This is a genomic window from Aeromonas sp. S13(2024), from assembly GCF_041402405.1.
Classification (GTDB): Bacteria; Pseudomonadota; Gammaproteobacteria; order Enterobacterales; family Aeromonadaceae; genus Aeromonas; species Aeromonas veronii.
In genome coordinates, this window is the sequence record NZ_JBGLRA010000010.1 from 1 (window position 1) to 115,343 (window position 115,343).

General features: G+C 58.8%; 98 protein-coding genes and 4 tRNA genes (1 of these 102 running past the window's edge). 50 read left to right on the plus strand and 52 right to left on the minus strand.

Annotated elements, in window-relative coordinates; genetic code table 11:
- Window positions 1-440 precede the first annotated feature (440 nt).
- The gene (locus ACB042_RS13680) at window positions 441-1,637 is read left to right on the plus strand and encodes an NnrS family protein (RefSeq protein WP_371178566.1); all 1,197 of its coding nucleotides are present in this window, start codon (window positions 441-443) and stop codon (window positions 1,635-1,637) included.
- A 16-nt stretch (window positions 1,638-1,653) separates the two neighbouring features.
- Here ACB042_RS13680 and ACB042_RS13685 read toward each other — a convergent pair whose 3' ends face one another.
- Window positions 1,654-2,223, minus strand: coding sequence for a helix-turn-helix domain-containing protein (locus tag ACB042_RS13685; RefSeq protein ID WP_368176712.1), 570 nt, complete (start codon window positions 2,221-2,223; stop codon window positions 1,654-1,656).
- A 119-nt stretch (window positions 2,224-2,342) separates the two neighbouring features.
- On the opposite strand from ACB042_RS13685, the gene ACB042_RS13690 reads away from it, so the two are divergent.
- Window positions 2,343-3,518: a benzoate/H(+) symporter BenE family transporter gene (locus tag ACB042_RS13690; protein ID WP_371178567.1), complete on the plus strand. Its 1,176-nt coding sequence runs from the start codon at window positions 2,343-2,345 to the stop codon at window positions 3,516-3,518.
- 122 nt (window positions 3,519-3,640) lie between these two features.
- Entirely contained in the window at window positions 3,641-4,705 is a 1,065-nt protein-coding gene (locus ACB042_RS13695; RefSeq protein ID WP_371178568.1) for a DUF3103 family protein, read from the plus strand.
- 69 nt (window positions 4,706-4,774) lie between these two features.
- Here ACB042_RS13695 and metF read toward each other — a convergent pair whose 3' ends face one another.
- Window positions 4,775-5,665 (minus strand): methylenetetrahydrofolate reductase, encoded by an 891-nt coding sequence (gene metF / locus ACB042_RS13700; RefSeq protein WP_005340191.1) that lies wholly within the window; start codon window positions 5,663-5,665, stop codon window positions 4,775-4,777.
- Between the two features lie 329 nt (window positions 5,666-5,994).
- Here metF and ACB042_RS13705 point away from each other — a divergent pair, with 329 nt between their 5' ends.
- A complete protein-coding gene (locus tag ACB042_RS13705) occupies window positions 5,995-6,795 on the plus strand; it encodes a GNAT family N-acetyltransferase (protein WP_371178569.1) in 801 nt (266 codons plus the stop codon).
- Window positions 6,796-6,867: 72 nt separating this feature from the next.
- Here the strand turns inward: ACB042_RS13705 and ACB042_RS13710 are convergent, their stop codons facing one another.
- The 12 genes from ACB042_RS13710 to ACB042_RS13765 all read right to left on the minus strand — a co-directional run bounded on the left by ACB042_RS13710 (window position 6,868) and on the right by ACB042_RS13765 (window position 21,299).
- The gene (locus tag ACB042_RS13710) at window positions 6,868-8,349 is read right to left on the minus strand and encodes an ABC transporter substrate-binding protein (protein ID WP_371178570.1); all 1,482 of its coding nucleotides are present in this window, start codon (window positions 8,347-8,349) and stop codon (window positions 6,868-6,870) included.
- An 8-nt stretch (window positions 8,350-8,357) separates the two neighbouring features.
- A complete protein-coding gene (locus ACB042_RS13715; RefSeq protein WP_158110950.1) occupies window positions 8,358-10,337 on the minus strand; it encodes a methyl-accepting chemotaxis protein in 1,980 nt (659 codons plus the stop codon).
- A 222-nt stretch (window positions 10,338-10,559) separates the two neighbouring features.
- Window positions 10,560-11,156, minus strand: coding sequence for an OmpW family outer membrane protein (locus ACB042_RS13720; protein WP_021231644.1), 597 nt, complete (start codon window positions 11,154-11,156; stop codon window positions 10,560-10,562).
- A gap of 458 nt (window positions 11,157-11,614) precedes the next feature.
- The gene (locus ACB042_RS13725; protein WP_371178571.1) at window positions 11,615-13,288 is read right to left on the minus strand and encodes a diguanylate cyclase; all 1,674 of its coding nucleotides are present in this window, start codon (window positions 13,286-13,288) and stop codon (window positions 11,615-11,617) included.
- Between the two features lie 121 nt (window positions 13,289-13,409).
- The gene (gene uvrA, locus ACB042_RS13730; RefSeq protein ID WP_064341415.1) at window positions 13,410-16,238 is read right to left on the minus strand and encodes an excinuclease ABC subunit UvrA; all 2,829 of its coding nucleotides are present in this window, start codon (window positions 16,236-16,238) and stop codon (window positions 13,410-13,412) included.
- Window positions 16,239-16,327: 89 nt separating this feature from the next.
- A complete protein-coding gene (locus ACB042_RS13735; protein WP_338773603.1) occupies window positions 16,328-16,606 on the minus strand; it encodes a hypothetical protein in 279 nt (92 codons plus the stop codon).
- 146 nt (window positions 16,607-16,752) lie between these two features.
- Entirely contained in the window at window positions 16,753-18,204 is a 1,452-nt protein-coding gene (locus ACB042_RS13740; protein ID WP_042080926.1) for a curlin, read from the minus strand.
- A gap of 34 nt (window positions 18,205-18,238) precedes the next feature.
- Window positions 18,239-18,760 (minus strand): curlin, encoded by a 522-nt coding sequence (locus tag ACB042_RS13745; protein ID WP_042063497.1) that lies wholly within the window; start codon window positions 18,758-18,760, stop codon window positions 18,239-18,241.
- A 188-nt stretch (window positions 18,761-18,948) separates the two neighbouring features.
- Window positions 18,949-19,788 carry a CsgG/HfaB family protein gene (locus tag ACB042_RS13750; protein ID WP_005355003.1) on the minus strand — a complete coding sequence of 280 codons (840 nt, stop codon included), beginning with the start codon at window positions 19,786-19,788 and terminating at the stop codon, window positions 18,949-18,951.
- A 7-nt stretch (window positions 19,789-19,795) separates the two neighbouring features.
- The gene (locus tag ACB042_RS13755; protein ID WP_371178572.1) at window positions 19,796-20,197 is read right to left on the minus strand and encodes a curli assembly protein CsgF; all 402 of its coding nucleotides are present in this window, start codon (window positions 20,195-20,197) and stop codon (window positions 19,796-19,798) included.
- An 11-nt stretch (window positions 20,198-20,208) separates the two neighbouring features.
- Window positions 20,209-20,595 (minus strand): curli production assembly/transport protein CsgE, encoded by a 387-nt coding sequence (locus tag ACB042_RS13760; RefSeq protein WP_013723429.1) that lies wholly within the window; start codon window positions 20,593-20,595, stop codon window positions 20,209-20,211.
- A gap of 56 nt (window positions 20,596-20,651) precedes the next feature.
- Window positions 20,652-21,299, minus strand: coding sequence for a LuxR C-terminal-related transcriptional regulator (locus tag ACB042_RS13765; RefSeq protein WP_042080923.1), 648 nt, complete (start codon window positions 21,297-21,299; stop codon window positions 20,652-20,654).
- 426 nt (window positions 21,300-21,725) lie between these two features.
- On the opposite strand from ACB042_RS13765, the gene ACB042_RS13770 reads away from it, so the two are divergent.
- Window positions 21,726-22,313 (plus strand): single-stranded DNA-binding protein, encoded by a 588-nt coding sequence (locus ACB042_RS13770; RefSeq protein ID WP_252657137.1) that lies wholly within the window; start codon window positions 21,726-21,728, stop codon window positions 22,311-22,313.
- 149 nt (window positions 22,314-22,462) lie between these two features.
- The gene (locus tag ACB042_RS13775; RefSeq protein WP_270820893.1) at window positions 22,463-23,206 is read left to right on the plus strand and encodes an ABC transporter substrate-binding protein; all 744 of its coding nucleotides are present in this window, start codon (window positions 22,463-22,465) and stop codon (window positions 23,204-23,206) included.
- Between the two features lie 82 nt (window positions 23,207-23,288).
- On the opposite strand, the gene ACB042_RS13780 is transcribed toward ACB042_RS13775, so the two are convergent.
- On the minus strand, window positions 23,289-23,414 hold the full coding sequence (locus ACB042_RS13780; RefSeq protein ID WP_019445191.1) for a hypothetical protein: 126 nt from the start codon (window positions 23,412-23,414) through the stop codon (window positions 23,289-23,291).
- Between the two features lie 460 nt (window positions 23,415-23,874).
- Between ACB042_RS13780 and ACB042_RS13785 the strand changes: the two genes are divergently transcribed.
- From ACB042_RS13785 to ACB042_RS13820, 8 genes are all read left to right on the plus strand, one after another.
- The gene (locus tag ACB042_RS13785; RefSeq protein WP_323918766.1) at window positions 23,875-24,777 is read left to right on the plus strand and encodes a cation diffusion facilitator family transporter; all 903 of its coding nucleotides are present in this window, start codon (window positions 23,875-23,877) and stop codon (window positions 24,775-24,777) included.
- 146 nt (window positions 24,778-24,923) lie between these two features.
- A complete protein-coding gene (yjbD, locus tag ACB042_RS13790; RefSeq protein ID WP_005340165.1) occupies window positions 24,924-25,208 on the plus strand; it encodes a DUF3811 domain-containing protein in 285 nt (94 codons plus the stop codon).
- Window positions 25,209-25,813: 605 nt separating this feature from the next.
- Window positions 25,814-26,026: an RNA chaperone/antiterminator CspA gene (gene cspA / locus ACB042_RS13795; RefSeq protein ID WP_005316548.1), complete on the plus strand. Its 213-nt coding sequence runs from the start codon at window positions 25,814-25,816 to the stop codon at window positions 26,024-26,026.
- A 305-nt stretch (window positions 26,027-26,331) separates the two neighbouring features.
- Window positions 26,332-27,690 carry an NCS2 family permease gene (locus tag ACB042_RS13800; protein WP_005355011.1) on the plus strand — a complete coding sequence of 453 codons (1,359 nt, stop codon included), beginning with the start codon at window positions 26,332-26,334 and terminating at the stop codon, window positions 27,688-27,690.
- 238 nt (window positions 27,691-27,928) lie between these two features.
- Complete coding sequence (gene dhaK / locus ACB042_RS13805; RefSeq protein ID WP_201948132.1) at window positions 27,929-28,999, plus strand: dihydroxyacetone kinase subunit DhaK; 1,071 nt, start codon at window positions 27,929-27,931, stop codon at window positions 28,997-28,999.
- Window positions 29,000-29,008: 9 nt separating this feature from the next.
- Window positions 29,009-29,638 (plus strand): dihydroxyacetone kinase subunit DhaL, encoded by a 630-nt coding sequence (gene dhaL, locus ACB042_RS13810; RefSeq protein WP_371178573.1) that lies wholly within the window; start codon window positions 29,009-29,011, stop codon window positions 29,636-29,638.
- Window position 29,639: 1 nt separating this feature from the next.
- Complete coding sequence (dhaM, locus tag ACB042_RS13815) at window positions 29,640-30,356, plus strand: dihydroxyacetone kinase phosphoryl donor subunit DhaM (RefSeq protein WP_371178574.1); 717 nt, start codon at window positions 29,640-29,642, stop codon at window positions 30,354-30,356.
- A gap of 137 nt (window positions 30,357-30,493) precedes the next feature.
- Window positions 30,494-31,576 (plus strand): glycerol dehydrogenase, encoded by a 1,083-nt coding sequence (locus tag ACB042_RS13820; protein WP_076362809.1) that lies wholly within the window; start codon window positions 30,494-30,496, stop codon window positions 31,574-31,576.
- A gap of 89 nt (window positions 31,577-31,665) precedes the next feature.
- Here the strand turns inward: ACB042_RS13820 and dhaR are convergent, their stop codons facing one another.
- Window positions 31,666-33,567: a dihydroxyacetone kinase operon transcriptional regulator DhaR gene (gene dhaR / locus ACB042_RS13825; RefSeq protein WP_371178575.1), complete on the minus strand. Its 1,902-nt coding sequence runs from the start codon at window positions 33,565-33,567 to the stop codon at window positions 31,666-31,668.
- 472 nt (window positions 33,568-34,039) lie between these two features.
- On the opposite strand from dhaR, the gene ACB042_RS13830 reads away from it, so the two are divergent.
- From ACB042_RS13830 to ACB042_RS13840, 3 genes are all read left to right on the plus strand, one after another.
- Window positions 34,040-34,723, plus strand: coding sequence for a hypothetical protein (locus ACB042_RS13830; RefSeq protein WP_064339297.1), 684 nt, complete (start codon window positions 34,040-34,042; stop codon window positions 34,721-34,723).
- A 151-nt stretch (window positions 34,724-34,874) separates the two neighbouring features.
- Window positions 34,875-35,282, plus strand: a complete 408-nt coding sequence (locus tag ACB042_RS13835) for a nucleotidyltransferase domain-containing protein (protein ID WP_064339296.1) — start codon at window positions 34,875-34,877, stop codon at window positions 35,280-35,282.
- On the plus strand, window positions 35,283-35,804 hold the full coding sequence (locus tag ACB042_RS13840) for a hypothetical protein (RefSeq protein ID WP_371178576.1): 522 nt from the start codon (window positions 35,283-35,285) through the stop codon (window positions 35,802-35,804). It abuts the gene before it with no gap.
- Window positions 35,805-36,252: 448 nt separating this feature from the next.
- Here the strand turns inward: ACB042_RS13840 and ydiK are convergent, their stop codons facing one another.
- Together ydiK and ACB042_RS13850 are read right to left on the minus strand one after the other, a co-directional pair.
- On the minus strand, window positions 36,253-37,338 hold the full coding sequence (gene ydiK, locus ACB042_RS13845; RefSeq protein WP_371178577.1) for an AI-2E family transporter YdiK: 1,086 nt from the start codon (window positions 37,336-37,338) through the stop codon (window positions 36,253-36,255).
- Window positions 37,335-38,723, minus strand: coding sequence for a phosphatase PAP2 family protein (locus ACB042_RS13850; protein ID WP_371178578.1), 1,389 nt, complete (start codon window positions 38,721-38,723; stop codon window positions 37,335-37,337). The genes ydiK and ACB042_RS13850 overlap by 4 nt, the downstream gene beginning before the upstream one ends.
- A gap of 185 nt (window positions 38,724-38,908) precedes the next feature.
- On the opposite strand from ACB042_RS13850, the gene ACB042_RS13855 reads away from it, so the two are divergent.
- The 9 genes from ACB042_RS13855 (at window position 38,909) to ACB042_RS13895 (ending at window position 47,042) form a co-directional block, all read left to right on the plus strand.
- Entirely contained in the window at window positions 38,909-39,289 is a 381-nt protein-coding gene (locus tag ACB042_RS13855; RefSeq protein WP_005340143.1) for a hypothetical protein, read from the plus strand.
- Window positions 39,290-39,544: 255 nt separating this feature from the next.
- Window positions 39,545-39,943, plus strand: coding sequence for a ribosome-associated heat shock protein Hsp15 (gene hslR, locus ACB042_RS13860; protein ID WP_005340141.1), 399 nt, complete (start codon window positions 39,545-39,547; stop codon window positions 39,941-39,943).
- A 77-nt stretch (window positions 39,944-40,020) separates the two neighbouring features.
- Complete coding sequence (hslO, locus tag ACB042_RS13865; RefSeq protein WP_371178579.1) at window positions 40,021-40,905, plus strand: Hsp33 family molecular chaperone HslO; 885 nt, start codon at window positions 40,021-40,023, stop codon at window positions 40,903-40,905.
- A gap of 149 nt (window positions 40,906-41,054) precedes the next feature.
- A complete protein-coding gene (gene pckA / locus ACB042_RS13870) occupies window positions 41,055-42,680 on the plus strand; it encodes a phosphoenolpyruvate carboxykinase (ATP) (protein ID WP_371178580.1) in 1,626 nt (541 codons plus the stop codon).
- A 193-nt stretch (window positions 42,681-42,873) separates the two neighbouring features.
- Entirely contained in the window at window positions 42,874-43,539 is a 666-nt protein-coding gene (locus tag ACB042_RS13875) for a GntR family transcriptional regulator (RefSeq protein WP_005340138.1), read from the plus strand.
- Window positions 43,540-43,572: 33 nt separating this feature from the next.
- On the plus strand, window positions 43,573-45,375 hold the full coding sequence (locus ACB042_RS13880) for an aminopeptidase P family protein (protein ID WP_371178581.1): 1,803 nt from the start codon (window positions 43,573-43,575) through the stop codon (window positions 45,373-45,375).
- 87 nt (window positions 45,376-45,462) lie between these two features.
- Window positions 45,463-45,867, plus strand: coding sequence for a nitrous oxide-stimulated promoter family protein (locus ACB042_RS13885; RefSeq protein WP_371178582.1), 405 nt, complete (start codon window positions 45,463-45,465; stop codon window positions 45,865-45,867).
- Between the two features lie 112 nt (window positions 45,868-45,979).
- Window positions 45,980-46,477 carry a GNAT family N-acetyltransferase gene (locus ACB042_RS13890; protein WP_005340127.1) on the plus strand — a complete coding sequence of 166 codons (498 nt, stop codon included), beginning with the start codon at window positions 45,980-45,982 and terminating at the stop codon, window positions 46,475-46,477.
- Window positions 46,478-46,574: 97 nt separating this feature from the next.
- A complete protein-coding gene (locus ACB042_RS13895) occupies window positions 46,575-47,042 on the plus strand; it encodes a glycine zipper 2TM domain-containing protein (protein ID WP_005340126.1) in 468 nt (155 codons plus the stop codon).
- An 82-nt stretch (window positions 47,043-47,124) separates the two neighbouring features.
- Here ACB042_RS13895 and amt read toward each other — a convergent pair whose 3' ends face one another.
- Window positions 47,125-48,552 carry an ammonium transporter gene (amt, locus tag ACB042_RS13900; protein WP_005355035.1) on the minus strand — a complete coding sequence of 476 codons (1,428 nt, stop codon included), beginning with the start codon at window positions 48,550-48,552 and terminating at the stop codon, window positions 47,125-47,127.
- 505 nt (window positions 48,553-49,057) lie between these two features.
- Here amt and ACB042_RS13905 point away from each other — a divergent pair.
- Window positions 49,058-49,981 carry a GGDEF domain-containing protein gene (locus ACB042_RS13905; protein WP_371178584.1) on the plus strand — a complete coding sequence of 308 codons (924 nt, stop codon included), beginning with the start codon at window positions 49,058-49,060 and terminating at the stop codon, window positions 49,979-49,981.
- Window positions 49,982-50,071: 90 nt separating this feature from the next.
- Here ACB042_RS13905 and ACB042_RS13910 read toward each other — a convergent pair whose 3' ends face one another.
- Entirely contained in the window at window positions 50,072-50,692 is a 621-nt protein-coding gene (locus tag ACB042_RS13910) for an outer membrane beta-barrel protein (RefSeq protein ID WP_236356144.1), read from the minus strand.
- 251 nt (window positions 50,693-50,943) lie between these two features.
- Here ACB042_RS13910 and ACB042_RS13915 point away from each other — a divergent pair, with 251 nt between their 5' ends.
- Complete coding sequence (locus ACB042_RS13915; protein WP_186301901.1) at window positions 50,944-51,582, plus strand: exopolysaccharide biosynthesis protein; 639 nt, start codon at window positions 50,944-50,946, stop codon at window positions 51,580-51,582.
- 66 nt (window positions 51,583-51,648) lie between these two features.
- Here the strand turns inward: ACB042_RS13915 and ACB042_RS13920 are convergent, their stop codons facing one another.
- Window positions 51,649-52,923 carry an amino acid permease gene (locus ACB042_RS13920; RefSeq protein WP_101530032.1) on the minus strand — a complete coding sequence of 425 codons (1,275 nt, stop codon included), beginning with the start codon at window positions 52,921-52,923 and terminating at the stop codon, window positions 51,649-51,651.
- A 472-nt stretch (window positions 52,924-53,395) separates the two neighbouring features.
- Window positions 53,396-54,286: a diguanylate cyclase gene (locus ACB042_RS13925; RefSeq protein ID WP_371178585.1), complete on the minus strand. Its 891-nt coding sequence runs from the start codon at window positions 54,284-54,286 to the stop codon at window positions 53,396-53,398.
- 349 nt (window positions 54,287-54,635) lie between these two features.
- On the opposite strand from ACB042_RS13925, the gene ACB042_RS13930 reads away from it, so the two are divergent.
- A complete protein-coding gene (locus ACB042_RS13930; protein ID WP_371178586.1) occupies window positions 54,636-54,953 on the plus strand; it encodes a hypothetical protein in 318 nt (105 codons plus the stop codon).
- A gap of 23 nt (window positions 54,954-54,976) precedes the next feature.
- The gene (locus ACB042_RS13935) at window positions 54,977-55,612 is read left to right on the plus strand and encodes a Vat family streptogramin A O-acetyltransferase (RefSeq protein WP_216947871.1); all 636 of its coding nucleotides are present in this window, start codon (window positions 54,977-54,979) and stop codon (window positions 55,610-55,612) included.
- A 105-nt stretch (window positions 55,613-55,717) separates the two neighbouring features.
- Here ACB042_RS13935 and ppc read toward each other — a convergent pair whose 3' ends face one another.
- Window positions 55,718-58,351 (minus strand): phosphoenolpyruvate carboxylase, encoded by a 2,634-nt coding sequence (gene ppc, locus ACB042_RS13940; RefSeq protein WP_040068980.1) that lies wholly within the window; start codon window positions 58,349-58,351, stop codon window positions 55,718-55,720.
- A 231-nt stretch (window positions 58,352-58,582) separates the two neighbouring features.
- Window positions 58,583-59,728, minus strand: a complete 1,146-nt coding sequence (gene argE / locus ACB042_RS13945; RefSeq protein ID WP_371178587.1) for an acetylornithine deacetylase — start codon at window positions 59,726-59,728, stop codon at window positions 58,583-58,585.
- Between the two features lie 282 nt (window positions 59,729-60,010).
- Between argE and argC the strand changes: the two genes are divergently transcribed.
- The 5 genes from argC (at window position 60,011) to argH (ending at window position 65,861) form a co-directional block, all read left to right on the plus strand.
- Entirely contained in the window at window positions 60,011-61,018 is a 1,008-nt protein-coding gene (argC, locus tag ACB042_RS13950; RefSeq protein WP_371178588.1) for an N-acetyl-gamma-glutamyl-phosphate reductase, read from the plus strand.
- 22 nt (window positions 61,019-61,040) lie between these two features.
- Complete coding sequence (gene argB, locus ACB042_RS13955) at window positions 61,041-61,820, plus strand: acetylglutamate kinase (RefSeq protein WP_371178589.1); 780 nt, start codon at window positions 61,041-61,043, stop codon at window positions 61,818-61,820.
- Between the two features lie 25 nt (window positions 61,821-61,845).
- Complete coding sequence (locus ACB042_RS13960; protein WP_213387600.1) at window positions 61,846-62,757, plus strand: ornithine carbamoyltransferase; 912 nt, start codon at window positions 61,846-61,848, stop codon at window positions 62,755-62,757.
- Window positions 62,758-62,825: 68 nt separating this feature from the next.
- Window positions 62,826-64,061, plus strand: coding sequence for an argininosuccinate synthase (locus ACB042_RS13965; protein ID WP_033115910.1), 1,236 nt, complete (start codon window positions 62,826-62,828; stop codon window positions 64,059-64,061).
- 414 nt (window positions 64,062-64,475) lie between these two features.
- Window positions 64,476-65,861, plus strand: a complete 1,386-nt coding sequence (gene argH / locus ACB042_RS13970; protein ID WP_371178590.1) for an argininosuccinate lyase — start codon at window positions 64,476-64,478, stop codon at window positions 65,859-65,861.
- Window positions 65,862-65,993: 132 nt separating this feature from the next.
- On the opposite strand, the gene ACB042_RS13975 is transcribed toward argH, so the two are convergent.
- The 9 genes from ACB042_RS13975 to plsY form a co-directional block, all read right to left on the minus strand.
- Entirely contained in the window at window positions 65,994-66,767 is a 774-nt protein-coding gene (locus ACB042_RS13975) for a Kiwa anti-phage protein KwaB-like domain-containing protein (RefSeq protein ID WP_371178591.1), read from the minus strand.
- Window positions 66,768-66,915: 148 nt separating this feature from the next.
- A complete protein-coding gene (locus ACB042_RS13980) occupies window positions 66,916-67,443 on the minus strand; it encodes a hypothetical protein (RefSeq protein ID WP_141108880.1) in 528 nt (175 codons plus the stop codon).
- Between the two features lie 195 nt (window positions 67,444-67,638).
- On the minus strand, window positions 67,639-68,094 hold the full coding sequence (locus ACB042_RS13985; RefSeq protein WP_371178592.1) for a hypothetical protein: 456 nt from the start codon (window positions 68,092-68,094) through the stop codon (window positions 67,639-67,641).
- Between the two features lie 460 nt (window positions 68,095-68,554).
- A complete protein-coding gene (locus ACB042_RS13990; protein ID WP_371178593.1) occupies window positions 68,555-69,727 on the minus strand; it encodes a nucleoside recognition domain-containing protein in 1,173 nt (390 codons plus the stop codon).
- 105 nt (window positions 69,728-69,832) lie between these two features.
- Window positions 69,833-69,908 (minus strand) — tRNA-Asn (locus ACB042_RS13995).
- 8 nt (window positions 69,909-69,916) lie between these two features.
- A tRNA-Phe gene (locus ACB042_RS14000) sits at window positions 69,917-69,992 on the minus strand.
- Window positions 69,993-69,995: 3 nt separating this feature from the next.
- Window positions 69,996-70,071: transfer RNA gene (locus tag ACB042_RS14005), tRNA-Thr, on the minus strand.
- A 52-nt stretch (window positions 70,072-70,123) separates the two neighbouring features.
- Window positions 70,124-70,199 (minus strand) — tRNA-Phe (locus ACB042_RS14010).
- A 47-nt stretch (window positions 70,200-70,246) separates the two neighbouring features.
- Entirely contained in the window at window positions 70,247-70,909 is a 663-nt protein-coding gene (plsY, locus tag ACB042_RS14015) for a glycerol-3-phosphate 1-O-acyltransferase PlsY (protein WP_031227839.1), read from the minus strand.
- A 157-nt stretch (window positions 70,910-71,066) separates the two neighbouring features.
- Between plsY and folB the strand changes: the two genes are divergently transcribed.
- From folB to ACB042_RS14030, 3 genes are all read left to right on the plus strand, one after another.
- Window positions 71,067-71,438, plus strand: a complete 372-nt coding sequence (gene folB / locus ACB042_RS14020) for a dihydroneopterin aldolase (RefSeq protein ID WP_075112913.1) — start codon at window positions 71,067-71,069, stop codon at window positions 71,436-71,438.
- Entirely contained in the window at window positions 71,438-71,947 is a 510-nt protein-coding gene (gene folK / locus ACB042_RS14025; RefSeq protein WP_005336107.1) for a 2-amino-4-hydroxy-6-hydroxymethyldihydropteridine diphosphokinase, read from the plus strand. Before folB ends, folK begins: the two co-directional genes overlap by 1 nt.
- A gap of 126 nt (window positions 71,948-72,073) precedes the next feature.
- Window positions 72,074-72,562, plus strand: a complete 489-nt coding sequence (locus ACB042_RS14030; RefSeq protein ID WP_274160603.1) for a YbaK/EbsC family protein — start codon at window positions 72,074-72,076, stop codon at window positions 72,560-72,562.
- Here the strand turns inward: ACB042_RS14030 and mdtD are convergent.
- Complete coding sequence (mdtD, locus tag ACB042_RS14035) at window positions 72,534-73,949, minus strand: multidrug transporter subunit MdtD (RefSeq protein ID WP_274160604.1); 1,416 nt, start codon at window positions 73,947-73,949, stop codon at window positions 72,534-72,536. The two genes, ACB042_RS14030 and mdtD, sit on opposite strands and share 29 nt — an antisense overlap.
- Before the next feature lie 11 nt (window positions 73,950-73,960).
- Complete coding sequence (locus ACB042_RS14040; protein ID WP_005355070.1) at window positions 73,961-74,569, minus strand: TetR/AcrR family transcriptional regulator; 609 nt, start codon at window positions 74,567-74,569, stop codon at window positions 73,961-73,963.
- Window positions 74,570-74,659: 90 nt separating this feature from the next.
- Between ACB042_RS14040 and ACB042_RS14045 the strand changes: the two genes are divergently transcribed.
- Together ACB042_RS14045 and ACB042_RS14050 are read left to right on the plus strand one after the other, a co-directional pair.
- Window positions 74,660-75,760, plus strand: a complete 1,101-nt coding sequence (locus ACB042_RS14045) for an efflux RND transporter periplasmic adaptor subunit (RefSeq protein ID WP_371178595.1) — start codon at window positions 74,660-74,662, stop codon at window positions 75,758-75,760.
- Window positions 75,757-78,864, plus strand: a complete 3,108-nt coding sequence (locus ACB042_RS14050) for an efflux RND transporter permease subunit (protein ID WP_371178596.1) — start codon at window positions 75,757-75,759, stop codon at window positions 78,862-78,864. Before ACB042_RS14045 ends, ACB042_RS14050 begins: the two co-directional genes overlap by 4 nt.
- On the opposite strand, the gene ACB042_RS14055 is transcribed toward ACB042_RS14050, so the two are convergent.
- The 5 genes from ACB042_RS14055 to ACB042_RS14075 all read right to left on the minus strand — a co-directional run bounded on the left by ACB042_RS14055 (window position 78,849) and on the right by ACB042_RS14075 (window position 88,498).
- The gene (locus ACB042_RS14055; protein ID WP_371178597.1) at window positions 78,849-79,976 is read right to left on the minus strand and encodes a GTP-binding protein; all 1,128 of its coding nucleotides are present in this window, start codon (window positions 79,974-79,976) and stop codon (window positions 78,849-78,851) included. The genes ACB042_RS14050 and ACB042_RS14055 overlap by 16 nt on opposite strands.
- A gap of 9 nt (window positions 79,977-79,985) precedes the next feature.
- Window positions 79,986-81,380 carry a D-arabinono-1,4-lactone oxidase gene (locus ACB042_RS14060; RefSeq protein WP_371178598.1) on the minus strand — a complete coding sequence of 465 codons (1,395 nt, stop codon included), beginning with the start codon at window positions 81,378-81,380 and terminating at the stop codon, window positions 79,986-79,988.
- A 162-nt stretch (window positions 81,381-81,542) separates the two neighbouring features.
- Window positions 81,543-83,129, minus strand: coding sequence for an EAL domain-containing protein (locus ACB042_RS14065; RefSeq protein WP_005355079.1), 1,587 nt, complete (start codon window positions 83,127-83,129; stop codon window positions 81,543-81,545).
- Between the two features lie 280 nt (window positions 83,130-83,409).
- Window positions 83,410-86,007 carry a bifunctional aconitate hydratase 2/2-methylisocitrate dehydratase gene (gene acnB, locus ACB042_RS14070; RefSeq protein WP_019444774.1) on the minus strand — a complete coding sequence of 866 codons (2,598 nt, stop codon included), beginning with the start codon at window positions 86,005-86,007 and terminating at the stop codon, window positions 83,410-83,412.
- Between the two features lie 229 nt (window positions 86,008-86,236).
- Window positions 86,237-88,498 carry a patatin-like phospholipase family protein gene (locus ACB042_RS14075; protein WP_005355081.1) on the minus strand — a complete coding sequence of 754 codons (2,262 nt, stop codon included), beginning with the start codon at window positions 88,496-88,498 and terminating at the stop codon, window positions 86,237-86,239.
- A 234-nt stretch (window positions 88,499-88,732) separates the two neighbouring features.
- On the opposite strand from ACB042_RS14075, the gene ACB042_RS14080 reads away from it, so the two are divergent.
- Window positions 88,733-90,643, plus strand: a complete 1,911-nt coding sequence (locus tag ACB042_RS14080; protein WP_371178599.1) for a methyl-accepting chemotaxis protein — start codon at window positions 88,733-88,735, stop codon at window positions 90,641-90,643.
- An 84-nt stretch (window positions 90,644-90,727) separates the two neighbouring features.
- On the opposite strand, the gene ACB042_RS14085 is transcribed toward ACB042_RS14080, so the two are convergent.
- The 6 genes from ACB042_RS14085 to ampD form a co-directional block, all read right to left on the minus strand.
- On the minus strand, window positions 90,728-91,690 hold the full coding sequence (locus ACB042_RS14085) for a sensor domain-containing diguanylate cyclase (RefSeq protein WP_267512435.1): 963 nt from the start codon (window positions 91,688-91,690) through the stop codon (window positions 90,728-90,730).
- A gap of 124 nt (window positions 91,691-91,814) precedes the next feature.
- A complete protein-coding gene (lpdA, locus tag ACB042_RS14090; protein WP_005341659.1) occupies window positions 91,815-93,242 on the minus strand; it encodes a dihydrolipoyl dehydrogenase in 1,428 nt (475 codons plus the stop codon).
- A 148-nt stretch (window positions 93,243-93,390) separates the two neighbouring features.
- Window positions 93,391-95,277 carry a pyruvate dehydrogenase complex dihydrolipoyllysine-residue acetyltransferase gene (gene aceF / locus ACB042_RS14095; protein WP_371178600.1) on the minus strand — a complete coding sequence of 629 codons (1,887 nt, stop codon included), beginning with the start codon at window positions 95,275-95,277 and terminating at the stop codon, window positions 93,391-93,393.
- A gap of 119 nt (window positions 95,278-95,396) precedes the next feature.
- A complete protein-coding gene (gene aceE, locus ACB042_RS14100; RefSeq protein WP_005355086.1) occupies window positions 95,397-98,057 on the minus strand; it encodes a pyruvate dehydrogenase (acetyl-transferring), homodimeric type in 2,661 nt (886 codons plus the stop codon).
- 79 nt (window positions 98,058-98,136) lie between these two features.
- Entirely contained in the window at window positions 98,137-98,901 is a 765-nt protein-coding gene (gene pdhR / locus ACB042_RS14105; RefSeq protein WP_005336127.1) for a pyruvate dehydrogenase complex transcriptional repressor PdhR, read from the minus strand.
- Between the two features lie 278 nt (window positions 98,902-99,179).
- Window positions 99,180-99,755, minus strand: coding sequence for a 1,6-anhydro-N-acetylmuramyl-L-alanine amidase AmpD (gene ampD / locus ACB042_RS14110; protein ID WP_149152026.1), 576 nt, complete (start codon window positions 99,753-99,755; stop codon window positions 99,180-99,182).
- 130 nt (window positions 99,756-99,885) lie between these two features.
- On the opposite strand from ampD, the gene ACB042_RS14115 reads away from it, so the two are divergent.
- The 9 genes from ACB042_RS14115 to yacG all read left to right on the plus strand — a co-directional run bounded on the left by ACB042_RS14115 (window position 99,886) and on the right by yacG (window position 107,577).
- Window positions 99,886-100,356, plus strand: a complete 471-nt coding sequence (locus ACB042_RS14115) for a TIGR02281 family clan AA aspartic protease (protein ID WP_040068932.1) — start codon at window positions 99,886-99,888, stop codon at window positions 100,354-100,356.
- Between the two features lie 3 nt (window positions 100,357-100,359).
- A complete protein-coding gene (gene nadC / locus ACB042_RS14120; protein ID WP_371178601.1) occupies window positions 100,360-101,223 on the plus strand; it encodes a carboxylating nicotinate-nucleotide diphosphorylase in 864 nt (287 codons plus the stop codon).
- 315 nt (window positions 101,224-101,538) lie between these two features.
- Entirely contained in the window at window positions 101,539-101,970 is a 432-nt protein-coding gene (gene tapA / locus ACB042_RS14125; protein ID WP_201980111.1) for a type IVa pilus major pilin TapA, read from the plus strand.
- A gap of 3 nt (window positions 101,971-101,973) precedes the next feature.
- The gene (gene tapB / locus ACB042_RS14130) at window positions 101,974-103,680 is read left to right on the plus strand and encodes a PilB family type IVa pilus assembly ATPase TapB (protein ID WP_005336134.1); all 1,707 of its coding nucleotides are present in this window, start codon (window positions 101,974-101,976) and stop codon (window positions 103,678-103,680) included.
- A 129-nt stretch (window positions 103,681-103,809) separates the two neighbouring features.
- Entirely contained in the window at window positions 103,810-105,051 is a 1,242-nt protein-coding gene (locus tag ACB042_RS14135) for a type II secretion system F family protein (protein WP_371178602.1), read from the plus strand.
- 61 nt (window positions 105,052-105,112) lie between these two features.
- A complete protein-coding gene (locus ACB042_RS14140) occupies window positions 105,113-105,985 on the plus strand; it encodes an A24 family peptidase (RefSeq protein ID WP_371178603.1) in 873 nt (290 codons plus the stop codon).
- 13 nt (window positions 105,986-105,998) lie between these two features.
- Window positions 105,999-106,613, plus strand: a complete 615-nt coding sequence (gene coaE, locus ACB042_RS14145; RefSeq protein WP_371178604.1) for a dephospho-CoA kinase — start codon at window positions 105,999-106,001, stop codon at window positions 106,611-106,613.
- Window positions 106,614-106,650: 37 nt separating this feature from the next.
- Window positions 106,651-107,373, plus strand: coding sequence for a cell division protein ZapD (zapD, locus tag ACB042_RS14150; protein ID WP_005336141.1), 723 nt, complete (start codon window positions 106,651-106,653; stop codon window positions 107,371-107,373).
- A 9-nt stretch (window positions 107,374-107,382) separates the two neighbouring features.
- Window positions 107,383-107,577, plus strand: coding sequence for a DNA gyrase inhibitor YacG (gene yacG / locus ACB042_RS14155; RefSeq protein ID WP_005336142.1), 195 nt, complete (start codon window positions 107,383-107,385; stop codon window positions 107,575-107,577).
- Window positions 107,578-107,654: 77 nt separating this feature from the next.
- Here the strand turns inward: yacG and mutT are convergent, their stop codons facing one another.
- The 6 genes from mutT to ftsA form a co-directional block, all read right to left on the minus strand.
- On the minus strand, window positions 107,655-108,059 hold the full coding sequence (gene mutT / locus ACB042_RS14160) for an 8-oxo-dGTP diphosphatase MutT (protein WP_371178605.1): 405 nt from the start codon (window positions 108,057-108,059) through the stop codon (window positions 107,655-107,657).
- A gap of 74 nt (window positions 108,060-108,133) precedes the next feature.
- Window positions 108,134-110,854: a preprotein translocase subunit SecA gene (secA, locus tag ACB042_RS14165; RefSeq protein WP_005336144.1), complete on the minus strand. Its 2,721-nt coding sequence runs from the start codon at window positions 110,852-110,854 to the stop codon at window positions 108,134-108,136.
- Window positions 110,855-110,913: 59 nt separating this feature from the next.
- The gene (locus ACB042_RS14170; protein ID WP_005355107.1) at window positions 110,914-111,819 is read right to left on the minus strand and encodes a M23 family metallopeptidase; all 906 of its coding nucleotides are present in this window, start codon (window positions 111,817-111,819) and stop codon (window positions 110,914-110,916) included.
- Between the two features lie 140 nt (window positions 111,820-111,959).
- The gene (gene lpxC / locus ACB042_RS14175) at window positions 111,960-112,883 is read right to left on the minus strand and encodes a UDP-3-O-acyl-N-acetylglucosamine deacetylase (protein ID WP_005336146.1); all 924 of its coding nucleotides are present in this window, start codon (window positions 112,881-112,883) and stop codon (window positions 111,960-111,962) included.
- Between the two features lie 99 nt (window positions 112,884-112,982).
- Window positions 112,983-114,134 (minus strand): cell division protein FtsZ, encoded by a 1,152-nt coding sequence (gene ftsZ / locus ACB042_RS14180; RefSeq protein ID WP_005336147.1) that lies wholly within the window; start codon window positions 114,132-114,134, stop codon window positions 112,983-112,985.
- A 39-nt stretch (window positions 114,135-114,173) separates the two neighbouring features.
- Window positions 114,174-115,343 carry the 3' portion of a cell division protein FtsA gene (gene ftsA / locus ACB042_RS14185; protein WP_005336148.1) on the minus strand. Its footprint extends 90 nt past the window's final position, so only the last 1,170 of its 1,260 coding nucleotides appear in the window; the start codon falls outside the window, past its right edge; the stop codon is at window positions 114,174-114,176.

Sequence of the window (115,343 nt, forward strand, 5' to 3'; positions counted from 1 at the left end):
CTAAGAAATCGTCTTGGTCACTTCACCAGACATTGAAAATCAAAAATTGTTTTTGATGTTCGATGCTGTGAGTGCCCACACAGATTGCTTGATTCAAATTGTTAAAGAGCGTCACGCTTGTCGCGTTGAGGAGGCGCATATTACGCTCCTCACTTCGAAAGTCAAGCGATTGTTTTCGCTTTTCTTTCGGCGCCCACTTCGCTAGGAAGCTGGCTCATCAGTTTGGCGTGTTCCGCCGTGCTGGTAGGGGCGCATTATAGGGAGCCGCGCCGGGATGACAAGGGCTTTTTCATCAAAAAAGTTCGTTCGCTCAGATATCAAGCAAGCACCTCTTTTTTTTGCTCGAAATAGCATCAATTTTGACTATTGCCGGATTTAAATTGAACATTTGAAAAGCCAATTTATAATTGCCATCTCAAATGTTCAATTGGAATACCCTCATGCATCAAATCCTCGATAGCCATAAGGAAGAGCAAATCGTCCCGCTGTTCCGCTTGGGGTTCCGACCCTTCTTCTTGTTCGGGGCTCTGTTTGCTGCCGTCGCCATGTTGCTCTGGCTGGGGCAGATCAACGGTTGGCTAACCTTGCCAGGGATTGCCAACCCGATCTGGTGGCATGGTCATGAAATGCTGTTTGGTTTTGGGGCGGCCATCGTCGCGGGTTTTCTGCTCACCGCGGTGCAGAACTGGACGGCCCATCCCGGTGTTCGGAGCTGGCCATTGGCGCTGGTGGTGGGGTTGTGGATGTTGCCAAGGACCTTGTTACCCTGGCTGGGTGAAGAGAATACGCTCCTGATGGTGGCAGACCTGCTCTGGTTGCCGCTTTGCACCTGGTTCCTTGCCAAGCCTATCTTGATAACCCGGCAATGGCGCAACCTCTTCTTCGTGCCCCTGTTGCTGATACTGACCTTGCTCAATGGTGCCAGCTGGTTATGGCAGGCCGATTGGACCACCGTTGAGCACCTATTGATCACCACTGTGCTGTTGTTTACCACCCTGATCGCCGTGATGGGGGGAAGGGTAATTCCGTTCTTCACCGCCCGAGCAACCGGTCAGGAGAAAGCTGCACCTCTACTCTGGCTGGAACGGACTGCGCTCGCGACACTGTGGCTTATCTTGCTCTGCTGGCTGTTACTCCCCACCCAATGGGTCACCAGCATATATATAGTGCCTCTCTATATAGTGGCGGCGAGTTTGCATCTGTGGCGGCAACTACGTTGGCATCTGCCATCGACCCTTGCGCATCCCCTGCTGTGGTCACTCCATCTCGCCTATCTGTTTATCCCTCTTGGCCTGCTCTCCCTTGCGGCACATAGCGCGGGTCTGCCCATCACGTTGTCGATGGCCAGTCACCTGCTCAGCGCAGGAGGTATGGGCACCATGATCCTGGGCATGATTGCGCGAGTCTCCCTCGGCCATAGCGGTCGGGCCTTGCAAGTGGGACGCAGGATCACTGGCGCATTCGCACTGGTTATCGCCGCCGCCACAATGCGGGTGGTGATTCCCCTGCTCTGGCCTGCTTATACCCTGCATGGCTGGAACCTCAGCGCGCTTGCCTGGATCGCTGCCTATGGTCTGTTTGTCTGGGTCTATACCCCGATACTGATCCGCCCCAGAGCAGATGGTCGTCCGGGTTAATGACTGCGGAACGTGTTCAGGGTGTTGCCACCGGATAGTGGATCAAATTGTGGAAAATAGCCGGGGCTATGCCGAGATTGCGATAACCGTGGGGACGGTCGGCAGCAAAACGCACCGCCTCCCCTTGCTCAAATGAGCGCCACTCCCCTTCCACCAGCACCTCCATCATGCCGCTGATGACGATGACATGCTCGGTCACTCCCGGCTCATGGGGCTCGGATTCACGCTGGTAACCCGGCAACAGGGTCAGCTCAAGCAACTCGAAACCAAACCGGTTTTCATAAGGGAAGAGCGGTGCCACTTGCATGCCCTCTCCCGCTGGCTGCTGGCGAATGGCATCGGCGGTGCGATAGAGCACCTCTGCCTGCACTGCGGGTGTGGGCTCAATGAAACTGGAAAATGAGACTCGAAAACCGGTGGCTATCTTCCACAGCGTCGCCACTGTCGGGCTGGACTCTCCCCGCTCAATCTGCCCCAGCATCGCCTTGCTGACACCCGTTTCGCGCGCAGCGGCATCCAGGCTCCAGCCGCGCTCGCTGCGCAGCCCCTTCAGTCGAGCAGCCAGATGCTGACTCATCTCTTGCATAACTGCCTCTTTATTACTCTTACACGATGCGCCTTGTGCGCTATGGCGCACAGCGATATAGTCAAAGCTGTATTGTACGTAATAACGCACAGCGCGTCACAACGCCAAGAGGAAGAGTCATGCCCTTCGCACTCCCCCATCTGGTCGCAGGCTTTATCGCCGTGATGGTCGGCTACACCAGTTCCGTTATCCTGATCATCCAGGCCGCCACGGCAGCAGGTGCTGATACTGCTCAAGTCGCCTCCTGGCTCTGGACGCTGGGGATCGGCATGGGGGTGAGCTGCATCGGCCTCTCTCTCTATTACCGCATACCCATACTAACCGCCTGGTCCACACCGGGCGCGGCACTGCTGATCACCACGCTGGGCAACTTCACTCTGGCGGAAGCGATCGGCGCCTTTGTGATCTCCTCCCTGCTGATCACTCTGTGTGGCATCAGCGGCTGGTTCGACCGTTTGATGAAACATATCCCGGCTCCACTGGCCGCCTCCATGCTGGCTGGCGTGCTGCTCAAATTCGGGTTGGATCTGTTCAAGGTCGCCCCGCAAGATCCCTTGCTGCTTGGCACCCTGCTGCTGACCTTCCTGCTGGGGCGTCATCTCTGGCCCCGCTATACCATGGTACTGGTACTGGGAGTGGGGATGCTGATCTGCAGCGTGCGGGGGGATTTGCAAATGGGCCCCCTTCACTGGCAACTCGCCAGCCCGGTCTGGACATGGCCAGCCTTCTCCCTTGATGCTCTGTTTGGCATCGCGCTGCCGCTGTTCATTGTCACCATGACATCGCAAAACATGGCGGGAATTGCCATCTTGCGGGCCCACGGCTATCAGCCTTCCACCTCCTCGCTGATCAGCTGGACTGGCCTGACTGGCCTGCTGCTCGCTCCTTTTGGCGGCTATGCCTTCAATCTGGCCGCCATCACTGCCGCCATCTGCATGGGCAAAGAGGTCGACCCGGATACCAGGCGCCGCTGGCCAGCTGCGGTATGGGCGGGTTGCTTTTATCTCCTGACCGGCTGCTTCGGCGCAACCGTCGCAGCCCTGTTTAGCGCCTTTCCGGCAGCCCTTGTCACCTGCGTCGCTGGTTTGGCCCTGTTAGGCAGCATCGGCAGCAGCCTGCACTCGGCCTTGCAAGAGGATGAAGCGCGAGAAGCTGCGCTGCTCACCTTTATCATTACCGCGTCCGGGATCAGCCTGCTCGGCATCGCGGCAGCCTGCTGGGGTCTGCTGATTGGTCTGGCTATCTATCAGTTCCAATTATATCGACAAAGGAATCAATTGAACCTCAAACCGTGAACCTCTGCACACTATCCAGATAAAATGATTCACAAGTGAAACTAATTTCCTTCTAGTGGCGTCAGGGCACCAATCTTCCCGGACATGGTGCCCTGTCAGGTTCCATGCAACGGAGAATAAAAATGAAAAATCAGGCTGTCTTGTTACTACTGGCCATACTGGGTGCTACAAGCGTCCAGGCTGCCGATACGGATCGAGAGCTGGCTCGCCAGCTCGCACTTCAGCAGAAAAACCTGCTGCCCCTGCTGAGCAATCAGCAATACCAGAGCCCGCTTCCCAACCTGCTGCAGAAGGCCAGCCCGCGCCTTAAACGGCAGGCGAGCGATGCCAACCAGGCAGCCATCAGCCGGCAAGGACTGGATGGCGAGGTCAAGCAACTGATGCAGTTGAGGCTGGCCAACACCGATCAGGCCGCAGCACTGCAGCAGGGCGTCGAACCGCTGGTCGCCTATGTTCCAAGTGGGGATGAGAAGAGCTGGAGCGCCATTGAAGCGTTCGACCGCGCTGGCAATCCCGTCTATCTGGATGTGGACAAGGCACCGGCCCGGCCGGTTCTGGTAGTCGAAGCCGATCCCGTCAAAGCCAAAAACGCAGGCTTGAAGGTGATGCGCAAGGCGCTGGCCGATGCGGATCTGCAAAGCGCTCCGCGAGTGGCGGCCAGCACGGCGCCACTCAAGACCAGTATCCTGAAAAAGATCAGACTGAAGGATGATCAGGAGCCTTGGCTGCTCGGCGCAGCCGAAGTGTATGCGGTGGTCGCAGGGGTCAATCCCAGTCGGGATGAGCCAGTAGTCGATATTGTCGACATGCCCTACCTCGACTATGACAACACAGACTACACCCCCAACCAGATCCTGGTTTACTGGGATCGCTATCGCTGGGGTGCCGTCGATGTGGTGATGATGGAGCAGGATGACAACGTCAACTACAAGGAGCTGAGCGCTCTGCTGATTGAAGCCCTCAAACTCGGCTTTACCGCGGGTGGCGTGCCGGAAGCCCTGCCCTTCCTCGATCTCGGCGGTCGCATCGTCAAGGCGCTACCCGACTCCTGGATGACCAACAACGACGACTATCTGGATACCTTCTACACACTGGAAGAGGATCAGGTCTATCGCCAGTATCCGGGGGCTGCCGGTAATGCGGTTATCGATCTTGAGCCAAAAGAGATCGCCCCGACCAGACCTTGATAATCGGCCATAACGAAAAAGCCAATGAGCAACTCATTGGCTTTTTGCTTTTATCGCGGTGACCACCGGTCAACCCTTGGGACGAACCCCCAGAGTATGGCAGATGGCATAGGTCAGCTCGGAGCGGTTCAGGGTATAGAAGTGGAAATCCTTCACTCCTTCCTGACTCAGCACGCGCACCTGATCGATGGCGATGCTCGCCCCCACCAGATTGCGGGTCATCTGATCGTTATCCAGCCCCTCGAAACGCTGATGCATCCAGCGCGGGATCTTCACGTTGGTAAAACCGGCAAACTTGGCCAGGGTCTGATAGTTGGAGACCGGCAGGATCCCCGGCACGATTTCGGCATCGATACCGATGGCCGCGCAGCGATCCCGGAAGCGCAAGTAAGTTTCCACATCGAAGAAAAACTGGGTGATGGCGCGGTTGGCACCGGCATCGATCTTGCGCTTGAGATTGAGAAGGTCGGATTGCGCACTCTTGGCCTCCGGGTGACCTTCCGGATAGGCGGCAACCGAGATATCGAAGTCAGCCTCTGACTTGAGCAGGGCAACCAGATCGGTGGCATACATATCCGGTTTCTCCAGCCCCTGCGGCAAGTCACCGCGCAGAGCCACGATATGACGAATACCGCTGTTCCAGTAGTCGCGGGCGATGGTGCGCAGCTCGTCGCGGCTGGCATCGATACAGGTCAGGTGCGGCGCCGCAATCAGGCCGGTCCGCTCCTTGATGTCCTTGATCACCTTATGGGTGCGATCACGGGTACCGGAGTTGGCACCATAGGTGACGGAGACGAACTTGGGTTCCAGTACCTTCAGCCGTTCGATGGACTGCCAGAGGGTATTCTCCATCCCTTCACTGTTGGGCGGAAAAAACTCGAAACTGACCGATATATCGCCATTCAAATCTGCCAAGCTCTGGTTGAGCGCCTCAACCTGACGTGCACTGTGAAATCCCATCTGCTCTTCTCCCTGTCCTGCAATCCATCTTCTTACGTCAAAACGGATGTTTGGACGTCTAAACGTCTTTATATTTATGAGTAAAACGATACAAAGTCAACAGGGATTTACCTCACATCCGATCTGACGAACGTCATATTTACAAAATTAACGGTACGTAACCGAAAAGTGCCCATCCCAAAATTGCCCCAGTCGAGTTATGATGGGGGCAGATCGTCCTGGACGTTCTGAATCTGCGTGTGATTGTTTGGCCGGAGGTTTCTCCGGCCCCTTTTCATCTATTTCCCACTCCTGCCGATAACAGAATGAGTCTTTGCAGGAGCACCATCATGGATACCCACCCCGGCTTTGCCACCGACTTGCTGTTCGATCGCTATCAGGGCGAGGTTGTTCAGCACGATCAGTTCTGGGCGGTTCGCACGCCGGATGCTCCCGATTACTACTTCGGCAACTACCTGCTACTCCCCACCCCGCCTAGCGACCGTGACAAAGGCTGGCTGGAAGCCACATTTGATCAGCTGATCGGCCAGGATCCTCGAGTGCGCCACCGCACCTTCCAATGGCCACTGGCAGCCGGGCAAAACAGCCGGATCGCCGGTTTTGTCGCAACGGGATACCAATATATGGAGTGTGTGGTGCTGGCGCTGGATGAGCAGAGCTGCCCACCCCCTCACGACGACATGAACAAGGTTGAGGCACGTACCTTCACTACTGCTGATTGGCCTGAGTGGCTCGACTTCGAACTCAATGAACGGGATGAGGGGCACTCGGAACAGAGCTATCTCCCCTATCTGCGATCCCGCCAGGCGCTCTATCAGGCCATGATTGCCGATGGTCTCGGGGACTGGTGGGGGATCTGGAAAGAGGGGCAACTGGTCGCCAGCTGTGGCCTCTTCTTCTGCGGCACACTTGGGCGCTTCCAGTTAGTACGCACGCACCATGCGTGGCGCAACCAGGGATTATGCCGCCAGCTGCTGAGTCAAGTGGCTCGCGCAGGATTGTCCCGCGCCAAACAGCTGATCATAGTGGCTGACGAGCACTACCATGCCCAGCGCATTTACCGCTCTCTGGGGTTTGTCCCGGTTGCTCGCATCGGCAGCCTCTGCCGCTGGCCCCACGAAGCACAATAAAGCGATACCTGCTGGCCGCGAGCCATAAAAAACGGGAGGCTGATGCCTCCCGTTTTTATTGATGCCGATGACCTATTGCTGTGGCTGCTGTGGCGCTTCCAACTCGTTGGAGAGCGCCTGCTCCACCTCATCCGACTGCGCCGGTAATGGTGCAGCGGCCGCTGATGCGGGTTCTGTGGGAGTCACAGTAGGTGACACCACGGCCAATGTTTCACTGGCCGCGGGAGCTGCGGACACCTCAGTCGCTGGCGCTGAAGCCGAAGCAGGGGCAGGGGCAGGGGCAACCGCATCACACTGACAATCCGCGCTCTTGGCCTTGTTGCCCTGATGAGGGGCATACCAGCTCTTCAAGCCACTTTCCAGTCGATCCGCGGCAGCCTTGGGCTCCATCTTGCCGAGCAACACAGCCTGACTCACCTCTGCCAGTTCATCCCCCAACTTGGGCGTACCACGGGAGAGGATCTGGGTCGCCACCCGAATGGTCGAGTCACACTGATCGCGCCACTCCATCATCTCTTTGGCCGCCGGATTGGTGACATCGAAGAAGTGGTTGGAGAGTGAAAAAAATCCCGGCAGCGAGTTGGTATAGAGCTCGGCAAATTGCGGCGTCGTCAGCCACTGCAGGAAAGCCATTGCACCCTCTTTATTCTTGCTGGCCGGATTCATCCCCATACCGATATCGGTGTGGTCGGTAAAGAAACAGCCATCACCCTGTTTGGCCACCGGCGGACGCATGACGCCAAAATCGACCTTGCCGGTGAAGGGGGCAATCTCCCAGGAGCCCGCCACGTAGATGGCGGCCTTGCCCGAAGTGAACAGCTCGTTACTGGTCGCATAATCGCGGCTCTCGCCACCTTCACCGAGGTAGGAACGCCAGCGGGCCAGCTCGTCGAACACCTTCACATATTGGGGGTTATCCAACCGCTCCTGCCCACCAATCAGAGCCAGACGACCATCTTCCCCTTTCCAGTAATTGGGACCAATGTTCTGGAACCCCAGTTCGGAGGCAACCCAACTCTCGGAACCGCTCATGGCCAGCGGCACATAACGCCCGTCGGCCTTGATCTTGTCCAGCACGGCGAAGAACTGATCGCGGGTTTGCGGCAAGGTGACCCCCAATTCACTGAGGATCTTCTTGTTATAGAAGAAGCCATGGATCACCGAGGCCATCGGCACACAGAAGGTCTGGGCACCGGAATCCGTCTGCCAGGGTGACTGGGCAAAACTCGGGAAGTTCTCCATTCCTGCCATTTCGGTCAGCTCGGCCAGATGACCCGCCTTGAACAGGGCGAGCGAGTCATCAAACGGACGACAGGTAATGAGATCCCCCGCCTTACCGCCTTTCAGGCTCTCCCACAGGGTGGGCATGTAGTTGACGTTCTGCACCGGATGAAAACTCACCTTGATACCGGGATGCGCCGCTTCAAAGGCCGGGATGATTTTCTGCTCCCACAACGCCTTATCATCGGTTCGCCAGCTTTCAATCACCAGCTCGCTGGCCATCAACTGGCCACACAACAGGAGACTCAGGGCTCCAATCCACTTTTTAGACATAAGCCCTCCTAGACCTTGAAATGTGCGATCAATTGCTGCTGTTTGGCGACCAAGTCGGCCAGTACTTCACTGCTGCTGGCGGATTCGCGCGCCTCCCGCTCGGTCTCGTATGCCACATCGGCAATACCGGCGATATGACGAGCGACCCCCTGACTGACGGAGATTTGCTCCTGAGCGGCATGGGCCACCTGATCCGCCATCGACTTGATGGCACCCATCCGATCGGCAATGGATTGCAGCGCCACATCCATCTCGCGAGTCTGCTCGACACAGCTCTGGGTCTGCTCCTGGCTACGCCCCATCACTTCAACCACATGCTTGCTGGAGCTTTGCAGGTTCTCAATCATCCCCTGGATCTCTTCGGTCGAAGTCTGGGTGCGATTGGCCAGTGCCCGCACCTCATCGGCCACCACCGCAAAACCGCGACCTGCATCGCCAGCACGGGCCGCTTCGATGGCGGCGTTCAAGGCCAGCAGGTTGGTTTGCTCGGCAATACTGCGGATCACATCGAGAATGCTGCCGATGTTGTTGCTGAATTCCCCAAGCTTATAGGTGATGCCGACCGCCTCCTCCATGGCGCCAGCCAACTGCTCGGTGATCCGGCGAGTGGTGGCCACTTTCTGGCGACCACTACGAGCCTCTTCATCGGCCAGATCCACTTCCCGCTTGGTGCCATCGGTAGAGCGGGCCACCTCGGTGGCGCTCACTTCCAGCTCGGTAATGGCGGCGGCCACCTGATCGGTCTGGCTCTTCTGCTCTTGTACCCGGGACATGGCCCGTTCGCTGATCTCGGCGGCGCGGCTCGCTTCATCCACCAGATGGCGGGAGCCTGCATTGATTTGAGAGAGCAGCTCGCCGGTCTTGCCCGCCAGCGTATCGATAGAGCGGGAAAGGCTGCCAAATTCGCAACTGCTGCGGTAGTTGATGCGGCGGGTCATGTCGCCGGCCGCCATGTAATCGAGCTCCTTATTGATCATCTGCAACGGGCGCTGAATGCTGCGCGCAGTGGTATAACCGATCACCAGCGCCGCAGCGGCCGACATCGCGGCAACCACCAGGATCCAGAAGCTGGCGCTACTGACCGCTGCATCGGCATTGATCCGGCTATCGCTGGCGATGGCTCCGGCAGACTTGCCCATCTCATCGAGCAAATTGAGGCTGTTGACCAGACTGGCATCCAGCTGCTGATTTTGCGTGGCCAGCGACAGCGCCAGTTGCTGAGCCTGACGCATGGTCGCCAACAAGCCCTGAGCGCCGAGCGCCAGCTCCTGCATCCGATCCAGATTGGAGACAAAGCGCGCTTTCACATCATCGGGCACCAGCACCCGCTCCAACCGCTTGCGGGCCATCTCGATGTCCTTGCTCAACACCTTTTCCAGCTCGTTCAGGTCGGTTTTGGCATCGGCACGGCGGATATTCTTCAGATCGCGGGCGATACCCGAGGTAATGAGCTCCGCCTTGTTGCGCATGGAGCGCTTGCTGGCGGTCTGTTGCAGCAGCAAATCCGCCGCCCACTGGTAGGTATCCTCAAGGCGGATAAATTCCATCTCCAGCTTGTGGCGCTGCTCCAGTGCACTGACCCACTGCCGATGCTGGGCTAACACCTGATCCGCCAAGCCATAAAATTGGGTGGTAGCACTCTCGACCTGCTGGAAGCGGGCACGAGCATCCGCTACGTCGGTAAATTTACCCATCTCCTGACTCAGCTGGGCGAAGCGGTTCTGTTGCTCCTTGAACTGATTGGCCAACTGCGGCAACTGGGCAGCATCTTCACTGGTGCGGTAGACCAGCACCCAGCGGTTACTATCCTGCAATGCCCCCTTGAGACCTGCGACAGCCACCACCAGCGGGGTTGCCCGGTCAGATACGGCAGAGAGGCCGTCATTTATACCCTTGATTTTAAAGGTACTGATCACACCAAGCAGGATCAGCAACAGCAGCATCAACACGAATCCGGCGATGATCCGCTGCACGATAGATAAGCCCATGGAGACATCCTCACTCATTGGGGGAAGGTAAAGTGAACATAGTCACTATCGGCAGGGGTGGCGAATAACTGAAATAAAGCGGCAGGTATTTAATTGATTTGTATCGGGTTGGATCACAGTACAGACAAAATCAGCCATATGAAAAAAGCCCGGCACAAGCCGGGCTGAAAGAGACGTACTTTGCTATCTTCCGCGGTCCGTTCAGAACCGCAATCAGAATCATTAGAAGCGGTAGCCAACACCCACCATAAAGGCCATCGGGTCGACCTTGGTATTAATGGTGCCAATCGCTGTATGCACATCGGTATCGATATCCATGATCCAGGCTGAACCGTTGACAAACCAGCGGTCAGTGATCGCCATATCGATACCAACTTGTCCGGCAACACCCCAGGAGTCATCGACTTTGACATCGGTCCCGGCCAATGCACCACGGCCCTCTTCATCAAAGAAGGTGGTGTAGTTCACGCCAATACCGACATACGGGCGAACCTTGCTTTGAGCATCGCCAAAATAGTACTGACCCATCAGAGTCGGCGGCAAATGCTTGATCTTGGCAACTTCAGCGCCACCCAGTTTGACTGAATGAGAGAAGGGGGTTGCAGCCAGCAATTCGACACCCCAGTTATCAGTAATCATGTAAGAGAGAGTCAATCCCAATTGCATGTTGTCATTAATTTCCAGCTCTACAGGCGTGCTGCTTTCCTGCGGCGATACAAATGCCAAACCACCACGAACCAGAATATCACCAGCCTGATGGGCCATGGCGAAAGGAGAGGTCACTGCAGCGGCAATCATCAGAGGAAGTAATTTTTTCATCACGTAATCCCTTTTTTTGTTTTCATTTGATGCTGTAAGCCCGCTGACTATATGCCCTTGTAAATGCAAAGTTATTGACTTGGAGCAAAGGTTGCACAGAAATAAATCGATTGGTGTGGCATCTTTGCGCGCCATCCCAATCTCGTTGAGTCCCCAGACAACAAGCCGAAATACCTGTTTCGACAGGTTGTAACTACCCGCACCCAGCGCCAAAAGGAGCAAATAAACCACACCTTATTGCGCGGCAGAGTGGCTATTAATTGTTGTTAATATGGGCAAATCAGCGTATTTTTTGCGCCATACAAGTTACTGGGAAGTAATGGTTTATTTATGAAAAATGAGTCGAAATGGCAAAAGGTGGGGGCCTTTCTCGCGGCCGTGTGGGGAATCGGATCCTTTCTCTTTATCCTGCTCGGTTTTATTGTCGCCTTGGCCTATCTGGTATTGGTACGGCAGGGTTAATCCGGATTGACAGAGTGCAGCAGGGTGATATGCCCCCCTTCGGCAAGCTGTTCCGGAGTCTGGCCCATGCCCTCCGCAGAGAGGCTACCAGCGTAGCCAAACCACCGATTTCGCCCGCCGACTTTGGCCTGATACAGCGCCATGTCCGCCAGTTTGAAGCTATGACTCCAGAATGAATCCGGGTACTCCGGGTGCAACGGATAGCGGCAGAACCCCAGCGACACCGTCAACCAGAGTGGCGCATCCTCTTTGCCAAAGCGGTGCTGAGCGACACGCTGGCGCAGATATTCGACCCGCAGCGCCAACTCTTGCTCGTCATCCACCTGCAACAGCAACAAGAACTCCTCCCCGCCCAGCCGGATGATAGGCTCGCGCTCTCCTGTCACCACCTTGCGCAGCAGATCCGCCAACTGTTTCAGCACCAGATCCCCGATGTCATGGCCAAGGCGGTCATTGATCCGCTTGAAATGATCCAGATCCAGCAGCAATAACAGACAAGGTTTGGCCCGGTTGGCCTGCAACCAACCATCGAGATAGCGACGATTGAAACAACGGGTCAAGGGGTCGGTGAATGCAGCCATCTCCATCTGGCTGGATTTTTCCAACAAATCATCGTGTTGCTGACTGACCTTGCTGGCCATCTCCTTGAACTTGCCGCTCAGGGTCGCCATCTCGGCGCTGCTGTCGATATAGGGGATCAAGGTGGCATCTGGCCGATCGCCAAAGCGTTGCAGCGCCGACACCAGCTGCTGCAACGGGGTGAGCACAATGCTGTTGAGCCGGTACATGGCGATCATGACGCAGATAAAACTGATAAACAGCATGCCGATAAAGGTCCAGAGCGCCCCCTCCATGACGCCACTCAAGATCTTTCTCTCCTCCTCAATCACCAGAGTCAGCACCGGCTGGTTATCGCTGTTGAGCAGTCGCACCTCTCCCCTGAGCCGGGTCAGCCCAAGGTCGATCAGGCGATACGTTATTTGCGGTTTCAGTGGTTTGAAGGTAGCGGTGACATCCAGATTGGCGTGGGAGATCGCCAGTGGCAGCGCGGTACGCTCCGATACCTGCTCGAGGTAGGCCTTGTCGAGCCAACGTACAACCAGCAAGAAACCGTTGAACGGAGCCGACTCGTCACTGTTTCTGATCGGCTGCCACGAGTACATCAGCGGCCCCCACTGGGAAGCACGGATCCCGTGCAGATTGATGCCCCCTTGCGCCACCGAGCGCGCCCTTAACTGCTTTTTCAGTTCATCAAGGAAGTAGGGAAACTGATCCGGATTGATCCCCGGCGCATCGGGTAGCAGGGTGCGCGTCCAAATTTCGTAGCCGGTGAGATCCATGAAGCTCATCAGGTTGAGACTAAAATCCCGCATCGGCATATCACTGAACAGGTTGGATTCGATGTACCCCCTGCTTTTGTTGTCCATAAAACGATGGCTGTCATCCCAGATGCCCCAATCCCGACTGAATGCGTCCAGAGCTGCCACATCCGCCTGCACCGCCTTGGTCACGCGCAGCAGATGCTCTTTCATTCGCTGTTCTTCAATCCGGCTGGCAGCCGGGATCTGGGCCCACGCCAGCAGGACCAGCAATAGCAGGATCGCCCCCAGCCAGATGGGGAACATGGAGTAAGCCAACTGATGATCAATCGTACGCGGAGCCTGAGCCATAACCCGATATATCCATTACCATGATGCTGAGATGCCAAGCCTGCCCACACTTGACGAGCTTCCCCCTATGCTCCCGATTTTTATAACAAAAAGGGGCCAAAGGCCCCTCGATTATAACGGCTTATCGCGCCAATAGCGGTCGTAAAAAACGAGCTGTATGAGACTCTTTATTGGTGCAAATCTCTTCCGGCGTCCCTGTCACCAGAATGCGGCCACCACCGGCGCCTCCCTCCGGTCCCAAATCGACGATCCAGTCGGCAGTTTTTACCACATCCAGGTTGTGCTCGATGATGACGATGGTATTGCCGCGATCCCGCAGCTGGTGCAGCACCTTGAGCAGTTGCTGGATATCGTGGAAGTGCAACCCGGTGGTCGGCTCGTCCAGAATATAGAGGGTCTGACCGGTATCCCGCTTGGAGAGCTCACGCGCCAGTTTGACCCGCTGCGCCTCGCCGCCCGACAGCGTGGTGGCCGACTGGCCGAGACGGATATAGGAGAGGCCCACGTCCATCAGGGTCTGCAGCTTGCGCGCTACCGCCGGCACCGGATCGAAGAACTCGCGGGCATCTTCCACCGTCATCTCGAGGATCTCGTGGATGTTCTTGCCCTTGTACTTCACCTCCAGGGTCTCGCGGTTGTAGCGCTTGCCCTTGCAGACGTCGCACGGCACGTAGACATCCGGCAGGAAGTGCATCTCCACCTTGATGACCCCATCCCCCTGACACGCTTCGCAGCGGCCCCCCTTCACGTTGAAGGAGAAGCGGCCCGGCTGGTAGCCGCGCGAACGCGCCTCCTGGGTGCCGGAGAGCAGCTCGCGGATCGGAGTGAACAAACCGGTATAGGTGGCCGGGTTGGAGCGCGGGGTTCGACCGATGGGGCTCTGGTCGATATCCACCACCTTGTCCAGATGCTCCAGCCCCTCGACGCTGCGATAGGGTGCCGGGGTGGACTCGGTCGCCTTGTTGAGCTCGCGGTGGGCGATGCGGAACAGGGTGTCGTTGATCAGGGTCGACTTGCCGGAGCCGGAGACGCCGGTAACGCAGGTCATCACTCCGATGGGCAGATCAAGATTGACGTTGCGCAAGTTGTTGCCGCTCGCCCCCTTGAGTTTTAGCCACTTGCCGGTGAGCGGGGTGCGCTCGGCCGGAATGGCGATCTGTTTGCGACCGGAGAGATAGTCACCGGTCAGCGATTCCGGATTGTCGATGATCTGCTGGGGAGTGCCCTGCGCAACAATCTCGCCACCGTGCACGCCAGCCCCCGGGCCGATGTCGAGCACATGGTCGGCGAGGCGGATGGCATCCTCGTCGTGCTCCACCACGATCACCGTGTTGCCCAGATCGCGCAGATGGGTGAGGGTCTTGAGCAACCGCTCGTTGTCGCGCTGATGCAGACCGATGGAGGGCTCGTCCAGTACGTACATCACCCCCACCAGACCGGCACCAATCTGGCTGGCCAGCCGGATCCGCTGCGCTTCACCACCGGAGAGGGTCTCTGCGCTGCGGGACAGGCTCAGATAGTTGAGACCCACATTCACCAGGAAGCCAAGCCGCTCGACGATCTCTTTCAAGATCTTCTCGGCAATCTGGGCGCGCTGGCCGGTGAGGTTCAACCCTTCGAAGAAGGCCAGTGCATCACCGATGGACTGCTCGGCAATGGCCGGCAGGTTGCGGTTGTCGACGAAGACGTGACGCGCCTCTTCCCGCAGTCGGCTGCCACCGCAGCTGGTACAGGATTTGTTGGCGATGTATTTGGAGAGCTCTTCACGCACCGAGTTGGACTCGGTTTCCCGGTAGCGTCGCTCCATGTTGTGCAGGATCCCCTCGAACGGGTGCTTGCGCACCACCACATCGCCGCGATCGTTCATGTAGCGGAACTCGATCTCGGTGCGACCGGAGCCGCGCAGGATCACCTCCTGGGTCTTGACCGGCAGATCCTCCCACGGCGTCTCCAGATCGAACTTGTAGTGCTCGGAGAGGGATTTCAGCATCTGGAAGTAGTAGAAGCTGCGCTTGTCCCAACCACGGATGGCGCCGTTGGCCAGACTGATGGCCGGATCGCCGATCACCTTGGCCGGATCGAAATATTGCTGCACCCCGAGGCCGTCACAAGTCGGGCAGGCACCGGCCGGATTGTTGAAGGAGAAGATGCGCGGCTCCAGCTCCGACATGGAGTAGCCGCACTCCGGGCAGGCAAAGTTGGCGGAGAAGGTCATGGGGGCAACCCCCTCCTCCCCGTCCATTGGCACTACCAGCACGATGCCGCCGGAGAGGGTCAGCGCCGTCTCGAACGACTCGGCCAAACGCAAGGCAAGGTCCTCGCGCACCTTGAAGCGATCCACCACCACCTCGATGGTGTGCTTCTTGTGCAGCTCCAGAGTCGGAGGATCGGAGAGGTCGCACACCTCGCCGTCGATACGGGCACGGATGTAGCCCTGGGCCGCCAGATTCTCCAGCAGCTTGGTGTGCTCCCCCTTGCGATCGCGCACCACCGGGGCCAGCAGCATCAGCTTGCTCCCCTCCGGTTGGGCCAGCACCTGATCCACCATCTGGCTGATGGTCTGGGCGGCGAGCGGAATGGCGTGAGTCGGGCAGCGCGGCTCACCGACCCGGGCAAACAGCAAACGCAGGTAGTCGTAGATTTCGGTGATGGTACCGACGGTCGAGCGCGGGTTATGGGAGGTAGACTTCTGCTCGATGGAAATAGCGGGCGAGAGCCCCTCGATATGGTCGACGTCCGGCTTCTCCATCAGGGAGAGGAACTGGCGGGCATAGGCGGAGAGGGACTCCACATAGCGGCGCTGCCCCTCGGCATAGAGGGTATCGAACGCCAGAGAGGATTTGCCCGAACCGGAGAGGCCGGTGACCACGATCAGCTTGTCGCGGGGCAGGGTCAGATTGATGTTCTTGAGGTTGTGGGTGCGAGCACCCCGGACCACGATCTTTTCCATCTTGTTGCACGCTCGATACGGAAACCTGAGCGGGTCAGTATGGCATAGAGACTACTGGATGAATAGACAGTTGCGGGATGAAATGCGCCTTATCCCGGACAGGCCATCTGCTCCCTTTTCTCCTGCAGCAGCCGCTCACTTTGCCAGATCTGGGCGGTCACCTCGACCCGATAGGGGCAGCGCAGACCCAAGCCGATATTACCCGCCTCCCTGAGTTCCCCCGCCCGCAGCGACAGAGTACGACTCTGCTGTTGCGTGCTGCGCCCGACCGCCCCTTCGCTGCGTACCAGCAACCTGACACTCACCGTCGCGTCGCGCTTGCTGAGCAGCGTTGGTGCAAGTGACAGCCCCTGCTCGTTCTGCGCCATATTGAGGGACAAGCAGATCGACGGATCGGGCTCCCTCTCGTTTTCCCTGGCGCTTGTTGGGGACGCGACGCGATGAACCAGCATCAACCCACAGAGCAGCACCAATAAAAGAGGGGCCCGCAGGCCCCTGAATCCGGAGATGACCATCAGTTGCTACCAGCCCCTTGATAGACATAGGCATGGTTATCGCTGCCCAATACGGTCACATTGGCAGTATTTAAGCTATCGTTTTGCACCACATCAACGGTGTTGCGCCCCCCACCAACCCCAGCATTGACGTAGACATTAGCCTCGTGCTCAGCGCCGTTCTGGGTCACGGTGAGTTTGTTCTTGCTACCCAAGTAGGACTCAACCTTGGCATTGTTCAGCTCACCATCCTGGCTCACTTTGACCACAGACTCAGAGTGAGACGCATCGGCATAGGCCCAGTTGTCAGTGCCTTTCTGAGCAACGACCAGCTCGTTGTCCGAGCCCCAGGTCCAGGCTCCTTTACCCTCCACGCCACGCGCGGCGGCAACCTGGTTGCCAGTGCCGTTCTGGTCAATATCGACCTTGTTGCGACTACCCTCCTCTTGCACTGCATTGGCATAGTTGTCATTGCCTACCTGATCAATGGTGACCACACCATCGGTACTGCTGGCTAACTGGTTGACCACAGCCTTGTTGTCATCACCGGTCTGGTTGATCAAGGCATCATTGCCAGTACCTTGCTGGTCGGTCTCAATCCGGTTGCGATTACCATCCTGTGTCAGGTCAGCAAGCTCCCCGGTTCCAGACTGTTTGGCCAGCAGGTGGTTGCCCTCCCCGGCATCAGATCCTTTTTGCAGGGTCACCACCTTACCGCCGGTTCCACTTTGCTCAACAGTCGCTACGTTGGCACTATCGTATTGAGTGACATCTGCATTGTTCAAAGAACCACTCTGAGTCACCACTGCAGATGTTCCTTCCGCCGGTGCATAGTCATAGTTACCGGTTGCCTGCAGCACCTTGGTGATATTGCTCTCTCCACGTTGTACCACTTCGGCGTTGGCTCCATCAGCCGCTGTCTGGGTCACGTCAGCCTGGTGAGCCCCACCTTCTAGCTGCTGTACACTCGCCCGAGCGAAATCGGATATCTGGTTGTCAATGACAGCCCGATTATCATCCGAGATTTGAGTGATCCTGGAGTCAGCTAAGTCACCATTATCTTGCTTGATCTTGGCGTCGTTGCGATCCCCATCCTGCACAACCCCGGCAACCGCACCGCCATTCTCAAATTGCTGAATCACATCAGCAAAGTTGTCGTTCCCCTTTGTATCGATGGAGGCTTTGGAGAGGTTAGTGTCACCTTGTTGCAAGATGTAACCCTCGTTACTGTCACCTACCTGCCGAGTATCGGCATCTGACTGGCCGGTATTCTTTTGCGTGGTAACAGCTGTGTTGTTGTTACCAGCTTGATCGATGCTCGCCTTGTTATCGACGCTTCCCACTACCTGGTTAATGGTGGCGTTATTGCCGCTCAGGGCCTGGTTCACCGTAGCCTGGTTACCAGTAGATGCCGCCCAAGCGGTGCTGGTCGCCAGAAGAACTGCCGAGGCAATGATGGTACGTTTAAACATGATTTCCCTCTCGTGCTAATGGTTGAGCCTAGGCTCAGTTGGTTTGAACGACATTTACTTGCTGATTGGCTCCCGTCTGAATAACGGTTGCCGCCAATCCGTTACCGTTTTGCTCGATGCTGGCCTGATTGCCATCACCCAGCTGGATCGCCCGGGCCTGATTGTCTGCCCCTTGCTGACTAATCCAGGCTTCATTGCCGCTGCCTTGTTGCAGCAGCCAAATCCGGTTATTGATGCCCGCCTGATAGAGCTCGGCGCTATTGCCCTCGCCCAGTTGCGCACCATTGACCCAGTTCTCATCTCCCACCTGGGAGAGCGACAACTCATTGGCCCAACCCTGTTGCAGCAGACGCGCCTGATTCAGCTCCCCTTGCTGGGTGAGGTGCAGTTGCTGCTCGCTACCGAGTTGCCACAACAGCGCCTGATTCCCATCGTTCTGCAGACCGGAATCCAGCTCGCTTGCCATCGCCAGCTCGTCGAAGACGGCAGGCTCTGCGGCGAGTTGCGGGGCGCCCGATATCAGCAGAAAAAAGAGAGCACTCAACAGGTGTTTCATCGCGCCATCGCCTTGTTGGAAAACGCCCACAGTATCCCTGTCAGACCAGAGGCGGCCTATCAGGCACTCCGCTGATTCGAGGATGAAAAGCGCCGCCCTGTCGCTGAGCAGAAAGTCTTAATTCGTATTCGATGGAGGCCAAAAAAATGCCCTCCACCAGGGAGGGCATTGCACGAGCGGGAAAAAAATCAAAGTAGCGGGGCATTGTCTTGCAGGTACTCCTGCAGGATCGGATTGTCGATATCCCGCTGGTCGGCCAGTTGCCACAGATTGTCCCGCACACCATTGGCGATCAACCGGATCACCCCGGACTCGATAGCCGACATAACACACATCTGTACCGGTTCATTGGTGCTGAAACCGGCCTCGGCCTCCAGCAGGCGCTTGTACTCGACGAAGCGGAATACCCCGGCCTGCACCTGTTGCGACAGTACTGTCTTGGAGGTGGTGACACTGTTGAGGATCCGGCCTGAACGGATATCGACGGCGCGCAGATTGACCGTCACCTGATCGACCCGGTACTCCCCGCTGGCGCCGATGCCAAAATACTTGGCCCCCGCCCCGCCGGTTCGCACATTGCTGTCATAGGCGACTATCCCCCCCTCGATCAGGATGTTGGCGGCAACCAGAGAGGGCAGTTGATTGGCATTGTTGCCGGGAACGTTGGGCTTGTTCTGGGCCGCCCGCACAATCTTGCGCTCGGTCAGCAGGTTCTGCAGCCCTTCCCGCTCCAGCGGCACAAACCATTGGGAATCCCACAAGGCCGTGCTCAGCATGGCCACCCCACCCTGGGTGACCGCCGTGGAGAAGTTGGACGCCGGTGCAGGCAGGTACTGACCGGTCTGATCGCGAAAATCGTAGACGGCCGCGACAATTTTCCCTTTTGGCTTGGGCAGACTGATCAGCTCCTTGTAAGAGACGGATCGCGGCATCAGGGTTGCCTTCTCATCGGCAACGGGTGAGCCGATATGGGTCGCACAGCCAGCCAGCGCAAGCAGGGGCACTATCAATAACAGTTGTCGTTTCATCGCGCCCTCAGTCGGCAATCAGGCCATTCACTTCGATCATGGTGGTCTGGTTGGTCACCCGGTCGGTGATCGAAACCACCAGGGTGCCATCTTCATCCACCACATTGATGGCAAAATCATCGGTCACCAGACTGCCGCTCTGGCTGCCATCCTTGCCGATATCGGCCAACAGCTGGCTGATCAGGCGGGATTGCAGGTTGGAGGTCAGGCGATCCAGCGCCGAGGTGCCGCTGCTACCGCTGCTACTGGCGGGATCCTTGTAATCATTCTGCGCATTGGCGGTGCCAAGCAGATGACTGCTGTTGAGAGGGTTACCCCCAAAGCTGGGGTTGACGGGGCGATAGACAAGCTCCGACGCATGGAGCGCTGGCGCTATCAGTGTTGCAACTAGCCATAACCGGGCACGCATGAGAAATATCCTTATAGTTCATCATGTTCCAAATCGAAGGTATCCATGAACAGGGTCGCGATCTTCTGCTGTTCGAGGGTCTGCCTGACCTGTGACCAAGCCAGTTTGGCGCTCTGCTCCTGCTGATTGCGGCCGGGAGAGAGCGCGGTTTTAAAAATCACCTTCCGGTTATGGGTGATCCAGATCAGGCTGCCCCAGCGGGCTGTCGGGCGCTCATGAATCGTCAGATTTTCTCTGGCATCCGGGTCTTCATCGCTGCGCAACCGGGTAAATTCGTTATAAAAGCCCTGACCGAAGCGGGTAAAAGTGCGGTCCAGCACCAGACCATCCACATCCAGCCGGTCACTCTCCTGCTCCGGCTGTACCGACTCCAGCGGTGTATCAGCCTCGGCCGCCACAACGCTCGTGCAGCCCCAAAGCAGCGCGAGGCAACACGTAAGAGAGAGCGCTTTCATCAGTGGGAGTCCGGAGCATCGAGATACTCTTTGGCCCAGCTCACCGCCTGGATCCGGTTCTTCACATTCAGCTTTTTAAAGACGTTATAGAGGTGGGATTTGACGGTGTGCTCGCTGACAAACAGGCTGTCGGCGATCTCGACATTGGAGGCGCCCGTCATCAGATAACGGATGATCTCCTGCTCTCTGGCGGTCAGCAGGGTGTCGTTACGCAGCAGATAACTGTTGCCCTGGCGATAGTATTCGACCAGCTCGCACAGCAGGTGGCGCGGCATCCAGTACTCGCCCAACAGGATTTTCTGCAACCCGGCAACCAGTCTGTCGAGCGGATCCTGACGGAAAAACAGACCGCAGATCTGCGGCCACATCAGCAGCAGGTCGCGATCCGTCGCAGTGGGAGCATTGAGCAGCACAGTGGTCGCCATGCCAAAGCGTTCGGAGATCGCCCGGTTCCAGCCCAGTGACTGGCCAGAGCGGATATAGTCGAGATCGATGAGAAACAGCGTGCCGTCACACTGGTTATCTAGCTGATTAATCTCGTGGATTAGCTGGACGGGACGGCTCAAATGAGAGATGAGGTATGCAGCAAATGTGCTGGCCTGCACATTATTTTCAGTGACCAGTGCGATCGGGCATGCGGCTTTCATTGTGTGCTCTTCCTTGAACCTGTAAACCACCTAATCTGGCCGACTGAGTCTACCAAGGAGGTATGGGAGCACAATATTAAAAAAGTATGAGAATGGATCTCATAAATATCGTAACCATATGTTTTTAGTCGATTTAAAAACCGATTCCAATTCGCCAATCGGCCAGCATAACAGGAATATATGGCAGAAATGTGATGCCGGACGCGCCGGAAACAGCAGCAACCCGACCATCACTACAGCAGGAGCCAACAGTTACCTTTGGCACATCAAGCCGGTTAAGGATGCTGCCAATCCGCTTCGCAACTGTTACTATGACCGTCACATGCGTCTGCGGGACATTGCGCCCCGCACACAGCAACTAATCAGGTATCTAGTCGTGTTGGACCAGGTTTCGACCTGGCCGGTAAATAAGGTGGAAGAGAGATTATGGCCAGTCGAGGCATCAATAAAGTCATTCTGATCGGTAACCTCGGGCAAGACCCGGAAGTACGCTACATGCCGAGTGGCGGTGCTGTGACCAACATTACTCTGGCTACCTCCGAAACCTGGCGCGACAAGCAGACCGGTGAGCAGAAAGAGCGTACCGAATGGCACCGCGTCGTCTTCATGGGCAAGCTGGCCGAAGTGGCTGGCGAGTACCTGAAGAAGGGCTCCCAGGTCTATGTGGAAGGCAAACTGCAGACCCGCAAATGGCAGGATCAGAGCGGCCAGGAGCGCTACACCACTGAAGTGCTGGTCGACAGCTTCACTGGCGTGATGCAGATGCTGGGTGGTCGTCCGCAAGGCGGTCAGAGCATGGGCCAGAACATGGGTGGCCAATCCCAGGGTAACTGGGGTCAGCCGCAGCAGAGCATGCCTGCCCAGCAGCCGATGAATCAGCAGCGCCCGGCACCGGCTCCGCAGCAGAATATGCAGCCGCAAGGCGGTTATGGCCGTCCTGCCCAGCAGCCGCAATCTGCGCCGCCGGTATATAACGAGCCGCCGATGGATTTCGACGACGATATCCCGTTCTAAGAACAGAATATTGAAAAGGCCCTGATAACTCAGGGTCTTTTTTTATGCACTCAGGCTGAACCTCTCAACCCGAAAGGGATATAACGCTTTTTGGTTGCCTCCCCTACAGTGATGGATATTCTCCACAGGAGCGCTTTGTGAAAAGTGCAATGAAACTGCTCACCCCTTTATTGCTAATGCTGACCAGCATGCTCTCCGGCCAGTTGCTGGCAACGCCACTCAAGGTCGGGGTCAGCTTTGCCATCCCCCCTTATGTCATCGAAAGTAATCAGCGTGGCATTGAGCTGGATCTGCTGAAAGAGGCGTTCGCTGGCAGCGGCTATGAACCCAGCTTTGAATTTCTGCCGCTGGAGCGCACCTTCCGCCTGTTCGAATCAGGAAAGCTGGATGCCATCATCAACGTCAGACCCGGTATGGTTGATCCTCACGTTCTGACCCAGCCCGTTATCACCTTTCATAACCGGATCTTCACCCTGCGCAGCACCCATATCAGTACTCTGGACGACCTGCATTCAAAACGGGTTACCGCCTTTCAACGGGCAAGGATCATTCTGGGGGGCGCGTTCGCCACCATGGCCAACCAGAATCCCCACTATGAGGAGGTAGCCAAGCAGCAGGTGCAGGTTCATCAGCTGATGCGCGGCAGGGTAGATGCAGTCGTACTGGAGGAGCGGGTGTTCTACTACTACCTTGACCAGCTGATTGCCACCGCCCAGGCAGGCGAGCACTACGAGCGCAATCAGGTCAGGCAAGCAGACCTCTTCCCGCCCACCGTCTATCACTTTGCCTTCCGAACGGCCGATGCCCGCAATCTGTTTGATAAGCGCCTTGAGGCGATGCGTCAGGATGGTCGTTATCACCAGATTTTCGCGGCTTACGGCGCCACGCCGTGAGCCACAAACATACACAAACATAAAAGCCAGCCGGTAAGGGCTGGCTTTGTACTGGCTCCGAAGGAACAGCAGTAGGGGAGCGTTACTTCATTGCGCTGCCGTTTTTCAGTTCTGCTTTCTGACGTTTGGCTTCGCGTTTCTCTTTCAGTGACATCTGCGGTTTTTTCTTGGCATCTTTGCCGTTGTGATGTTCTTTGTTACTCATCATCAAACTCCAAAAATGTTACCCAGACAGTTGGTTCCTCATGGGAGCCAGCATGCCATCCGAATCATCAACTTCAGTACGCTTGGTGGGATGGTGCAAGACCATCACCCGACTCAGCATACCCTCCAGCGGCATCAGGATCCAGCCTCATTCTCGTCCAAAAAATGCCGGTCTCCGCCCCCTGAGCGCGGAGGCCAAACGACCTCGACAGGAAAGACCAAAAAAGAGTAATTCGCATTATTAAATGTTGTCACACTTATATTAAGCCATCGTTACCTAGATATTTTCACGGATAAATATAAATCCCTCTCATTATTTATTGCCGCGCAAGAGGTCACCATTTTAATAAGCATTCGCAATATCATCGGAAACATCAGGTTACAACACCGAATAGGTTATTTCCGGTCAGCCGGATATAATGCGCGCCGCACCGAAATATCCGTTTTTATTCAGGAAGCTGTACATGAACAGAAAAACCAGAGCCGCCATGGTGTCGGTCTGCTCCAATATCAGTCTGATCATCATGAAAATGGTGGCCGGGTTCGCCAGCGGCTCGGTCAGTATCATCTCGGAGGCGATCCACTCCGCCATGGATCTGGTGGCGGCCCTGATCGCCCTGTTCGCGGTGAAAAAATCCGATCTCCCGCCGGATGAACGCCACCCCTATGGTCACGACAAGATTGAAAATGTCTCCGGCGTCATCGAAGCACTGCTTATCTTGCTGGCCGCGGGCTGGATCATCTTCGAAGCCGTCGACAAGCTGATCACCCCTAGCCCGATTGAAAGCATTGGCTGGGGCGTGCTGGTGATGGTGATCTCGGCGCTGGTCAACAGCGGCGTCTCTGCCTACCTCTACAAGGTGGCCCGAGAGGAGGAGTCGGTCGCGCTGGCTGCCGATGCGCTTCATCTCAAGGCGGACGTGCTCACCTCCGCCGGGGTCGCCGTCGGCCTTGGCGGGATCTGGCTGGCCGGTCTGTTCGGCTATTCCCTCGCCATCCTCGACCCGCTGGTCGCCATTGCGGTCGCCATCTTTATTGTCAGAGAGGCCATCAGCATGCTCAACGAGGCCTTCCAGCCACTGATCGACCAGAGCATGAGCCCGGAAGAGCTGGCGATGACCAGCCGCATCATCACCGAATGCTGCCCTGCCGCCAGCGGTTTCCACGATCTGCGCAGCCGTCGTGCCGGACGCCGCCGCCATATCGACTTCCACCTCACCCTGCCCCCGGAGATGAGCATCGGTGAAGCCCACGATATCTGTGATCGCATCGAACACGCCATCATGGAACAACTGCCCCACGCCATCGTGCTGATCCACGTCGAGCCGGAGGAACAAGAGCTGCCCTCGCCGCTCGCCATAAACTGAAATGTGGCAAACAGGCGGGAAAGTGGCAGCGAAATAACGGAAAGTTGGCACAAACCCGCATTTTTAAGGCCGGAAAGCCGATTGCATAAGAAGTGATCGGCACAACTGTGTTAGGGTGTCTAACCACCCTGCCGCAGGAGCGCGCCGTGAAAAAGCTGGAAATGAAAGATCTGACCGAGGCCGAAAAAGCCGAGATAGCCTTGTTATTGCAAAAGGCACAAGCCAATGCAGACCACCAGCTGACCAACGGAGAGCGGAACAAGATCCGTGAAGAGGGTCGCCTGAAAATTGTGGCCGACCGCGCCGAAGCGGCCAAGGCAGCCTCCAAGCTGGCTCGCGAGAAAGCTAAAGAGCGTGCCAAGAATCAGGTACTGCCGGAAACCTTCAGCTGGATTGATTCGGTCAGCAACAAGTTTCGCAGCAAGCGCTGATCCCTTCTTGCAAAACGCCCGCTGGCACTTGGTGCCAGCGGGCGTCTGCATGTCTGGGCGATGCACAATGCTCCCGATTTGGCGCAGCCATTGATTTGCTGCTCAGGAGACTCTAATCGCAGCACTCGCAGCAACAGAGGTAATTCACATTGCGCGTTAGAGAGAACGCCAACTGACAATCCCCGTCTATCGCCACCTTTTCATTTTTTCTCATATTTTTTGCCAGAACTGGCTACATAGTCAGGACAAAAAAGCCGAATCTGGTTTGCTACAGGGTGATATGAGTCCTCGTTGATTTTTCTATGCCGTTGAAATACATCATTTTTACTATAAAAAATGATATTTTTGGCTGTTACAAAACATTAATATCGAGATAAAGTTTGCTTTAAAAATGAGAGCGTGTTTTAATCTTTCTCGATGGTTCGGCAGTTCAGACCTGATTATGTTAGGCAGTCATTTTAGTAAAGCAGTGATTAGCATAAGCGTTATCCTCGGATAATTCTTATCAAATAATTCTCCTTCTTTAGTGCTCCCCATACGTATTGCTGACGAAAAATCAAAAATTGCCATTTAGGTGGCATTCAACACTATTTAAGGAAATTATTATGTCTAACAAAATGACTGGTACCGTTAAGTTCTTCAACGCTGAGAAAGGTTTTGGTTTCATCTCCCCGGCTGACGGCAGCAAAGACGTGTTCGTACACTTCTCCGCTATCCAGTCCACCAGCTTCAAAACCCTGGACGAAGGTCAGCGCGTTGAGTTCACCATCGAGCAAGGCCAGAAAGGCCCGGCTGCTGCCAACGTAGTTGGTCTGTAATTCAAGCCGGAGCATGCTGCTGATGGCTCATGCCAACTGCTGACAGCTCTGCAAGAATTTAAAAAAACCCGCTTAGGCGGGTTTTTTGTTTTTCCCCGCTTTTTCCTCACAGATCACCCCTCCCCCGACCGCTTGATCCCTCCCTTACACGCTCTCACCGCTTGAGTCTTAGAATGAGCTCCGAATGGACTCAAAATGTAAAATAGTGACGAAAAAGTCAGGTTATCCGCTGTATTTGCCGCGAATTCTTGCTATTTTGCGCGCCACCAACGCAAACGATTTCCTTCACACTTTCAGGATTAGTTATGGCAAAGCAAGATATGGCCGCCCAAACAGGGACAGGCGGCTTTCTGGACTCTTATTTTTCCATTTCTGCGCGCGGCAGCAGCGTGCGTCAGGAGCTGGTCGCGGGGCTGACCACCTTCCTGGCGATGGTCTACAGCATCATAGTGGTGCCGAACATGCTGGGTGCTGCCGGCTTTGAGCAGGGCCCGGTGTTTGTGGCCACCTGTTTGATCGCCGCATTCGGCTCCCTGCTGATGGGCCTGTGGGCCAAGCTGCCGATGGCCATCGGTTGCGCCATCTCTCTCACCGCCTTTACCGCCTTCAGTCTGGTACTGGGTCAGGGGCTGAGCATTCCGGTTGCCCTGGGCGCCATCTTCCTGATGGGGGTGCTGTTTACCTTGATCAGCGTCACCGGCGTGCGCCAGTGGATCCTGGACAACCTCCCCTCCGGCATCGCTCACGGCACCGGCATCGGTATCGGTCTGTTCCTGCTGCTGATCGCCACCAACGGCGTTGGCATGGTGATCAAGAACGAAGGGGCCGGTCTGCCGGTTCAGCTGGGTGAAGTGACCGCCTTCCCGGTGATCATGACGGTGCTGGGTCTGGCCGCCATCTTCGGTCTGGAGCGTCGCAAGGTGCCGGGCGGCATCCTGATGGTGATCATCGCCATCTCCATCCTCGGCCTTATCTTCGACCCGAAAGTGACCTGGCAGGGCTTCTTCGCCATGCCGAGCCTGACTGGCGAGAAAGGCTCGCTGGTAGGCAGCATGGATCTGCTGGGCGCCCTCAATCCGGTAGTCATTCCGACCGTACTGGCGCTGGTGATGACCGCCGTGTTTGACGCCACCGGCACCATCCGTGCCGTGGCCGGACAGGCGGGTCTCATCAACGAACGTGGCCACATCATCAGCGGCGGCAAGGCCCTGACTGCCGACTCCGTCAGCAGCATGGTGGCAGGTGCCGTTGGTGGCGCTCCGGCTGCCGTCTACATCGAATCCGCCGCAGGCACCGCAGCCGGTGGCAAGACCGGTCTGACCGCCGCGCTGGTCGGCGTGCTGTTCCTGCTGATGATCTTCCTCTCCCCGCTGAGCTATCTGGTACCGGCTTACGCCACCGCACCGGCCCTGATGTACGTCGGTCTGCTGATGCTGGGCAACGTCACCAAGCTGGACTTCAGCGACTCGGTCGATGCCCTCTCCGGCATGCTGTGCGCCGTCTTCATCGTGCTCACCTGCAACATCGTGACCGGCATCATGCTGGGCTTCGTGGCGCTGGTCGTTGGCCGCATCTTCGCTGCCGAGTGGAAGAAGCTGAACGTCGGCACCGTCATCATCGCCCTGGCGCTGGTGGTCTTCTATGCCGGTGGCTGGGCCATCTAACCCGCCCGCATATTCCGGTTATAGCGAAGGGCCCTGCGGGGCCCTTTTTCATGGCTGTGAGTCAGCTAACAGTTTCCCGCCCGCTAGCCCCGCGCCGTTTCAGATTGAAACATCCATCCCCCTTCTGCTGTTTCAAATCCGAACCAAACCGACCGTCATTTTTATCCCTTTTTCTGTCGTTAGACTGGCTCCATCAACCATTTGCCCACCCGTGCGGTGGCAAACCAAGGAGTGAGCCATGAAGAAACTGATCAATGCCGTCGATGCTGTGGTCCGTGAACAACTGATGGGTATGGCAGCCGCCCACCCCGAGCTCAAGGTACGTATCGAACCCCACTACATCACCCGCGCCGACTCCCCCGTGATGGGCAAGGTGGCTCTGGTCTCCGGCGGTGGCAGCGGCCACGAGCCGATGCACGGCGGTCTGGTGGGCAAAGGGATGCTGGATGGCGCCTGCCCCGGCGAGATCTTTACCTCTCCGACGCCGGATCAGATGTACGAGTGCGGTCAGGCCGTTGATGGCGGCGCGGGCGTGCTGTTTCTGGTGAAGAACTACACCGGCGACGTACTCAACTTCGAGACCGCGGTCGAGCTGCTGCACGGCGATGGTGTAAAAGTGGGCTTCGCCCTGATCGATGACGACGTGGCGGTCAAAGACAGCCTCTACACCGCCGGTCGCCGTGGGGTTGCCACGACCGTGCTGTGCGAGAAGCTGGTCGGTGCCGCAGCCGAGGCGGGCTACGATCTGGCGCGCTGCGAGGCGCTGGCCCGTCGCATCAACAACCAGAGCCGCACCATAGGCGTAGCCATGCATGCCTGTACCGTGCCTGCCGCTGGCAAGCCCTCCTTCACTCTGGCGGACAACGAGATGGAGTTCGGCGTCGGTATCCACGGCGAGCCGGGCATCGAGCGCCGCCCCTTCACCGACCTCAATACCCTGGTGGACGATATGTTCAGCGAGCTGGCGGACAACACTCCCTATGGCCGTACTCTGCGTCACTGGGACAGAGCCTCCGGCAGCTGGCAGGAAGAGCACACCTTTATCGAACCGCTCAACAAGGGCGATCGGGTCATCGCGCTGGTCAACAGCCTCGGCGGCACCCCCATCTCCGAACTCTATGGCGTCTATGGTCGCCTCGCCACCCTGTGCGAAGAGGCGGGCATCCATCTGGTGCGCAACCTGATTGGCCCCTACTGCACCTCCCTCGACATGACCGGTATCTCCATCACCCTGCTCAAGGTGGATGATGAACTGATGACCCTGTGGGATGCCCCCGTTCACACCCCCGCCCTGCGTCGCGGCTGCTAAGGAGAACCCATGTTAAGCAAGCATCACATCGTCAACTGGCTGCTCGACTGCGAACACATCTTTACCGAGCAGCGTGACTACCTCACAGCGCTGGATACCGATATCGGCGACGGTGACCACGGCCTCAACATGCAGCGCGGCTTCGCCAAGGTGGCCGAGAAGCTGCCTGCGGTGGCGGACAAGGATATCGGTCAGGTGCTGAAAACCACCGGCATGACATTGCTCTCCTCGGTCGGCGGTGCCAGCGGCCCGCTCTACGGCACCTTCTTTATCCGGGCGGCAGCCAGCACCGACGCCTGCCAGAGCCTGAGCCTCAGCCAGCTGTGCAAAATGCTGAGTGACGGGGTCGAAGGGATCGTCTCCCGCGGCCGTGCCGAGCCGGGCGACAAGACCATGTGCGACGCCTGGTGGCCGGCACTGGCCGCCCTGCAACAGGCGCAGCAGCAAGAGCGGCCCCTCAACGAGGCGCTGGACAAGGCGGTGGCAGCCGCCGCAGCCGGTACCGAGGCGACCATCCAGATGCAGGCCCGCAAGGGGCGCGCCAGCTATCTTGGCGAGCGCAGCATCGGCCATCAGGATGCCGGGGCCACCTCGACCCTGCTGCTGCTGACCGCCCTGCGTGACAGAGCGAGGTTGTGACATGATCGGAATCGTAGTTGTCTCTCACAGCGCCATGCTGGCGGCCGGCTTGAAAGCGCTGGCAGACCAGCTCGGCAGCCCGGCCCGATTGCTGCTGGCGGCCGGGGTCGATGACCCCGACCACCCCATCGGCACCGATGCCATCGCGGTGATGAGTGCGATTGAAGAGGCGGATGACGGTAGTGGCGTGCTGGTGCTGATGGACTTGGGCAGCGCCCTCCTGAGTGCCGAAACCGCCCTCGAACTGCTGCCCCCCGAGTTAAGCGCGAGGGTGCGGCTCTGCCCCGCCCCGCTGGTCGAAGGTACTCTGGCCGCCGTGGTGGCGGCCGGTTCCGGCCTGACGCTGGACGAGGTCGCCGCCGAGGCGCTCGGCGCGCTGGGCCCGAAACAGGCGATGCTGCCTGCCAGCGCGGCGCAGACCGCCACCGAGACGGCCCCTGTTGCTGACGACGGCTGGCTGCGCTGTGAGGTGGTGGTCGATAACCCCCACGGCCTGCATGTGCGCCCCGCCGCCCGACTGGTGGCCGCCCTCAAGCCCTTTGCCGCCGAACTCAAGCTGCAAAAGGGGGATAAAGAGGCCAATCCCCGCAGCCTGACCCGGCTCGCCATGCTCAACGTGCGTCAGGGCGACGCGCTCACCCTGCTGGCACGCGGCGAGGATGCCAATGCCGCCCTGGCCTGCTTCCAGCAGCTGGCCTTTGATCGTTTCGGCGACTGAGCTGCCTGCTTCAAGGCGCGGCAGCGACCTTATCGGCCAGCCGCTGCGCCACTGTTGTGCAAGTAAAGACGAAGGAGTCCCCGGCACAGCCGCCCCTTCGCCCCGATTCTTAATTCATAAAGAGAGAGGGATAAAATATGGACCGCATTATCATCAGCCCCAGCAAATACGTGCAAGGCAACGGGGCCCTCGCCAATATCGGCAACTACGTCAAGGCGCTCGGCAGCAAGCCGCTTATTCTGGCCGACGCCTTCGTCACCAAGCTGGTGGGCGATACCGTGGCCACCAGCTTCCACGGCGCGGGGATCAAGCCGGAGTTCGACTGCTTCAACGGCGAGTGCTCCCGCCCCGAGATCGACCGCCTGCTGGCCCGCTGCAACCAGACCCCGTTTGACGTCATCATCGGCATCGGCGGCGGCAAGACGCTGGATACCGCCAAGTCGGTCGCCTTCTACCAGAAGGTGCCGGTGGTCATAGTGCCCACCATCGCCTCCACCGATGCCCCCACCAGCGCGCTGGCGGTCATCTACACCCCGGAAGGCCAGTTCAGCGAATACCTGATGATCCCGACCAACCCCAACATGGTCATCATGGATACCGGCGTGGTCTCCCGCGCTCCGGTGCGGCTCTTGGTCTCCGGCATGGGGGATGCGCTCTCCACCTACTTCGAGGCGCGCGCCAACAAGGTCTCCGGCTGCCAGACCATGGCAGGTGGCGCCTCCACGCTGGCGGCGCAGGCCATCGCCGAGCTCTGCTACAAGACCCTGCTGGCCGATGGCTACAAAGCCAAGCTGGCGGTGGAACAGGGGCTCTGCACCAAGGCGGTGGAGAACATCATCGAGGCCAACACCTATCTGAGCGGTATCGGCTTCGAGAGCAGCGGGCTGGCCGCCGCCCACGCCATCCACAACGGCCTGACCCAGCTCGCCGAGTGTCACCACCTCTATCACGGTGAAAAAGTGGCGTTCGGTACCCTGGTGCAACTGGTGCTGGAGAACGCGCCGATGGCGGAGATCGAAACCGTGCTGGGCTTCTGCCGCTCGGTTGGCCTGCCGACCAACCTGCATATGATGGGGGTCAAGGAGCTGGATATGGCGCGCCTGATGGAGGTGGCCAAAGCCTCCACCGCCGAGGGCGAGACCATCCACAATATGCCGTTCAAGGTCACTGCCGAGGATGTGCTTGCGGCCATCGTCACCGCCCACCAGCTGGGGCTGTAACCGCGCCAAGGCTAACCTTGCCATATAAAACGGCCCCGCAACTGCGGGGCCTTTTCGTTTTCTGCGGGCCTCTTGGCGACGGCTCACCGTTAGCCGTGATAGTCGGCGGGATCGATCTCGAGCAGTTTGAGCCGCCGCCACAGGGTGGTGCGGCTGATACCCAGATACTGGGCCATCTGGCTCACCTGCCCCTTGCAGGCGTGAGCGCAGCGCAAGATGGCTTGCCGCTCCAGCTCCGCCAGGGTGAGCAGCGGTTGCCCCACCACCTCGTCAGCCACCCGTTGATAGCCGTGCCGAATGGCAGCGGGCAGCGCCTCGGGCGGGATCGGCCCCTGACCGGCGTGTAGCAGGGCATGCTCGACGGCGCTACGCAGCTCCCCCAGATTGCCGGGCCAGGGATAGGCGAGCAGACAGTCGAGGGCAGCCGGACTGAACTGGCGCACCGGCTCGCGCCCCTGCGCCCCTAGCTGCTGACTGATCAGGCCCGGCAGATCGGCCGCGCGATCCCGCAATCCCGGCAGCCACAGCTCGCACGCCTGCAAGGCATAGAGCAGCTGGCGGCCAAACAGCCCCTCCTGCACCAGCTGTTCCAGCGGGGCGCTGCTGGTGGCGATGATCCGCACCTTGAGCGGCAGGATACGGGCCGAATCGAAGCGCTGGATGCGACCGGTCTTGAGCAGTTGCAGCAGCGCCGCCTGCATGGGAGCGGAGAGGCACTCCACCTGCTCCAGCACCAGGGTGCCGCCGTGGGCCAGCTCGAACTTGCCCGCCCGCTCCTGCCCCGCCTCGTCAGAGCCCATCAACTCCAGCGCCATCCGCTCGCTCGGCAGCGCCTTGCAGTTGAGGGTAATAAGCGGCCCGGCGGCCCGTTCGCTGCCAAAGTGGATCGCCTCCGCCAGCTGGGCCTTGCCCACTTCCTCCTCGCCGCGCAGCAGGATCGGCCCCTGACTCTGGGCCGCCTGCCGGGCATAGCGCAGCAGCTTGCGCATGGCGCTCGACTCCCCCACCAGCGCCGACAGCTCGGGTACCGTCTGGCGCAGCTGGTGAATGGCCCGCAACCGATCGACCGGGTGCAGCAGGGCGATAAAGCTGACCCCCTCCGGCCCCGGCAACGGCTTGAGGCTCACCAGCGCATTGATAAACTCCCCCTCCTGGGCGCCGAGCAGCTCCAGCGTCACCTCCACATGGCTGAGCGGTGTCTGCCCCCTGATGGCCAGCTGCAACCGCTGGGGCAACAGCAGATGCTGCTCCAGCGGCTGGCCGAGACAGAGCGCCGGATCGAGCCGCAGCCGGTTGGCCGCCAGCGCGTTGAGGTAGCGCAAGCGCCCCTGAGGGTCCCAGGCCAGCACACCGTCATCCATGCCATCGAGCAGGGCGTAGAGCTCGCTCAGGTGGTGCTGGGACTCCTGCATCAGGGTCTCCATCTGCAGCAGATGGGCCAGCTCGCGCCCGGCACTGACGGTGAGCGCCAGATCGCCCGCGCTCGCCTCCTCCACCTTGCAGATCAAGGCGATGATGGCGACCTGACGGCCATTGCTGTTGTAGACCGGGCTAGCACAGCTGTGCCACGGGTGCAGGGTCTGGTTGAAGTGCTGGGGGCCACTGACGCAGAGCGGCACTCCCTCCAGCGCCGCCAGATTGATGGCATTGGTGCCGATGCGCCCCTCGCTGAAAAAGGCGCCGGGGCCAAACCCCAGCGCCGCCAGCTCGTGCAGGGTATCCGGGTGGCCGGTTTGGGCCAGCAGGCAGCCACTCTCGTCGGTGAGCAGCAGGGCGCAGGGGCGCCCCTCCATAAATTCGTAGAGATCCTCGAGGGCCATCTCGCCGGTGGTGAGCAGATCCCGCTTGCGCTGGCGCAGGCTCTGCAAGGTCTGCCCCTTGGCGCAGTGGGGCGGATGCCAGAGGGTGGCACTGGTCTGGTGGGCGCAGCGCAGCCAGGAGGCCTGCTGATAGTCAGGCCAAGCGAGCAGCGGCTGAAGGTCAGATGGCATGGTCACAGCAATATCCGGCAAGATGTGAGCCGACCATTTAACCACGCCAGCGCACCCGATTCAGTGACCTACCTCAGAGGGTGGCAACCCCGCCTTCCTCCCGGTCGGGTTCGCCGTCAGCAAATTGCTGGCCGAGCCAGTAGCAGAAGGCGCGGCACTCCTTTGATTTTTTGATATATAGCCCCCGATCACACTACTGACTGGTTTATTAAAATGAGGCCAGATGGCGCTTTCCATTGCCGCCCCAAAAGTGTATTTTTTGCCAAGCGGCAAAAGTAGAGCCAAAAGAGGATGTCGCCCGAGTACGTTCAGCACTATAGGTGTGACGGTAACATTTTGCTTTAAAATGATTTTCTCGTGGAATCAATCATGGCGAACCGGAGTTATATGAAAGATTCTATTAACGGATTAGTACCGCCTTCCATCTAATCACTGTTAGTTTTTATCCATTAACAATAAGAAGGTTGTTTTTATGAATATTGAAAATAAAGATAAATTTGTGGATACATTTCTTGAACATTACATGGAGCGAGGCTTTGGAAGCCTTAGTAAAAGTGAAATTGATATTTTGGTTATGCATTTATTAATGCAACATAGTGATTTAAAAAATAAAACTAACTATGAACTAAGTTTAGATTTACAAATTACAGAAGCTCGTATTAAGTCAATAAAGCATAAAGCAAATCTACAATTCCTAGAGGAAGATGCGGACGATTATATAAAGGGCGAATTTTTTGCTTTGTTACATCGCTCAAAACTTCAAGGTGAAAACAAGCAAGGCGAACCCGGGAAAATAATCATGGTTATTGAGGATTCATTTGTTAAACAGGGGGTTCAAGGTAAGCTCAAAGCTTTGGGGCACTTTGCTGATAATTCATTTAACAGTGAAATAGTTAAAATTTCTCAAACATCATTCATTGATTTACTCGAAGCATTTTTTACTAATGAAGAGCGTAAAGAGTTAATCGCAGAGGTGAACAAATCTGTTCCTGATAAAAATGCTATTGAATTTAAAGCTTTACTTAAAGACTTCCTCTCTGGTATAGCGACCAAGTCTGGTGAGAAAGTTGTCGATCTTGGGGCTGCTTTTGTTACTGGCGGGGCAAGTGAAATTGCTACTTTGACTAATACACTGAAAAAATTCTTTGCTGAATAAACACAAAACTAACAAACGCCTCAAGAGGGACTTTCAACGCGTAGCGTTTCCAGTCCCATTGAGCCGCGGTGGTTTCGGTTGTTGTGTTTGAGTTTAGTGTTAATGCGTTGCCAGCCCCTTAGGCGGGCGTTAAATGCCATCAAGGAACTTCATGCTTGCTCCAAAAATTCAAACCTATATCAATCGGCTAACAGAAAAGTCACCTGAAATCACAGCTATATGGCTAATTGGCTCAAGAGCAAATGGGAATGCCAAACATGATTCTGATTGGGATTTGCTCGTTTTCGGCAACGCTGACACCTATAAAAATGTAGAAAATGATGACTCCCTTCACTTAGACGAAGTTGATTTATTGATTGTCATCGACGATGAATTTTCAAAGCCTTACGGAAATCCAAAAACTGGGTCGCTGAAAAAATGGGAATGGAATGTCAATTCTGAAAGTGAAGCAACCTACAAAGGCGTAAAGTGGATCCCAGATCTCGAAGCTGAAATGGACAGTATGCCAAATATGGGGCAATTCTTTGAGCAAAAAATAAAAGCCGTAAGGGTATACTAAATGAAAAAAACATTTCTCCTCTTTGTATTTTTTATGGGCACTGCACATGCTGACCCCCAATTAGATTTAGCTGCCAAGCAACTCGGGTTTACTGATTGGAAGCATTACCAAAGCAATAAGACGCATTGCTTGAACTTATATTCTAAAGAAGTCACCTCAAAAATGAATATGAATTGCGATTTAAATATGCAGTGCTTGCAAAATGATGCCGATCTTATGAGTCAACGTTCAACGAAATTAATGAACTCCAAAACATGGAAAGATTATGGCTGCGACATTATCATGCAAGTTGAAGCTGGAAGCAGTGGAAGCTCTTCTGGCGAATACTACGAAATAGAAGTAGCACATAACGATGAACTATTCATCATTAATGGGGAGAAATTCGAAGCCAAAACATACTGCCTAGGCTGGGATGAAGGTGATAGAGTTAAATTCCTTGATGGTAGCCCCAATGGGATTTGCACAAGCGCAGAATTGCTGAACCTAGAACGCGATGAAACTTGTGATGTATGGTGTGAATAGCATTTAACAAGTCAATCAACTTCGCGCCTACGGCGCTGAGAATCGCTGCTGTAAACTGTGGTAAAGGGAAAGAAATACTAGGGGTTCAAGGCGCATAACAAACTGTTTAAGAGCCCGTAGGTTCGATTAGCCGCAAGGCGTAATCGGACGTTCGCGTAAAGCAATTACCCCCGCTATAACGGCCATCCATATTTCTCCTCTGCCAGATGCCGCTGATCCACGGAAACACCGGGACGGCGGCATCTCGATCGTCCGATTACGCTTCGCTAATCGAACCTACATGAGACGGTCATATGTGGGATATGGAGGTTGGCAAGGATCAACCAATCTGACTCGATCGCCATAATCACAATCACTACAAATAACAGAGCCGCCCTTATGGGCGGCTCCTGGCAGCAGCGATGGTGACTGATTCGTCTTGTTACCGAATCGTCTTTGTACTGAATCGTTATTGGGCCTTGGGCGCGTCCACCGCGGCGGTCGCCGGTTGATCATCTTCCTTGATCCAGGCATCCAGCAGGGTGTAGCCCACCGCCAACACCACGGGGCCGATAAAGAGACCGATGATCCCCATGGTCAGCAAGCCACCGATTACCCCCACCAGAATGAGGATGAGTGGCAGGTCGGCGCCACGCTTGATCAGGAAGGGGCGCAGGAAGTTGTCCATGGTGCCCGCAATCAGTGACCACACCAGCAGGAAGGTGCCCCAGGTGGTGTCGCCGCTCCAGTAGAGGTAGCCGATACAGGCCAGCAGCACCGGGAAGGGGCCGATCTGGGCGACGATCAGCAGGAACATCACCACCACCAGCACCATGGCGTAGGGGATACCGGCAATCAGCAGGCCGACACCGGCCACCGAAGATTGCACCAGCGCGGTCACCACCACCCCCATCGCCACGGCGCGGATCGCCTGTGAAGCGAGCACGGTGGCATTGTCACCACGCTGACCCGCCAGCCGGTGGGCAAAGCGGCGAATGCCGGTCGCCACCACTTCACCGGAGTGATAAAGCACCCCGCAGATACCGACCGTCAGCAGGAAGTGAACAAACAGCAGCCCCAGATTACCGGCCTGAGAGGCCAGCCAGCGGGCGGTCTGACCGAAATAGGGGGCCAGCTTGGCAAACAGCACCTGACCACCGCTCGCCAGAATTTGCTGCCAGAAGTCATAGAGCTTGTCGCCCACCAGCGGGATCTGTTGCAACCAGAGCAGCTCCGGCGGCGGTGACTGGCTGATATGGGTACCCAGCTCGATCAGCATGGGGGCCTTCTCCGCCACATTGGCCAGCGTCATAAAGAGCGGGATAACGAACATCAACAGCAGCACCAGCGTCATAAAGAGGGCCGCCAAGGTGCGCTTGCCCCACAACAGGCGCTGCACCGTCAGCATCAGCGGCCAGGTGGCGATGGTGATCATGGTGGCCCACACCAGCGCAGGCAGGAAGGGCTGCAACACCAAGAAACAGGAGATAATCAGGATGCTGAGAAACAGCACCCCCAGGGTTATCTTGGCCAAATCCACTTTTTTCACATTCATAGAGTTCCCTTGTCAGAGCCGTTGCCCTTGGGTCGAGTGTCGCATTTCAAGAAAGAGAGTATCCACCAGAGGCCAGCGCTCAACCAGAGCCCCAGCCCGAAAAAGAGCGATAACTGGCCGAGCAGGATAGTGAGCGAGCTGCTGGTCAGCAGCGGCAGCGCCCACAGCCCCGCCCCGATCAGTGCGCCCCCCGCCAGCGTGACCGCGCCGGTCACAATGGGGGGATAACCGCCGCGAGTCAGGGAGCGCAAACCGCCAACCCAGATCCCGAGGGCCGCCAGCCCGATCCCGGCCAGATGGGCCGACTGGGTCAGGCCAGCGCAAACCAGTGCGGCAGCGATAAGCAAGCCCCAAGCAGAAGCGCACTGATCCAGCCGCCAGTATGGGCGAACAGCCAGCAGCAAGGCGCCAATCAGCAGGCCAACCGCCACATCGGAGATAAAGTGCACCCCGAGCCATACCCGCGCCAGACCTGTGGTCAGCGCCAGCAGCAAGGCCAGCGAATAGGCCAGCCCCCGCCGGGCAGGCCAGAGCCAGCCAAGCAGCGCCCCCCAGAACAGCAGGGCCGAGGCGGTGTGGCCGCTCGGCATGCCAAAGCCTTGCGCACTCTGGGTTGCCAGTTCAGGTTGCAGATGGAAGGGGCGCGGCCAGCCGATCCCCTCCTTGCTTGCCTGCACCAGCAAGCCGAGCCAGAGCATGGCGAACAGTAGCTGGCGCAGCCGCGGCCACCCCAGCAGCGGGAGCAGCAAAGGTATCAGGGCAAGCTGAAAGCCGCCTGAACCAAACAGATTGCTGACCGACAGCCACCAGACATCAGGCCCCAGCCACTGTTGCAGGTGCAGCATCAGCGGGATCTCGACCTGATGCAGCGCATTGCCCTGCGCCACGAAATCGGCCTGCCAGTGCACCTCGCTCTCCGGCACCTTATCCAGTCGGGATTGCAGCCAGTCGAGCTGATCCGGGAAGCGGCGCTGCTCGCGGGGGAGCTGGTCGATGGCGATCAGCCGGGCGTTAAGGATCTCCCCGCCCAGATTGGGAGCTTTCAGCAGAGAGACAAAATCGGAATCTTGCTGGGCGACGATAGGCTCCAGCGTGCGACAAGCGAAGATAAGCGCCCGCTGCCAGCGGCCCAACTCCTGCACCACCTCCCCCCGCAAGCCGGTCTCCTCAAAGAGTTCGCGCAGCGCCGCCTGCTGCGGGCTCTCGCCGCCATCGATATAGCCACCGCTCAGGCTGTAACGAGAGGAGATGCGATCCTGCACCAGCAGCAGTTGATCCTGATGACGAATGGCGCAGGTGGCTGCCGTCGGTGCCGCCGGTTCGGCACTCAGGGCTGGCAGAGCGGCAAACAGCGCCAGCAAGAGTAAAAAGAGGGTTCTCGACATCAATTTGCTTTCCCTATGCACAATGGCGACAAGCCTCCCAGAAATCAGATAGTTGGGCAACGGTAACGGCCGGATCGCCGCCGTTCCCGCCGCGCTGGCGGTGCGCGGAAGATTGCGATGAAGCAGGGCACTCCCTACTATTGGCGGCTATCTTCAATTTCATGCAGCAAACGCTGGAGCCCTCCATGAGACAGTTCGGCTTTTTCCTCGGCATCGCCATCGGTGTCATTTTGATCCTGTTCGGCAGCATCGTCATCTTCCAGGCGCTCCCTGCCGCACTGGATGTACTGGAGATGCCAAGCCGCATCCCGTTCGTGCGCGAGGTCTACACCTGGCTGATGACCAGCGCCAACGGCCTGACCGCCCAGCTGGAGCAGAATTTCCTGGAAGCGTTCCAGACCGTGCTCAAGCTGATCCTGCTCATCACCTTCATGTGGGTCTGCGTCAAGCTGGTCAACATGGGGGTGCTGATTATCCGCGCCGGGGTTGATCTCATCCGCACCGCCATCGCCCACAGCGAAGGCCCCCACGACCAGAAGAAGCCGGATCAGCACGATCACTTCTGACTAAGCAGTGGTCAACGGATGTGAACGCTGCCGCCCCCAACCGGGGCGGCTGTGTTATATGCGCGGTATGAAGGCCCCTCCCAGCCCCCATGGATACCCGATAAAGCAGCGCTTTCCCTTGTGAATCAGCAAACTGCCCATATGTTGCATCACCTTGACATGGTTTGCGCCCCACGCGGCGGCTGCCCGGTTTCTATCCCGACCCCGTGCTCTGGTATAATCGACCACCTCTTTTCCCCGTTATGGAGCCTGTTCATGCCCAATCATGCAGAAAGTGCCCTCGAGGTTCGTCTCGACAAGTGGTTGTGGGCGGCCCGTTTCTACAAGACCCGCTCCATTGCGCGGGATCAGATAGACGGGGGCAAGGTGCACTACAATGGTCAGCGCAGCAAACCGGGCAAACAGGTGGAAGTGGGTGCACTGATCCGCTTCTGGCAGGGGCAGGACGAACGCGAAGTGCGGGTGCTGGCCTTGAGCGAGCAGCGCAAATCGGCCCCGCTGGCCCAGCAGCTCTATGAAGAGACCGCAGAGAGCCTGAAAAAACGGGCCGAGAACAGCGAGGCGCGCCGCTTCAACAGCCAGTTTGCCCCCAGCCCCGAGCGCCGCCCCGACAAGCAGGAGCGACGCCAGTTGCTCAAGGTCAAACAGTACTGACCGACCCCGATTTGATACCGGGCTGACCTCAAACCCAGCCCGCCCGATTTACCTCACCGAAAAGCCAGGAATACATGATGAGCAACCAAGATCTGCTGTATCGCTATCTGTTTGAAGAGTACGAAGTGCGTGGCGAGCTGGTCCAGCTGGATCACACCTACCGCCACGTGGTGGAAGCCCAGAACTACCCGGTGCAGGTGCAAAAACTGCTGGGCGAGCTGCTGGTCGCCACCAGCCTGCTGACCGCCACCCTCAAGTTTGAAGGCTCCATCACAGTGCAACTGCAAGGCGATGGCCCGGTGCGTCTGGCCGTGATCAACGGTGACAACAACCAGCAGCTGCGCGGCGTGGCCCGCTATGAAGGTGAGCTGCCGAGCGATGGCAAGCTGCAGAGCCTGATTGGCAATGGCCAGCTGATCATCACCATCACCCCGGAACAGGGCGAGCGCTATCAGGGCATCATCGCGCTGGATGCCGACACCCTGGCGGGCTGCCTGGAGCACTACTTTGCCCGCTCCGAACAGCTGGCCACCAAGCTGTGGATCCGCACCGGCTACCACGAAGGTGCGCCGCGCGCTGCCGGCATCATGCTGCAGGAGCTGCCCGCCCAGAGCGAGGATCACAGCAACGATTTCGATCACCTGACCCAGCTCACCAGCACTATCAAGGATGAAGAGCTGTTCGGCCTGCAGGCAGAAGAGATCCTCTACCGTCTCTACCATCAGGACAAGGTGCGGGTGTTCGATCCGCAGGCGGTCGAGTTCCGTTGCACCTGCTCCCGCGAGCGCTGCGAAGGGGCCCTGTTGCAGATAGAAAAGGAAGAGGTCATGGAGATGGTGCAGGAGCTCGGCAAGATCGACATGCACTGTGATTATTGCGGCGCCCAGTACCAATTTAATGGGATCGATGTCGAAACCCTGTTCAGCAGGGCTCCCGGCAATGATGCAAACAAGTTACACTAATTAAAGGCGGGCAAAACCCGCCTTTAACTTTAATAACAAAAAAATACCCTATTTTATAAAGTTTGATGGCGATCGCTAAACTCTACCACCTAAGTGATAGGATGACCGTCAGATAGAACCCTACCAACCTCTGAACCCAGGAGAATACAATGACAATCGTGGCAGAACCCACCCTGGCCCAACAATTAGGACTGGACCAGTACGGCATCAAAAACAGCCAAGAAATCGTTCGCAACCCCTCTTACGAGCAGCTTTTCGCCGAAGAGACACGCCCTGACCTGGAAGGGTTCGAGCGCGGTGTGGTGACCGAGCTGGGCGCCGTCAACGTAAACACCGGTATCTTCACCGGTCGCTCCCCGAAAGATAAATATATCGTCAAAGATGCCACTACCCAGGATACTGTGTGGTGGTCTGACCAGGGTAAAAACGATAACAAAGCCATTACCCCGGAAGTGTGGTCACATCTGAAAGGGCTGGTCACCAAACAGCTCTCCGGCAAGCGCCTGTTTGTGGTCGACGGTTTCTGCGGTGCCAACCCGGATACCCGCCTGGCCGTGCGCATCATCACCGAGGTGGCCTGGCAGGCACACTTCGTGAAAAACATGTTCATCCGTCCGAGCGATGAAGAGCTGAAAACCTTCAAGCCTGACTTCGTGGTGATGAACGGTGCCAAGTGCACCAACCCGAATTGGAAGGAGCAGGGTCTCAACTCCGAGAACTTTGTTGCCTTTAACATGACCGAGAAGATGCAGCTCATCGGTGGCACCTGGTACGGCGGCGAGATGAAGAAGGGCATGTTCTCCATGATGAACTACTTCCTGCCCCTGCGCGGCATTGCCTCCATGCACTGCTCCGCCAACGTGGGTCAGGACGGCGACGTCGCCATCTTCTTCGGCCTCTCCGGCACCGGCAAGACCACCCTCTCCACCGATCCCAAGCGTCAGCTGATCGGCGATGACGAGCACGGCTGGGATGACCACGGCGTGTTCAACTTCGAAGGGGGCTGCTACGCCAAGACCATCAAGCTCTCCGAAGAGGCTGAGCCGGACATCTACCACGCTATCCGTCGCGATGCGCTGCTGGAGAACGTGACTGTTGCCGCAGATGGCACCATCGACTTCGATGATGGCTCCAAGACCGAGAACACCCGCGTCTCCTACCCCATCTATCACATCGACAACATCGTCAAGCCGGTCTCCAAGGCAGGTCACGCCACCAAGGTGATCTTCCTGACTGCCGACGCCTTCGGCGTGCTGCCCCCGGTCTCCAAGCTGACCAAGGAGCAGACCAAGTACCACTTCCTCTCTGGCTTCACCGCCAAACTGGCCGGTACCGAGCGCGGCATCACAGAGCCGACTCCAACCTTCTCCTCCTGCTTCGGCGCAGCCTTCCTCTCCCTGCACCCGACCAAGTACGGTCAGGAGCTGGTGAAACGGATGGAAGCGGCAGGTGCAGAGGCCTATCTGGTCAACACCGGCTGGAACGGCACCGGCAAGCGCATCTCCATCAAGGATACCCGCGCCATCATCGACGCCATCCTGGATGGCTCCATCGAGAAGGCCGAGACCAAGGTGCTGCCGATCTTCAATCTGGAGATCCCGACCGCGCTGCACGATGTGAACCCGGCGATCCTCGACCCGCGCGACACTTACGCCGACAAGGCCGAGTGGGATGCCAAGGCCGTCGATCTGGCAGGGCGCTTCATCAAGAACTTCGAGCGCTTCACCGATAACGATGAAGGCAAACGTCTGATTGCGGCAGGCCCGCAGCTGTAACAGGCTCGCTTCGTATCAGTGACATCATGCCGGTCAGCCACGCTGACCGGCATTTTTGTTTTTGTGGAGCCCCGAACGCCGCCATCGCTCCCATTAAAGGGGCCAAAACCTTGCCTTTGCCTGTTGTGACAGGTTAGATTCAGCCAAACTTTATACAATATACAATTCTGTAACGCCCAATCGTGACCCGACCATGACCCCACCCTACAAGACCCGAACCCAGATGGTGATGGAAAACCTCCGTGGCCGGATCCTCCGTGGGGAGTTCCCCGCCGGCGCCCCCTTGCGTCAGGATGCCATTGCCAAAGAGCTGGCCGTGAGCCGCATTCCGGTGCGCGAAGCCCTGATGCAGCTGGAAGCGCAGGGGCTGGTGAAGTTCGAAGCCCATCGCGGCGCCGTGGTCACCATGCTGGACGCCTCGGCCATCGAAGAGCTCTTTTATTTGCGAGCGCTGCTGGAAGCCGATACCCTGTTTCACGCCGTCGACAAGATGACGGAAGCCACCTTCGCGCAAGCGGAGGCGATCCTCGCCCAGTTTGATCATGCCCTGGAGTCAGGCACCCAGATCGAACATTGGGCCGAGTTGAACCACAGCTTTCACGCCACCCTCTATCAGGCAGCCGGTCGCCCCCAGGCACTTGAACTGATCGCCCAGATCAATCTGAGCTGTGACCGCTATGTCCGCTTCGAGCTGCTGTTTGCCAGCGACGGCGTGGACAAGGCGGAGCGTGAACACGCCCAATTGCTGGAACTGTGCCGCGCCCGGCGCAAGCACGAGGCGGTGGTGCTGCTTAGGCAGCATATCGAAGCGGCAGGTCAGTCGATCAAGCGGATCCTGGCCAGCGGCCATAAAAACTGAACACTCATATAGCAACCATCTGGCACTAACGACATGAATAATTTCGAGATAATTGAAACCCGCGTCGCCCAAGTCAGGGCCGAGCTGGCCATGCAGGAGTTGGACGCATTTATCGTCCCCCACGATGATGAGCACCTCGGCGAGTACATCCCCGCCTATGCCGAGCGGCTTGACTGGATCACCGGTTTCAACGGCTCTGCCGGCGTTGCCATCATCATGGCCCAGCGGGCAGCCCTCTTTGTCGATGGTCGCTATACGGTGCAGGCGCGGATGCAAACTCCCGCCGAACTGTTCGAATTCCTCCACCTCATTGAAAATCCCCATGTGCAGTGGCTGGCTGAGCAGCTGCCGTCAGGCTCCCGAGTTGGCTTCGATGCCCGCCTGCACAGCCTGACCTGGTACAAGAATGCCAAGGCCGTGCTGGCCGACCGCGGTATCGAGCTGATCCGCGTCGAGCAGAACCCCATCGACCTGAACTGGAGCGATCGCCCGGAGCCGACCAAGAGCCCGGTCATCCTCTACAGCGAGGAGCTGGCGGGCCAGTCCAGCCAGTCCAAACGTGAACAGCTGGCGGCCGACCTGCGCAAGCGCGGGCTGGATGCCGTGCTGCTGACCCAGGCCGAGCCCATCAACTGGCTGCTCAACCTGCGTGGCCGCGACATCGACCGGCTGCCGGTGGTGCTGGGCTTTGCGGTGCTCTACGCCAACACCAGCATGGATTTCTTCGTCGATACCGACAAGATTGACTGCTTCGCCTTCACCCAACACGTGGGGCAGGATGTCTCCGTCTACCCCATCGACAAGCTGGGCGACGTGTTGCAGCGCATCGGTGAAGATCAGCAGAAGGTGCTGGCCGATCCGGACAGCGCCAACGCCTGGACCCAGCTCGTCATGGAAGAGGCGGGCGCCATTCTGGTGGCAGGGCAAGACCCCACCATGCTGCCGAAAGCGTGCAAGAACGAGATCGAGCTGACCGGCATGCGTGCCGCTCATCTGCGAGATGGTGTGGCCATGACCCGCTTCCTCGCCTGGCTGGATCGGCTGGTCGCCTCCGGCGAGTTCGAAGGGGTGGATGAAGGCACCCTGGCCGATCAGGTGGAAGCGTTCCGCCGCGAGCAGGAGCACTACGTCGAGCCGAGCTTCGATACCATCTCCGCGCTAGGCCCCAACGCCGCCATGTGCCACTACCACCACACCAACGGCACCCCACGCGCGTTTGGCCAGGACAGCCTCTATCTGCTGGACTCCGGCGCCCAGTATATGGATGGCACCACCGACATCACCCGCACCATCAAGGTGGGTGAGGTGAGCGACGAGCAGAAAGCAATGTTTACCCGGGTGCTGCAGGGGCATATCGCGCTGGATCAGGCCCGCTTCCCCCGCGGCACCGCCGGAATCCAGCTCGACGTGCTGGCCCGCATGCCGCTGTGGCAAGCCGGTTACAACTATGACCACGGCACCGGCCACGGCGTCGGCCACTTCCTGAGCGTCCACGAAGGGCCCCAGCGCATCGCGCCGAAAGGGAGCATGGTTGCCCTGCAACCGGGCATGGTGCTCTCCAACGAGCCGGGCTACTACCGTGAAGATGGCTTCGGCATCCGCTGCGAGAACCTGGTAGTCGTGACCGAGCAGGAACAGGTTGGCGAGCTGCCCATGCTGGGCTTCGAGCGTCTGACCTATGTACCGTTCGATACCCGCCTGATCGACCGCAGCCTGCTGAGCCCGGCCGAATTCCGCTGGATCAACGAATACCATGTCGAGGTGTTCCGCCGCCTGAGCCCGCTGCTCGAGGGCGAGGATCTCACCTGGCTGGAGCAGGCAACCAGCCTCATCTGATGACACAGGGCCTGCGGGCCCTGTTTTTTATCCCCCCTTTTGACCTGTATCAACACCCAAAACGAGCAGGTCAGGAGAATGGCGGCCATGAAAAGTCATCATGCCAGCCCAGCCCGGGGCTCACACGCCGCAGCCAGCAAAAAGGCGAGTGACCATCCCAGACTCATACGCGAGCAGCAGACAGTCAGCGCCATGATCCGCCTCTACTGCCAGCACCATCATCAGGATCCCCATTGCCGCCACTGTCGCCAGTTGCGGGATTTCGCCCATCAGCGCCTTCGTCGCTGCCGTTATGGCCACGGCCACAAACCCACCTGTGCCAACTGCAATATCCACTGCTACGCACCGGCGATGCGCAAACAGATCCAGCAGGTGATGAAGTGGAGCGGCCCGCGCATGTTGCTGCGCCACCCTTGGCTCACCCTCCGCCACCTGCTCGACGGCTTGCGCAAAGCGCCCAAACTGCCCCAGAGCCGCCCCCTGCCGCCATAACCGCCAATCCCTTGCATCCGGCAGGGGATGACCACTACCCTATGACTCCTTTTTTGCCGTTGACCCCAAGGTCAGCGGCGTTGCCGATCCGTTTGCTGCCAATGGAGTCCTGATGCACCACAACCCGCCCCTGCTACGCACCGCCACCCACAATGACATGCACGCCATCTGGCAGATCGATGCCAAGGTGTTTGGCGAAGATGTCTATCCCGCCTTCTTCTTCCGTCAGGCGATGGATTTGTGGCCCGAGTTGTTGCTGGTGGCCGAATACGAGGGGCAGCTGGTGGGGTATGTGCTGGGGGGATTCGGTCAGGAGCGGTCGCAAGGCTGGGTACTCTCGCTGGCGGTGCTGCCCGAGGCGCGCGGTTTTGGTCTGGCCGAGCGCATGATGCGCCAGATGGAGGCCAACCAGCAGGCGCTGCAGATCAGCGAACTGCGGCTCACGGTCGATCCGGCCAATCCGGCCCAGCGCCTCTACTACCGGCTCGGTTACACATTGCAGGCGGAAGTAGCCGACTATTTCGGCCCCGGAGAAGACCGTCTGCTGCTGGTTAAAACCCTCTCCGGTACAGCTGCGATTCAAGGACAAAACCGGTTACAGAACGCATAATTGGTTACATTTTGCCGATTTCATGTGTGACGGGGTTGGAGTAAAGTTCACTCATCAACCGGATTGTTCAAATTACGTGCAGCCCAGGAGGCCCACCATGTTGAAGCGTATGACCCTTATTGCCCTGCTGGCAGCGACCACCATCACCGGATGCGCCAACAGTGACGTTTACTCTGGCGATGTTTACACCAAAGACCGCGCCAAACAGGTGCAGACCGTCAGCTACGGCACCATCATCTCCACTCGCCCGGTGAAGATCCAGGCCGATGAGAACTCCCTGATTGGCACCATTGGCGGCGCCGTAGTCGGTGGCCTGCTGGGCAGCACAGTCGGTGGCGGCACCGGACGCGACATCGCAGCCGCAGGCGGCGCCATCGCCGGTGCAGCGGCAGGTAACGCCATCGGCAACAAGATGAATCAGGTCGACGGCGTCGAGCTGGAGATCAAGAAAGAGAATGGCGAAGCCATCGTGGTCGTGCAGAAAGCCAGCCCCACCTTCACCCCGGGCGCCCGTGTACGCATGACCCAGGGCAATGGCAGCATCAACGTGGCCGTCGTGAACTAAGCGTGTGAACTCAGGCTTTGCAGCTTTAGAGTCATAAAAAAACCGCCGGTTCCGGCGGTTTTTTGTTGTCTGGCATTCGGGATTACATGCTGTAAGCCTTCTCGCCGTGGGAGGTGACATCCAGCCCTTCCCGCTCGGCATCGCCATTCACCCGCAGACCCACCAGCATGTCGACCGCCTTGAAGGCAATCGCCGCCACGGCACCGGACCAGAGCAGAGTGACACCGACCCCGATAGCCTGGATCTTCACCTGAGTCAGGATGGAGTAGCCCTCGGCAACCTGATTGGTGACATAGTCCCACACTCCGGTGCCGCCCAGATCCGGGCTGGCAAAGACGCCGGTAAGCAGGGCGCCGAGAATGCCGCACACCCCGTGTACGCCAAACACGTCCAGACTGTCATCTGCACCCAGCAGGCGCTTGAGACCGTGGACCCCCCACAGACCCGCCACGCCACTGATAAGGCCCATCACCAGACCACCACCCACACCGACGAAACCGGCTGCCGGGGTGATCACCACCAGACCGGACACCGCACCTGATGCCGCACCCAGCAGGGAGGGACGTCCCTTCATCACCCACTCGGCCAGCGTCCATGAGAGAGCTGCTGCAGCCGGCGCTACCCAGGTGTTGATAAAGGCGAGTGCGGCAATACCGTTGGCTTCCAGCGCGGAGCCCGCGTTGAAACCGAACCAGCCGAACCAGAGCAGGGAGGCGCCGATCATGGTCATGGTCAGGCTGTGGGGGGTCATGGGATCACGACCGTAGCCCAGACGCTTGCCCACCAGATAGGCACCCACCAGACCCGCCACGGCGGCGTTGATGTGCACCACTGTGCCGCCTGCAAAGTCCAACGCACCATGCTGGAACAGATAACCCGCCGTTGCAGTCGCCGTGGCCGCAGCCTCGGCGCTGGTATAGGCATCCGGACCCGCCCAGTACCACACCATATGAGCCAGCGGGATATAGGCGAAGGTGAACCAGATCACCGAGAAGAGCAGCACGGCAGCGAACTTGATGCGCTCGGCAAACGCCCCCACGATAAGGCCGCAGGTGATGGCGGCAAAGGCCCCCTGGAACACCACATAGATCAGCTCGCTGATCCCGACGCCCTTGCTGAAGGTGGCGGCGATGGAGTCAGGGGTTACACCCTTGAGCAGCACCTTGCTGAAGGAGCCGTAGAAATTGCCCCCCTCGGTAAAGGCCAGCGAATAGCCGTAGATCACCCAGAGCACGCAGATAAGGCAGAACAGGGTAAAGACCTGCATCAGCACGCTCAGCATGTTTTTGGCCCGCACCAGACCACCGTAGAAGAGGGCCAGACCGGGGATCGACATCAGGATCACCAGCGCCGCCGAGAGCAGCATCCAGGTGTTGTCACCCTTGTTGATTGTCATGGCGGCAACCGGTGCCACCGCCGCCTGTACCTGAGCGACCTCTTCGGCCCAACTTGGGGTAACCAGCAAGGCAGGCAACATCGTCAGACCCGCCATCATCCATTTTTTGACCATAGAGCACTCTCCTTCCCTGTCGTACCGGTACAAAACCGGCTCCGTTTCCCTGATTGAATCTGTGGCGAACCGCAAGGTGTTGCTGCAACCCGCCAGAATCACACCCGCGCCCTGCACGAGGATGCCTCTTGCCACTTCCTCATCACTGCGTCTGCCGTCGATGACCGCAAGAGACCGTCTGACATCTAAAAAGCATAAAGCGGGCCATAAATTTAAATCCTTAAAAATCATTAAATTAACTATCTCAGCCATCGTTAACGCACCAAAATGGCGCACGCTCTGCGCTAACCAGCCCAGGGTCGCCCTGTCACAGGGCAGGCGATACTTCACGCACCAGAAGTGCGCAAACCCTGAGCCAGCCCACAAGCTGACGTCATCGATATCGCGCGCTGCGGGCCCGCTCGTTTACACTGACAGACCAGCCGTTTCCTGTTATCCGACCACGGCATGCCATTACACAGCCCCTTGTTTGCAACCTGATGGCAGGCCCAATCCGAGGAACACCATGCAGTTCGATCGTCTCGACATCAGCCTCTCCCACTACCGTCATCTCGACCGGGAGCATCGCGCCCACATCGCGCTGCTGGGGATAGTGATGCTGGCCATCATGGCCCTTCATCTGTTGCTGCTGCCCCACTTCCCCTACGAGCGCTTTTACGCCGTCAGCTTTGGCTTCGAGGTGATCAACTGGCTCACCATGCTGTTCCTGTTCTGGGTGGTGCAGTGCGCCCACCTGCCCACCCACACCTACCGCATGCTCTCCTGCGGTCTGATGTTGTGGATCATGGGGGCCACCGCCGACATCATGGATGAGCTGGTGGCGCAGCCACTCTGGCTCGCCATCTATGCCGAGGATCTGCTGAGATCCAGCGGCATCCTGCTAAGCAGCATCGGTATCCTGAGCACCATGCACCACCTCTTCCACATCAATACCCAGCTCAGACAACAGGCGCTGTTCGACGATCTGACCCGGCTGCCAAACCGGCGCTACTTTCATCAGCAGCTGTTTCTGGAACAGGGGATTTGCCACGCTCTCATCCTGCTGGATCTCGATCACTTCAAGCTGATCAATGACAACTACGGCCACGATATCGGGGATCGGGTGTTGCAGCAGTTTGGCGAGCTGTTGCAACAGCACTGCCCGCCCGGTGCACTGGCGGCCCGTGTCGGGGGTGAAGAGTTTGCCCTGCTGCTACCCGTCGCCCACGAAGCCGAGCTGCAGCAACTGGCCAACACCCTGCTCACGGCGACCCGCACCATAGCCCCAGATCCGGCCCATACCATGACGGTCAGTCTGGGAGTGGGGGTCCGCGAGCCCAAGGAACCTGCAGTCTCGCTGTTCAAACGGGTGGATCAGGCGCTTTATGGCGCCAAGGAGGCGGGCAGAAACTGCGCGGTATGGGCAACGCCGACTAACAAGGAGGCGTAAAGAGCTATCGGTGGATTGCCGATCACGGCGAAACATTGCTGCTGAAACAGGGGCCCAATGGCCCCTGTTTCATGGGAAAAATCCCCTCGCCTAAAAGCGGAAGGTAAGACCGATATTGGCCTGCCATTGGGTTACCAGCTCCCCGCGCACCTTGAACACGCACTGCTCCGGGTTGCAGAGAAACTGATTGTTGTCGTTGACCAGCGAACCATAACCGCGCACCTCGGCCCGCAGCGCCAGATGCTCGGCGAGGCGCGGTTGCACCCCGAGCGCCAGCGACATGGAAGGGGTCACCTCGCTGTCGTAGGCGGCAAAGCGGGTCACCCCGATCCCGGCGCCGATATAGGGCGCCATCAGGTTGTCAGAGAGAGTCAGCGCACCAGCAAAGTGCAGGATGTCCACCGTCAGGCGGTCAGGCTGGTCGGGAGAGAGGGTGGTGGACTGATGGCTGTAGAGCAGCTCAATCATGCCGGGATCATCCACCTCCTTGCTGATAAAGAGGCCCCAGCTGCCGGAGCTCTGCCCCTGTAGTGAATCAAACGATGCAGAAAGCGGCACCGGCTGCACCTCATCGCTCTTCTCGAAGTCGATGGCTGAGCTGTAGCCAAAAAATGGCGTCACCTGCCAACCGGATGTGGTCGCGGCCTCGCTACTCCAGGCCTGCCCCAGTGGCAGCAACAGCCCCATCATCACTATCCCGGCTCTCTTCATCATCATCCCCTGCTCCCTGTGTGATTCTGCAGAAAGCATACCAGAGGCATCCTAGGCCCATCCTAAACGGCGGCTGTACCGGATCACTTTCATCGCGGGATTTCCCTCTCACCGGAACCTCTGCCGAGCCGCCCCACTGGCGCCGCTATGCGCCCCCGCCACCATTCATCGACGGTTAACCTCTGCCACGTATGCTGGCGCCAAATCGGGTCATCGGGGCCCGTTATCACCACTCAAAAGGACATCAGGGAATGGTTGCCGCGCAACTCAACGACCCCAAAACTACCCTCGCGGATACCCTGCGGGCCACCGCGCATGCCATCGACGAGAGCCACATCAGCCTGCGCCAGATGCTCACGCTGGTGGGTGAGCAGGGCATGCTGCTGTTTTGCGTGCTGCTCACCGTCCCCTTCCTGCTGCCGGTCTCCATTCCCGGGGTCAGCACCCCGTTTGGCCTGCTGATCCTCTTTATCGGCATCGGCATCACCCTCAATCGGGTGCCCTGGCTGCCCGCCATGCTGATGGAGCGTCGCTTCGCTGCTGACCAGCTCAAGCCGACCCTGCACAAGGGGGCGGATCTGCTGGCCCGGGTCGATCGCGTTATCCGCCCGCGCCTGCTAGTGCTGACCGGCAGCAACACGGTCAACCGCTGCAACGGCCTGCTGATCATGCTGGCCGCCCTGCTGCTGATGCTGCCCCTGGGCGCCATCCCGTTTACCAACGCCATGCCTGCCTGGGCCATCCTGCTGCTGGCCACCGGCATGTTGCAACGGGACGGTCTGTTCGTTGCCAGCGGCTATCTGCTGGTAAGTGCGACCCTGGTCTGGTTCAGCGTGCTGGCCATCGGCTTGCTGATGGCGGGCCAGAGCGCCAGCGGCCTGCTCGGCTAACCCCGATGCACAGAAAAAGGGCGACCAGATGGTCGCCCTTTTTGATTTGTGCGGGATACCGCCCGGTCAAAGCAGATCGTAGATAAGGGCCGAGATGGCAAGCAGCCCCATCACCAACACAAAAAGGGTACTCGGCCCGCGATAACGCTTGAGTGCGGGCAAGCGATAGATGGAGCAGGCTGGCAGCAGAAACAGGATCACCGCGATCAGCGGGCCACTGACGCGCTCGATGATGTCGAGCACGTTGGGGTTCAGATAGGTGATGACGGCGGTCACCATAAACAGGATCACCGATGATACCCGGGCGATGGTCGACTCCTTGAGAGAGAGGCCCAGCCCCTGACAGGCACCGCTCACCATGCTCACCGTCCCCTCGCTCACCCCCATGGAGGTGCCGAGGAAGGATTTGGACATGGCCAGAATGGCGATGAGTGGCCCCACATAGGCGATCAGCGGGTTGGAAAACTTGTTCGCCAACGCCGACAGCACGGAGATATTGTCGGTGCGGGCCAGCGCCATCTCGGCCTGACTCAGACTCATCACGCAGCTCACCACGAAAAAGAGCACGCTGCCGCAAATCAGCATACTGCTGTACTTGATGATCCGCTTGGCGCGCAGGTCAGCACTCTCCTGACAACGCTTTTTCTGCGCCGCGCTGAAGGAAGAAATAATGGGCGCATGGCTGAAGGAGAAGACCATCACCGGCACGATCAGCCAGAGGGATTTCCAGAACGCCGGATCACGCCAGTCCACCGCCTGACTCTCGCTGAAATAGGAGAGGCTCCACTGGGGCAGCAGATAGATAGAGAGGCCAATCAGAAAGGCGACCATGGGCAGCGCCAGCACGCTGATGGCCGACACCACGATCTGTTTGCCAGCCAGCAGCACCAGATGCAGGCCCAGCATCACCCCCAGCACCAGCAAGCCGCGCGGAAGCTCGGCATCCCCCAGCTGGTGGACCACGAAGCTCTGGATCGCATTGGTGATGGAGATGCTGTAGACCAGAATGATGGGGTAGAAGGCCATCAGATAGACCAGCATCAGCAGCTTGCCCGCCTTGGCACCGAAGTGCTCCTCCACCACATGGGTGATATCCCCTTCCCGATGGGAGCTGGAGAGCACAAAGCGGCTCAATGCACGGTGGGAATAATAAGAAAGCGGAAAAGCCAGCAATAAAATAAACAGCAAAATAACCGGGGAATTACTGCCAACAGTAATAGGGAGAAATAACGTACCGGCACCGACAGCAGTGGCATATAGGCCCATGGTCCATACCGAATCGCTTTTCTCCCATTTCAATTTTGAAACAGGGTTACTCTTTTCAGCAATAGAAACACTCATTGCAATATATACCTTATTAATCTGTCATCATTATTTTTATTGGCCCGAATAACAGGCTGGAGATATGTCGTTGCATATCGCCCTGCACATGAAAAAAACAACGCCGCCAGCGACCAACAGGGCCACCGGAGAGAAACGGAGCTGCCACGCTACCATCGTTGAAATCGCTATCCGGGTCAAGGTTAATAATTCATGACTGTTTGAATCGGAATGTTTCAAAAGACAACAGGATGTATCACATTCGTCACCCAAAACCAGATTCACGCCTGTTTGATAACATACCGATAAAACCTCATGCTGTTGCCCAACAACACAAATAAGACCAGCGATCAGGCCGATAATATTAACACCTTAAGCTGTGGAATATGAGTTAAATAGTTCGGCCAACTTTTATACTAATTGACTGTGATGTCAGCCAATTTATTCAGGGTAAAAGCGCAGGCTATTTCCAACAGCGACCGGAGCGGCACTTTCAACCTGCCGGGCAGTGGGCCACCCGGTTGCGGCCTGCCCGCTTGGCCCGATAGAGCCACTCATCGGCCCGGGCCAGCGCCTGATTGATCTCCTCCTCCGGCTGCACCAGAGTTGTGCCCAGACTGACCGTGATGGCGACCGGATCGGCAGGCAACGCTTCGACGGCGGCACGGATCTGCTCCGCCATCTGCTGCAAACCGGCTTCATCGATCCGCGGCAGCAGGATCAGAAACTCCTCGCCGCCGCTGCGCACAAAGAGATCGTCCGCCCGCAACAGGGCATCGATGCAGCCACTGAATCGCTGCAAAGCCCGATCTCCCTGCTGGTGGCCGTACCGATCGTTGATCTGCTTGAAGTGATCGATGTCGAGCATGATAAGACCGCAGGGCGCCTCCCCTGCCCGCAACGGCTGGCAGTGCTCGAAGAAGAAACGGCGGTTGTAGAGGCCGGTCAGCTGGTCGGTTTCACTCTGGCGCAGCAGTCGCTGCTGCAACTCGTACTGGCGGGTGATATTGCGGGTCACCCAGGCAACCGCCCGCTTGCCGTCATAGAGGGAGGGCAGCGGCGCAATCTTGCCCTCAAAACGCTGTATCCCTTGCGGCCCGGCGGCGGCATTAATCCCCCCCACCTCGGCGGCGGAGAGCTCATACTCCACCACTCGCACCTGACCGCTCGCCAGCGACTCTGCTACCTGCGCCTTGACCCATATGGCCATCTCGGGTGGCAGCACATCGGCCAGCTGCTTGCCCGCCAGCGGATTGCCATCGTGATAGGATTGCTGCTCCATGCCGCCGATATATTCCACGTAATAGCCATCTTCACTGAGGATAAAGACGGGATCTGGCAGCTGGGCCATCACTTCATAAAGCTGGGTTACCGAAAGCGCCACGAAGACTCCTGTACTTCAACGTCAAACAGGGGGGAGATATTCTGCCTCAAGAGGACTCACTCGCCCTCATCGTCAGCGCAGAAAAATCTGCGGCCACAGCCAACAATCCTTTACATCTAGCAGCCCGTCAGCCTCTCGGCCACCACAGGTGGCCAACGCGTTGCTACTCCCGCCACTGCGCTCGCTCACAGTAGCGAAAGCCCCCTCACCCGGTCACGCATATCCCATTGTTTCAACTCACAAGTTCATTTACGCTGGCCGTCCTGAGTCCAGTTTTCACCTCATCAGCCATCAGGAACGCCAGCCACCCGCAACCGCAGGGGCTGTACCACGGAAAAGGAATCGCCAGATGAAAAACGCCATCGTCACCGCCCACTTCGACGCCATCAGCACCGAAGGGGAACAGCTCACCCTCAAGATCGCCATCAAGGCCCCCGAGCCGGATCCCAAGTCCGCCAGCGGTGACTGGCGCTGCAAGGTGAAGCTGGCGGGGCTGAGCGAAAAGACCTTTATCTACGGCATCGACAGCCTGCAGGCCCTGAGCCTCGCCATCAAGTTTGTCGAAACCGAGCTGCGCGCCTTCTCCGATGCGGGCTGGCAATTCTATCTGCCCAATTGCCCCGATCACCCCATCGACATGAGCGCCTGCTACTTCCCGGCGCTCTAGCCCGGTCACTCCAAGGAGACCAGATGCACGGACCCGACCCCGCCAATCCCCACCCCATGAACGGCTTTCCCCAGGTGTGCTTTATCAAGAACACCATCAAGGGGCCCAATATCGAGGTGGGTGACTACACCTATTACGACGACCCGGAGGATTCGGCGGGCTTCGAGCGCAACGTCCTCTACCACTTCCCCTTCATCGGCGACAAGCTCATCATCGGCAAGTTCTGCGCTATCGCCCGCGGGGTGAAGTTCATCATGAACGGCGCCAACCACCAGACCTCCGGCTTCTCCACCTACCCCTTCTTTATCTTCGGCAACGGCTGGGAGCATGCCGCACCCGCCCCGGGCAGCCTCCCCTACAAGGGCGATACCGTGATCGGCAACGATGTCTGGATCGGCTATGACGCCCTGATCATGCCGGGAGTAAAAGTCGGCAACGGCGCCATTATCGCCGCCCGCTCCGTGGTCACCGGTGACGTGCCCGCCTACGCCGTGGTCGGCGGCAACCCCGCCAAGGTGATCCGCTACCGCTTCGACGACGACACCATCGCCCGTCTCAACGCTATCGCCTGGTGGGACTGGCCGGTGGAGCAGATCAGCCGCAACCTGCCGCTTATCAGCGGCGGCGAAATAGCCGCGCTGGAAGCGGCAATCCCATAGAGACAACCTGTAAACCAAGCGAGATCGTAGAAACAACAAAGGGCGCCTTGTCGGCGCCCTTTGGCTTGATGGATATTGCTGAAGCCTGCTGGCTTGAGCTGGCTATCAACCGGTGTTGCGCATCCCTGCGGCAATACCGGCGATGGTGACCATCAGCGCCTTGTCCAGCTCGGGGTGCAGGGTCTCCGGGTGGTTGCGGGAGCGGTTGAGCAGCTCGGCTTGCAGCACGTTGAGCGGGTCTGTGTAGGGGTTGCGCAGCTTGATGGACTCCTTGATCCAAGGCTGATCCTCCAGCAGATCCCCGCGCGGGCTCAGTTTCAGCACCACCTCGATGGATTCGGCGAGCTCCTGACGCAGCTGTTTACCAAGGCCCCACAGCTCCTGCGGCACCAGACGGGTGTCGTAGTACTCGGCGAGCCAGACGTCCGCTTTGAGGAACACCATCTCCAGCATCTCAAGGCGAGTGCGGAAGAAGGGCCACTGGGCGCTCATCTCTTCCAGCACCGCCAGCTTGCCGCCGTCGATGGCCTGTTGCAGCGCCTTGTGGGCACCGAGCCAGGCCGGCAGCATCAGGCGGTTCTGGGTCCAGGCGAAGATCCACGGAATGGCGCGCAGGCTCTCGACGCCGCCGTTAGGCTTGCGCTTGGAGGGACGGGAGCCGAGCGGCAGCTTGCCGAGCTCCATCTCCGGGGTGGCGGCACGGAAGTAAGGGACGAAGTCCGGATGACCGCGCACGATACTGCGGTAGTGATCGCAGGAGTCGGCGGCCAGCTGTTCCATCACCTCGCGCCAGCACTCTTTCGGCTTGGGCGGCGGCAGCAGGTTCCCTTCCAGCACCGCGCTGGTGTAGAGCTCCAGACTCTTGATCGCCACTTTCGGCAGGCCGAACTTGAAGCGGATCATCTCCCCCTGTTCGGTGGTACGCAGACCGCCGCGCAGGGATCCCGGCGGCTGGGAGAGGATGGCCTGATGGGCAGGCGCACCACCACGACCGACGGTACCGCCACGGCCATGGAACAGGGTGAGTCGGATGTTGTTGGCTTCGGCCAGCCCCACCAGGGATTCCATGGCGGCGTACTGGGCCCAGCCGGCGGCCATCATGCCCGCATCCTTGGCAGAGTCGGAGTAACCGATCATCACGTACTGACGGCCCTGAATGTAGCCGCGATACCAGTCCACCGAGAGCAGGCGCTCCATCACGGCGGTGCCTGCCATCAGGTCATCCTGGGTTTCAAACAGCGGGGCGACCGGCATGCGGAACTTGCAGCCCGCCTCTTTGAGCAGCAGTTGCACCGACAGCACGTCGGACGGCGCACCGGCCATGGAGATGATGTAGATACCGAACGCATCGGGGTCGTGCTGGGCGATAACCTGACAGGTATCCAGCGTCTCGCGCACCTCGGCGCTCGGCTCCCAGTCGTGGGGGATCAGCGGGCGGCGGGAGTTCAGTTCGTTTAGCAGGAAGGCCTGCTTGTCATCCTCGCTCCACTCGGCGTAGTCACCCAGACCCAGATAGCGGGTCAGCTCGGAGAAGACCAGCCCGTGACGCTCGCCATCCTGACGGATATCGAGCTTGACCAGATGAATGCCGAAACAGGCGACCTTGCGCAGCACATCCAGCAGCATGCCGTCGGCGATGTTGCCCATGCCGCAGGCATGCAATGAGTGGTAGCAGAGCTCCAGCGGCTCGCGCAGCTGAGCGGTGGTCTTGACCAGATCCTGGCTCTCGCTCACCTGGCCCTGCACCTTGGCGGTGAGGTGCTCCTTGGTTTCGCGCAGCGCTTCACGCAGCTCGCGCACCAGCGCGCGGTAGGGCTCGGGGTGATCGCCAACCCGGGCGCGCACGGCGTCGGTGCAGTCGGACATGGAGAGCTCGGAGGTGAGCTCCTTGATGTCTTTGTAGAACAGGCTCACCGCCATCCAGCGGCCCAGCTCCAGCACTTCGGCAGTCACCTTGGCGGTGACGAAGGGGTTGCCGTCGCGGTCACCGCCCATCCAGGAGGTGAACTTGACCGGCGCGGCATCCAGCGGCAGCCGCACACCCAGATGGTGTTGCAGACGCTCGTCCAGATTGCGCATGAATTCTGGGATGGCAGGCCACAGGCTGTTCTCCACCACGGCGAAGCCCCACTTGGCCTCGTCGACCGGAGTCGGACGCTGTTCGCGGATCTCGTTGGTGTGCCACGCCTGATTGATGAGCTGTTCGATGCGATTGAGGATCTTGTCCCGCTCGCGGGGCAGCAGGTCGGAGAGCTCCAGCGCCTCGAGGCAGTCGTTGAGCTGTACGTGCTTGTGGATCAGGGTGCGACGGGTCACCTCGGTGGGGTGAGCGGTCAGCACCAGATCGATATCCAGCTCGCGCACGGCCTGAATGATGGCCTCTTGCGACAGGTTGGACGCTTTCAGCTTGTCGAACATCTGCTCCAGCGGATCCGGGGTGCAGACTTGCTCTTCACAGCGACGGGAGATGGTGTGGAACTGTTCCGCCACGTTGGCCAGATTGAGGAACTGGCTAAAGGCGCGGGCCACAGGCAGCAGTTCGTCATCGCTCAGGGTGCGCAGGGTATCGAGCAGACGTTCCCGGTCTGATTCATTGCCCTTGCGGGAGGACTTGGCCAATTGGCGAATGGTTTCGATCTTGTCGAGAAAGGCCTGACCCTGATGATCCTTGATGGATTTACCCAGCAGCTGACCCAGCATACCTACGTTGGCGCGTAGTGCGGCGTACTTTTCGTTCATTCCACATCCTTATCTTGTTGGTGCCTGACACCCATCCGGGGTGCTAGACGACCTCACTTATTGTTGTGCGATTACAACATATGCTCCGTCATCTTAGGGTGACAATCTACCCAGATTGTCTGCGCAAGGTCAAATAACAGGCCGATTCAGAACATGTATTTCCCTCACCACTCCACAACCGGCTTGTTATGTAACTTACTTACAGTTTTTACGCCCCTTTCACCGCCGCCGCTACAGGCAAAAACGTCTGATCAGGTGCTGCAACACCGAGGTGGTCGGCTTGACGAAGGAGAGGTCGAGATACTCATCCGGCTGGTGCGCCTGGGTGATATGACCTGGGCCCATCACTATGGTCTCGCAGCCAAGCTGCTGGATAAACGGCGCCTCGGTGCAGTAGTTGACCGACTCGGCGGCGCGACCGCTCGCCTTCTCAGCTTCGCGCACCAGCACAGAGTCGTCGGCGCAGGCATAGGCGGGAATGGGTTCGTGTAGATGTTGCAGATGCAGGCAGCCCGGCTGGTGGATCTCGATGGGAGAGAGCGCCTCTTTCAGCATCCCCATCAGCTCATCCGGCCCCACCTGCGGAGTGGGTCGCAGGTCGATATGCAGCTCGCAGCAGCCGCAGATACGGTTCGGGCTGTCCCCGCCCTGAATGTAACCCAGGTTCAGGGTCGGCTGTGGCACGGCAAAGCGGTGGTCGGCGTAGCGATCTTTCAGATCCTGCTGCAAGCGCAGCACCTGCCCCATCGCCTTGTGCATGATCTCCATGGCGTTGACGCCGTTGGCGGGATCCGAGCTGTGACCGCTCTTGCCGGTAATACGGATCGCCTCCGACATATGTCCCTTGTGGGCCACCACAGGCACCAGCCCGGTCGGCTCGCCAATCACGGCGTAGTCGGGTTTCAGCTCGGCCGCCGCAGCGATGGCACGCGCCCCCGCCATGGTGGTCTCTTCGTCGGCGGTAGCGAGGATACGCAGCGGCTTACTGAGCGTCTTGAGGTCAATCTCTTTCAGTGCCTCGACGATAAAGGCGAAGAAGCCTTTCATGTCGATAGTGCCGAGACCATAGAGGCGATTGCCCTCTTGCGTCACCTTGAAGGGATCCTTGCTCCAGCCCCCCTCATCAAACGGCACCGTATCGGTGTGACCCGCCAGCAGCAGACCCCCCTCCCCCTGACCGATCGTCGCCACCAGATTGAACTTGCCCGGCAGATCAGGCAGCGCCGTCACCTCGCACTGAAAACCGAGCTGACCGAACCAGTCGGCCAGCAGCCGGATCACCCCCTCATTGCTCTGGTCCCACTTGGGATCCGTGCTGCTGATAGAGGGAATCGCAATAATATTCTTATAAAGTGAAAAAAAATCCAGATTGGCCATCAGCTCCTCCTTGCGTCCCCGGAATGTTTCTGTTAGAAAATACAAATGCAAAGTGAGTGCATGAATATTCTGTAATTTTACCTGAATATCTGGCTCATCAACAAAGGCTTCTAGTTGTAAGGGAAAGTTAATGTTCTGTCACCTGATCTATAACCGACGACACACACCCGCCTGAATCGCCCCTCCGCACTTGTTTTATCAAGACGGTGCACCGGGGTGAATGAACCCCATGCACTGCAGCGTCATGCTGTGAATCTCGAACTCTGACTTGGAATATTCAACATGCTTAACACCGTCATCGTCGGTGCCAGTGGCTACGCGGGAGCCGAACTGGCCGCACTGGTCCAGAACCATCCACAACTCAAACTGTTCGGCCTCTATGTCTCCGCCGGCAGTCAGGATGCCCACAAGCGCTTCTCTTCCCTGCATCCCCAGTGGGTCGGTGCCCTCGATCAGCCGCTGCTGCCGCTGGACGACGACGGCATGACCCGGATCCTGACCCAGGCCGATCTGGTACTGTTGGCCACCGCCCACGAGGTGAGCGCCGAGCTGGCACCCAAGTTTCTCGCCAAGGGGTTGCCGGTGTTCGATCTCTCCGGCGCCTTCCGGGTCAAGGATCAGGGCTTTTACGACAGCTTCTACGGCTTCACCCACGACAGCAAACAGTGGCTGGATCAGGCCGTCTATGGCCTGGCCGAGTGGAACGCCGATGCCATCGCCACCGCCCAACTGATCGCCGTGCCCGGCTGCTACCCGACCGCATCGCTGTGCGCCCTCAAACCACTGCAGCAGGATGGCCTGATTGCCAAGGGGTGGCAGCCGATCATCAATGCCGTCTCCGGGGTTTCCGGCGCTGGGCGCAAGGCGGCCATCAACACCAGCTTCTGCGAAGTGAGCCTCAATCCCTACGGCACCTTCAATCACAGACACCAGCCGGAGATCAGCCATCACCTCGGCAAGGAGGTGCTGTTCCAGCCCCACCTAGGCAATTATGTGCGCGGTATTCTGGCCACCATCTATGTGCAGCTGGCGGACGGCGTCACCCCCACCCAGGTGGATCAGGCCTTCCTCAAGGCTTACGAAGGCAAGCCGCTGGTGCGCCTCACCGGCCAGATGCCATCCATTCGCGGTGTGGCAAACACCCCTTACTGCGACATCGCCTGGCAACAGCAGGGCAACATGCTGGTGGTGGTCTCTGCCATCGACAACCTGCTCAAGGGCGCAGCCTCGCAAGCCATGCAGTGCATAAATATCAAATTTGGTTTTGAACCGGCCACCGGCCTGATTTAAGGACTTAGGAAGGATCTCGAACATGGACAAACAGACGTTGGTAATCAAGCTGGGCGGTGCCCTTATCGAGAACGACGAGGCGCTGACCGCCCTGTTCGCCACCCTCAAAACCTTTCTCGATGATCAGCACCGTCCGCTGGTGCTGGTGCACGGCGGTGGCTGTCTGGTGGATGACCTGCTCAAGGGGCTGGGTCTCACCTCCACCAAGAAGAATGGCCTGCGGGTAACCCCGTTCGAGCAGATCCCCTTTATTGCCGGGGCGCTGGCAGGGACGGCCAACAAGCAGATGATGGCCAAGGCGATCGCCACCGGCATTCCAGCGGTGGGGCTCTGCCTCGCCGACGGCGGCCTCTGTCAGGTGACCCAGCTCGACCCGGATCTCGGCGCGGTCGGCGAGTGCAAGCCGGGCAACCCGGCGCTGGTAGCGGGGATCCTCGGTCAGGGCCTCCTGCCGGTGGTGAGCTCCATCGGCATCACTGCCAACGGGCAGCTGATGAACGTCAACGCAGATCAGGCGGCCACCGCCATTGCCGAAGCGCTCGGTGCCGATCTGGTGATGCTCTCCGATGTGAGCGGCATCCTCGATGGCAAGGGCAAGCTGGTGCCCCAGCTCGACAAGCTGACCGCGCTGGATTTGATGGAGAAAGGGGTGATCACGGATGGCATGGCTGTCAAGGTAGAAGCGGCCCTGCACGCCGCCGAGACCCTCGGCAAACCGGTCTGTGTCGCCAGCTGGCGCTACCCGGATCAGCTGCTCAAGCTGCTGGCTGGCGGCGCGGTCGGCACCCAAGTGGCCATTTGATCTCCACCGGAACAAGGAACATCCGATGCAACATCTTCTGAAAGACAGTGATCTGAACAAAGCCCAGATCGAGGCGCTGATTGCGCTGGGCAAAGCAGTGAAGGCCGACCCGAAGAAGTACAGCCAGGCGCTGGCCGGCAAGAGCGTGGTTACCCTGTTCGAGAAGCCCTCCCTGCGCACCCGGGTCACCTTCGACATCGGTATCGCCAAACTGGGCGGCCACAGCGTCTATCTGGATCAGCAGAACGGCGCGCTGGGCAAGCGGGAGTCGGTGAAGGATTTCGCTGCCAACCTGTCGCGCTGGTGTGATGCCATCGTCGCCCGGGTGTTCGATCACCAGACCCTGGTCGAGCTGGCGGAGCACGGCACAGTGCCGGTGGTGAACAGCCTGTGCAACCTCTACCACCCCTGTCAGGGGCTGGCCGACTTTATGACCATTGCCGAGCACTACGACGACCTGTCGAAGGTGAAGCTTGCCTACCTCGGTGATGGCAACAACGTCAGCCACTCTCTGCTGCTACTGGGGGCGACCCTCGGCACCGACGTGACCCTGATCTGCCCGAAAGGCCACGGCCCGGATACCCAGATTTTCCTGCAGGCGCAGGCACTGGCGGCCAAGTCGGGGGCGACCATCCACATCAGTGATGACGTGGCGGATATCGAAGGGTTCGACGTGGCCTACACCGATACCTGGGTCTCCATGGGCGATAACACCCCGATGGAGCAGGTCAAAGACCTCTTTATGCCTTACCAGGTCAATCAGGCCCTGCTCGACCGCACCGGCATCCAGCATGTGCTGCATTGCCAGCCGGCTCATCGGGAGCTGGAGATCACCTCGCAGGTGATGGATGGCCCCGCCTCCCTCATCATGGACGAGGCCGAAAACCGGATGCATATCCAGAACGCCGTGTTGCTGACCCTTCTTGGCGGCAAGTAACGCGGTACTCAACCTGAATCACGACACCTTTATTGAATCATCATCGAATCATCACGGAGAGAAGTAACATGAGCGGAATCAACAAGATCGTACTGGCTTACTCGGGTGGACTGGATACCTCGGCCATCATTCCCTGGCTCAAAGAGCACTATGACGCCGAAATCATCGCCTTCGTGGCCGACGTCGGTCAGGAGCGCGACGATCTGGAAGGGATCGAGCAGAAGGCGATCGCCTCCGGCGCCACCAAGTGCATCATCAAGGATCTGCGGGAAGAGTTCGTCAAAGAGTACGTCTACCCGACCCTGAAGACCGGCGCCGTCTATGAGGGCACCTATCTGCTGGGCACCTCCATGGCCCGTCCGGTGATCGCCAAGGCGATGGTGGAAGCGGCGCTGGCGGAAGGGGCCGATGCCATCTCCCACGGTTGCACCGGCAAGGGTAACGATCAGGTGCGTTTCGAAGGCGCGGTCGCCGCGCTGGCGCCCCAGCTGAAAGTGATCGCCCCGTGGCGGATCTGGGACATGCGCTCCCGGGAAGATCTGCTCTCCTATCTGGAGACCCGCAACATCCCCTGCAAGGCGACCCTGAAGAAGATCTACAGCCGCGACGCCAACGCCTGGCACATCTCCACCGAGGGTGGCGAGCTGGAGAGCACCTGGAACGAGCCGTCCGAAGCGGTCTGGCAGTGGACCGTACCGGCCGAGCAGGCACCGGATCAGCCGGAGTACGTCAAGCTGACCGTGGCGCAGGGTGAAGTGGTGGCCGTGGATGACCAGCCGCTGAGCCCGCACCAGATCCTGATGACCCTGAACGAGCGTGCTGGCAAGCACGGCGTGGGCCGCATCGACATCACCGAAAACCGGATGGTGGGGATGAAGTCCCGCGGCTGCTACGAGACCCCGGGCGGTACCGTGATGGTCGCCGCGCTGCGCGCCGTGGAAGAGCTGGTACTGGATCGCCCGACCCGCGCCTGGCGGGAGAAGCTGGGTGCCGAGTTCTCCCATCTGGTCTATGACGGTCGCTGGTTCACTCCGCTGTGCAAGGCGATCCTCGCCTCTGCCAACGCCATCGCCGAAGATCTGGATGGTGAAGTGGTGCTGAAGATGTACAAGGGTCAGGTCACTGCGGTGCAGAAAAAGTCGCCGAACAGCCTCTACTCCGAAGACTTCGCCACCTTTGGCGCCGACGAAGTATATGACCAGAGCCATGCCGAAGGCTTTATCCGTCTCTACACCCTGGCCAGCCGGATCCGCGCCATGAAGGAGCAACATCAAGCCATCGGTGGCGACCATACCCACGGCTAAGCAAGCGCGATAACCCGTTGATTCCGTTGAGGGGGCATGGCCCCCTCTTCTATAGGCAGAGGGCATAACCCCTGACCCATCATCGGCGGGTGTGACAAGAGCGGCAGCGCCCCGGCCGCTTCTGTGAGATAACAGGGGCTGTGTGAATATGATGCTGACGTATTTTCTCCCTTCTCCCCTTGCGGGAGAAGGGGCGGGGATGAGGGGGGAATTACCCTCACCCTAGCCCTCTCCCAGAGGGAGAGGGAACCGATTCGCAGTTGCTGGATTTGACGTGTTCAACGGCAACAGCACTCATCACCACCGCACTGTTATTCAGGAAAATACAGGGCAAGATTTCTGCGCGCAGGCCAAGAGGCCGCGCGAGTACGGCAGGCGTAAACGCCTACCGACAACGCATTCAAGGAGAGCAGTATGGCACTTTGGGGTGGACGCTTCAGTCAGGGAGCCGATAGCCGGTTCAAGCAGTTCAACGATTCGCTGCGGTTCGATTACCGCTTGGCGGAGCAGGATATTCAGGGCTCCATGGCCTGGGCCCGCGCGCTGGTGAAAGTGGGTGTCTTGACCGCCGATGAGCAGGGCAAACTGCAACAGGCGATGGAGGTGCTGCTCGCCTCGGTGCAGCAGGATCCCCAGCAGATCCTGAGCTCGGATGCCGAAGACATTCACTCCTGGGTCGAAAGCCAGCTCATCGCCGCCGTGGGCGATTTGGGCAAGAAGCTGCACACCGGCCGCTCGCGCAACGATCAGGTCGCCACCGACCTGAAACTCTGGTGCAAGGCCCAGGGCGAGCTGCTGCTCGGCTCCATCACCGCCCTGCAACAAGGGCTGGTCGCCTCTGCCCGTGTCAATCAGGCCGCCGTGCTGCCCGGTTACACCCACCTGCAGCGGGCCCAGCCGGTCACCTATGCCCACTGGGCGCTGGCCTATGTGGAGATGCTGGAGCGGGACTACTCCCGCCTGCAGGATGCGCTGAAGCGGCTCGACACCAGCCCGCTCGGCTGCGGCGCGCTGGCGGGCACTGCCTACGCCATCGACCGCGAAGCGCTGGCGCTCGACATGGGCTTTAGCGGCGCCACCCGCAACAGTCTGGATTCGGTCTCCGATCGGGATCACGTGGTGGAACTGATGCACGTGGCGTCCCTCTCCATGACCCACCTGTCGCGCTTTGCCGAAGACCTTATCTTCTACAACACCGGCGAGGCGGGCTTTGTCGAGCTCTCCGATGCGGTGACCTCAGGGTCGTCGCTGATGCCGCAGAAGAAGAACCCGGATGCGCTGGAGCTTATTCGTGGCAAGACCGGCCGGGTAGTCGGCGCCCAGATGGGCATGCTGATGAGCCTCAAGGCGCTGCCGCTGGCCTACAACAAGGACATGCAGGAAGACAAAGAGGGGCTGTTCGATGCCCTCGACACCTGGCACGACTGCCTCGATATGGCCGCGCTGGTACTGATCGATCTGAAAGTGAATGGCGAGCGCACCATGGCGGCGGCCCAGGGCGGCTATGCCAACGCCACCGAGCTGGCGGACTATCTGGTTGCCAAGGGGATTCCATTCCGTGAAGCGCACCATATCGTCGGCGAAACTGTGGTCTTTGCCATCAGCGTGGGCCGCCCGCTGGAGGAGCTCTCCATCAGCGAGTTCCAGCGCTTCAGCCCGGTGATCGAGTTCGACGTCTACCCCAATCTGGAACTGGAAGCGACCCTGGCCAAGCGGGTCGCCAAAGGCGGCGTCGCCCGCGAGCAGGTAGAGGCAGCCCTTACCGCCGCAGAGCAGTGGCTGGCCAAGCGGGTGGGTTAATTCGCGGGAGTCGTCACCCGAAATAGAAAGCAAAACGGCAACCTCAGGTTGCCGTTCTTTCAAATCATAGTCATCACTATTGATATCAACATATAAATAGGAAGATCAGTACAAAATAATCATGTGAATAAATTAAACTCGCCTAATTGCTTGTCTACTTTGGGCTCGATAAGCCTCCTGATTTCCATCAATTAATTCCACGATATATCGTCTTCTATCAAGAATTTCAAGAAAATCAAGCTCTTTACCTTCTAAAGGCATCAGACCATTTTCACTCTCAACCAACCCAACCCCAGTTCTTTGAGATAGCGTACGAACATTTTGTTCTGATATCTGTGCTAAATCATCTCTTGAGCTAACAGAGGCAACTAATCGTGCCACACGTTTAGAACGGCCTGCCAACTCTTGTATATGTTCAAAATTAATAAACCCCAAGACCTCAGATATAACTTCTACTTTTGCAACCGCATGCTCTAAAATTTCATCACCTAGATTTGTAATAGATTCGAAATTTGCCGGCCTTAGAATATAGACATCATTGCCTATGATAAAAAAGTCGAAATCAAAATCCAATTTGAAAATGCTATCTTGAAATGATTCCAATGCATCATTGACTAGACGAACTAATCTTGAACGTTGTTTTAGCATCGCTTTAAAATACGAAGCTGTTCTTACAGCAACAAGTACTCGTCCCTCAGAATCATAGTATTTAACCCTATAAAATGGGATTGATGCCGGATTATTTATTGCCTCAGAATTTATCTGAGCATCTTCAGAATCCCTTATCAACAAGGTCTCTTGATATAAAGGATCGACAATACTTGCACGTAATTTTTCTTTACTTGCGTACTTTTCTGACACTTCATATGGCAGTATCTCATCTTGGTTGATGTTAAATTCACGCACTGTGTCATCTAACATTTGCCTGAGAATATTTTTTATTTCGCGATCTGTAGGTGCAGATTGAAAACTAACATTCTCTCCATCTTCAACTCGAAAACTGAATTCGATATTTACTATGTTGTTGAATATCGAAATTTTGAATCATACGGCCTCAAATATCAATGTAAACTGTATTGCTAATTCTCAAAAAATGTTGAGCTTGATTTCTATTAATTTGATCTCGCTTGCTTAAAACAGCTATTTTCTTTAAGTCTTCTCCGACTTCAACGGAATATATTTTATATCCAAACAATGCAAAAACGAAATTCATATAATGGAGGTTAAGATGTAAAAAAAGGAAAACAACAAATGATAAAACCACTAACAGCATAGATATTTCACGAGGGGAGTCTAAATTAGCTTGATACAATGGGACTAAAACAGCGAATAAATAAACAAGTAAATGTTCTCTATTATCACTTACCGACTTAACGACAAAAGATCTTTTATCATTATTTTTTATCGCACATGAAATTCTAATATACAATATCAAGTTAGGAATAATAATAAAGCTTAAGCACCCTAATAGTAGATATTTATCATCAATGATTTTTGAACCTTTAATGGCAGCTAATACGAAAAATGGTGACAAGCTCCCAATCACCATCATTACCCTAGTAAAGCCTAAGTTTTCCTTCACACCTCCTCCTAATGCAGATTAGAAATAATTTAACCACGGATTAATAACATTATCCTACATTGCCAAATGGATATTTTCTATATGAAATAGACAATACAAATAATTACCTGACACAGATCAATAAAGTAGTCATTAGCTGTTCAAATTTCAGGCCGATATTTGCGTTGTGCTCACAACCCATTTATGAACTTTCACTCACACACTGGCATTGAGCAGTTTGCCCACCCCTTCCCCCTTGCCATTGGGCAGGGTCTGTTTAAAGGCAGCGAGCAGCTGGTCGAGGTTGAGATTGCTGGCACCAAGGGTGCCCTTGAGGGTATCGAGCTCGCTTTGCAGCGCATCGAGGCGGGTGCTCTGGGTGCCGCTCGCCAGCTGGTTGCGGGCGCTGTCGATGGCAGCCGGGAGGGATTGGCCACCATTCTCCTGCCCCAGAGTCTGCATCAGCTCCCCCATAAAGTGGTTGATGGCAGCGCGATTTTGCTCGCTATTGGCATCCTTGATACCGAGTCGCTGGAACAAATTCTGGACGGTCGGGGCGAGGCGCTCTTCCTGCACGGTTTGGTGCACAGGCTCAGGTTTGGCACTGCTGCCGAGCAGCTGACTACCCAGCTTGAGGGCGATAGAGGCAAGGGGAAGCAGGCTGCTGATCATGATAACTCTCCGCGACAACGACCCATGATGGTGTTGCCAAGAGATGTGCATAAGCGGGGCCAGCACGGCAATAAAACGCACCGCACCGGCTAATCCCTTGAATGGCTGATCTATTTATTCAACCAGCACACCAGCACGCAGGAGATAGCCGAGCGCAAAGGGGAGTCAGGCGGCCAGTAGCTGCCGCCACGGGCGGTAGTGGCAATATGGTGGCAAAGCGTTTTGCCGCCCACCCGAGCAGCGCCCCCTTCCTTTCACACCCTGATCGCCAACTTTTTAAGCCACTTGCGTTGCTGATAGCACCAACAGAGTAAACTTGGCAAAAGCGGCGCAGCGATCAGGCACCGAATAACGACCTGCGGGCTTACTAATCGAGCGGTGATCCGCCCACAAGGCGTGACCAATAGAAACAAAAAGAGGCTCCAAAGAGCCTCTTTTTGTTTCCGTGTCTGAACCCGACTCAGCCCAGTAGCAGATAGAGCTGATGTGCCGCCACACCGGCGCACAGGCCGCCGATGGTGTGGGCAACGATGGCGCGGGAGGTGAGGTGGCGATAGCCGAGGGCATCCAGCATGGCGGTGTGGGTGCTCAGGAAGCCACTCCAGCACATTCCCATGGCGGTAAACACCGCGACCTCGTTACCGGTGATCCACCCTTTGGCAATAAAAGGCGGCACCAGTGACATGGCGGCACCAACCGCACCGAGGGAGGTAGCCGGGAAGGCAACCAGCTCCGGCTGCTGGAAGCCGAACAGCAGGTCAAACAGCCAGCTCACCTTGGCGGCCAGTACCGGCAGCAGGGCAACCCCCTGAAACGCTTCGCCGGTATAGCCCTTGTCGCCCGGGCCGAAGGTGAGCAACATCACGAAGGTGCTGATGATCAGCACACCCGGGATCACCGCCATCCCCAGCTCCACACCGGATTTGCCACCATCGAGCAGAGAGTTGAGGATCCGCAGCCAGCCGGGAGCCGCCTCTTTGGTCACCCCTACCTTGCGGCCGTCGGACGATACAGCGTCATCGTTCAGCACTTCCCCCACCAAGGGGCGGATCATCCGCTGCATCAGCCGGGTAGAGACCACCGAGCCCACCAGAGCGCCGAGCAGCCCGATCAGCGCCGCGCTGGCGGTGGATTCACCGCCCGGCAGCTGCAGGGTGGCCATAAAGGTGACCACGATCAGCCCCATGCCGAAGGCGGTTCCGAAGTTGGTGAGCGACACCAATTGCCACGGAGTGAAGTCCTTGCGAAAGCGGCTGTCCTTGGCGAGGCTGATCACCGCCGGGTTGTCGGAGAAGAAGGTCATCAGCGCCGCCAGGGCGGTGCGACCGGGCAGACGAAACACCGGTTTCATCAAGGGCGCCAGCAGCACTTCCAGCAGGCGGATCACCCCGAACTCGCTCAACAGCTGGCTCAGGGCACCGGAGAGCACAGTGATCCCCATGATAAAGAGCACGGTATTGAGCAGCAGCTGGTGGGCGGTATTGAACAGGGTGTTGACCATGGCAGAGAGGCCCATCTGGCTGCCGAGGTAACCGAACAGGCTGCCGAGAATAAGCAGCACCAGAACGGGTTCCATCCAGTTCCGAATGGCGGCAAGTCGCCCATTTGACTCTATAACTACATGATTTTCCATATCTATCCTGCGGTTCATCTGTGCGTGTGTGGTTGTTTTTATGGTTAAAAAATGGCTGCGCCAAATAGAAAAAAGCCCTTGTCTTGCGACAAGGGCTTTTTGAATTGGCTCCTCCTACTGGACTTGAACCAGTGACATACGGATTAACAGTCCGCCGTTCTACCGACTGAACTAAGGAGGAATTGTAATTGGTGCCCAGAGACGGAATCGAACCGCCGACACGGGGATTTTCAATCCCCTGCTCTACCGACTGAGCTATCTGGGCAAATGGTGCCGGCTACCGGAATCGAACTGGTGACCTACTGATTACAAGTCAGTTGCTCTACCTACTGAGCTAAGCCGGCACACTTTAAACCATTGTGCATGAACAAATTTTCTATTTCATGGCACCAAAATTGGTGCCCAGAGACGGAATCGAACCGCCGACACGGGGATTTTCAATCCCCTGCTCTACCGACTGAGCTATCTGGGCGTGGGCGCTATTAAACGGATTTTAAGGCGGATGGTCAACGGGAAATTTCACTTTTTGTCTCGTTCGTCTCTTTTTTGCGCAACATCGTCCATTTCTGCCACTTCTTCGGCACAGGCCGCGCGTTTTCGCCCCCAGACTCTGGGTTCCTCCCCCTTGAGCAGGCGGGAGATGTTCTCGTGATGGCGGATCAGAATGAGGCAGGAGAGCAGGGAGACTGGCAGGGTATATTCAGGTTTGAGCAGATAGGTAAAGAGCGGCGTCAGCAGCACGGTAATGATGGAGGCCAGCGAGGAGTAGCCGCTCACCAGCAGCACCAGCAGCCAGGTGCCAATCACGGCGCCCCCCATGGTAAAGCCGATGGGCATCATGGTCCCCAGCGCCGTCGCCACCCCTTTGCCACCACGAAAATGAAAGAAGATGGGGTACATATGGCCGAGGCAGGCAGCGACCCCGATAAAGCCGAGGTAGACGGGTTTGATCTGCAGATACCAGGCGAGATAGACGGGCACAGTGCCCTTGAGCACATCGAGCAACAGCACCACCAGCGCCGCCATCCGGCCACCGAGGCGCAGCACATTGGTTGCCCCCGGATTGTGGGAGCCATGATCCCGCGGGTCGGGCAGACCTGTGCAGCGGGAGACCAGCACAGCACTGGATAGTGAACCACCCAGGTAGGCCAGAATAATCATCAAAATCGTCAGGGCCGTCATCTTGGTCGTTTTTACCACGATATGAATGGGGTATGATGCGGGCCACATACGCTGGCATGGGCCCATGCCCACCCAGAGCGCCTCGGCAAGCCTGTTGCCCGGCCAGCATCCCTGCGCTGTCATCACAGCCCATCAAGAGTAAAGAAGAAGTACAGTCATGGACAAGGTGTTTATTCGCGGACTCGAAGTTTTGACCACCATCGGTGTATATGAGTGGGAGAAGGGCATTCGCCAAAAGCTCCGTTTTGACCTCGAGATGGGGTTCGACAACCGCCCCGCGGCAGCAACCGACGACATCAATCTGGCACTGGATTATGCCGACCTCTCCAACAAGATTTGCGAGCATGTCACCGGCAAAGTCGTCGAACTGGTCGAGACCATGGCCGAGCAGGTTGCCATGCTGGTGCTGACCGACGAGCGGGTACAGTGGGTCAAGGTGACCCTCACCAAGCCGGGCGCCGTGCCCAATGCCGCCGGGGTCGGCGTCGAGATCCTGCGCCATCGCACTCCGGCCGCGAGCAGCAACTGATGACCACCATCTATATCAGCCTGGGCTCTAACATCGAGCGGGATCGCCATATCCGTGCCGGGCTCGATGCCCTGCACGCCGAATTTGGCGAGCTGCGGGTCTCCCGGGTATTCGAGAGCGAGGCGGTCGGCTTCAACGGCCGCCCCTTCTACAACCTGGTGGCGGCTGCCGAGACCGATCTGCCGCTGACCACCGTCTGCCAGCGACTGCGGGCCATGGAGTTCGCCCACGGCCGCGAGCCGGATGCCAAGAAGTTCGCCCCGCGCACCCTGGATCTCGATCTGCTGCTCTATGGCGATCTGGTCTGCGACACCCCGCTGGTGCTGCCGCGCGGTGAAGTGCTCACCAACGCCTTCGTGCTCTGGCCGCTGGCCGAGCTAGCCCCCAAACTGCGCCACCCCGTCGATGGCCGCACCATGGGCGAGCTGTGGCAAGCCTATGACAAGGCCTCCCAGCAGCTGTGCCCTATTCCCTTTCACTGGGAAGCGTGCGAATTGCAGCATCACTGATCCGCAAGGGCGCCTCACGGCGCCCTTGTTGTTTCCACAGACAGGGTTGCTTATCACGGATAAGAAAGTGTCATTGGGCCTGACCCTGCGAGGCTGGCAGGATAGCGCCCACTACAGGAGAACCCCATGCCACTCGATACCATTCACCATTTCAACTGCCAGTTGCTGGCTGAACTGCCCCACCAGCGCTATGAGCATGAACCCATCCTCGACTACGCCACCGATGAAAAGGTCAAGGCCCGCCTCGGCTGGCAGGCGGAGTTCAGCAAGACCCTGTTTCTCAAGTTCAAGGATGGCCGCTTCGCCCTGCTGCTGACCCACAGGGACGGGCGGCTCGACAACAAGGCGGTCAAGGCCGCACTCGGTGCCAAGCCCTCCATCTGCACCGCCGAAGAGATGCAGGCGGAGATTGGCTGCCTGCCGGGGGCGGTCTGCCCCTTCCTGCCCCGTGCCGATATTCCGCTACTGGTAGACCCACAACTGCTCAACCACACCGCCTTCACCTGGACTCCGGGCCACCCGGAGCAGACCTTTCTGCTGGCGACCGAGCATCTGGCCGAAGTGTTGTCGCAGCTCCCCTGCGAGGTCAGCTATCTGCCCGCGCCGACGGCGTAGCCCCATCGCGCGCCAGCTGGGCGAAGATGAGCGCCGCCAGCATGGAGAGCAACCCGACACAGAGGTAGGTAAGGTGGAACCCGGCCAACCACTGCCCCTCGGCCACTAAGGTGCCCGCTGAGGTGCCCGCCGAGAAGAGCCCGAGCAGGCTGGCGGCAATCGCCACCCCCAAGCTCATGGAGAGCTGCATCACCACCGAGAGCAGACCGTTGCCACTGCTGGCCAGGGTCGGGCTGAGATCTTGCAGCGTGAGAGTGTTCATGGCGGAGAACTGCAGCGAGTTGATGGCGCCGAAGATCGCCAGCCAGCCCAGCAAGACCCCGTAGGGGAGCTGGTTGTCGATAAAGTAGAAGCTGGCAATCATCGCCCCCAGCAACAGGGTGTTGCCGATCAGAATGCGGCGATAGCCCACCTTCGGAATCAGCTTGTTCACCAGCGTCTTGGTCAGCATGGCGCCAATCACGGTGGGGATCATGGTCATCCCCGCCTTGCTCGGGGAGAAGCCGAGCCCCAGCTGCAGAAACAGCGGGGTGAGGAAAGGCATGGCGCCGCTGCCAAGGCGGGCAAACAGGTTGCCCCAGATGCCGATGGCAAAGGTGGTGGTCTTGAACAGGTTCAGACTAAAGAGCGGCTGCTGTGCATTGGCGGCATAGAGCCAGTAGCTCGCCATCGCAGCCAAGCCGAAGATCAGTGCAAACAGCGCCCAACCGGTGGAGATGCTGTGCTCCCCCAGCCCCTGCAAGCCGACCGACACCAGCACCATGCCGACGCTGAACATCACAAAGCCCTGCCAGTCGAATCGGGCGGTCTGCTGCCGCAGCTCCGGCATAAAGTGCCAGCTGGCGATAAAGCCGAGCAACCCCACCGGCAGGTTGATGAGAAATACCCAGTGCCAGCTCGCCACTTCCACCAGCCAGCCACCGAGCGCCGGCCCCATCAGCGGGCCGAGCAGCCCCGGTATGGTGACAAACGACATCACACGCAGCAGCTCATGCTTGTCATAGACCCGCAGCACCGCCAACCGGCCCACCGGCATCAGCAGCGCACCGCCAATCCCCTGAAGCACCCGGGCGGCCACCAGCATGGAGAGCGAATTGGAGGCGGCGCAGGCGAGCGAGCCGAGGGTAAAGAGCGAGATGGCGGTCAGATAGATGCAGCGGGTGCCGAATCTGTCTGCCAGCCAGCCGGAGGCCGGGATCAGCAGCGCCACCGTCAACATGTAGGCGATGATCACCGACTGCATCTGCAGCGGGCTCTCTCCCAAGGTCTCGGCCATGCTGGGCAGGGCGGTGTTGAGAATGGTGCCATCCAGCGCCTGCATAAAGAAACCGACCGCAGCCAGCAGGGGCAGCCACTTTCGCTGGGCATCTGTCACTGTGTGGCTCATTGCCACCTCCATTATTTTTGCGGGGGAGCGGCGGCGGTCAGGAAGAGATCGACACAACTCAGGGTCCAGGCATCCTGCTCGGCAGCGCTCTGGGTCAACGGCAGACCCAGCTCACGGAGCATGCGCTCCTTGCCCTGCCACATCAGCAACAGCTGCAAGGCGGCCTGTTCGCTGTCTTGATGGCACAGCAGGCCTTGCTGCTTTTGCTGCTCCAGCCAGTTGGACAGCATCTCGGTCACATAGAGCGGGCCCGCCTCGAAAAAAAGGGTGGCCAGCTGGGCATCGTTGCAGCTGATGCAGGTGCGAAAGATATTGATGGCATCATCGCTCAGGATCAACTTGCGAAAGCTGCGACCAAAGGCAATCAGACTCTCCCGCACATTGTTGCCACGCAGCAACACCTCCGGCATCAGCTCGCTGCTGACGCACTTGCTGCCCACCGCTTCGGCAAACAGCGACTCCTTGTTGGCAAAATGGCTGTAGACCGTCTGCTTGGAGACGCCCGCTTCACTGGCCACCATGTCCATGCTGACCAGATGCAGACCGTGTTGACAGAAGAGCCGCCCGGCAGCATCGAGGATCGCAGCCCGCTTCTGCTGACTACGGGGTGAAATGTTCATTTTTCCTCCACAATCAAACTGGACAGTCTAGTTTCGAAAAACTAGACTCACCGGTGTGATTTGATGTTATGTCAACCAGAGGATGATGTCATGACACTTTGCTTAATCCTGCTGGCGCTGTTACTGAGTGGCTGCAGCCCGGTCACAGAGTCAGAAGAAACACCCGCCCTGACCCGGGTGATCACCCAGCCGCTGCAAGCCAGCGATCACTACCCGGTGCTGCACCGCTTCAATGGCAGGGTGATCGCCCCCGAGCACAGCCAGATAGGCTTCGAGCTGGCAGGGCGGATCGCCACCCTGCACAAGGGACGCGGAGAGCCGGTAGCGGCCGGTGAGCTGCTCGCCACACTGGACACCCGGCTGCTGGCAGTGGAAGCCAAAGAGCTGGCCGCCCGGGCAGCCCAGAACGAGGCCGAGCTGACCCTTGCCCGACAGACGCTCGATAGACTCACCGCCCTGCGCCAGCAGCAGTTCAGCTCCCGTCAGGCGCTGGATGAACAGCAAGGCAAAGTCCGCATGCTGGAGGCAAGCGCCAACCAGCTGGCCGCCGCCCTCGAAGCCAACCGGGTCAAACAGGAGAAATCACAGCTGCGCGCCCCCTTCAACGGGATCGTAGTCAGCCGCGAGCAGGCATTGGGGGCCGTGGTGGCCGCAGGCCAGCCTCTCTTCTCCCTGACCCGCAGCGGCCAGTGGGAGGCCGATATCGGCGTGCCGGTGAAACAGGCCGAGTCCCTGATCGTCGGCCAAAACTACCCCCTGCAAAGCGGTGCGCAATCACTGGAGGGGCGCCTGCTTAATCTGGGAGTACAAGTGGACGGGCAGACCCACACCCGCACCGCCCGCTTCCAGCTGACCCGGGGCGGCGAACAACTGGCAGAAGGGCAACTGATCACCCTGCTGCATCAGACCCGTGAGCCCACCCGCGCCTACGAGGTGCCGCTCACCGCGCTGACCCAGGGATTGCGCGGCAGCTGGACCCTCTACCTGCTCAACGACGAAACGCCACCCCGGGTGGTCAGTCGGGACGTCACCCTGCTGCAGCAAGATGGCGAACGGGCCTGGATCAGTGGTGCCTTGAATGGACAAGAACAGCTGGTGACTGATGGCCTGCATAAACTGGTACCGGGCCAGCAGGTCACCCTGACCACCAGCGTGGATCATCAAACGGCGCATCCGGAGCCACAGTCATGATCCGCCCGTTTATCGAGAATGGCCGCCTGCTGCTGTTGACGGTCGCGCTGCTGCTGACGGCCGCCCTTGCGGCATTGCAGACCCTGCCCAGAACCGAGGATCCCCAGCTCACCAGCCGTTTTGCCAGCGTGGTTACCCACTTCCCCGGGGCCAGTGCCGAGCGGGTGGAGGCGCTGGTGAGCGAGCCCATCGAGAACCGGCTGCGGGCCCAGAGCGAGATCAAGCTGATCGAGTCGAGCTCTCGCCCCGGTCTCTCCATCATCAATCTGGAGCTCAAGGATGAGGTCAGCGATGTCGAGCCCGTCTGGTCCAGAGTCCGTGACCGGCTGGCAGATCTTGCCGCCGGACTGCCAGCCGGCGCCAGTGCCCCCAAGCTGGATGACGAGAAGGGCTACCCCTTCACCCGGCTGGTCAATGTGGTCTGGCGCGGGCCGGGCCAGCCGCAGCTGGATCGCCTCGCCCGCTACAGCGCCGAGCTGGAACGCCGGGCTCGCCAGCTGCCGGGCACCGAATACGTCGAGCGGGTCGGGGCACCGCAGGAGGAGATCGAGGTGCGGTTCGATCCCCTCGCCCTCAGTGCCAGCGGCATGAGTGGCGAACAGCTTGCCCAGGCGCTGAGTGGTGCCGATGCCAAGGTGGCCGCCGGGGAGCTGCAGGGCAGCCACAATCGCTTTCAGGTGGAGATCCGTGGCGCCCTCGATACCCTGGAGCGGATCCGCCAGATCCCGCTGCGTACCGGCGAGCAGGGCCAGACCCTGCGCCTTGGCGATCTGGCCGAGGTAAGACGTACCCTGCACCAGCCGGAGAGTCAGCTGGCCTTTGCCAATGGTGAACGGGCCGTGGTGGTCGGCCTGCGCATGGCACAGGATCACCGCATCGACCTCTGGTCGGCACGGGTCGATACCATGCTGGCCCAGCTGGAACAGGACTTGCCGGATAATATCGGCCTCGTCACCAGCTTCGATCAGCAGCGTTATACCGATCAGCGGCTCGACACCCTGCTCATCAACATTGTGCAGGGTTTTCTCATCATAGTGGTCGTGCTGCTGGTGACCTTGGGGGTCAAGGCTGCCATTATCGTGGCCCTGTCGCTGCCGCTTACCGTGGCGTTCTCATTCGCCTGCATGAACCTGATCAATCTGCCCATTCACCAGATGTCGGTCACCGGTCTGGTGGTGGCGCTCGGGATCATGGTGGACAACGCCATCGTCATGGCGGATCGGGTGCAGTATCAGCGCCGCCACGGCATGGCCATGAGTGCCGCCGCACTGGAAGCCATCGGCCACCTCTGGCTGCCACTGCTGGGCTCCACCCTCACCACCATGCTCGCCTTTATGCCGATCATTCTGATGCCGGGCCCGGCGGGCGAGTTTGTCGGCGGCATCGCTTGGGCGGTGATCTGCTCGCTGCTGGGCTCCTACCTCATCGCCCACACCCTGGTGGCTGGCCTCGCAGCCCGCTGGATTGGCAGTGATCAGGGGGGACGCTGGTATCAGGATGGCTTGCACCTGCCCCGGGTGAGCGTCCGTTTCCAGCAGAGCATCGCCATGGCGCTGGCTCACCCCTGGCGGACCCTGCTGCTGGTCAGTCTGCTGCCCCTGCTCGGTTTCTGGGTGGCGGGCCGCCTCACCGAACAGTTCTTTCCCCCTGCCGACCGGGACATGATCCACATCGAGGCCAGCCTCTCCCCACAGGCGAGCCTGGCGCGCACTCGCGAGCTGGCACTGGGGATCTCCGCCGAGCTGGCCAGCCTCCCCGAGCTGGTTCGCCAAGACTGGGTGGTGGGCGACAACGCCCCCAGCTTCTACTACAACCTGGTACCCAGAAAACAGGGGCGGGCCGATTACGCCCAGGGGATGATCACCCTGCAGGATGCCGATGCTGCCGAGCGGCTCATTCCACAACTGCAGCAGCGGCTCGATGCAAAATTTCCCGAAGCGCAGATCCTGGTGCGCAAGCTGGAACAGGGGCCGCCCTTCAATGCCCCGGTCGAGCTGCGGCTGTTTGGCCCCGACCTTGAACAACTACACCGTCTGGGAGAGGAGCTGCGCAGTCTGCTCGCCAATACCCCGGCCGTGGTGCAGACCCGCGCCACCTTGCAGGCAGGGGCACCCAAACTCTGGTTGCAGGTCGATGAGGAGGCCGCCCGACTGGCAGGCATGAGCCTGACAGATGTTGCCTCCCGGCTGGCGGGTGCACTGGATGGCAGGTTGGGCGGCACTGTGCTGGAAGGCACCGAGTCAATCCCGGTTCGGGTGCGACTGGCCGAGCCCTTGCGTCAGGATCCGGATGCGCTGCTCAATGTGCCGCTATCGCTCACCGGCACCGGCCAGCAAGGGGCTGCCAATCTCACCTTGCGGGCACTGGCCACTCCCGAGCTGCTGCCAAGCTGGGGGGAGATCAGCCGTCGGGATGGTGAGCGGGTCAATGTGCTGGAGGCCTATCTGGCGGTCGGCGTACTGCCGCAAACTGTGCTGGAGCAGGTCAAAGAGAGGCTGGCCGCCAAGGCGCTGGCATTGCCGCCGGGCTATCGACTGGAGTTTGGCGGGGAAGCCGCCAAGCGGGATGAATCGGTGGGAAATCTGATGGCCCATGTCAGCCTGGTCGCCGTGCTGCTGGTGGCCGTGCTGGTGCTCAGCTTCCACTCGTTCCGGCTGGCGGGCATCGTCACCCTGGTGGCGATCCAGTCGGCGGGGCTTGGGCTGCTGTGGGTCTGGCTGCTGGGGTACCCCTTCGGGTTTACGGTGATCATCGCCCTGCTGGGACTGATGGGGCTGGCCATCAACGCCGCCATCGTCATTCTGGCTGAGCTGAGGGCAGACCCGCTGGCACAACAGGGCAATCTGCCGCAGATCCGCGATCTGGTGGCCGGTTGCAGCCGCCACATCGTCTCGACCACCATCACCACGGTGGGCGGCTTCATCCCGCTATTGCTGGGGGGCGGCGGCTTCTGGCCCCCCTTTGCCATCGCCATCGCCGGTGGCACAGCGCTGGCGACCCTGCTCTCGTTCTACTTTGTGCCGGTGGCGTTTGTGCTGTTCAACCGTCGCCGTCCTGACCCGGTGCAGGAGACCTGCAACGCGCAAGATCAGTTGTCGGGCTGACCCAGCATGGCTTTGAGCCGCTCTTCCAGAGTGGGCTCGGGGGCCTTGAGGGTCGCCATAAAGAGCTGCTCGATACCGGCCTTGTCCTGACTTTTCACGATAAACACCAGTCGGGACTGGGCCTTGCCCTCCGGCCAGTCGCCCAGCGCCTGCAGCGGATAGAGCTGGCCGTGGACGCCGTGGATCACCACCGGCTGGCTCTCCCCTTCCAACTGCAAGATCCCCTTGAGGCGCAGCAGGGCATCGCCGTATTGGGCCTGCACCGCATCGATGGCGGCCAGCAGGCGGGAGGGCTTGAGCGGCTCGCCGATACGCAGGGAGAAACTCTCGATGTTGACGTGCTCGAAGTGGGTGGGCGCAGCTGTGCCCACCTTGGCGGCGAACGGTTGCATCTTCGGCTGCATCGGTGACGCCAGCCCCTGCTTGGGGGATTCGGTGCGCAGCCAGGCCAGCAGCTGGCGCACATCGCGCCCCGCCGCTTCGTTGTAGGCGCCGAGCTTCTCCAGCACCGCTGGCGACAGTTCGCCATTGATCACCCGCTCGATGGGGGCCGCCGGATTGAGTGCAGCCAGCTGGGCTTCGACCCGCGCCAGCTGTTCGCCGTACACCAGATCCCCCTTGCTCACCACCAGCAGATCCGCCAGCGCCACCTGCTTCACCGCCTCATACTGGGCTGCCAGCTGCTGCTCGATATGACCGGCATCTACCACGGTGACAGTGCCATCGAAGCGGTAGCGCTGGGCGATAAAGCCCTCTTCCCTCAACGTGAACAGCACGGGGGCCGGATCGGCCAGACCGGTGGTCTCGATAATCAGCCGCTTGAACGGTTTGATCTTGCGCTGGATGGCCTTCATAAACAGCCCCTGCAACGCCTCCACCAGAGAGCCCTGTACCGAGCAGCAGATGCAGCCGGAGTCGAGCAGCATCACCTGCTCATCCACCTGTTGCACCAGATGGTGATCCAGCCCCACCGAGCCGAACTCGTTGATCAGCACGGCGCACTCACCGAGCTCCGGCTGCTTGACCCAATGGTTGAGCAAGGTGGTCTTGCCGCTGCCGAGAAAGCCGGTCAGCAGGGTCACTGGGATACGGGTATCTTGCATATCGGTCATGTCAGATCCTTACCGGTTGGCAAACAGGTCGCTGAGCCAGCGGTTTTCAAAGCGGCCGTGGGGGTCGAGCTCGGCTTTCAACGCCACGAAGTCGTTCCAGCGCGGCAGCAGGGCCGGAAAGTCGTAGAGATCCATCGCCAGATGTTTGCCGAAATGGGGAATGCCGCCGAGCGGTACCAGCAGTTGCTGCAGCTCGCGCATCTGCTCCATGGATCCGTTGACGAAGGTGCCGTCCGCCGCCAGATAGACCAGAAAACCGATCCAGCAGACCGACTGGCCGTAAGCGGCGCTAAGCCAAGCCTCGGAGGGGCCGGTGCAGCGCAGAATAAAGGGGTAGTGCAGCACGCCGGGGTTGGCCTGCTGCCACGCTTGCAGGGTCTCCAGCGCCTCGTTCATCCGATGCAGCGGCACCGCCACCTCACAGTTGATCTGGGGGGCCGGGATCCCCTTGCAAAGAATTTGGTAGACGTTGCCCACCAGATCGGAGGCATCCTTGAAGCGGCGCACCGTCTCGAAGTGCTCGCCAGCCAGCGCCTCATCCTTGGTGTCTTTGGCCATCTTCTGCAAAGTGGCATCAATGGTGGCATTCATGCGGGCGTCGATATCGCCATCCAGCAGCAGCGGCTCGCTACCACCGGCGCGATAACGGGCCACCTCCTCATCGGAGGCAGGGTCCACCAGCCAGATGTGGCTCTCGCCGGTCCAGGCAAACCACCAGCTCTTCACGAAGCCGTGCTCGCGATTGAGCCGCTCGTTGTGCTCCAAGAGGAAGGGGTAGTCGGTGGTGAACTTGGTGCAGCGCATAATGCGATTGGGCACGGTGCGCAGGGTGACATCGAGCAATATGCCTAGCATCCCCATCCCCATCACGAAGGCACCGAAGCGCGGATCGGTGCGATCCACCCGGATGATGTCGCCATTGGCCAGCATCACCATCATCGCCTCCACCGCATCGCACAGGGCAGACTGGTGCAGCCCCTGGCCGTGGGTGCCGGTGCTGAGGGCGCCGCCCAGGGTCTGGATGCCGATAACGCCCGGGGATGCGGGCAGCATCCGCTCCATGGCGATGAGATCGGCGTAGACGGTATCGAGGGGCGTCCCCGCCTGATAGGTCACGGTATCGGCGGTTTTGGCCAGCTGGCCGCGCAGGTGGTGCAAGTCCACCAGCAGCGCCTGAATGCCTTCGGCATAGACGCTGTGGATGGGTTCAAAAGAGAGGCCGGAGCCGATAAGGCGCAGCTTGCGCTCGGGGTGTTCCCGCAGCAGCGCTTGCAGCTCGTCGCGGCTTTTCGGGCGCCACACCTGATCCAGCGCCCCGAGGGGATTGGTTCTCGACCAGTTGAACAGCACCTCCCGATTACCGATCGCCTTGATGCTGTGAAATGCCTGGAACTGAACCGTCATACCGCGCCTCATCTTTTACTGACGTCAAAATGAGCGCCGATTCTACCGAAAAGCGAGCAATAAGGCATGGAAAACAAGCCCCTGCACTCGAGGGGGGATAGGGAGAGAGCACTTCCCTACCCTGCCAGACAGGAACGTGTCCGCCCGTCTGTCACCGATAGATCAGGTCGCATTCGGGATGCCTCGCACCCCATCTGGCTGGCGGGTTTGTGCCTCTTCCGGCAGCAGCTCCTCGCAGAACTGGCGCAGCGGCATGGGGCGGGCAAACAGATACCCCTGCAGATAGTCGACCCCCTTGGCCCTGAGGTAGTCAGCCTGACGCTCGCTCTCCACCCCTTCCGCCACCAGCGCCAGACCGAGCCGGGTCGCCAGATCGATCACATTGTCCACGATATGTTCCGAGAGCGACTCGGTACCGATGCGGGCGATAAAGGATTTGTCGATCTTGAGGTAATCCACATGAAACTGCTGCAGGTAAGCCAGGCTGGAGTGGCCGGTACCAAAGTCGTCGATGGCGAGTTTGACCCCCATCTCGTCCAGCTGGCGGAACAGGGAGAGGGTCTGGGGATCGGACATCAACAGCTCCCGTTCGGTCAGCTCCAGCACCAGTACCACCTTGCCGGGGAGGAAGTGGCCGAGAAAGGCGCGGCACTCGGCCAGCAGGGCAAAATCGTGACAATGGGCGGCGCTGATGTTGAAGCTGATATGAAACCCATCGGGCAACTGCTCCTGAGAGCGGTTCAACCTTGTCGCCACCTGCTTCATGATATGGGTGGTCATGGGGACGATCAGTCCCGACTCCTCCGCTTGCGGGATAAAGAGATCGGGCCGGATCACCCCTTCATTGACATGCTCCCAGCGCATCAGCACCTCGGCGCCCATCATCTTGCCGTCGTGGCTGGCAATCAGCGGCTGCAGGTAGGGAACAAACTCCCTGGCTCGCAGGGCCCGTCGCAATTCATCTGTTGGCGAGCCGGGACGCCCCAGCACCCACCACACCAGCCAGGCCAGCAAAAGCGAGGAAACCGCCAGCCACGACAGCGCCACGTGCCGCGCGGCCCACAGCGACTTCCAGTAGACCGGCATGGCATAACCGGCATGGATGGTGAAAGGATAATGGGATGAGGTGAGGGCCTGGCTGATCCCGCGATGGAGGGTGGGCGCCTCACTCAGATAGCGGCCAGACTCATTGAGCCAGGCCGATCCCACCTGCAGATAGAGCGCACTGGATTTTCCGCTCATGGAGAGCATGAAGCTGAGCTGGGTACTGTCGATGGCACTCAAGGCGGCATCCTTGCCCTGCTCGGTGCGCACCACCAGCAGCGGGTGATTTTGCCGCACCCGGTTGCCACTCATCAGCAACAGCTTGCGGCCGGTGTAGATGGAGCCGTCATCGGCATCATTGGCCTCACCAAACAGCGAGGTGCAATTGATGATGCCGTTTCGCACCAGATTGACCGAACGCAGGAAGGGCTCGATGGCGACCTTCTTGCGCAGCACCAGCAGGTTGTCGCGACAGGGAGCATTCACCAGAGGCAGCACAGAGCGATTGGCCTGCTCCGCATGATCCAGCATCGACTCCATCAGGGTTCTGGCCTTGTGGGCCGAGGCGCTGGATTCCGCTTTCAGCTCCTGCACATAATTGCTGTGGATGAGCCAAGCTCCCACCAGCAGCGGCAGGGTAAAGACCAGCAAGGCACCGCCGAAGCGTAACCCGGTTCGGGAGAGATCGATCCTGAACAGAAACATAAAGAACCACGCCGCAATTCGTCAGGCCTGCCAACGCAAGCACCCAGTGAACAGATATCCACTTTCCCTCGATAACGATGCCTCATCATTACCGCACATAACCGAACAACATAACCCAAAGCGTTTATAAAACGAACCACCAAACAGGTGGTTGGATCTCTCTAGCAAGGATCGTGCAAACAATCTTCAAAAAAGACGGTGAATAACACACAAATAAATAATGCCGCGTAAATACGCGGCATTATTGGCTTCTTATCGCGCAAAACGCGCAAGAACTCCGTTAAACGGCTTGTTGCAGGATCACCGCATCGGCCTTCTTGGTGTAGGAGGCGATCTCGTTGAAGTTGAGGTAGCGGTAAGTATCTGCCGCTGTGGCATCGAGCGCCTTGGCGTATTGCAGGTACTCTGCCACGGTCGGGATCTTGCCGAGGATGGCGGCAACGGCTGCCAGCTCCGCAGAGGCCAGATAGACGTTGGCACCTTTACCCAGACGGTTCGGGAAGTTACGGGTGGAAGTGGAGACCACCGAGGCTCCTTCCGCGACCCGCGCCTGGTTACCCATGCAGAGGGAACAGCCCGGGATCTCGATGCGGGCACCAACGCGACCAAAGATGCCGTAGTAGCCCTCTTCGGTCAGCTGATCCTTGTCCATCTTGGTGGGCGGCGCGATCCACATGCGGGTAGGCAGCTCGCCCTGATACTTCTCGAGCAGTTTGCCGGCGGCACGGAAGTGGCCGATGTTGGTCATGCAAGAACCGATGAACACCTCGTCGATCTTGTCGCCAGCCACGTCGCTCAGCAGACGGGCATCGTCCGGATCGTTCGGCGCACACAGGATCGGCTCCTTGATGGTGGCCAGATCGATCTCGATGATTTCGGCGTACTCGGCATCCTTGTCCGCTTCCATCAGGGTCGGGTTGGCCAGCCACTCTTCCATCCCCTTGATGCGACGGGTGATGGTGCGCACGTCGCCGTAACCTTCGGAGAGCATCCATTTCAGCATCACGATGTTGGACTTCAGGTACTCGATGATCGGCTCTTTATCCAGCTTGATGGTGCAACCGGCAGCGGAGCGCTCGGCGCTGGCGTCCGCCAGCTCGAATGCTTGCTCTACTTTCAGGGTCGGCAAACCTTCGATCTCGAGGATGCGGCCGGAGAAAATGTTTTTCTTGCCCGCTTTCTCGACGGTCAGCAACCCCTTCTGGATGGCGGCATAGGGGATGGCATGGACCAGATCACGCAGGGTGATGCCCGGTTGCAGTTCGCCCTTGAAGCGCACCAGCACGGACTCCGGCATATCCAGTGGCATCACGCCGGTAGCGGCGGCGAAAGCCACCAGACCGGAGCCCGCCGGGAAGGAGATACCGATGGGGAAACGGGTGTGGGAGTCACCACCGGTACCCACGGTATCCGGCAGCAGCATGCGGTTCAGCCAGGAGTGGATGACGCCGTCACCCGGACGCAAGCTCACACCGCCGCGGTTCATGATGAAGTCCGGCAGGGTGTGGTGGGTCTGTACGTCGATGGGCTTGGGATAGGCGGCAGTGTGGCAGAAGGACTGCATGGTCAGATCGGCGGAGAAGCCGAGACAGGCCAGATCTTTGAGCTCGTCGCGGGTCATCGGGCCCGTGGTGTCCTGAGAGCCGACCGTGGTCATCTTGGGCTCGCAGTAAGTGCCCGGGCGAATGCCCTTCACGCCGCACGCCTTGCCCACCATCTTCTGGGCCAGGGTGAAGCCTTTACCGGTATCGGCCACCGGCTGCGGGCGACGGAATACGGTGGAGAACGGCAGCCCCAGCGCTTCGCGGGCCTTGTCGGTCAGGCCGCGACCGATGATCAGCGGAATACGGCCACCGGCGCGTACTTCGTCGATCAGTACGTCGGTTTTCAATTCAAACTGTGCCAGCACCTGTTCGGTGCCGTGTTTGCAGATCTTGCCGGCATAGGGGTAGATGTCGATCACATCGCCCATTTCCAGCTTGGAGACGTCCACTTCGATGGGCAGAGCGCCGGCATCTTCCATGGTGTTGAAGAAGATCGGGGCAATCTTGCCACCCAGACAGACACCGCCAGCACGCTTGTTCGGCACGAACGGAATGTCGTCGCCCATAAACCAGAGCACCGAGTTGGTGGCGGATTTACGGGAAGAGCCGGTACCGACCACGTCACCCACATAGGCCAGCGGGAAGCCTTTCTCTTTCAGGGCATCGATGGTCTTGATGGGGCCGACGGCGCCATCCTTGTCCGGGGTAATGCCGGGACGGGCGTTTTTCAGCATCGCCAGCGCGTGCAGCGGAATGTCCGGGCGGGACCAGGCGTCCGGTGCCGGCGAAAGGTCGTCGGTGTTGGTTTCGCCGGTTACCTTGAACACGGTGACGGTGATCTTCTCGGCCAGCTCCGGGCGGGAGAGGAACCACTCGGCATCAGCCCAGGACTGCATCACCTGTTTGGCGTGGACATTGCCCGCCTTGGCCTTCTCTTCCACGTCGTGGAAGGAGTCAAACATCAGCAGGGTGTGGGAGAGCCCCTTGGCAGCAAGCGGCGCCAGAGTGGCGTGATCCAGCAGGTCGATCAGCGGTTGAATGTTGTAACCACCCTGCATGGTGCCCAGCAGCTCAACGGCTTCGGCGGCAGTCAGGATGGGAGAGTGGGCTTCGCCCTTGGCAACGGCGGTGAGGAAACCGGCTTTGACATAGGCCGCTTCATCAACACCGGGGGGAATACGGGAGGACAACAGCTCTTTCAGAAAGTCTTCTTCGCCAGCGGGCGGGTTCTTGAGAAGCGTTACCAGGGCGGCGACCTGCTCTGCATCCAGAGGTTTGGCAACCACGCCCTCGGCGGCACGTTCTGCGACGTGTTTACGGTATGTTTCAAGCACGACTAATTCCTCTTTGGTCTTTTTTTGGGGTTCGCCCACGCTCGCGGCGATCGTCCTTGCGGGACACCCCGTAGGGTGCTCCCCACTATATAAGTTTTAACGACTAATTAAAATCCAAACCCTGTTTACTTATTCACCACAAAATCGTAACCAATTAAACAGACTGGTGTTTTTTGAAAATTAATTGAACGCCCTCAACCATAGTTAACAAATTGGCATCATTTCGGCATTATTCGAACGTACTGCCCAATTGCAGATAGAAGACGTCATTGCCCCCCTCCGCCATGCCGTAGCCGAGGAACACAGGGCCGAGGAAGCTCTCCACCCCGACATAAAGCGAACCGGCGGTAAACGAGCTCTCCAGACTGATATCCTCACCCTTGTTCCAGACCCCGCCCTGCTCCAGAGATCCACCCAGATAGAGCGGCATCTTGAGGGCACCAAAGTCATTATCTGCCACCCGATAGATGTAACGCAGGCCACCGAACAGGCTGTAGCGACCGCTCAGCTGGTAGCGTTGGAAACCGGAGAGGCGGAACAGCCCGCCCAGATCCTGAATATGCAGCGGCACCACCTCTTCACTGCCCGAGCCGCCCCCTTCGAGGATCAGGTTGAGGCTGTGCCTGTCCCATGACCAGGGCTTGATCATCGAGAGCTGATAATTCCAGCCTTCACTGCGGCCATCTGCTGACTCGAGTCCATCCACACTGACGTGGGAGTGGCCCAGTTTCATGTCCCATTTCATCCCCTGATAGGGGAAATAGCGGCTATCCAGATTGTCGTGTTCAAAGCGAACATAGGGGCCCCACGCCGTGGCATCCATCTCCAGCCCCTTGAAGTTCTTCACATCAATCGTGCCAAGTTGTCCCTCCAGCCCCATCGACAACCGGCTCCAGGGCTGGCGGTTCCAGCCCACCGCCAGATCGCCGCTGAAGAAGGAGTATTCGGAGTCGAGATAGCTTATCGAAACCGCCTCGGGATCCGGATTGGGGAAAAACAGGCGGCGCAGGGTCTGGTCATAGGCCAGACTCGCCTCACCATAGAAGGTCTGGGAGGGTTCGAGCGGGGTATAGAAGTCGGTCTTGATATGTTTGGCCGTGCCCAGCGACGCCTCGGTCAGCCACTCCGCCCCCCACTCGTTGACGTTGGTGAGGGTATAGGACATGCCGACGTTGTAGTTGGAGGTGTTCTCGAAGTCATCGGTGAAACCGAACTGGAAGTTGAGGTAGCCCGGCCCCCAGTTCTTCTCGCTGGCATCCACCAGCAGCACGTTCTCCCCGTCACGCTCCTCCACCTCGTAGGTGATGCGATCGAACGACTCCAGCGCGTAGAGGCGGCGAATGCCCGCTTCCAGACTCTCATTGGTCTGCACCTTGTCCGGCCGCACTTTCAGCATGGCGCGCACCGTCTCGTCGGAGAGGCGCGACTTGTTGATGATCTCCACCTTGTCGATGAAGTAGGCGGGCTGACCGCTACGCTCGGCACGGCGGCTCAGCTTCTGGTTGCGATAGGCGTTGTACTGCGCCTTGGTGAGCGACAGTTTATCGAGTTGCAGCGACACCTTGTCAGCCGCCGTCTCACCGATCTTGATCCCCTCCGGCATCCGGGCAAAGTCGGCGATCCCCATATCGCCAAACTCGGGGGCGATCAGAATATCCTTCGGTCCCATCAGCGCCTTCTGCTTGTCGGTGCCTACCTGGGTCATGTAGGTGGTGAGCTGGTCAATCATGGCCAACCCTGACTTGAGGGACTCCCGGGTACGCAGCTTGGCACCGATATCCACCGCGATCACCACGTCGGCCCCCATCGCCTTGGCGACATCCACCGGCATGTTGTTGACGCTGCCGCCGTCCGCCAGGATGTGCCCCTCCCACTCCACCGGCTTGAGGGCACCGGGAATGGACATGGAGGCCTGCATCGCCTTGGCCAGGCTGCCGTGATCCAGCACAAAGGGGGTGACCGTCTCCATGTCGGTCGCCATGGCGCGGTAGGGAATGGGGAGATCGTCGAAGCTCTCCTGCACCGGCAGGTTGGAGGTGGCACCCCGCAGCAGGCTGGCCATGGATTGGCCCTGGAAGAAACCGTCCGGCAGCTGGGTGGTGTCACCATTCACCCCTATGTCGGTGCGCAGCTGATACTGCTCGTTCTGCTGCTTTTTGCGCAGCGACAGTTCGTCGCGACCCACCTTGTCCTGATAGCCCTTGTTCCAGTCGATGGCCAGGGTGGTGCGCTCCACCTCCTCGGCACTGAGCCCCATGGCATACATCCCCGCCACATAAGAGCCCATGCTGGTACCGACTATGATGTCGACCGGAATCCGTTTCTGCTCCAGCACCTTGAGGATGCCGATATGGGCAGACCCCTTGGCACCGCCGCCGCTGAGCACCACCGCAATTTTCGGGCGATCCCCCTGTGCCGCCACAGCCAGCAGCGGGCAGGCCGCCAGCATCACCAAAAGCAGACGGGTCCATCCCGCACCTAAGCTGCGCATCATATTTTCCATATTATTCAGAGGGTCAGTCACCAAGGATGGCCTCTACTATAAGGGGCCCGGCAGTTAGCGCAACCGTCAATCCGCATCCCGCCTGTGCAGCATGCCGACGGGGCACGCCGCCGCCCCTGTGAGCGCAAACGTAATCCGCAAATAAAGGGCTGCAAGCCTCATGGGTAGCGCCGCGCTGCCGCTAATATGAGCGTCGTCAATCTCAACCTTTTGAGCACCTTTATGCTGGCAACCCTCACTCTTAAACAGAAAATACTGGCTACGGTCACCCTGGCCGTGGTCGTCTCCTGCCTGCTGGTAGGCTACTTCAGTCAACGCTCGGCCCAGCAACTGATCGAAAACCGGATGTTCGAGCAGGAGCTCCCCAACCTGACCCAGCGGATCAGCAAGGAGATTGAACAGGATCTCCACGGCATCGCCCAGGCTGCCCGCCAACTGGCCACCGACCGCTTCATCCTCGACTGGGTGGATCGGGGCATGCCCAAAGAGCAGGAGCCAATCCTCATCAACCAGCTCAAGGATGTGGCCAACCAGTATGGTCTGGTGACCGCCTCCTTCGCCGATCGCCAGAGTGCCGCCTACTACAACCAGGATGGCTTTCTGCGCAACCTGACCCCCACGCAAGACGCCTGGTTCTATGACTACACCAAGAGCCAGAAGGAGATGACCCTCAGCATCTTCCGCGAGAGCAACGGCGAGGTGAAGCTGTTCGTCAACTTCCAGCAGGTCAACGGGCGCGGGCTGGCGGGCTTTGCCAAATCCCTCGACACCATGGTGACCATGGTCTCCAACTTCCGGCTGGAAGAGAGCGGCATCGTCTTTATGGTCGATGGCAGCGGCAAGGTGAAGCTGCACCCCGAGGCCAACCGCATCGAGCGTGACACGCTTAGCAACATTGCCAGCGGAGATACCGGCAGCCTGCTGGCCAAACGCCCCTTTGCCGTCATCAACGCCGAAGTCAATGGCGAGCCCATGGTACTGGCCAGCAGCTATATCCCGCTGCTCGACTGGTATCTGGTGGCCCAGGTGCCAGAAGCCGAGATCTATGCCGAGCTGGATCAGACCCGCAACGAGATCCTGATGATCTCGCTGGTGATTGCGCTGGCCATGGGGCTGATGGGGATGTTGCTGGCAGGCTCGGTCAGCCGCCCGCTCAACGAGCTGGCCCGCCTGTTCAAGGAGTTGGGCAGCGGCGATGGGGATCTCACCCAACGCCTCAAGGTGGAAGGACGTGACGAGCTGAGTCAGGTCGCCACCGGTTTCAACAACTTCGTCGCCAAGATCCACGGCTCCATCGAGCAGGTGGCGGAGAACTCCCGCCAGCTCGCGGCCACCGCCAACGAGGTGGCCAACAAGGCGCAGCTGACCCAGCACAACTGTACTGCCCAGCGTGACCGCACCGTGCAGGTGGCCACCGCTATTCACGAAATGGGGGCCACGGTGAGCGAGATCGCCGGTAACGCTTCGCTGGCAGCCGAAGTAGCCAGACAGGCCAACGATCAGGCCGATGCGGGTGCGGTAGTGGTGGCGCAGGCGCGCCACGGCATCGTCGACCTCTCCGGCGAGATTGAGCAGGTGGCAGGGGTTATCGAGTCGCTGGCGAGCCAGACCGACTCCATCGGCAGCATCCTCGAAACCATCCGCAGCATCTCGGAGCAGACCAACCTGCTGGCACTGAACGCCGCCATTGAGGCCGCTCGCGCCGGTGAACAGGGTCGCGGTTTCGCCGTGGTGGCAGATGAGGTGCGTAACCTCGCCAACCGCTCCGCCGCCTCGACCGCCGAGATCCAGGGGATGATCAACCGCTTGCAGGAGCAGAGTGCCCGCGCGGTCAGCGCCATGGCTCAGGGGCGCAACCAGAGTCTGGAGGTGGTGAGCCAGGCCGATGAGGCCAACGCCGCCCTCGGCCAGATCACTGCCCACATCACCCAGATCAACGACATGAATATCCAGGTCGCCACCGCCACCGAGGAGCAGTCCAGCGTGGTCGGCGAGATCAACCGCAACGTGGAAGATATCAACCAGCTCACCATGGAGACCGCCGATATCGCCCACCAGCTGACCGAATCGAGCCGCAGCCTGCAGCAGCTCTCTGGTCAGCTGGACAAGCTGGTCGGCAACTTCCGGCTCTAACCAGCACCTTGAACGTAGTCATCAACAACAGAGAGCGCCGTGGCGCTCTCTGTTGTTTTGGTGGCGGCTAATCCGGCATAGCAGTCAGCCCTTGCCATCCCGTTTGCGCTGATACATCAGCTCATCTGCACGGGTGAGCAGCTCGGCCAGGGAGACACAGCCACGCCCGTCATAGCAGACAATCCCGGTGCTGCAGGTCAGCGCATAGCCGCAACCACTGTGCTGATTGTGCTCGGCCAAGATGGCATTAAAACGCTCATAGGCCAGTTGCGCCTGCGCCTCCACCACATTGGGCAGCAGGACGGCGAACTCATCGCCGCCCATGCGGGCAAACACATCGGCGCCACGAAAAGCCTGCTTGAGCAGAGTGGCAAAGGCGATCAGGGCCCGATCCCCTTCTGCATGCCCCCACCGATCGTTGATCCCCTTGAAGCCATTGAGATCCAGATAGAGCAGTGCCAATGGCATCTGCAAGCGACTGGCCAGCGAGAGGCTCTTCTCCGCCAGCATCACGAACCCGCGCCGATTGGAGATCAGGGTCAACTCATCAATGGTGGCCAGCTGCACCGCTTCGAGCTCCCGCACCACCATCGCCGCCAGATCCTTGAGCAACCCCACATCCTCCTCGCTCAATTCCCGCGGCACCGTATCTATGATGCAGAGCGTCCCCAGTTTGCAGCCGTTGGCGATCCGCAATGGCTGTCCGGCATAAAAGCGGATGCCGGGCCCGCCTACCACCAGCGGATTGTCGGCAAAGCGGGGATCCTGCGAAGCATCCGGCACGATAAAGGTCTCATTGCCCATGATGGCGTGGCCACAGAACGAAATGTCCCGGGCGGTCTCGCGGACCTCCAGTCCGATACAGGATTTGAACCACTGGCGATCTTCATCCACCAGACTCACCAGCGCGATGGGGACATTGAACACCCGTCGGGCCATGCGGGTCAGCCGGTCAAACCGCTCCTCAGCCTCGGAATCCAGCAAAGAGAGCCGCCGCAGGGTCTCCAACCGCAATGCCTCATCGGGTGGAATGGGTGCTTCTAGCATCGTGCCTCTCTCATCAGTGCCAAAACCTATCTTTAGCATATTGGGCTTTGTCGAAGTCGGGGCAGCAAGGAGAAAACAAAAAGCCGCTCATTCGAGCGGCTTTTTAGACAAGCGGGGAAGAAAATTACTTTTTCTTCTTGGCCTTGGCGTTCGGCAGGTCGGTGATGGAGCCTTCGAACACTTCGGCAGCCAGACCCACGGACTCGTGCAGAGTCGGGTGAGCGTGGATGGTCAGCGCGATATCTTCAGCGTCAGCACCCATTTCGATGGCCAGACCGATTTCACCCAGCAGTTCACCACCGTTGGTACCCACGATGGCACCACCGATGACGCGGCCGCTCTCCTTGTCGAAGATCAGCTTGGTCATACCGTCGGAACAGTCGGACGCGATGGCGCGACCGGAAGCAGCCCACGGGAAGGTAGCGACTTCGAAGTTCAGGCCCTGTTGCTTGGCTTCCTTCTCGGTCAGACCAACCCATGCCATCTCTGGCTCGGTGTAGGCGATGGACGGGATCACTTTCGGGTCGAAGTAGTGCTTCTTGCCGGCGATAACTTCGGCGGCAACGTGACCTTCGTGAACACCTTTGTGTGCCAGCATCGGCTGGCCAACGATGTCACCGATGGCGTGGATGTGCGCCACGTTGGTACGCAGCTGCTTGTCCACCTCGATGAAACCGCGCTCGGTCACGGCAACGCCAGCTTTCTCGGCATCCAGCATCTTGCCATTCGGCACACGACCTACGGCAACCAGCACGTTGTCGTAACGAACCGGCTCGGCCGGAGCGTGCTTGCCTTCATAGGAGACGTACAGGCCGTCTTCGCGCGCTTCAACTGCGGTGACCTTGGTCTCCAGCATGATGTTGAATTTCTTGGCGACGCGCTTGGTATAGATCTTGACGATGTCTTTGTCGGCAGCCGGAACCAGCTGGTCGGCAAATTCCACCACGTCGATCTCGGAACCCAGAGAGGAGTAAACGGTACCCATCTCCAGACCGATGATGCCGCCACCGATAACCAGCAGTTTGCCGGGAACGGTTTTCAGCTCCAGCGCATCGGTAGAGTCCCATACGCGGGGGTCATCGTGGGGGATGAACGGCAGCTTCACCGGACGGGAACCGGCCGCGATGATGGCGTTGTCGAAGGTCACGGTCGTCTTGCCGTCTTCCCCGGTCACTTCGAGCGTGTTCGGGCCGGTAAATTTACCCAAGCCGTTAACAACCTGAACTTTACGCATCTTGGCCATGCCAGCCAGACCGCCGGTCAGCTGGTTGATAACCTTCTCTTTCCACAGACGGATCTTGTCGATGTCGGTCTGCGGTGCACCGAAGACGATGCCGTGCTCGGCCAGCGCCTTGGCTTCTTCAATCACTTTGGCAACGTGCAGCAGAGCCTTGGAGGGGATGCAGCCCACGTTCAGGCAGACGCCACCCAGGGTGGAGTAACGCTCGACGATAATAGTATCCAGACCCAGATCGGCTGCACGGAAAGCAGCGGAATAACCGGCAGGGCCAGCACCCAGTACTACGACCTGGGTTTTGATTTCTTTACTCATCATGACCTCTTTGTCGTTCTTATATCCCCGGACAGCGCAGTCTTATACCGAAACGGGTGGCTGCAGCCGTGAAAAAAACGGGGCAAGTTTACGATCATGTTAATGAAATGAGAAGTAAAAAGGGCAGGCTCTGGGCCCGCCCTCTCACTTACAGGACCAGTCGACGAATGTCGGACAGCACGCCGTTCATGGTGGTGATGAAGCGAGCCCCATCGGCACCATCGATCACGCGGTGGTCGTAGCTCAGAGCCAGCGGCAGCATCAGGCGCGGCGCGAACTCTTTGCCGTTCCACTTCGGCTTCATCTCGGACTTGGAAACACCGAGGATGGCCACTTCCGGCGCGTTGACGATCGGGGTAAAGCTGGTACCGCCGATGCCACCCAGGCTGGAGATGGTGAAGCAACCGCCCTGCATGTCGGCAGCGGTCAGCTTGCCGGCACGGGCCTTCTTGGAGATCTCGGCCAGATCGCGAGACAGCTCCATGATGCCCTTCTTGTTAACATCGCGCACCACGGGCACAACCAGACCGTTGGGGGTATCCACCGCCACACCGATGTGGATGTACTTCTTCATGATCAGCTTGCTGCCATCTTCGGACAGGGAGCTGCAGAAACGCGGGTGAGCTTCCAGCGCCTTGGCGGCCGCTTTCAGGATGAACACCAGCGGGGTGATCTTCACATCCGACTTCTGCTTCTCGAGCATCGCGTTCTGCTCTTTGCGGAACGCTTCCAGCTCGGTGGTATCGGCTTCGTCGAACTGGGTGACATGAGGGATCATGACCCAGTTGCGGTGCAGGTTCGGACCGGAGATCTTCTGGATGCGGGTCAGATCGACCTCTTCCACATCACCGAACTTGCTGAAATCGACCTTCGGCCACGCCAGCACGCTCATGCCGTTGCCAGTGCCGGTACCGGCAGCCGGAGCGGACTCGGCGCGCTTGATGGCATCCTTCACGTAGGCTTGTACGTCTTCTTTGACGATGCGGCCCTTGCGACCGGAGGCTTTTACCTTGGCCAGGTTGACGCCAAACTCGCGCGCCAGACGGCGTACTGCCGGGGAAGCGTGCACGTAAGCGTCGTTGGCAACGAAATCGGTCGCAGCGGCAGCGGCCTGGGCAACCGGTGCCGGTGCAGTGGCAACGGGGACTGCAGCAACCGAAGCGGCAGCTTGAGCAACCGGCGCGGCGGCAGGCGCAGCGCCAGCCACTTCGAATACCATGATCAGAGAACCGGTGGAGACCTTGTCACCCGCCTTTACCTTGATCTCTTTGACCACACCAGCGAACGGCGCAGGCACTTCCATGGAGGCCTTGTCACCTTCCACGGCGATCAGGGACTGGTCGGCTTCAACCTTGTCACCCACCGCAACCATGATCTCGGTGACTTCCACTTCGTCACCACCGATATCCGGTACGTTGACCTCTTTGGCAGCAGCGGCAACCGGGGCAGCAGCCACGGGCGCGGCAGCTTGAGCCGGAGCAGCAACGGCAGCAGGCGCAGCGCCAGCCACTTCAAAGACCATCACCAGGGAACCGGTAGAGACCTTGGCACCAGCGGCAACCTTGATCTCGACTACGCGGCCTGCGAACGGAGCCGGTACTTCCATGGAGGCCTTGTCACCTTCCACGGCAATGATGGACTGCTCGGCTTCAACCATGTCGCCCACGGCAACCATGATTTCAGTCACGTCCACTTCGTCGTCACCGATGTCCGGTACGTGCACATCTTTGCGCACGGCAGCGGCAGGTGCGGCGGCCGGAGCAGCAGCAACCGGTACAGCCACTTCAGCAGGGGCAGCAGCGCCTTCGGCTTCGAAGATCATGATCTGGGAACCGGTGGCAACCTTGTCGCCCACCTTGATCAGGATCTCTTTGACAATACCGGCAGACGGGGCCGGTACTTCCATGGAGGCCTTGTCGCCTTCTACCGCGATGATGGACTGGTCCAGCTCGACCTTGTCACCCACGGCCACCATGATCTCGGTGACTTCAACTTCATCGGCGCCGATATCCGGCACCATAATCTGTTTGGACATTGTGCTTTATCCTCTTGCGTCGATCCGCGTGGCTGGCTGATGCCGCCACGCACATCTCGCGTTAACCGTTTTAAATCCTGGCAAGGTCGCGCCTCATGACGGCGCGACCCTTGATCCACTTACGCGTACAGCGGGTTGACCTTGTCGGCATCGATGCCGTACTTGGCGATGGCGTCGGCCACAACCTGCTTGTCTACCTCGCCGCGCTTGGCCAGTTCGGTCAGAGCAGCAACCACCACGTAGAACTCGTTCACTTCGAAGTGACGACGCAGGTTGGCACGGCTGTCGGAACGGCCGTAACCGTCGGTACCCAGCACGCGGTAGTTCTCGGTCGGAACGAAGGCGCGAACCTGATCGGCGAAGGACTTCATGTAGTCGGTCGCAGCGATAGTGGCTTCGGAACCCAGTACCTGAGCGATGTACGGTACGCGAGCTTCGGCAGTCGGGTGCAGCATGTTCCAGCGATCCGCGTCCTGACCGTCACGGGCCAGCTCGTTGAAGGAGGTGACGCTGAACACATCGGAACCGATGCCGTACTCGCTGGCCAGGATCTGGGCAGCCTTGCGCACGTGACCCAGGATGGAACCACAACCCAGCAGCTGAACTTTCGCCTTGGCACCGGCGACGGATTCCAGCTTGTAGATACCCTTGCGGATGCCTTCCTCGGCGCCTTCCGGCATGGCCGGCATGGCGTAGTTCTCGTTCAGGGTGGTGATGTAGTAGAACACGTTCTCCGGGTTCTCACCGTACATGCGGCGCAAGCCGTCCTGTACGATCACCGCCACTTCATAGGCGTAGGACGGGTCGTAGGAGATGCAGTTCGGGATGGTGTTCGCCAGGATGTGGCTGTGACCATCTTCGTGCTGCAGACCTTCGCCGTTCAGGGTAGTACGACCGGAGGTTGCACCCAGCAGGAAGCCACGGGCTTGCTGGTCACCGGCTGCCCACGCCATGTCGCCGATCCGCTGGAAGCCGAACATGGAGTAGTAGATGTAGAACGGGATCATCGGGCAATCGTTGGTGCTGTAAGAGGTCGCAGCAGCCAGCCAGGAGGACATGGCGCCCAGCTCGTTGATACCGTCTTGCAGAACCTGACCCTGCTTGTCTTCCTTGTAGTAGGAGACGATGTCGCGGTCTTGCGGGGTGTACTGCTGACCGTGCGGGCTGTAGATACCGATCTGGCGGAACAGACCTTCCATACCGAAGGTACGGGCTTCGTCAGCCAGGATCGGCACGATGCGCTTGCCGATGGACTTGTCTTTCAGCATCACGTTCAGGGAACGCACGAACGCCATGGTGGTGGAGATTTCGCGCGCCTGCTCACCCAGCAGCGGGCCGAAGGCATCCAGTGCCGGAATTTCCAGCTTGGTGGTGCTTTCGCGCAGACGGGTCGGCACATAGCCTTTCAGGGCAGTGCGACGGTCGTGCAGGTATTTGTGCTCGGCAGAACCAGCTTCGATCTTCAAGTAAGGCAGATCGGCCAGCTGCTCGTCGGCCACCGGCAGGTTGAAGCGGTCACGCAGGTGACGCACGGAGTCCAGCTCCATCTTCTTGACCTGGTGAGCGATGTTCTTGCCTTCGGCCGCTTCACCCATGCCGTAACCCTTGATGGTCTTGGCCAGAATAACGGTCGGCTTGCCCTTGGTCTGGGTCGCCTTGTTGAATGCGGCGAACAGTTTGCGAGGATCGTGACCACCGCGGTTCAGGGCGAAGATCTCCTCGTCGGTCATGTCTTTGACCAGCGCGGCAGTTTCCGGATAACGGTTGAAGAAGTGCTCGCGGATGTAGCCACCATCGCGGGACTTCATGGTTTGGTAGTCACCGTCCACGGTCTCGTTCATCAGCTGGATCAGCTTGCCGGAAGTGTCTTTCTTCAGCAGCTCATCCCACTTGCGACCCCAGATCACCTTGGTCACGTCCCAACCGGCGCCAGCGAACAGGCCTTCCAGCTCGTTGATGACCTTGCCGTTACCGACAACCGGACCATCCAGACGCTGCAGGTTGCAGTTAACCACAAACACCAGGTTGTCGAGCTTTTCACGCACGGCAACGGTCAGGGCACCTTTGGCTTCCGGCTCGTCCATCTCGCCGTCACCCAGGAAGGCGTAAACGGTCTGCTCGGAGCAATCCTTGATGCCACGGTCGGTCAGGTACTTCAGGAAGCGAGCCTGATAGATGGCGGCGATGGGGCCCAGACCCATGGATACGGTCGGGAACTGCCAGAAGTCCGGCATCAGTTTCGGGTGCGGATAGGAAGGGATACCCTTGCCGTCCACTTCCTGACGGAAGTTGTCCAGCTGCTCTTCGGTCAGACGACCTTCAGCAAAGGCGCGAGCATAGATGCCCGGGGAGATGTGACCCTGGAAGTAGACCAGATCGCCACCATCCTTCTCGTTGCGAGCACGGAAGAAGTGGTTGAAGCAGACATCATAGATGGTCGCAGAAGAAGCGAAGGAAGACATGTGACCACCCAGGTCCAGGTCTTTCTTGGACGCGCGCAGCACGATCATCATGGCGTTCCAGCGGATGATGGCGCGAATGCGGCGTTCCATCTCCAGGTCACCCGGGTAGTCCGGCTCGTCGCTGGACGGGATGGTGTTGATGTAATCGCGATTTGCCTTGGCAGCCACGTCCACACCGCTTACGCGGGCTTTCTCGGCCAACTGTTCAAGGATGAACTGAGCGCGTTGCGGACCCTCTTCACGCAGCAGGGATTCCAGAGAGGCAAGCCACTCCAGCGTTTCTATCGGGTCCACATCGTTCTTCAGGATATCAGACATGGCTGGTTCCTATGTTGTTGTGATTGCACGGCATTGCACGGCGAAGGGCGCAAGCATTCGACAATAAAGCCTTGTGGGATTAGTTTTCCTGCTGACGGATCCGACGCATGGATCGCTGGATCCGGCTGTCTTCCCTCTGCATATCCAACAAGGTGTCCTCGATAAAGGCCAGATGCTCATGACAAGCTGTTCTGGCCCGCTCCGGAGCCCCCGAAAGAATAGCCTCGATCAGATTCGCGCGATGGCGACGTATCTTGGCTACCACTCCCGGGCGGCGATTCAAAATCTCGTTATTCTGCAGAATGTTCTGTTCGAGCATAGGGCTCATGGCCCGTAGCAGGTGCAGCAGCACCACGTTGTGGGACGCCTCGGCCACCGCCAGATAGAACTGGGTGACGGCTGCCGATTCGGCCACTAGCGAGCCCAGCTGGCCCGCCTCTTCGATGGTGGTTTGCACCTGACGAATGCGCTCGAAATCAGACCCGGTTCCCCGCAAGGCCGCGTAGTAGGCACAGATGCCTTCCAGCGCGTGGCGAAACTCCAGCAGGTCATACTGGGCTTCCGGGTGGGTACTGAGCAGTTCGAACAGAGGATCGGCGATCCCCTTGCTCAGGGCATTCTGCACATAAGTGCCGCCGCCCTGACGGCGATAAAGCAATCCGCGCGCTTCCAGTCGCTGGATGGCTTCGCGCAAGGAGGGGCGCGATACCTGAAACTGGATGGCGAGTTCCCGCTCGGGAGGCAATTTCTGCCCCGGTTGCAGGCTGCCTTCCAGAATCATCTGTTCCAGCTCGGCGACAATGGAGTCGGCCAACTTGGGTTGCGTAATCTTGCGATAGGGCATGAGGCTACTTTGTTAAATTGGTATTACCAATTTTATGGATGGGGCGAAAATTAGCAGAGGCCTTTTGAAAAGTCCACTCAAAAGATGATCTGAGTCAAGAATCGACCCCACCACTTAAGAGGTAAAGCAGGGGAAACATGATTTAGCTCATAGAAAATGGTCTGACCAATATTCTTGACCGCGCTCACAAATAACATTTGCGCAACCAGAGACAAAAATGGCCTGCCAGATAGGCAAGCCATTGATTTTAAAATCCAAACTAAATTTGAATATTTACTTTAGCTGTTTAGTAACTGACGGTAGTAATCCCACTGGAAACTGGCACCGGGATCCGTCTTGCGCCCTGGTGCGATATCGCAATGGCCGACAATTTTTTCGTGGGTAATCGCCGGATAGCGCTCCGAGATAGCTCGGGTGAGCCCCGCCAGCGCCCGGTATTGAGCCTCGGTATAGGGGGTTTCGTCAGTCCCTTCCAGCTCGATGCCAATGGAGAAGTCATTACATGCCTCCCTCCCCTGCCAGCTCGAGACACCCGCATGCCAGGCGCGCGCGCCAAACGGTACATACTGCACCAGCTCGCCATCACGGCGGATCAGGCAGTGTGCCGAAACCCGCAGCTGATGGATACCGGCAAAATAGGGATGAGCCTCAGGGTCGAGTCGTCCCATAAAGAGATCGTCGATAAAGGGGCCGCCGAACTCCCCCGGCGGCAGGCTGATGCCATGCACCACCAGCAGGGAGATATCATCCGGCGAGACCCGTTCATTATGGTGAGGAGAAGGCACCCGGCGCGCCTGCTGGCACCAGCCAGCGGCATCGATAGAGAAACAAGGTTGCGAAGCGAGTTGGGTCATCGGCTACTCGAGTTGGCTGATAAATGGCGAGAAAACGAAGATACCTGATAGGCAACCCGACACCAACTCACTGAATCAAAGGGAAATGGTATGTTAGGCTGAGTCATCTTCCGCTCGATATGGATGGGGTATGCAGCACACGGCACGCTGGATGTGGTTACTGGCCTGGCTCTCTTTGATGGGCCTGCTGACCCTCTATTTTCACTCCCGCAACCAACCAAGCGTCACCGCCAGCGGCGAGCTGTTGTTGCGGGCCGACCAGAGCGGCCACTATCGTCTGGAGGGTGCCATCAACGGCCAGCCGGTGCAACTGCTGCTCGATACCGGCGCCACCCGGATCACCATCCCGCAGCAGGTTGCCGAGCGGCTCGGCCTGACCGCTCACGGCAGCAGCCAGGTCAATACCGCTGCGGGGCAGATCCGGGTCGGCAACGGCACCATCGAAACGCTGGCGATGGGGCCATTGACCTTGTACGATCTGGCCATCTTTATCAATCCGGCGGCAGACGGTGACGAAGTGCTGGTTGGCATGAACGCCCTCGGTCGGCTGGAGCTGGTTCAAAAGGAGCGGCAACTGCTGCTCAGACCCTTGCAGGAATAAGGCATGTTTCAACAGGATGTCAGCCGCGCCGTGCGCGCCGCACTACTCGAAGATCTGGGCGATGCCCTCACCACACTGGACCAACCGGACGCCAGCGCCGATATCACAGCCCAGCTGATCCCGGCGGATCGGATGGCCACTGCCCGGGTCATCACCCGCGAAGCCGGCGTATTCTGCGGCCAGCCCTGGGTCGATGAAGTGTTCGTACAACTCGGCGGCGACGTGAAGGTGGAATGGAAGGTGCAGGATGGGGAAGTGCTCTCCCCCAATCAGGAGCTGTTTCGCCTCCATGGCCCTGCCCGCCTGCTGCTGACCGGCGAGCGCAATGCGCTGAACTTTGTCCAGACCCTCTCCGGCGTCGCCACCCTCACCGCCCGCTATGTGGCAGAGCTGGAGGGCACTGACTGCCGCCTGCTCGACACCCGCAAGACCATCCCGGGGCTGCGCACCGCCCAGAAGTACGCGGTCACCTGTGGCGGCGGCAAAAACCACCGCATCGGGCTCTATGACGCCTATCTCATCAAAGAGAACCACATCCTCGCCTGTGGCGGCATTGCCGAGGCGATTAATGAGGCTCGTCATCTCAATCCGGGCAAACCGGTGGAGGTGGAAGTGGAATCACTGGCAGAACTCGAACAGGCGCTGGCGGCAAAGGCCGATATTGTGATGCTCGACAACTTCGACGTGACCATGATGCAGGAAGCGGTCGCCATCAATCAGGGCCGCGCCAAGCTGGAAGTCTCCGGCAATGTGACGCTGGACACCCTGGCCGAGTTTGCCGCCACCGGTGTCGATTTTATCTCGGTCGGGGCGCTGACCAAGCATGTACGGGCGCTCGATCTCTCCATGCGCTTTATCCAGCAGTGAGATTCACCCCGCAGGCCTGAGCAAATACTCGACCTAAGCGGATAAACAACTTGCAAAAGGCGCCATGGGCGCCTTTTCTTTATGCAAGATCCCTCAGCAAAGGAGTGTAATGACGGACCCGCTTTCACCCGTAACAAAGAGTCATAAGAAGCCACTTATTTTATGACTCGCATCAAGTTTTTGGTAAATGACATGAAAGTAGTTAACAAAGGCAGCAATCTCTGTTGCCACCCCTGACAGCTCGGATAAGATACTGACGTTCGGACGATTTTCTACCGACACTTCCCAGGAACCAAGGATAAAAGGATATTTCAAATGAAGAAACAATCGGGTTTTACCCTTATTGAACTGATGATCGTGGTCGCGATCGTCGCCATTCTGGCCGCGGTGGCGCTGCCGGCGTATCAGACCTACACCCAGAAGGCTCGCTTTACTGAAGTAGTCTCTGCTACAGGCCCTTACAAAACAGCTATCGAAGTTTGTGTTCAAAGCAATGGGTTTACTACATTAGACGGCACCACAAATTGCAACTCTGGAACTCTTGGTGTGCCTGCTGATATTAATACCGCTAATGGTAACGTAGCGTCAGTTGTTGTAACACCAAGCACCAATGTAATAACTGCAACTGGAATCGCTGCATTCAATATTGGCTCTAGTGCAGCTACATACACGCTCACACCCGCAATATCTGCAGGAAAAGTAACTTGGACACGTGGTGGTTCATGCCTTAATGGCGGCCTCTGCTAACGCATGACCTCTAGCCCTAATAGCGGCCTGGCGTTAAGCCTGGCCGCCTCTTCACTGATCAGTGAAGAGGACTCCCAGCGCTATCTGAGCCAGGCCAAGGCCCAGCGCAAACCCTTTGTGACATTTCTGATAGAGAACGAGATCCTCGACAGCAAGGCGCTCGCCGATTTCTGCGAGCTGGAGTATGGGGTACCTCTGCTGGATCTTGCCGCCTTCGATTTGGCCGAGATCCCGCAGAAATACCTCAATCAGAAGCTGATTGAGAAACACCACGTCCTGCCCATCTACACCCAGGGCCACACCCTCTATATCGCCATGTCGGATCCGACCAATGTCTCGGCGTTGGAGGACTTTGGCTTCAGCTTCGGTCTTCATACCGAAGCGCTGCTGGTGGAGGAGAACAAGCTCACCGCCGCCATCGGCAAACTGCTGGAGAGCGAAAATGACGCCCTCGGCATGGAGGATATCGACGAATCCGAAATTTCGGATCTCGAGGTCTCCGACGAGAACAGCAGGCTGGACGAGAGCGTCAATACCGCTGATGACGATGCCCCCATCGTCAAGTACATCAACAAGATCCTGATGGATGCCATCAAGCGCGGCGCCTCCGACCTGCATTTCGAGCCTTACGAGTTCAAGTATCGGGTCCGCTTTCGCATCGACGGCATTCTGCATGAAATCGCTACGCCGCCGGTCAACCTCTCCAACCGCTTCTCCGCCCGCCTCAAGGTCATGGCGCGGCTCGATATTGCCGAGCGGCGGCTGCCACAGGATGGCCGCATCAAGCTGAAGCTGTCGCGCAACAAGTCGATGGATATGCGGGTCAACACCCTGCCCACCATGTGGGGGGAGAAGATCGTTATCCGTCTGCTCGACTCCTCGGCGGCACGCCTTAATATCGAGCAACTCGGCTTTGATGACCGGCAGAAGGCGCAGTACCTGCGCGCCCTCTCCAAGCCACAGGGGATGATCCTGGTGACTGGCCCCACCGGCTCGGGCAAAACGGTCTCGCTCTATACCGGCCTCAATATTCTCAACACCACCGAGGTAAACATCTCCACTGCCGAAGATCCGGTGGAGATCAACTTGCCCGGCGTCAATCAGGTGCAGGTCAATCCCAAGGCGGGGCTCACCTTTGCCAGCGCCCTGCGCTCCTTCTTGCGGCAAGACCCGGATGTGGTGATGGTGGGTGAAATTCGCGATCTCGAAACCGCCGAAATCGCCATCAAGGCGGCCCAGACCGGCCACCTGGTACTTTCCACTCTGCATACCAACTCCGCCGCCGAGACCCTGACCCGGATGATGAACATGGGGGTTCCGGCCTTCAACATCGCCTCCTCGGTGACCCTGATCATGGCCCAGCGGTTGGCCCGTAAACTGTGCGACCACTGCAAGGCGCCGGAAGTGGTGCCGGAAGCTGAACTGCTGGAGCTGGGCTTTACGCCGCAGCAGCTGGCGGCCGGGCTGCGACTGTTCAAACCGGTCGGTTGCAAGGAGTGTTCCGGCGGCTACAAGGGGCGGGTCGGCATCTACGAAATCATGCTGATGTCGGAGAACATCGCCAAATTGATCATGCAGGGCGCAAACTCCCTGCAAATCGCCGCTATCGCGCAGAAAGAGGGGATGCGTACCCTGCGGACCTCAGGACTGGAGAAAGCCCGGCTCGGGGTCACCAGCCTGGCAGAGGTCAACCGGGTTACCACCAATTAAACCTCGCCAAGATGCGAGCAAGATGATTTACCAGCAAACGACCAGATGGTGCCAAGCCGTTTGAGGATATTTATCAGGTCAGATGGTTCAGGGACTCCCTGACCATCCGCCCAATTGCAGGATGCAAAGATGGCAACCCTAACGAAAAAGAACAATACCCCCAAAAAAGTCTTCGCCTACCGCTGGCACGGGGTTAATCGCAAGGGGCAGAAGGTCTCTGGCGAGCTGCAGGCTGACAGCATCAATACCGTCAAGGCGGAGCTGCGCAAGCAGGGGGTCAACGTCACCAAGGTGGCCAAAAAATCCCAAGGGCTCTTCTCCAAGGGTGGCGCCAAGATCAAGCCGATGGATATCGCCATCGTTTCCCGCCAGATCACTACCATGCTCTCCGCCGGCGTACCACTGGTACAGAGTCTGCAGATCATCGCCCGCAGCCACGAGAAAGCTGCCATGCGCGAACTGATGGGGGAGATTGCCGCAGATGTCGAAACCGGCACCCCCATGTCGGAGGCGTTGCGCCGCCACCCCCGCCATTTTGACGATCTCTACTGCGATCTGGTGGAGGCTGGAGAACAATCCGGTGCGCTGGAGACCATCTACGACCGTATCGCCACCTATCGGGAAAAGTCGGAAGCGCTCAAGTCGAAGATCAAGAAGGCAATGTTCTATCCCACCATGGTTATTCTGGTGGCCATCGTGGTGACTTCCATCCTGCTGCTGTTCGTCATCCCCCAGTTCGAGGATATCTTCAAGAGCTTCGGCGCCGAGCTGCCGGTGTTCACCCAGTTTGTCATCGGCATCTCACGCTTTATGCAGAACTGGTGGTATGTCTTCTTTGGCGGAGCTGCACTCGCCATCTTCCTCTATGTACGCGCCTGGCGCGCCTCCCAGAAGGTAAGGGACAATACCGACAAGTTTGTACTTACCATCCCGGTGGTCGGGATGATCCTGCACAAGGCGGCCATGGCTCGCTTTGCCCGTACACTCTCAACCACCTTCTCGGCCGGCATTCCACTGGTCGATGCACTCATCTCGGCGGCCGGCGCTTCAGGCAACTATGTCTATCGCACCGCGGTAATGGCGATCCGCAACGAGGTGGTGGCCGGTATGCAGATCAACGTGGCGATGCGCACCGTCGATCTCTTTCCCGACATGGTGATCCAGATGGTGATGATCGGCGAGGAGTCCGGCGCCATCGATGATATGCTCTCCAAGGTTGCCACCATCTTCGAGCAGGAGGTGGACGACCTGGTCGATGGCCTCACCAGCTTGTTGGAACCCCTCATCATGGTGGTGCTGGGGGTGCTGGTCGGCGGCATGGTCATCGCCATGTACTTGCCCATCTTCAAACTTGGCGACGTGGTGGGCTGATTCATCAGGGCATGGCGCCACAGCCATGCCATTCCCCTCATTTAATAACTGACGGTTGGTTATGACACTTCTTCTCGAGCTGGCTCACGGCTTGCCTTGGCTCTATTTCTCGCTGGTTTTTATCTTTTCCCTGATGATCGGCAGTTTCCTCAACGTGGTGATCCACCGCTTGCCCATCATGCTGGAGCGGGAGTGGCAGGCCGAGTATCGCAGCTACTTTTCCCCCGATGAGGAGGCCACTGCGCCAGAGCGCTACAACCTGATGGTCCCCCGCTCCGCATGCCCTCACTGTGGCCACGCCATCACTGCGCTGGAAAACATCCCGCTGTTGAGCTGGCTCTGGCTCAAAGGGCGTTGCCGCGACTGTCAGGTCCCCATCTCGGCCCGCTATCCGCTGGTAGAGCTGCTGACCGCCCTGCTCTCGGTGGCCGTTGCCATGGTCATAACGCCGGGTTGGGGGACACTGGCTGCCCTGCTGCTGACCTGGGGGCTGGTCTCCCTCACCTTCATCGATCTCGACAAGATGTTGCTGCCCGACCAGCTCACCCTGCCCCTGCTGTGGGGCGGGCTGCTGTTCAATCTGGCAGGTGGCTTCGTCCCCTTGGCTGATGCAGTGATCGGTGCCATGGCGGGCTATCTGGTGCTCTGGAGCCTCTACTGGGCTTTCAAGCTGCTAACTGGCAAGGAGGGGATGGGCTATGGCGACTTCAAGCTGCTGGCGGCGCTGGGCGCCTGGCTCGGTTGGCAGGCGCTGCCCATAATTCTGCTGCTCTCATCTCTGGCCGGTGCCGTGATCGGCATCAGCCTGATCGCCTTGCAAAAACATCATCAGGGCAAGCCCATCCCCTTCGGCCCCTACCTCGCCATCGCGGGCTGGCTCGCCCTGCTATGGGGCGATACCATCACCCGCTGGTATCTCTCTACCCTGCTTTGAGCAAGAGGCCCCCATGTATGTAGTTGCTATCACAGGTGGTATCGGCAGCGGCAAGACCACTATCGCCAATCAGTTTGCCGCGCTGGGTATCGAGGTGGTGGATGCCGATGTGATCGCCCGCGAAGTGGTCGAGCCAGGTACCCCGGCCCTTGCCGCCATCGCCGACCATTTTGGCCCGAATGTGATTGATCCGAGCGGTCAACTCGACCGTCGTGCCCTGCGCGAGCTGGTCTTCAGCGATCCACAGGCCAAGGAGTGGCTCAATGCCCTGCTCCATCCGCTCATTCGCAGCGAAATGCTGCGCCAGTGTGCCGCAGCCAGTTCTCCTTACTGCCTGCTGGTGGTGCCACTGCTGGTGGAGAACAAACTCACCGGCCTCGCCAACAGGGTGCTGGTGATCGATGTGGATGAAGCGACCCAGATTGAGCGCACCTGTCGCCGTGATGGGGTATCGGCCGAGCAAGCCAAGGCCATCATCGCCGCCCAAGCGAGTCGGGTGGAACGCCTCGCGGCGGCGGATGATGTCATCGAAAACCACAATGGCAGCGAAATGGCGATTAAAACGCGGATTTTGGCGCTGCACGAGACATATCTGGCAATTGCCTCTCAACAAGGCCGCCAAGTGTGAGTACACTAGGCCGGTTTATGGCTGGCCAGGATTAGGCATGATTTACGATTTCCCCCTCAATGAAAAAAGCCGGACCTATCTTCGTCTGGAGTCCCTGTTTTCCCAGATCCGCGACAATCTGGAGAGTGAACAATCCTGGGCACATATCGCCTTCTTCAAGGGGCTGTTCGATCTGCAGGAGTTGCTTGAGCGTGGTGACCTGCGCGCCGACCTCATCAAGGATCTGGAGCGTCTCGGCCAGCGTCTGAGCCACTGGGCCAGCCTGCCCGATGTCGATCTGGAGCAGATCAAACTGATGCAGCAAGAGAGCAGCCAGCTCTCCCGCAACCTGCTCAATTCACCACGCCCGGGTGCCCGCCTGAAAGAGGATCGTCTGCTCGGCTCCATTCGCCAGCGTTTCTCCATCCCCGGTGGCCTGTGTGCCTTCGATGTGCCGCAGCTACACCACTGGCTCGGCACCCCGGCCATCACCCGTCACCAGCAGATGCAGGGCTGGCTGAGCGATATCAACCTGCTGATGAATGCCATCACTCTGCTGCTGCGCCTGTGGCGTGAATCAGGCAGCTTCAGTGAGCAGGTTGCCAGCAACGGTTTCTTCCAGGACACCGCCGAGAGCGCCGAGCTGATCCGCATCAAGCTGCCGGGCAATCTGTTCTGCTACCCAACCCTGAGCGGCCACAAGAACCGCTTCGCCCTGCGCTTTCTGCCCACCGCAGAACAGCCGATTGGCGACGTGCCATTCCAGCTCGCCTGCTGCTAAGGAGGGCTTATGGTCACCAAGGTAAAGTGTCCGACCTGTCAGAGCGAAGTGGAGTGGGGCCCACAGAGCCCGTTTCGCCCCTTCTGCAGCAAGCGCTGCCAGCTGATCGATCTCGGCGAATGGGCCGATGAAGAGAAGCGCATCCCGGGGGAGATCAACCCGGATCTGCTGCCGGAGCCGGAAGAGGGCGATCAGTGGCTATAAGCCCCTGGTCACTCACCTCTGCAATATCAAAAAAGGGCCGATTGGCCCTTTTTTGATGCTTGTTGATTGCTACCGGCTCAAGCCTGCAGACCCTGTAGCCGCGCTACAATCGGGCCATTGGCATCGGGGAAGTGGTAGTTGTTCAGCTCGGCCACCGGCACCCACAGGCACTCCTGCCCCTCCTTGCCGAACGGCTCGCCGCTGAAACGGGTCACCTTCCAGATATCCAGCAATACCTGCTTCTCGGGGTAGTCGTGCTGCAGTTCCATGAAGGGGGCACAATCCAATACCCGGATGCCGATCTCTTCCCACAGCTCCCGATCCAGCGCGGTGAGCAGATCCTCACCCGACTCCACCTTGCCACCGGGAAACTCCCAGCGACCCCCCTGATGGCGATCGGAGGAGCGTCGGGCGATGAAGATATCGCCCCGTTCATTCTCGATGACGCCAACCGCCACCCAGATCCGTTTTTTCTGTTCCATCAATTACCTCTGTTCGCTTGTTGCCACCAATAACAAGGCGGGCACTTGGCCCGCCTGTTATGGCATAGCGTCGATCAGGTCAACTGACCGTGGCAGTGCTTGTACTTCTTGCCGGAGCCGCACGGGCAGGGATCGTTGCGACCGACCTTCTGCTCGTCACGTACGAAGGTGGTGTGCCCCTCTTCGCCTGCGGCCTGTTCATCGGCCAGCTGGCTCTCAGCGGCGGCGTGGGTATAGGTGCGGGGAGCGGCTTCCGCCTGCTGGCGCTGCTGCTCTTCCATCGCTTCCACATCGCGCTCCTGAACCTGAACACGACTCAGGATGCTGACCACGTCGCGCTTGAGGGTTTCCAGCATCTGGGTGAACAGATCGAAGGACTCGCGCTTGTACTCCTGCTTGGGGTTCTTCTGGGCGTAACCGCGCAGATGGATGCCCTGACGCAGGTGATCCATGGCCGCCAGATGCTCTTTCCAGAGACCATCCAGAGTTTGCAGCATCACCGCTTTCTCGAAGTTGCGCAGCACCTCTTTGCCAACCAGCTCCTCCTTGTGGGCATAGAGCTTGGTGGCTTCGTCCAGAATGCGCTCGCGCAGCTTCTCTTCGTACAGCTTGTCATCTTCCGCCAACCACTGTTGCAGCGGCAGATCCAGCGCGAAGTCCGCCTTCAGGCGTGCTTCCAGTCCCGGCACATCCCACATCTCTTCCAGAGACTGGGGCGGGATGTACTCGTCGATCACCGCGCCGTAGACATCGTCACGGATAACGTGGATGGTCTCGGAGATGTCGTTGGTATCCAGCAGCTCGTTGCGCTGCTCGTAGACCACCTTGCGCTGGTCGTTGGCAACGTCATCAAACTCCAGCAAGCTCTTGCGGATGTCGAAGTTGCGACCTTCCACCTTGCGCTGGGCATTTTCGATCGCCTTGGTGACCCATGGGTGCTCGATGGCTTCGCCCTCTTCCATGCCCAGCTTCTTCATCATGCCGGTCACGCGATCGGAGGCGAAGATCCGCATCAGGGTATCTTCCATGGAGAGGTAGAAACGGGAGGAACCCGGGTCACCCTGACGACCGGAACGGCCGCGCAGCTGGTTATCGATACGGCGGGACTCGTGACGCTCGGTACCGATAATGTGCAGACCACCGGCGGCCAGCACCGCATCGTGACGCACCTGCCAGGCGGCTTTCAGCTCGGCAATCTGCTCGCTGGTCGGGTTCTCCAGCTTGGCAATCTCTGCCTGCCAGTTGCCGCCCAACACGATGTCGGTACCACGACCGGCCATGTTGGTCGCGATAGTCACCGCACCTGTCTGACCAGCCTGGGCAACGATCTCCGCTTCCATGGCGTGGAACTTGGCGTTCAGCACCTTGTGCGGGATCTTCTCTTTGGTCAGGATGCCGGAGAGCAGCTCGGAGTTCTCGATAGAGACGGTACCAACCAGTACAGGCTGGCCCTTGGCCACGCACTGACGGATATCTTCGATGATGGCGGCATACTTCTCGTTGGCGGTCAGGTAGACCAGATCGCCCATGTCCTTGCGCACCATCGGCTTGTTGGTCGGGATAACCACGGTATCCAGGCCATAAATCTGCTGGAATTCAAAGGCTTCTGTATCTGCAGTACCTGTCATCCCCGCCAGCTTGTTGTAGAGACGGAAGTAGTTCTGGAAGGTGATGGATGCCAGCGTCTGGTTCTCGTTCTGGATCTTCACCCCTTCCTTCGCTTCAACGGCCTGATGCAGACCATCGGACCAGCGACGACCCGGCATGGTACGGCCGGTATGTTCGTCAACGATGACGATTTCGTCTTTCTGGACGATGTAGTCCACGTTGCGCTCGAACAGGGTGTGAGCACGCAGGCCCGCATTGACGTGGTGCAGCAGGCTGATGTTGGAGGCGGAGAACAGGGAGTCGTTCTCGTCCAGCAGCCCCTCTTTCTTGAGCAGCTCTTCCACGAAGATCTGACCGTTTTCGGTCAGCAGCGCCTGACGGTTCTTCTCATCCACCGTGTAGTGACCATCGCCGGTGTATTCTTCGGTGTCTTCCTTATCCTGCTTGACCAGCAGTGGGATCAGCTTGTTGACGCGGATATAGAGCTCGGAGCTGTCTTCGGCTGGGCCGGAGATGATCAGCGGAGTACGAGCTTCATCGATAAGCACCGAGTCCACCTCATCCACCAGCGCGTAGTTGAGCGGACGCTGTACGCGCTGCTCCGGCGAGAACGCCATGTTGTCGCGCAGGTAGTCAAAACCGAATTCGTTGTTGGTACCGTAGGTGATGTCGGCGGCGTAGGCGTCACGCTTCTGGGACGCATCCATACCGGGCACGTTGCAATCGACTGTCATGCCGAGGAAGGCGAACAGCGGGCGGTTTGCCTCAGCGTCACGTTTGGCCAGATAGTCGTTCACCGTCACCACGTGCACACCACGGCCACTCAGGGCGTTCAGGTAAGCTGGCAGAGTCGCAGTAAGAGTCTTACCTTCACCGGTTTTCATTTCCGCGATGCGGTTGGAGTTCAGCACCATGCCGCCGATCAGCTGCACGTCGAAGTGACGCATGCCGAACACCCGCTTGGAGGCTTCACGCACGGTCGCGAACGCTTCCGGCAGCAACTGCTCCAGGGTCTCACCCTGCTCGATACGCTGACGATACTCGGCCGTTTTGGCCTGCAACTCGGCATCGGAGAGAGCCTCGAACTGCGGCTCCATGGCATTGATCTGTTTTACAATTTTGCGCAAAGCCTTGAGCGTTCTGTCGTTCCGGCTGCCGATAATCTTGGTAAGCAGTGTGCTAATCATGGGTACCAACTATTTCTGGTTATAAAAGCGTTCCGTCACTGGAACCTGAAGAAAAAAACCTAACCCCGTCTGGCACTGAGAAAGCGTGCGGGGTTGACCTGACGACCATCTTTCAACACTTCGTAATGCAGATGGACCCCGGTCGCGCGACCGGTGCGTCCCATCAAGGCAATCTTCTGACCCTGATCAACCAGAGTGCCCACCTCGACCAGTAACTTGGAGTTGTGGGCATAGCGGGTGACCAGGCCATTGCCGTGATTAATCTCCACCATATTGCCAAATTCCGGATGACGGCCCGCCCAGCTGACAATACCGGGCCCGGTGGCCAGAATCGGGGTTCCGGGTTTACCACGGAAATCGACCCCTTTGTGCATCTTGGCACGCCCGTTGAACGGATCGACCCGTCCACCAAACCCGGACGAGACCCAAACTCGCTCCTGTTTGACTGGCGTGCCGGAAATAAAACCGGCATCGGTGATATGGTGATTCATGATGAAAGATTCAAGTACCGACAGCTGCTCTTCACGGCTGCTGAGCTGCTGGCTGAGGTGCTTCATCGAGGCTTGCAGCTCGTTGAGGCTCACTTCTAGCTCTTCATCATAAGAAGGGCCGCCCATGGGGGGCAGCTCTTTGAAATTGAACTCGTCGGGATCGAGATCGGCCTGCTCGGTCAATCGTTCACCGAGGGCATTGAGACGGCCAAGCTGACCCTGCATGGTGCCCACCTGAGCAGCCAGCATCGCCAACTGTTCACGGGCTTCGTCACCACTCTGGTCAACGGACTGTTGCTCGGCAACGGCAAGCGCCACTTCCAGCGCCTCCATTTTCTGGTGCCAGCTCTGCCAGAGCCAACCACCACCAAGGGCCAACAGGGAGAAGAGAATACCGCCGACCCAGGCCAGACGTTGTTTGGGCAGGTGCAACTTGCGTCGCTGCTTGCCGTGGAGGATCAGGGTAATGCTCATAGAAATCAGTCTGCTCGGTCAGGTGCGGCCAAGAGCCTGCACGGGAAATAAAACCGGGAGATAATCGGTATTAAAGGATGGAGTAAACAAATGACGGAACGTCGGTGCGGAGAGAGGACCGACGTTCCGTTGCACAGCTATCAGGCCAGAACCAGACCGTTATCGTAGTAAGCGATAGGCGCTTTGTCGCCCTCACCCTCGAAGGTCACCAGTTCCCAAGCCTCCTGCTCGGCCAGCAAGGCACGCAGCAGCTTGTTGTTCAGGGCATGTCCGGTCTTGTAGGCACGGAACTCACCGATGATGCTGCGGTTACACATATAGAGGTCACCGATCGCGTCCAGCATCTTGTGCTTGACGAACTCGTCCTCATAACGCAAACCGTCTTCGTTCAGCACCCGATAGTCGTCCAAAACCACGGCGTTTTCCAGGCTTCCGCCAAGCGCCAGGTTCTGGGAACGCAGGTACTCGATATCACGCATGAACCCGAAGGTACGGGCACGGCTGATCTCTTTCACGAAGGAGGCACCGGAGAAGTCCAGTACGCAACGCTGATTGCGCCCTTCAAAGACCGGATGCTGGAAATCGATCTCGAGATCCATCTTGAAGCCGTTGCGATAAGGGTGGAATTCCGCCCACTTGTCGCCGTCTTCAACCCGGATGCTCTTCTTGATCCGCACAAACTGCTTGGCAGCATTCTGCTCACGGATCCCGACTTCCTGCAGCAGGTAGATAAAGGGATGCGCACTGCCATCCATCACCGGGATCTCGGGCGCGTCAACCTCAACGTAGAGGTTATCGATCCCCATCCCGGCCAGCGCGGCGGAGAGGTGCTCAATGGTAGAGACACGGACACCGGCTTCGTTGACCAGAGCGGTACAGAGCACGGTATCACGCACCTGATCGGCATTGGCTGGCAGCTCCACCACAGGATTCAGGTCGGTACGCAAGTAAACGATCCCTGTGTTCACAGGCGCCGGACGGAACGTCATGGTGACTTTCCGGCCCGAATGCAGGCCGACACCAGTCGCCTGTACACTCGTTTTCAAGGTTCTTTGTCTAATCATGGGTGTACCCTAAACAGCTTAAAATCCGGACCAGATGGTCGTTGGCAGGCCATCTTAGCACATTCCTTGAACAACAAACAAACGAGAGCCATAAGAGGCTTAGTCAGCTTGCTTGCGCAGGAACGCCGGAATATCCAGGTAATCCGGTTCACGACGAGCTTGCGGCTCGGCGTTGACCACCTTGGCCGGGGCTTCGTCCATCACGCGGCCTTGCATCATGTCGCTAACCAGCGGCTGACGCACCGGGCGCTCTTGCACCTGGCTGCTCTTGACTAGCGTGATGTCCGGCTTGCGCTCGGCACCGATACCGGTAGCAACTACGGTCACACGCAGTTCGTCGTGCATTTCCGGATCGATTACGGTACCCACAACTACAGTGGCGTTTTCGGAAGCGAAGGCCTTGACCGCGTTACCCACGGTTTCGAACTCTTCGATGGTCATGTCCATACCGGCGGTGATGTTGACCAGGATGCCACGGGCACCAGCCAGATCCACATCTTCCAGCAGCGGGCTGGAGATGGCTTTCTCGGCCGCTTCTTCGGCACGGTCATCGCCGGAGGCGGAACCGGTACCCATCATGGCAGTACCCATTTCGCGCATTACGGTACGCACGTCCGCGAAGTCGACGTTGATCAAGCCCGGACGGGTGATCAGCTCGGCAATGCCCTGTACCGCGCCAAGCAGTACATCGTTGGCCGCCTTGAAGGCATCCAGCAAGGAGATACCGCGACCCAGCACCTTCAGCAACTTGTCGTTGGGGATGGTGATCAGGGAGTCGACATTCTTGGAGAGCTCTTCGATACCGTGCGCGGCGAAGCCCATCCGCTTCTTCCCTTCGAAGGAGAACGGCTTGGTCACCACAGCAACGGTCAGGATGCCCATCTCGCGTGCCACTTCGGCCACGATCGGCGCAGCACCGGTACCGGTACCACCGCCCATACCGGCAGCGATGAACACCATGTCGGAACCGGTCAGCAGCTCACGCAGCGCTTCGCGATCTTCCATGGCCGCATCACGACCCACTTCCGGATTGGCGCCGGCACCCAGACCCTTGGTGATGCCACCGCCGATCTGCAGGGTAGTGTTGGCGCTGGAGTTACGCAGTGCCTGGGCATCGGTGTTGACGGTAATGAACTCAACACCCTCAATATTTTGACGAACCATGTGCTCGACAGCGTTACCGCCGCCGCCACCTACACCGATCACTTTAATGACGGCTTCGTCAGTGTGGCTATCCATAAATTCAAACATGTTGTCTCTCCGCTTTATTTGCCTGACTCAGCAAAATTCTTAGAACTCGCCACGCAGCCAGTTGCTAACCCGTTTGACCAGGCCACCGACGCTTGCCTTGGCGGCATATTCTTTGTTGCTACCTGTGGCTTGATGGGTGCGGCCATATTGCAGCAACCCGACCGCAGTCGAGTACACCGGTGCCTGCACGTAATCACTCAAACCACGTATGTTCATGGGCTCTCCCACCCGGACCTGGCTCTGGAAGATCTGCTCTGCACACTCCACAATGCCTTCAATCTGGGCAGCGCCGCCGGTCAAGACCACACCGGCTGCCAGCTGATGCTTGACCCCCTGCGCTTTCAACTCGCTTTGTACCCGCACCAGCTCATCATTCACCATGGAGAGCAACTCGGTGTAACGGGGCTCAATCACTTCAGCCAGTGTCTGCCGTTGCAGGCTGCGCGCCGGGCGACCGCCGACACTGGGTACTTCAATATTGTCTTCCTTGCTGACCAGACGACCGAGGGCACAGCCGTAGCGCACCTTGATCGCTTCTGCGTCGAGCGGCGGCGTGCCGAAGGCGTAGGCGATATCGCTGGTCACAGTGCTGCCAGCATACGGGATCACCTTGGTGTGGCGCAGGGCACCGCCGGTAAACAGCGACATATCCATGGTGCCGCCACCGATGTCCACCACGCAGACCCCCAGCTCTTTCTCGTCTTCGGTCAACACCGCATAGCTGGAGGCCAGCGCGGAGAAGATCAGTTGATCGACTCGCAGACCCACTTTCTCGACACACTTCTCGATGTTGCGAGCCATGTCGTTGTGGCAGGTGATCAGGTGAACCTTGGCAGCCATCCGTACACCGGAGAGGCCAACCGGATTCTTGATCCCTTCCTGATAATCGATGGCAAACTCCTGAGGCAGTACATGCAGCACCCGCAACTCGTCGGAGAGGCGAACCGACTTGGCGGTGTGGATCACGTTGTCCACATCCTCCTGGGTCACCTCTTCATCGGAGATGGGCACCATACCGGTCTCGTTGCGGCAGTCGATATGCTTGCCGGACAAACCGAGGTAAACCGAGCTGATCTGGCAATCCGCCATCATCTCGGCCTCTTCCACCGCGCGGCGCAGTGACTTGACCACGGAGTCGAGGTCATTGACCCCGCCCTTCTCCATTCCGCGAGAAGCGTGACTGCCCATACCGATGACGTTCAGTTCACC

Excerpts from the sequence above, each read along its gene's own strand:
- ppc (WP_040068980.1), bottom strand. The coding sequence starts at position 58,351 with ATGAACGAAAAGTACGCCGCACTACGCGCCAACGTAGGTATGCTGGGT.
- ACB042_RS14065 (WP_005355079.1), bottom strand. The coding sequence starts at position 83,129 with ATGTTTCTGTTCAGGATCGATCTCTCCCGAACCGGGTTACGCTTCGGC.
- ACB042_RS13685 (WP_368176712.1), bottom strand. The coding sequence starts at position 2,223 with ATGCAAGAGATGAGTCAGCATCTGGCTGCTCGACTGAAGGGGCTGCGC.
- dhaR (WP_371178575.1), bottom strand. The coding sequence starts at position 33,567 with ATGCCATCTGACCTTCAGCCGCTGCTCGCTTGGCCTGACTATCAGCAG.
- tapB (WP_005336134.1), top strand. The coding sequence starts at position 101,974 with ATGACCTCTAGCCCTAATAGCGGCCTGGCGTTAAGCCTGGCCGCCTCT.
- ACB042_RS13960 (WP_213387600.1), top strand. The coding sequence starts at position 61,846 with ATGCAACATCTTCTGAAAGACAGTGATCTGAACAAAGCCCAGATCGAG.
- ACB042_RS14140 (WP_371178603.1), top strand. The coding sequence starts at position 105,113 with ATGACACTTCTTCTCGAGCTGGCTCACGGCTTGCCTTGGCTCTATTTC.
- argC (WP_371178588.1), top strand. The coding sequence starts at position 60,011 with ATGCTTAACACCGTCATCGTCGGTGCCAGTGGCTACGCGGGAGCCGAA.
- ACB042_RS14045 (WP_371178595.1), top strand. The coding sequence starts at position 74,660 with ATGACACTTTGCTTAATCCTGCTGGCGCTGTTACTGAGTGGCTGCAGC.
- ydiK (WP_371178577.1), bottom strand. The coding sequence starts at position 37,338 with ATGAATGTGAAAAAAGTGGATTTGGCCAAGATAACCCTGGGGGTGCTG.
- ACB042_RS13915 (WP_186301901.1), top strand. The coding sequence starts at position 50,944 with ATGGTTGCCGCGCAACTCAACGACCCCAAAACTACCCTCGCGGATACC.
- ACB042_RS13850 (WP_371178578.1), bottom strand. The coding sequence starts at position 38,723 with ATGTCGAGAACCCTCTTTTTACTCTTGCTGGCGCTGTTTGCCGCTCTG.
- ACB042_RS13770 (WP_252657137.1), top strand. The coding sequence starts at position 21,726 with ATGGCCAGTCGAGGCATCAATAAAGTCATTCTGATCGGTAACCTCGGG.
- argH (WP_371178590.1), top strand. The coding sequence starts at position 64,476 with ATGGCACTTTGGGGTGGACGCTTCAGTCAGGGAGCCGATAGCCGGTTC.
- dhaL (WP_371178573.1), top strand. The coding sequence starts at position 29,009 with ATGTTAAGCAAGCATCACATCGTCAACTGGCTGCTCGACTGCGAACAC.
- ACB042_RS13875 (WP_005340138.1), top strand. The coding sequence starts at position 42,874 with ATGACCCCACCCTACAAGACCCGAACCCAGATGGTGATGGAAAACCTC.
- aceE (WP_005355086.1), bottom strand. The coding sequence starts at position 98,057 with ATGTCTGATATCCTGAAGAACGATGTGGACCCGATAGAAACGCTGGAG.
- ACB042_RS13835 (WP_064339296.1), top strand. The coding sequence starts at position 34,875 with ATGCTTGCTCCAAAAATTCAAACCTATATCAATCGGCTAACAGAAAAG.
- hslR (WP_005340141.1), top strand. The coding sequence starts at position 39,545 with ATGCCCAATCATGCAGAAAGTGCCCTCGAGGTTCGTCTCGACAAGTGG.
- ACB042_RS14085 (WP_267512435.1), bottom strand. The coding sequence starts at position 91,690 with ATGCTAGAAGCACCCATTCCACCCGATGAGGCATTGCGGTTGGAGACC.
- ACB042_RS13765 (WP_042080923.1), bottom strand. The coding sequence starts at position 21,299 with ATGAAAGCCGCATGCCCGATCGCACTGGTCACTGAAAATAATGTGCAG.
- ftsZ (WP_005336147.1), bottom strand. The coding sequence starts at position 114,134 with ATGTTTGAATTTATGGATAGCCACACTGACGAAGCCGTCATTAAAGTG.
- folB (WP_075112913.1), top strand. The coding sequence starts at position 71,067 with ATGGACAAGGTGTTTATTCGCGGACTCGAAGTTTTGACCACCATCGGT.
- ACB042_RS13780 (WP_019445191.1), bottom strand. The coding sequence starts at position 23,414 with ATGATGAGTAACAAAGAACATCACAACGGCAAAGATGCCAAGAAAAAA.
- argB (WP_371178589.1), top strand. The coding sequence starts at position 61,041 with ATGGACAAACAGACGTTGGTAATCAAGCTGGGCGGTGCCCTTATCGAG.
- folK (WP_005336107.1), top strand. The coding sequence starts at position 71,438 with ATGACCACCATCTATATCAGCCTGGGCTCTAACATCGAGCGGGATCGC.
- metF (WP_005340191.1), bottom strand. The coding sequence starts at position 5,665 with ATGGGATTTCACAGTGCACGTCAGGTTGAGGCGCTCAACCAGAGCTTG.
- ACB042_RS14080 (WP_371178599.1), top strand. The coding sequence starts at position 88,733 with ATGCTGGCAACCCTCACTCTTAAACAGAAAATACTGGCTACGGTCACC.
- dhaM (WP_371178574.1), top strand. The coding sequence starts at position 29,640 with ATGATCGGAATCGTAGTTGTCTCTCACAGCGCCATGCTGGCGGCCGGC.
- ampD (WP_149152026.1), bottom strand. The coding sequence starts at position 99,755 with ATGACCCAACTCGCTTCGCAACCTTGTTTCTCTATCGATGCCGCTGGC.
- plsY (WP_031227839.1), bottom strand. The coding sequence starts at position 70,909 with ATGACGGCCCTGACGATTTTGATGATTATTCTGGCCTACCTGGGTGGT.
- ACB042_RS13680 (WP_371178566.1), top strand. The coding sequence starts at position 441 with ATGCATCAAATCCTCGATAGCCATAAGGAAGAGCAAATCGTCCCGCTG.
- lpdA (WP_005341659.1), bottom strand. The coding sequence starts at position 93,242 with ATGAGTAAAGAAATCAAAACCCAGGTCGTAGTACTGGGTGCTGGCCCT.
- ACB042_RS13985 (WP_371178592.1), bottom strand. The coding sequence starts at position 68,094 with ATGATCAGCAGCCTGCTTCCCCTTGCCTCTATCGCCCTCAAGCTGGGT.
- ACB042_RS13880 (WP_371178581.1), top strand. The coding sequence starts at position 43,573 with ATGAATAATTTCGAGATAATTGAAACCCGCGTCGCCCAAGTCAGGGCC.
- ACB042_RS13885 (WP_371178582.1), top strand. The coding sequence starts at position 45,463 with ATGAAAAGTCATCATGCCAGCCCAGCCCGGGGCTCACACGCCGCAGCC.
- ACB042_RS13720 (WP_021231644.1), bottom strand. The coding sequence starts at position 11,156 with ATGAAAAAATTACTTCCTCTGATGATTGCCGCTGCAGTGACCTCTCCT.
- ACB042_RS14030 (WP_274160603.1), top strand. The coding sequence starts at position 72,074 with ATGCCACTCGATACCATTCACCATTTCAACTGCCAGTTGCTGGCTGAA.
- ACB042_RS13930 (WP_371178586.1), top strand. The coding sequence starts at position 54,636 with ATGAAAAACGCCATCGTCACCGCCCACTTCGACGCCATCAGCACCGAA.
- ACB042_RS13890 (WP_005340127.1), top strand. The coding sequence starts at position 45,980 with ATGCACCACAACCCGCCCCTGCTACGCACCGCCACCCACAATGACATG.
- lpxC (WP_005336146.1), bottom strand. The coding sequence starts at position 112,883 with ATGATTAGACAAAGAACCTTGAAAACGAGTGTACAGGCGACTGGTGTC.
- cspA (WP_005316548.1), top strand. The coding sequence starts at position 25,814 with ATGTCTAACAAAATGACTGGTACCGTTAAGTTCTTCAACGCTGAGAAA.
- ACB042_RS14050 (WP_371178596.1), top strand. The coding sequence starts at position 75,757 with ATGATCCGCCCGTTTATCGAGAATGGCCGCCTGCTGCTGTTGACGGTC.
- ACB042_RS13755 (WP_371178572.1), bottom strand. The coding sequence starts at position 20,197 with ATGCGTGCCCGGTTATGGCTAGTTGCAACACTGATAGCGCCAGCGCTC.
- pckA (WP_371178580.1), top strand. The coding sequence starts at position 41,055 with ATGACAATCGTGGCAGAACCCACCCTGGCCCAACAATTAGGACTGGAC.
- ACB042_RS13905 (WP_371178584.1), top strand. The coding sequence starts at position 49,058 with ATGCAGTTCGATCGTCTCGACATCAGCCTCTCCCACTACCGTCATCTC.
- mutT (WP_371178605.1), bottom strand. The coding sequence starts at position 108,059 with ATGGAACAGAAAAAACGGATCTGGGTGGCGGTTGGCGTCATCGAGAAT.
- ACB042_RS13750 (WP_005355003.1), bottom strand. The coding sequence starts at position 19,788 with ATGAAACGACAACTGTTATTGATAGTGCCCCTGCTTGCGCTGGCTGGC.
- secA (WP_005336144.1), bottom strand. The coding sequence starts at position 110,854 with ATGATTAGCACACTGCTTACCAAGATTATCGGCAGCCGGAACGACAGA.
- ACB042_RS14055 (WP_371178597.1), bottom strand. The coding sequence starts at position 79,976 with ATGACCGATATGCAAGATACCCGTATCCCAGTGACCCTGCTGACCGGC.
- ACB042_RS13910 (WP_236356144.1), bottom strand. The coding sequence starts at position 50,692 with ATGAAGAGAGCCGGGATAGTGATGATGGGGCTGTTGCTGCCACTGGGG.
- pdhR (WP_005336127.1), bottom strand. The coding sequence starts at position 98,901 with ATGCCCTATCGCAAGATTACGCAACCCAAGTTGGCCGACTCCATTGTC.
- ACB042_RS13705 (WP_371178569.1), top strand. The coding sequence starts at position 5,995 with ATGGATACCCACCCCGGCTTTGCCACCGACTTGCTGTTCGATCGCTAT.
- nadC (WP_371178601.1), top strand. The coding sequence starts at position 100,360 with ATGTTTCAACAGGATGTCAGCCGCGCCGTGCGCGCCGCACTACTCGAA.
- ACB042_RS14170 (WP_005355107.1), bottom strand. The coding sequence starts at position 111,819 with ATGAGCATTACCCTGATCCTCCACGGCAAGCAGCGACGCAAGTTGCAC.
- uvrA (WP_064341415.1), bottom strand. The coding sequence starts at position 16,238 with ATGGAAAAGATCGTGGTCCGGGGTGCTCGCACCCACAACCTCAAGAAC.
- ACB042_RS13775 (WP_270820893.1), top strand. The coding sequence starts at position 22,463 with ATGAAACTGCTCACCCCTTTATTGCTAATGCTGACCAGCATGCTCTCC.
- yacG (WP_005336142.1), top strand. The coding sequence starts at position 107,383 with ATGGTCACCAAGGTAAAGTGTCCGACCTGTCAGAGCGAAGTGGAGTGG.
- ACB042_RS13990 (WP_371178593.1), bottom strand. The coding sequence starts at position 69,727 with ATGGAAAATCATGTAGTTATAGAGTCAAATGGGCGACTTGCCGCCATT.
- ACB042_RS13695 (WP_371178568.1), top strand. The coding sequence starts at position 3,641 with ATGAAAAATCAGGCTGTCTTGTTACTACTGGCCATACTGGGTGCTACA.
- ACB042_RS13690 (WP_371178567.1), top strand. The coding sequence starts at position 2,343 with ATGCCCTTCGCACTCCCCCATCTGGTCGCAGGCTTTATCGCCGTGATG.
- ACB042_RS13855 (WP_005340143.1), top strand. The coding sequence starts at position 38,909 with ATGAGACAGTTCGGCTTTTTCCTCGGCATCGCCATCGGTGTCATTTTG.
- ACB042_RS13800 (WP_005355011.1), top strand. The coding sequence starts at position 26,332 with ATGGCAAAGCAAGATATGGCCGCCCAAACAGGGACAGGCGGCTTTCTG.
- ACB042_RS13840 (WP_371178576.1), top strand. The coding sequence starts at position 35,283 with ATGAAAAAAACATTTCTCCTCTTTGTATTTTTTATGGGCACTGCACAT.
- tapA (WP_201980111.1), top strand. The coding sequence starts at position 101,539 with ATGAAGAAACAATCGGGTTTTACCCTTATTGAACTGATGATCGTGGTC.
- ACB042_RS13745 (WP_042063497.1), bottom strand. The coding sequence starts at position 18,760 with ATGAAACACCTGTTGAGTGCTCTCTTTTTTCTGCTGATATCGGGCGCC.
- ACB042_RS13895 (WP_005340126.1), top strand. The coding sequence starts at position 46,575 with ATGTTGAAGCGTATGACCCTTATTGCCCTGCTGGCAGCGACCACCATC.
- ACB042_RS13965 (WP_033115910.1), top strand. The coding sequence starts at position 62,826 with ATGAGCGGAATCAACAAGATCGTACTGGCTTACTCGGGTGGACTGGAT.
- ACB042_RS13935 (WP_216947871.1), top strand. The coding sequence starts at position 54,977 with ATGCACGGACCCGACCCCGCCAATCCCCACCCCATGAACGGCTTTCCC.
- ACB042_RS13715 (WP_158110950.1), bottom strand. The coding sequence starts at position 10,337 with ATGGGCTTATCTATCGTGCAGCGGATCATCGCCGGATTCGTGTTGATG.
- aceF (WP_371178600.1), bottom strand. The coding sequence starts at position 95,277 with ATGTCCAAACAGATTATGGTGCCGGATATCGGCGCCGATGAAGTTGAA.
- amt (WP_005355035.1), bottom strand. The coding sequence starts at position 48,552 with ATGGTCAAAAAATGGATGATGGCGGGTCTGACGATGTTGCCTGCCTTG.
- ACB042_RS13830 (WP_064339297.1), top strand. The coding sequence starts at position 34,040 with ATGAATATTGAAAATAAAGATAAATTTGTGGATACATTTCTTGAACAT.
- dhaK (WP_201948132.1), top strand. The coding sequence starts at position 27,929 with ATGAAGAAACTGATCAATGCCGTCGATGCTGTGGTCCGTGAACAACTG.
- ACB042_RS13725 (WP_371178571.1), bottom strand. The coding sequence starts at position 13,288 with ATGGCTCAGGCTCCGCGTACGATTGATCATCAGTTGGCTTACTCCATG.
- ACB042_RS13740 (WP_042080926.1), bottom strand. The coding sequence starts at position 18,204 with ATGTTTAAACGTACCATCATTGCCTCGGCAGTTCTTCTGGCGACCAGC.
- ACB042_RS14135 (WP_371178602.1), top strand. The coding sequence starts at position 103,810 with ATGGCAACCCTAACGAAAAAGAACAATACCCCCAAAAAAGTCTTCGCC.
- ACB042_RS14115 (WP_040068932.1), top strand. The coding sequence starts at position 99,886 with ATGCAGCACACGGCACGCTGGATGTGGTTACTGGCCTGGCTCTCTTTG.
- ACB042_RS14075 (WP_005355081.1), bottom strand. The coding sequence starts at position 88,498 with ATGCGCAGCTTAGGTGCGGGATGGACCCGTCTGCTTTTGGTGATGCTG.
- ACB042_RS13785 (WP_323918766.1), top strand. The coding sequence starts at position 23,875 with ATGAACAGAAAAACCAGAGCCGCCATGGTGTCGGTCTGCTCCAATATC.
- ACB042_RS13710 (WP_371178570.1), bottom strand. The coding sequence starts at position 8,349 with ATGTCTAAAAAGTGGATTGGAGCCCTGAGTCTCCTGTTGTGTGGCCAG.
- ACB042_RS14040 (WP_005355070.1), bottom strand. The coding sequence starts at position 74,569 with ATGAACATTTCACCCCGTAGTCAGCAGAAGCGGGCTGCGATCCTCGAT.
- argE (WP_371178587.1), bottom strand. The coding sequence starts at position 59,728 with ATGGCCAATCTGGATTTTTTTTCACTTTATAAGAATATTATTGCGATT.
- ACB042_RS13920 (WP_101530032.1), bottom strand. The coding sequence starts at position 52,923 with ATGAGTGTTTCTATTGCTGAAAAGAGTAACCCTGTTTCAAAATTGAAA.
- ACB042_RS14060 (WP_371178598.1), bottom strand. The coding sequence starts at position 81,380 with ATGACGGTTCAGTTCCAGGCATTTCACAGCATCAAGGCGATCGGTAAT.
- ACB042_RS13820 (WP_076362809.1), top strand. The coding sequence starts at position 30,494 with ATGGACCGCATTATCATCAGCCCCAGCAAATACGTGCAAGGCAACGGG.
- coaE (WP_371178604.1), top strand. The coding sequence starts at position 105,999 with ATGTATGTAGTTGCTATCACAGGTGGTATCGGCAGCGGCAAGACCACT.
- mdtD (WP_274160604.1), bottom strand. The coding sequence starts at position 73,949 with ATGAGCCACACAGTGACAGATGCCCAGCGAAAGTGGCTGCCCCTGCTG.
- ACB042_RS13735 (WP_338773603.1), bottom strand. The coding sequence starts at position 16,606 with ATGGCGCAGAACGAGCAGGGGCTGTCACTTGCACCAACGCTGCTCAGC.
- zapD (WP_005336141.1), top strand. The coding sequence starts at position 106,651 with ATGATTTACGATTTCCCCCTCAATGAAAAAAGCCGGACCTATCTTCGT.
- hslO (WP_371178579.1), top strand. The coding sequence starts at position 40,021 with ATGAGCAACCAAGATCTGCTGTATCGCTATCTGTTTGAAGAGTACGAA.